The sequence below is a fragment of the Rhodoferax sp. genome, assembly GCF_012927445.1.
Taxonomy (GTDB): domain Bacteria; phylum Pseudomonadota; class Gammaproteobacteria; order Burkholderiales; family Burkholderiaceae_C; genus Rhodoferax.
In genome coordinates this window covers 112798-227528 of record NZ_JABBPD010000001.1, presented here as the reverse complement: position 1 = coordinate 227528, position 114731 = coordinate 112798, and the positions used below count along the sequence as shown (strand labels likewise).

Sequence of the window (114731 nt, the reverse complement as noted above, 5' to 3'; positions counted from 1 at the left end):
CTGGGGCTCGGGGTGGCGTTCAACATCGATGTGATCGTGCCGGCGCTGGAGCAGTTGTTCCATGCCAGCTTCTTGCCCAAAGACATTTACCTGATCAGCCGCATGCCGAGTGACCCGCAGCAAGCCGACATCGTGCCGATCGCCATCATTTCGCTGGTGCTGGCTTTTGTCGCCACCCTTTACCCCAGCTGGCGCGCCAGCCGGGTCAACCCGGCGGAGGCCTTGCGCTATGAATGAGAATACCCCCACGCTTGCCGCTTCGCGTGCTGCGCTGCCCCCCGAGGGGGCCGTGCCTAGCTTGGCGCGGCCCGGCGCGGCGGCAATCACCCCTCCGCTGGCGGCTTCAGGGGCTGATATCGTTTTAAACGCCCGTGGCTTGACCAAACGCTTTTCCGAGGGCCGTCTCGACGTGACGGTGCTGCAAGGGGTTGACTTGACCGTGCGCGCCGGCGAAACGCTGGCGATTGTGGGTGCGTCGGGTTCCGGCAAGAGCACCCTGCTGCATTTGATGGGCGGACTGGAAGCACCCACCAGTGGCAGTGTCTGGCTGAAGGGCCAGGATCTGGCGCACCAGAGCGCCGCCCAGCAGGGCCGTTTGCGCAACCAGTACCTCGGCTTTGTCTATCAGTTTCACCACCTGCTGCCGGAATTCAGCGCGCTGGACAACGTCGCCATGCCTTTGTGGATTCGACGTCAAGCCCCCGTGGAGTCTGCGCAGGTGGCTACTAAAATGCTAGCAAGTGTCGGCCTGCAAGATCGCCTGCACCATCGTCCCGCCGAGCTCTCCGGCGGCGAGCGCCAGCGGGTGGCGATTGCCCGCGCCCTGGTCACGCAACCGGCTTGTGTGCTGGCCGACGAGCCGACCGGCAACCTGGACCGCAGCACCGCCAATGGGGTGTTTGAGTTGATGCTGGAACTGGCGCGCACGCAGGGCACCGCTTTTATTGTGGTCACGCATGACGAAACGCTGGCGGCGCGTTGTGGGCGGCAATTGCGGTTGGTGCAGGGGCGCTTGTCGGAAGGGTGATTTTCCCCACTCACTCCCCCAGCCCCTCTCTCGCCCCGCCGGGCGAAAGAGGGGAGTCTCATTTGGCCGCGTGTTTGAAGGTGGCACGTTCAGCTTGAAGGATTTGATTGCTGGGGCTTGTGACGCTATTTGTCGCACGCCAATCCTCTGGTCTGACGGATGCTCGTTGACTGTTGACGTTAGCGTCAGTGAAGCAAAGTCAAACCAGACCAGTAGCCACCCCTTTGCACTCAACGCACCAAGGCGCGTGTACTGACCCCCTTAAAAAAACAAGGCCAAATATGGGAGTTAGCTCCCCTTTCCGCCCCGGCGGGGGTGGAAAGGGGTTGGGGGATAGGGGGGGGATTCAGCAGAAAAAAACAACACCGCCACAAAAAAACTCACCCCCGAGCGTCCGTCTTCTTGGCCCCCCGCAACAAAGACAAAGCCAACAAAGCCGACGCCACCATCAAAAACAAACTCACCGCGTTGAGCACCGGCGTCGCCCCCTCCCGCATCCGTCCATACATCATGACGGTGAGCGGCGCATCCGACCCCACCAGCATCAACGTCGTGTTGAAGTTCTCAAACGACATCAAAAACGAGATCGCCGCCGCCCCCATCAACGCCGGCTGCAGGTAGGGCAGCGTGATGGTGCCGAACACCGCCAAGCGAGAAGCCCCCAGGTTGTAGGCCGCGTCTTCCAGCGTGGTGTCAAAGCGCTTCAGCCGCGCCGTGATGGTCAGCGTGGCAATCGACACGATGTAGGAGAACTGCCCCAGCACCACCAGCGGCAGGCCGGGGCGCAAAAACTCCAGTTCCAGCCCATACAGGTCATCGGCCAGATTGGCAATGCGGCTGGCAAAGGCCAGGATCGAGATGCCCAGAATCACGCCGGGAATGACCAGCGGCGCCAGCATCAGCAGCGAGAGCGCCTGCTTGCCGCGAAACTGCGTGCGCTCAATCAAAAAAGCATTGGCCGTGCCCACCACCACCGACAACACGGTGACCCAAGCCGCCACCACGACGCTGGTCCACAGGCTGCCGAGCAGCTCGCTGTCGGCCAACAGGCCTTGCCGGCTGGTGTGGCCGGCCAGCGAGCCGCCCAGAAACCAGTCGAGCGTGAAGCCGCGCCAGGGCGGCGCCGGGTAGGGTGCATCGTTGAAGGCAAACACCGCCACAATCAACAGCGGCAAAAACAGAAAGGCGAAAAAGAGCAGCGCGTAGGCCAGCGTGCTGGCGCGCAACCAGGCGGGGCGGGGCAGGGATGGGATCATGCTTTGCGCATCACTTCGCCAAACTTCTGGCCGGAGAGTTTCAAGCCGAGCCAGACAATGGCGGTGCTCAGGCCCAACAGCAAGAAGCCAAAGGCAGCGCCTTGTTCCCAGTTGAAGCGGGTGATGAACTGGGTGTAAATCTGCTCGGTGAACCACTGCGAGTTTTTGCCGCCCAGGAGGGTGGGCGTCAGGTAGTTGCCCAGGGTCAGCATGAACACCACGATGCAGCCAGCCACAATGCCGGGCGCGGCGTGCGGAATGATGATCTGGCGCAGGATTGACCAGCCGTTGCCGCCGAGGTCGTAAGCGGCCTCGATCAGCGAGTCGTCCAGACTCTCCAGCGCGCCGATCAGCGGCACCACCATGAACAGCATCGAGGTGTAGACCAGGCCGACCAGAATGGTGGCGTCGTGGTACAGCAGGTCGACCGGTGCGGGCGTCAGGCCCAGCCACATCAGCAACCCCGGCAGCACGCCCGACTCGCGCAGCAGAATCATCCAGCCCAGCGTGCGCACGGTTTCGCTGACCCAGAACGGGATCAGGCACAGGATAAACAGCATGGATTTGTTGCGACCGCGCGCCACTTTGGCGATCATCCAAGCGATCGGGAACGCCATCACCAAGGTGATGGCGGTGGCCAGCATCGACATCAGCGCCGTGCGCACAAAGGTGTGCCAGTACAGCGGCTCGTCCAGGAAGGTGCGGTACTGGTCCAGGCTGACCTCGTAAACGCGGGGCGCCACGCGGGCGCGCAGCGACAGAATACCGAGTTCGACATGCGGCAACACAATCAGCCCGACCAGCCACAACAGGGCCGGCGCCAGCAGCAGCATGAGCAGCAGCCGCGCCGGCAGCGGGTTGCTGCTCGTTGGTTTAGCGGGCATGGTCCGCTGCCGCCTGAGGCGCCGAAAAACACACTGCCCGTTGCGGATCAAAGCCAAAACTGACCGTCTCGCCCACCGTCAGGTCCGACAGATGGCCGGTCTGCGGCAGCGCAATGCGGAACTCGGTTTGTGACTTTTCTTCACGCAGCAACACCGCCGAGTTGGCGCCGTCAAACAGCAGGCTCTCAATTCGGGCCCGGTAATGCGGCACGCCGGCATCGGAAAACACCAGCGCCGTGCGCGACAGACTGGCGACCTCGGGCCGGACAAAGGCCTCGATCACATCGCCCCGATGAACGGTGCCGATGGCGCGGGCCAACATGACAAAACCACTGTCGCTGGTCAGGGTCACCCCTGCGCTGCTGACCTGTGTGGCCCGACCCTTCACGCAATTATTGGCGCCGACAAAGCCGGCGACAAACGGGGTCTGCGGCTGGTAATACAGTTGCTGCGGCGTGCCCACTTGCTCAAAGCGGCCGTGGTTCATCACCGCTACCTGGTCGGACAGCACCAGCGCTTCCGACTGGTCGTGCGTGATGTAGACAAAGGTGGTGCCAAAGGCGGCTTGCAGCTGTTTGAGCTCGATTTTCATGTGCTCGCGCAGCTTCAGGTCGAGGGCGCCGAGCGGCTCGTCCAGCAGCAGCAGCGTCGGCTCCAGCACCAGACTGCGGGCGATGGCGACGCGCTGCTTTTGCCCGCCGGACAGCTGGTCGACGCGTTTCTCCTGCGCCCCGTGCAGGTTGACGCGCTCCAGCATCTCGCCGACCCGTCGTTTGATCTCGGCGCGGGCGATGCCGCGGCGCGCCAGGCCGTAGCCGATGTTCTCGCCGACCGACATCATCGGGAACAGCGCCAGATGCTGAAACACCATGTTGACCGGCCGCTTGTTGGGCGGCACGCCATTCATGGTTTGGCCGCCAATGCGGATGTCGCCCGCATCCGGGCTCAAAAAGCCCGCAATCATGCGCAACAGCGTGGTCTTGCCGCAGCCCGACGGGCCGAGGATGGAGAAGAAGCTGCCCCGCGCCACGCTGAACGACAGATCGTCCACCGCCGCGAAATCGCCGTAGCGCTTGCCGACGCGGATGGCTTCTAAATCAAAGGTTGAACTCAATGCAGTGTGTTTCAAGGGCGTTTCAGTTGGCGGCTTTGATGCGGTCGAGCACGCGGCCTTCGATGTCTTCAATGCCTGCCGGCACTGCCGGGTACCACTTGATGTTTTTCAGCGCCGCTTCCGGGAAGCTGGTGGCAAACTGGGCTTTGAGCCGGGCGTCCATCAACTGGTCGGCGCCTTTGGAGGCCGTGAAGTTGCCTGCAGAAGATGCCACTTTGGCGGCAATTTCGGGTCGCATGTTGAAGTTGATCCAGGCGTAGGCGGCGGCGTCGTTCTTGCCTTTGGCGGGAATGGCAAAGGTGTCAATCCAACCGAGCGCGCCGGATTTGGGCGCCATGAACTGAATGTCGGATTTTTCGCTGTTGAGTTTCCAGCCACCGGTGTCCCACATCATGGCGCCGGCGATTTCGCCGCTGCGCATGCCGTTGAGCAACTGGTCCTTGTTGTCCCAATAGAACTTGATGTTGCTCTTGCAGGCGATCAGGGTCTTGCCCACGTCGTTCATCAGCGCGCCATAGGCTTTGGGGTTGTTGTACAGCGCAAACGGGTCTTTGCCGGAGGCGAAGGCAAACGCCAGCAGGGTCGGGCGTTTCAGGCGCATGGCGGTTTTGCCCTTGACGTCGGCACGGCACAGGTCCGGGTAGTCCACCATCTTGGTCAGCTTGGTGTTGACCACCAGTCCATCGGTGCCCCAGAGGTGCGGCATGCCGTAGACCTTGCCCGCCAGCGTGGTGTTTTTCTTGGTCGCTTCCAGCATGCCGGGGGTGAATAATTCGGCTTTGACTTTGCTCAAATCCATCGGTTTGTAAATGCCGAATTCTTGCTGCGGGCCGATGATGCGATCTTGCGACGGTTGGGCCAGATCAAAGCCGGCTCCGCCGGTGGCGCGCAGTTTGGAGATCATTTCTTCGTTGTTGGACAAGGTGAGCGCCACCTTGTAGCCGCTTTCTTTTTCGAACTGGGCCACGACTTCGGCGGGCGCATAGTCAGCCCAGGTCAGCAGGCGCAAGGTTTTTTCCTGCGCCAGGGCCGAGCCGGCCACGCCGAGCGCGAGAACGGCGCTGGCCATCAGGGTGAGGGGAGCTTTCATGCGGGATTCCTTCGAGGTATGAAACAGCGTTAAATCGGGACGCCCAGGACCTATTAAGGACCAAAAGACGGGAAAGCCTACCGCAGGTCCATGACATGGTGATGTCGGCGTCCTGCCGGAGATATGGTATTTTCCCGGTATGACATTCTGGATCGACACCCATTGCCACCTGGATGCAGCAGAGTTTAGGCCTGACGCCCAGGCAGTACGTGCGCGGGCAGCTATTAATAATGTAGCGCATTGCGTGCTGGCGGCGGTCGAGGTCGCCAATTTTGAGGCCGTGCGGCAGCTGGCGCACGAGGGTGGTGACAGCTACGCGCTGGGTATCCACCCGCTTTATGTGGGAAAAGCGCAGGACACGGATCTGGCCCAGCTCGACGCCTGCTTGCTGCGCTATCGGGATGACCCGCGGCTGGTGGCGGTGGGCGAAATCGGGCTGGACTACTTTGTGCCGGAACTGCAGGTGAGCCCGCTGCGCGAGCGCCAGACCTATTTTTACCAGCAGCAGCTCAAGCTAGCGCGCCAGCATGGTTTGCCGGTGATCCTGCATGGGCGGCGCTCGGCCGATCAGCTGCTCAAGGGGCTGCGCACGGTCGCCGCTGAAAACGTGGGGGGGCCGGCGTGGCGCGGCATTGCCCATGCCTTCAATGGCAGCGAGCAGCAGGCGCAGGCTTTCATCGCGCTGGGCTTCAAGCTCGGCTTTGGTGGCGCGCTGACCTATGAACGCGCCCTGCAGCTGCGCCGTCTGGCGGCCAGCCTGCCGCTGGAGGCGCTGGTGCTGGAGACCGATGCGCCCGACATGCCGCCGCACTGGCTGTACAAAACCGCCGAACAACGCGCCAGCGGCGAGCCGCAAGGCCGCAACGAACCGGGCGAGCTGCCGCGCATTGGCGCTGAACTGGCGGCGCTGCGGGGCATCAGCCCCGCCGATTTGGCCGCTGCCACCACGCGCAACGCGCTCGTGGCCCTGCCGCGCCTGCGCGCCTTGTTGCCAAGCTGAAATAATGCGGTTGATGGACCCCAACTTGCCACCCCTCATTCAGGCCCTGCTCGAGCCGCAGCGTTATCCGCAGGCGCCGTCGCAGGTGGAACTGGTGCAAACCCATATCTCCTGGGTGCTGCTGGCGGGGGACTTTGCCTACAAGATCAAGAAGCCGGTGCGTCTGCCTTTTCTGGACTTCAGCACGCTGGCGCAGCGCCAGTTGTGTTGCGCCGACGAGCTGCGCCTGAACCGCCGCTTTGCGCCGGACCTCTACCTGGGCGTGGTCGGGATTTTCAATACGCCGCAAGATCCGCAATTTGACGGCCCGGGCACGCCCATCGAATACGCCGTCAAGATGCGGCGTTTCGATGAAGCCGGTCGACTGGACCGGGTCTGTGCCCGGGGTGAACTGCAAGCGGCCCATCTGTCGGACCTGGCCGACACGCTGGTCGCCTTTCACGCGGCGGCGGCCATTGCGCCACCGACCTCGCGCTTCGGGTCGGCCGACGAAGTCATCGCGCCCGCCCGGGATAACTTTCAGGACCTGCTGCAACGCTTGCCGCAAGCCGAGGTGCAGGCCCGACTGGCGGCCTTGCAAGCCTGGACCGAGGCGCAGTTCAAGCAGCTGGCCCCGCTGATGACGGCGCGCAAGCTGAATGGGCAAGTGCGTGAATGCCATGGCGATCTGCATCTGGCCAATCTGGTGCTGATCGGACAGCAGGTGCGGATGTTTGACTGCATCGAGTTCAACGAAGACCTGCGCTGGATCGACGTGGCGAGCGAAATCGCCTTTACCTATATTGACCTGCTGGCCCACAGCCAGCCGGGACTGGCCGACTGGTGGGTGGACGAGGTGCTGAGCCGCAGCGGCGACTACGCGGCGGCCCAGCTGCTGCGGTTTTATGCGGTGTACCGGGCCTTGGTCCGTGCCAAGGTGGCCGCGATCCGCATGACGCAGACGCAGACTCCGGACCACGACAGCGAGGTGCTGGCGTATATCGCCTTGGCCGAACGCCTCGTCGCGCCGCCCCCGGCGCGGCTCGTCATCACGCACGGACTGTCCGGCTGCGGCAAGACTGTCGTCTCCAATCAGCTGCTGCAAAGCGACCCGCAGGCCGCCACCTTGCGCCTGCGTTCGGATGTGGAGCGCAAGCGCCTGTTCGGACTGGCCAGCACGGCGCGCAGCGGCACGACCCCGCAGGCCAGCATTTACGCCGGCGATGCGCATGCGCGCACCTACCACCAGCTGCGCGAACTGGCGCACATGCTGCTGCGCGCGGGCTGGTCGGTCATTGTGGATGCCACCTTCCTGAAGCGTGCCGACCGCGAGGCCTTTCGGACGCTGGCCCGCGACACCGGTGTCGCGTTCAGCATCCTGGCGCCACAGGCCAGCCCCGCGCAGTTGCGCGAACGGATCCTGGCGCGCAGTGCCCTGGGGCGCGATGCGTCGGATGCCACGCTGGCGGTGCTGGCACAGCAGATGCAAGTGATCGAGCCGCTGGCGGCGGACGAAATCCAGGACCGCCAGTGAGCCCGTTGCCGCACGACCCAAGCCCCGCCGAGGCGCCACGTCCGCCCGCGCGGCTGGTCGGCTTGCCGCCGATCGTCTCCAGCAACACCCGGCTGCTGGTGCTGGGCAGCTTTCCCAGTGTGGCGTCGCTGGCGCGCCAGCAGTATTACGCCCACCCGCAAAACCAGTTCTGGAAGATTCTTCAAGCCATTTGGCCTGCTAGCCCGCGTCTGACAAGCGCTGATAGCTATGAAAAACGTAGCGAGTGGGTGCTGGAGCGGGGGCTGGGCGTGTGGGACGTCTACGCTGCCTGCGAGCGCGAGGGCAGTCTGGATGCCGCCATTCGTAACCGAGAAGTCAATGATTTCGCCAGCCTCGTGCGCCGTTGCCCGCAACTTCGGGGCATCGCCCACAACGGCGGCGAGAGCTTCCGGCATGCCAAATTCACCGCCCTGCTGGGCTTGCCGGTGTATAAATTGCCCTCCACCAGCCCGGCCAACGCCAGCTGGAGTTTTGAGCGCAAGTTGGCGGCCTGGCGCGAGGTGATGGCGGCCGCCGGGCTGCTGTAAACGGTTCGCTTGGGCGTTTGAGGATAATGGCCGCATCTTGAAAAAACGCACTCACACTCTCCCCGAAGTTAATTTCTCCGACGAAGGCAAGCTTCGCCACCTGCATCTGGGCACCGAATGGATTCAGGGCTCCATGCTGATGGACGACCCCATCGTGCTGTTCCACGAATACATCCAGCGCATGATGGCCTGGCTGCTGTTTGTGGAGCCGGACACGGTGCCCAAGCGCCAGGCCATGCAGCTCGGGCTGGGCGCCGGCTCGCTCACCAAGTTCTGCCACAAAGAGCTGCGCATGAAAACCGTCGCCATCGAGCTCAACCCGCAGGTGTTGATCGCTTGTCGTGGCTGGTTCAAGCTGCCGGCTGACAACACCCGCATGCAGGTGGTGCTGGCCGATGCCGCCCTTGAAATCCAAAACCCCAAGTGGTGGGGCACGGTGGATGCGCTGCAGGTTGATTTGTACGACCACGAGGCCGCCGCGCCGGTGCTCGACAGCCTGCCGTTCTACAACCACTGCAAGCGCCTGCTCACCCCCGAGGGCTGCATGACGGTCAACCTGTTTGGCCGGGCCTCCAGTTTTGCGCGCAGCGTCGAGAAAATCTCGGCCGCTTTTGGCGCTGACGCGGTGTGGGCCTTCAAACCCACGCGCGAAGGCAACACCGTGGTGCTGGCCCAGTGCACGCCCAGTCGGCCCAAGCGCGAGGTGCTGGAGGCGCGCGCTGAAATCATCCAGGCCCAATGGGGTCTGCCCGCCGCCAAATGGGTGCGCGTTTTTAAACCGATGCTGAAATGAGCAGCGCCGCTGCCCCTGGCCACGCCAAGCCGCCGGCCCGAGCCGCCCATGAGGGGCCGCTGGATTGGCGTCGGCTGGTGGAGTGGTTGGGCAGCGATGGCGTCATCAGCGCGGAAGAAGTGCAGCGCGTCACGGCACGCTGCGCCCAGGCCGAGAGCGTGCAGCACCCGCTGGTGCGGCTGGCCAGCGTGTCGGTGCGGCGCGCCAGCGATGGCAAGCCGCTGGACATCGAGCTGCTGACGCAGTGGCTGGCGGGCCGGGTCGGCTTGGGCTATTTGCGCATTGATCCGCTCAAGGTGGACGTCGGCAAGGTCGCCGACACCATGAGCGCGGCCTATGCCGAGCGCCACAAGATTCTGCCAGTGCAGGTGACGCCCAGCGAAATCGTCGTCGCCACCTCCGAGCCGTTCATCACCGACTGGGTCGCCGAGGTCGAGCGGCAGGCGCGCCGCAGCGTGCGCCGGATGGTGGCCAGCCCGCAGGAGATTCACCGCTACACGGTGGAGTTTTTCGCCCTCGCCAAGTCGGTGAAAGCCGCCAACAAGGCCGGTGGCAACAGTGGCGGCGCCAGTTTTGAGCAGCTGGTCGAGCTGGGCAAGACCAACAAGCAGCTCGATGCCAATGACCAGGGCGTCGTGCAGGTGGTGGACTGGCTCTGGCAGTACGCGTTTGACCAGCGCGCCAGCGACATCCACCTGGAGCCCCGGCGCGAGCAGGGCGTGATCCGGTTCCGCATCGACGGCGTGCTGCACCCGGTGTACCAGATGCCGATGGGCGTGCTCAACGCCATGACCGCGCGCATCAAGCTCCTCGGCCGCATGGACGTGGTGGAAAAACGCCGGCCGCAGGACGGCCGCATCAAGACGCGCAACCCGGGCGGCGACGAGATCGAAATGCGGATTTCCACTCTGCCCACCGCCTTTGGCGAGAAGATGGTGATGCGGATTTTTGACCCCGACACCACGGTGAAAGACCTGGATGCGCTGGGTTTTTCCGCGCACGATGCGCAGCGCTGGGAGGCGCTGGTCAAGCGTCCGAACGGCATTATTCTGGTCACCGGTCCGACCGGTTCCGGCAAAACCACCACGCTCTATTCCACCCTGAAACGGGTGGCGACCGAAGAGGTCAACGTCAGCACGGTGGAAGACCCGATTGAAATGATCGAGCCCTCGTTCAACCAGACCCAGGTGCAGCCGCAGCTCGATTTTGGTTTCACGGAAGGCTTGCGTGCCTTGATGCGGCAAGACCCCGACATCATCATGGTGGGCGAAATTCGCGACCAGCAAACCGCCGAAATGGCGGTGCAGGCCGCGCTCACCGGGCACCTGGTGTTCACCACCCTGCACACCAACGACGCGCCCTCGGCCGTGACCCGGTTGATGGAACTGGGCGTGCCGTCCTACCTGATCAACGCCACCTTGCTCGGCGTGCTGGCGCAGCGGCTGGTGCGCACCCTGTGCAAGCATTGCAAAGTGCCCGACCCCGGCGCCACACGCGAAACGCTGGCCGAAGTGGTGAAACCGTGGCAGATCAGCGGCAGTTACCAACCCTTCAAACCGGTGGGCTGCGTCGATTGCCGCATGACCGGTTTCATGGGGCGCATGGGCCTGTACGAGTTGCTGGTGGTGTCTGAGGCCTTCAAGGACAAGATCAACCGCGAGCCCAATACCGATGCGCTCAAGCGGCAGGCCGTGAGCGACGGTATGCGACCCCTCAGGCTGGCCGGCGCCAAGCGCGTGGCCGAGGGGCTGACAGTGCTGGAAGAAGTGCTGTCGGCCACGCCGCCCATGACCTGACCCCCAAGGCGCGAGCGCGGCCTAGGTGAAAGCGACATGACGGTGGCGGGTGTTTCCCGTTCAAAATGAACGGTTCGAATTCTTCAAGGATCTTTTTCATGAGTATGAAGAGTCAAAAAGACTTTTTCTCCGGCCTGTTGTTCATGGCGGTCGGGGTCGCCTTCGCCTGGGGCGCCACCAATTACAGCGTGGGCACGGCGGCGCGCATGGGACCGGGTTACTTTCCGCTGGTGCTGGGCATCTTGCTGGCGGTATTGGGGGCCGTGATTACCTTCAAAGCCCTGGTGGTGGAGACGGAAGATGGCGAAAAAATGGGCCCCTGGGCCTGGAAGCCCCTGTTCTTCATCATCGCGGCCAATCTGGTGTTTGGCCTATTGCTCGGCGGGCTGCCCAGCCTCCACATTCCCGCCATGGGGCTGATCGCCGCCATTTATGCCTTGACCTTCATCGCCAGCCTGGCGGGCGAGGAGTTCAAGTTGAAGGAGGTCGTGATTTTGGCCACGGTGCTGGCGTGTCTGAGTTATGTGGCTTTCATCCTGCTGCTCAAACTGCAGTTTGCGGTGTGGCCGACGTTGATCACCGGCTAAGGAGCTGAACCATGGATTTGATTACCAACCTGTCGCTTGGTTTTGGCGTGGCCTTCACGCCGATCAACCTGATGTACGCCTTTGTCGGCTGCTTGCTGGGCACCTTGATTGGCGTGCTGCCCGGCATCGGCCCCCTGGCCACGATTGCCATGCTGCTGCCCGCCACTTATTCGCTGCCACCGGTTTCGGCCCTGATCATGCTGGCCGGCATTTATTACGGCGCGCAGTATGGTGGTTCGACCACCGCCATTTTGGTCAACCTGCCCGGTGAATCATCCTCGGTGGTGACGGTGATCGATGGCTACCAGATGGCGCGGCAGGGTCGCGCCGGCCCGGCCCTGGCTGCTGCCGGTCTGGGGTCGTTTTTCGCCGGCTGTGTTGGCACCCTGGTGTTGGCCGCCTTTGCCGTGCCGCTGACCGAGGTCGCGTTCAAGTTCGGCCCTGCCGAGTATTTTTCCTTGATGATTCTGGGCTTGATTGGCGCGGTGGTGCTGGCGTCCGGCTCGCTGCTGAAGGCGATCGGCATGATCTTGCTGGGCTTGCTGCTCGGCTTGGTGGGCACTGATGTCAACACGGGCGTGGCCCGCTTCAGCTTTGATATTCCGGAACTGACCGATGGCATTGGCTTTATCGTCATCGCCATGGGCGTGTTCGGTTATGGCGAGATCATCAGCAACCTGGGCAAGCACGAAGACGAGCGCGAGGTGTTCACGGCCGATGTCAAAGGGCTGCTGCCCACCATGGAGGACTTCAAAAACATGGTGCCGGCGGTGTTGCGCGGCACGGCGCTGGGTTCCGTGCTGGGCATCCTGCCGGGCGGCGGTGCCGTGATGGCGTCTTTTGCGGCTTACACGCTGGAGAAAAAAACCAGATTGCGACCGGGTGAAGTGCCATTTGGCAAGGGCAATATCCGCGGCGTAGCCTCGCCGGAGGCGGCCAACAACGCGGCGGCGCAAACCTCGTTCATTCCGCTGCTGACGCTGGGCATTCCACCCAATGCCGTGATGGCCTTGATGGTGGGCGCCATGACCATCCACAACATCCAGCCCGGCCCGCAGGTGATGACCAGCAACCCCGAGCTGTTCTGGGGCTTGATCGCCTCGATGTGGATTGGCAATGCGATGCTGGTCATTCTGAATCTGCCGCTGATCGGCATGTGGATCAAGCTGCTGAGCGTGCCGTACCGCTGGCTGTTTCCGGCCATCGTGCTGTTTTGCGCCATCGGCGTCTATTCCACCAACAACAACACCTTTGACATCTGGATGGTGGGCCTGTTTGGCTTCATTGGTTATCTGTTTATCAAGCTCGGCGCCGAGCCGGCGCCGCTGTTGCTGGGTTTTATCCTGGGTCCGATGATGGAAGAAAACCTGCGCCGCGCCTTGCTGCTGTCGCGCGGTGACTGGAGTGTGTTTGTGACGCGCGGGCTGTCGGCCAGCCTGTTGGCCGTCGCCGCCTTGCTGCTGGTGATCGTGTTGCTGCCCGTCATCAAGCGCAAGCGCGAAGAAGCGTTCGTCGAGGATTGATGGTCATGTCATTGTGAATAATATAAGAAATAAGCCTCTAGCCCCCGTATCTATTGCGAAAGTAGCTCCTAAAAGCATAGCGAATGGTTTGTTGTTGGCGACGCTGGGCGCCATCGCCTTCAGTGGCAAGGCGATCATCGTCAAGCTGGCGTACCGGCACGGCGTCGATGCGGTCACGCTCATCATGTACCGCATGCTGTTTGCACTGCCCATTTTTGCGCTGATGGCCTGGTGGGCCAGCCGGGGCAAAGCAGCGCTGACGCGGCATGACTGGTTTGGCGTGCTGGGCCTGGGGGTCACCGGCTATTACCTGGCCAGTTTTCTGGACTTTGCCGGCTTGGCCTACATCAGCGCTTCGCTGGAGCGGCTCATCTTGTACCTCAACCCGACGCTGGTGTTGCTGCTGGGTCTGGTGCTGTACCAGCGGCACATCCAACGGCGGCAAGCCTTGGGCATGCTGATCAGCTATGCCGGGGTGGTGCTGGTGTTCGGCCACGAGATCAATCTCCAGGGGGCTGACGCCGCCTTGGGGGCGCTGCTGGTGTTTCTCAGTGCTATCAGCTACGCGGTGTACCTGACCTTCAGTGGTGAGCTGGTGCAGCGGCTGGGTTCCTTGCGGCTGGTTGGCCTGGCCACCACGGTGGCCTGCCTGCTGTGTATCGCCCAGTTTGTGCTGCTGCGCCCCTGGAGTGCCGCCGTCGTCGCGCCCGAGGTGATCTGGCTGTCGGTGCTGAACGCGACGCTGTGCACGGCGGTGCCGGTGCTGATGGTGATGATGGCGATTGAGCGCATTGGCGCCAGCATGGCGTCTCAGGTCGGCATGGTCGGGCCGATGTCGACCATCCTGATGGGCGTGCTGATTCTGGGCGAACCCTTTACCGCCTGGGTTGCGGCGGGTACGGTGCTGGTGATTGCGGGTATCTTTGTCTTTACCCGCACGGCACGGTCGGGTTGAATTGCCCTGACTCATCAATGGTGAATTTTTAACGCAGGGAGTGATGAATATGGATTTGGGCATTGCCGGTAAATGGGCGTTGGTGTGCGGCGCCAGCAAGGGTTTGGGTTTTGGCTGTGCGCAGGCGCTGCTGCGCGAAGGGGTGAACGTGCTGATCGTCGCCCGTGGGCCTGAGGTGTTGCAGGCCTCTGCTTCTAAATTAATAGCGGATAGCGCCGGTCCGACGGGGGCTGCAGTCGAATTTGTGGCAGCAGATATCACCACGCCAGCGGGCCGGCAGGCGGTGTTTGCCGTTAGGTCCGACTTTGACATTGTGGTGACCAATGCCGGTGGCCCGCCGACCGGCGATTTTCGCGACTGGGACCGCGACGCCTGGATCAAGGCGCTGGACGCCAACATGCTCACGCCGATTGATCTGATCAAAGCCACGGTCGATGGCATGGCGGCGCGCGGCTTCGGGCGCATCATCAACATCACCTCCAGCGCGGTCAAGGCGCCGATCGACATTCTGGGTTTGTCCAACGGCGCGCGCAGCGGCCTCACCGGCTTTGTGGCGGGCGTGGCGCGCAGCCCACTCGCCGCGCAAGGCGTCACCATCAACAACCTGCTGCCCGGCGCTTTTGACACCGACCGCCTCAAGAGCACCCTGCAGGGCGCGGCGCAAAAGACCGGCCAGCCGCTGGAGGCCATCACGGCGGCGCGGCGCAAGGGCATTCCTGCGCAGCGTTTTGGACAGGTGGAAGAGTTTGGCGCCCTCTGTGCTTTTTTGTGCAGCCAGCAGGCCGGCTATATCAACGGCCAGAATGTACTGGCCGATGGCGGCGCCTACCCGGGCGCGTTTTGAGCGTCGCCTGCCGCAGCATTCAGCGAAACACGGTGATCGGGCTTTGGCGGGCCGATTGAGGTGGTAAATTCCAGCGTCATTATTTTGCTAATCTAACTGGAGTCCCCTCATGGTCCGTTCCCCCTTGCAGCGCGTTTCTCGTGCGCTTCGCACCACCGTCGCACTCAGCGCGTTTCTGTTGGGTGGGCTGGCCCAGGCGCAAAGTGGCACGATCAAATTGATGGTGGGTTTTCCGGCCGGCGGCGGCACCGATGCGATTGCCCGCACCCTGGCGGAAAAACTGAAAGAGCAGTTGGGCACCACCGTGATCGTCGAAAACCGCGCCGGTGCCGGTGGCCAGATTGCCGCACAGGCCCTCAAGGCCGCGCCCGCCGATGGCACCACCTTTTTTCTGTCGCACGACCACACCATCTCGATCTTGCCGCTGGTTGTGAAAAACCCGGGTTTCGATCCGGCCCGCGATTTTGTGGCAGTGGCCGGTTTTGCCACCTTCGTCAATGCGCTGGCGGTGTCCGGCGGCACACCCGCCAAGTCGATGAATGAGTACGTGGCCTGGGTGCGCAAACAAGGCGCGGGCCAAGGCACGGTGGGGGTGCCAGCGCCCGCCTCGGTGCCGGAGTTTCTGGTCAAGCTGATTGGCCAGAAATACAACCTCGACCTGCAATCGGCGCCGTACCGTGGCAGCGCGCCCATGATCGGCGACATGCTGGGCAACCAGATCAACGCCGGGGTGGCCTCGGTGCCCGATTTCATCGAGAACCACAAGGCCGGCAAAGTCCGCATCGTGGCGGTGCTGGGCAGCAAGCGCCAAGCGGCACTGCCCGATGTACCGACCTTTGCCGAACTCGGGCTGGCTGGGTTTGAGGATGTGCCGTACTACGGCATTTTTGCCCCGGCTGGCACGTCCAAGGCCGTGATTGACCGCTTCTCCAGCGCCGTTGCCAAGGTGATCGCACTGCCGGAAGTGCATGACCGCCTGACCGCCATGGGCTTGACCGTGGGCTACATGACGCCGCAACAACTGACCAGCCGCGAACAGGCCTATGCCAAAACCTGGGCCCGCATCATCAAGGCCAGTGGTTTTCAGGCCCAGTAAGGTCTAGCTCGTATTCCGCAATTGAAGTCATCAACACGGCCCTGGCATCCATGCGGGTTTGCGGGGCTGAGAATTGATGGCCCGGGATTTGTAAAGTCGTAAGCACACGGTAAAACATGGTCGGCGATCGGCTGTAATGCAGCGTGAGGAGTCATTCGGGTTCGGTTCCTGGGTGGCTGGTCCGTGCCAGGAGCAGTCCCTTGCGAATGACTGCAATGGGGAGGTGAAGTTCTTTCCATCCGCCGTTGCGGTTAACTGACGTTGATGCCCAGCCGTTTGGTGTCCACACCAGTTAGTCAGCGTGGATATTTGCGATTTTTAAAAATCCAGACTCTCTCATAAGTCGAGCTTCCTTTTCCAAACTGGACACACAACGATACAAAGCCTCGTGTGTCACACCCAACTCAGACGCCAGCGATTTCAATCCCGAACCTAACGGATACTTCCCGCTTTTACCTTCCGTTTCGAGTAGGTGAATCAAGCGGTCTTGAACCTTGTTGAGTGACATCCGTTCGCATTGCAATCTGAGCCTCTTGACCTCACGGCTCAACATCGCAATCCAGCGGCTCGCAAACGCGGAGTCTGTATCCATGGCAGTACGGACATGCTCGATGGGAATTTTAGTGATCTCGGAAACCGCGATTACCTTGCCGTCGCAGTGGTAGCGTGCTGACTGAAGGCTGGCCTCACCGACAAAGCCATGGCGGGTACGTTGAACAACGGCAGCACCACCCTGCGCACCAAGACGCTCCAAGATGACTTCGCCACTTCCTATGAAGAACATGCTGACGGGCTTGCTCCCCGTGGCAAACAGCCGCTCACCCTTCTGATGCACGGCGGTCACGCAGAACGCATGCAGGTCTTTGGGGAGTAGCTCGGTCAACTCAGGATGAAGTTGCGTAAAGTTCGGTTGCATATGATACTGATCATACGGCTTCTTGGCCTGTATCAACAATACTTCAGCCAAGACGAATACAACGAAGCATCATGACTAATTCCATTTTCCAGTTTGGCCAGAAACTCCCCGAATATGAGGTTCCAGTTCTTAACGAACGAGCGGTCCGTGCCAGCGCAGGCATTTTGTTTTTCCTGGCCCTGATCTGCTTCATGAACGCGTGGTTAACGGGTAACTTCCAGCCAACACGCGTATTCGTTGTGAGCTTCTTGATTGAGTTCACTATCCGCATTTTTATTAATCCACGTTTCGCCCCGATCATGATCCTTGGCGAATGGGCGGTTCGCAAGCAGCAGCCCGAATGGGCTGGTGCTCCTCAGAAACGATTTGCCTGGGCCATTGGCTTTGTCCTTGCAGCCACCATGCTCTATCTGGTGGTGCTCAATAACGTGATTGGCCCGATCAACCTGATCATTTGCTCGATGTGCCTGACCTTGCTCTTTTTTGAAACTGCCTTTGGTATCTGCATCGGCTGCAAGATTTACAACATGTTCAACAAGGAAAAGGCCCAACACTGTCCAGGTGGTGTTTGCAAAATGCTCTCAAACCAGATGCCGTCGGCAAAGCTTTCCCAAGTGATCTTAGTTACCGCTTTTGCATTCGCCGTCGCGGGCATCGCTCAGTGGGTATACAGCACAGCTCCTAAGCGGGCAGCCGAGTTTGAGCAACCGGTTGCAGCCCAGCCAGCGGTGCCCGTTGATCCAGCAGAAGCCGAACGTTGCAAGGTTCCTGATTTCGCCAAGGCCATTGGTCATGAGGAAAAGTGGAAGCTGCACAACAACTGCAAATAAGCCTTGCCTGTATTTATCTCAATCACTAACGCGGAAACCAAAATCATGAATCTGAACCGCCGACGCCTTCTCACTGCATCAGCCATTGCGGTGACATCCCTGAGCACAGGAATGGTATGGGCCGCACAACCGGTCGTGGAAATCATTGCGTTTGCACATCCACCGGTGCAATCTGCCCTCAAGCCCTTGCGTGACTGGTTGGCAACGCAGGGAAAGAAGATCCGCGTGACAGAGATCGACATGGAGTCGCCAGAAGCGGAGAAGCGGTTGGTCGCCGTCGGTCTCAAGGGCCACATCCCTATCGTCGTTTTGGTGGATGGCAAATACAAACACACCCGTCAAGACGGAAGCGCCGTTGAATTCGTGAGCTTTCCCAACGGTCCAGGTACACCTGCCGGTGTCAAAGGGGGATGGTCTACCGATGACGTTCAGGCGCTGCTGAAGGCGCATAAATCCTGACCAACCAAATCCAAAGCTTAAAAAATAATAGGAGACAAAACATGAACAAACTTTACGCGTTGCTGGGCATTACGACTCTGGCCGCCTGCGCGATAACGGCATTTCCATCCATTCAGGACGGGTTGTATGTCCAACTTCCATAATTTCGGATGGCGCTCATTCCTATTGGCTTCTCTTGTGGTGGTATCAGTGTCAACCCATGCAGCAGACAAAGCTCCTACGACAGCGGCGGTTGACACTCGCTATAACCTGAAGCTCACCCCCAGCGAACAGGCTGAATTCCTGGCCGAAATGCGCAGCATGCTGGCCAGCATCCAGCACATCATGATTGGCATAGGGTCTTCGGATCGAGAATTGATAGCCGAATACGCCCGCCATTCAGGTAACAGGATGGCACGCGCTACGCCAGCATCGGTGCGAGCCAAGACACCTCCAGCTTTTCAGGAGATTGGTGGGCCAACCCATCTGATGTTTGAGGAATTGGCGATCCGGGCAGAGAGCGACGACATGGACATGATTGCCGCCTATACCGGCAAGTTGATGAACCAGTGCATGGCTTGCCATGCCGCATTCAAGGTGATGTGATATGGATTATTCAGAATTCCGCTTCAACGGTCTGTGTGCCCGTATCCGTCCGTGGTTCATCGCTGTGCTGGGATTGATTGCTGCGACTGCCAATGCCGTCGAGGTGAGGTTTGAGCCTGTCGCCGAAGGCGTGTATGCCTATGTCGGTGAATTAGGTCAGCGCACCATCACAAACGAAGGGTTCAATGCCAACATCGGTCTTGTTGTCACCCCTGTTGGTGCGGTGCTGATCGACAGTGGCGCTACTTACAACGGTGCACGCCAAATTCAAGAAGCCGTGCGACGGGTGACCACGCAGTCGGTGCGCTGGGTCGTCAACACTGGCGGACAAGATCACCGGTGGCTGGGTAACGGTTATTTCAAGTCAAAGGGCGCGGAAATCATTGCCCACAAACAAGCTGAGGCGGACATGCGCAGCCGTGGTGGCGACCAGTTGGAGGGCTTGCGCAATGCGCTCGGGGCGCTTGCCAATGACACGGTCCCCACGTTTGCCAGCCGCTGGATCAGCCAATCGGATGAGCGGCTGGAACTGGGCGGCGTGGTGATCGAGTTCAAACATCGTGGCGGTGCCCACACCCCGGGTGACATGCTGGTCTGGTTGCCAAAGCAGCGGGTGGTTTTTACGGGCGATGTGGTGTACGTGGACCGCATACTGGGCGTGCTGCCATTCAGCCAAACCAAACCCTGGCTAGCTACCTTTGCTGAGATCGAGCGTCTTGCACCCCTGCGTATCGTTCCCGGGCATGGCCACGTAACGGACCTGGCCACCGCGCAGGCTGATACGCGTGACTATTTAATGGCTTTGCGAAACCACATGAAGAAGGCCGTTGATGGCGGTGTGGACATGAGTACATCCGTCAAGACCTTTGATGCCAAACCTTTCATGCGTTTGCTCAATGCAACAGACCTGATGCCGGGCAACGCAAGCCGCACCTACCTCGAGCTTGAGCGTGAGTAGTCGTCGGCCTCAAAGCTAAAAGAAATCCATGACCACAGCACCGCAACAGGCGAACGCCACCTCAACCGTTCCGGCGCTCATGGCGGATGGGCTCACGCGCAGCTTCGGCGAACGGGTGGCCGTGGACCATGTCAGTTTTGAAGTGGGTCACGGCGAAGTTTTTGGCTTTTTAGGCCCCAACGGCGCGGGCAAAAGCACCACCGCCCGCATGCTGACCGGGTTCATGCGTCCCACCAGTGGTCGTGCACTGATTTCGGGTCTTGATGTGTCTACGCAGGCTTCGGCTGCTCGCCGCCTCATAGGCGTGGTTCCCGAAGAAGCGAACGTGTACGCTGACTTGACCGTCCTGCAAAACGTCTTGTTGATGGCCGAGTTGCACGGTATCTCCAAGCCGCAGCGACTGGAGCGTGCATCCGAGTTGCTGCAGGTGTTTGACATGCAAGAGCGCAAACAACAAAAAGGTCGGGACTTGTCCAAAGGACTCCGACAGCGGCTGATGCTCTGCATGGCATTGGTCAGCGACCCGCAGGTGCTGTTTCTGGATGAACCCACCTCTGGTCTGGACGTGGCCAGCACACACATGATCCGCGAGGTCATCCAGCGTATGAATCGTGAACGGGGGATGACGGTTTTCATCACCACGCACAACATGGAAGAGGCAGACCAGCTTTGCCACCGGGTCGCCATCATCGACAAGGGCAAGTTGGCGGCCATTGATACCCCGGTTGCATTGCGGGGCCGTGTTTCATCTCTTCGTTCGGTAGAGGTCCGGTTCACGCAAAGTGGTGTCAAACCAGAGGATGTACTGACCGGCCCCTTGGGCAATGTCGTCATGGCCGCGAACGGCTTCCAAGTGTTTGCCCCAGAACCTGGCCGCGTTGCGCAAGAGATCGCTACCCGTGCCAGTGCGTTACATCTGTCTATCGAGGCACTGAACACCAAGGCTCCGTCGCTGGAAGAGGTGTTTCTATCCATCACGTCGGGAGACAGCCATGGCGCATAACCGCAACTGGTTTTCCGATCTGTCATGGCAACTCCGCGAGGTGCTGGTTATTGCCAAGAAAAACGCGATGGTTTATTACCTCAAGCCACCTGTGGTGACCTTCGGCATTGTCTTTCCGCTGTTCTTTTATCTCGCGTTTGCAGCAGGGCACAAAGCCCCAGTTGCCGTCATGGTGCCGGGTATCGTCGCTATGGCACTGTTTTTCACGGCATCGGCTGTCGGGCCATTGGTGACACCGTGGGAAAGACAGGCCCGCACGTATGAACGGCTTGTCACGTCTCCTGCCAGTCTGCCTGCCATTGTCGGGGGCGATGTTTTGGCTGGCGGCGTGTTTGGTATGTTGTTGTCACTCGTACCCATGCTGGGTTCATGCCTGTTCACCTCGGCTCAGATCGACCGGCCAGTCGCGCTTGTAGCAGGTGTGGTGCTCGGTGCACTGGCATTTTCTTCGCTGGGGGTACTGATGGCGGCACCTGCCACGGAGGGGCCTTCGCAGGTCATGATGCTGTCGAATCTGGTGCGTCTGCCGCTCATGTTCGTCAGCGGTGTTTTCGTTCCTCATACAGAAATGCCGCATTGGGGCCAAATTCTGTCGCCGTTTTCGCCACTGTCTTATTGCGCCGATTTGATTCGCGTTGGATTTGGTGAGTCCGCGTACTGGTCTGTTCAAACCGATGTGATGGCCTTAGCCGGGTTCACTATCGTGTTCGTTCTGTTGGCCACTTTTTTTCACTACAAGACCCGTGACAAGGCCCATTGAAGCCATGGCGCATCTACGAACAGGACACCTACAACATGAAACTCTTCCCTCAATTGAAACGGCGGTTTGCCTTGGGCGGTTTGACCGTTGTATTGGTGGGCGCATTGGTCTTCATTGCCTTGCGCGCTGGGCCATTGGCCCCCACGCGTATTACGGTCACCCAAGTTAAGGAGGGTAGCCTCGCCCCGCAACTGTTTGGCATTGGAACGGTAGAGGCACGGCGCAACTGGATGATCGGCCCTACGGTGGCTGGACGAGTTCTGAGCGTGAAGGTGGACGTGGGCGATACGGTCAAAACTGGTCAACTCCTGGCTGAAATGGACCCCGTGGATTTGGACCAACGGCTAGCTTCTCTGGATGCCTCCTTCGAGCGGGCAGTCAGTGCACAAATGGCCGCCTCGGCGCAGCAGGCCGATGCCATTGCAAAGCGCGAACTGGCAGTTGCCAATGTCCGTCGCAACCAGGACCTGGCCGACAAGAACTTCATCAGTCCGGGGGCGCTGGAGGGTCGCCTTCAAGAAAAGGCCTCTGCCGATGCGGCGGTTCAAGCTGCTCAAGCCAATCTGAAAGGGGCCGGTCAGGACTTAACGCGTCTGAAGGCCGACCGCGCCGCCTTGCAGCAGCAGCGTGGCAACGTGCGGTTACTTGCACCGGCAGACGGCGTGGTGACCTCCCGCGACGCAGAGGCTGGCTCCACCGTCGTGGCGGGCCAAGCTGTGCTGCGTCTCATCGACCCCGCAAGTCTTTGGATCAAGCTGCGCGTCGATCAGGGGCGCTCTGCTGGCTTGGCGACAGGATTAATGGCCCGAATCGCATTGCGCTCTCAGCCGCAGATTCCGATGACAGGCCGTGTTGCTCGTGTAGAGCTTCTGAGTGACAACGTAACGGAAGAGCGGATTGCCCAAATCGCTTTCGATCAGGCCCCAACCGGGGTATCAGTCGGTGAAATGGCCGAGGTCACGCTTGAACTTCCTGCTACGTCCAGTGCACCACTGGTGCCCACGGCAAGCATTCAGCGTCAAGGCACTGCTACCGGAGTATGGCGAATTGAATCGAGCAAGCCGGTGTTCGTCCCGGTGCGGCTTGGTGCCAGCAGTCTTGAAGGGCAAGTCCAAGTAGTGGAAGGGCTCAAGGCTGGCGATGACGTCGTGGTCTACAGTCAAAAGGCATTGACCGCCGGTAGTCGTGTGCAGGTTGTCGAGTCGTTGGTCAAATCTTCGGCACCAACTGGAATCGCTCCATGATTAGCCTGGCGGGGCGCGATATTCTGCATTCATGGCAGAAGTTCGTATTCACCGGAATGGGACTTGGTTTGCTGATCGGGGTGACACTGACCATGGCCGGTGTGTACCGGGGTATGGTGGATGATGCTCACGCCTTGCTCAACAATAGCGGCGCTGATCTCTGGGTCGTGCAAAAGGATACGCAAGGCCCTTATGCCGAGTCATCCAGTATCAAGGACGATGTGGTACATGGCATCTTGGGAATGCCTGGTGTAGCCCGCGCAGCCAACGTGACCTACTTCACCATGCAGGTACAGCAAGGCAATGACGAAGTTCGCACGATGGTGGTTGGCATCGAACCAGAGCAGCCCGGTGGACCCAGCTATTTGCTTGCGGGCCGCCACCTGTCGCGTAGCCATTTTGAAGCAGTGGCGGATATCAAGACAGGGTTCGATGTAGGTGACCGCATCCGCATTCGCCGCCATGACTACACCGTTGTAGGTCTTACCCAGCGCATGGTGTCCTCGGGTGGTGACCCTATGGTATTCATCTCTTTGAAAGACGCACAGGAAGCACAGTTCCTCAAGGACAACGATGCCATCTTGAATGATCGCATCCGCACCGCTGCCAACCCCGCGTTCAACCGGCCAGGTGTGCCGGGTCTACTTGAAGCCGTGCAAGGTACGCAAACCAGCAGCCACAACGTGAATGCTGTGCTGGTTCAGATACGCGATGGGCTATCGCCAGAGCAAGTCGCAGAGCCGATTCGTCGCTGGAAGCACCTGGAGGTGTTTACACGCGCTGGGATGGAAGAAATTCTGGTTGCCAAGCTCATTGCCACGTCCGCAAAGCAGATTGGTATGTTTCTGGTGATTCTTGCCATCGTCAGCGCGGCCATCGTCGCTTTCATCATCTACACCATGACGCTAGGCAAGATTCGCGAGATCGCGGTGCTCAAACTCATTGGCACTCGCAACCTGACGATTGCCGGGATGATCTTGCAGCAGGCATTGGGCTTGGGATTGATCGGCTTCTTTGTCGGCAAAGTGGCGGCAACTTTTTGGGCACCGGTCTTTCCAAAGTTTGTACTTCTGCAACAAGGTGATTCCATCACGGGCTTTGTGGTCACGATGGTGATCTGTGCATTGGCAAGCACCTTGGCTATTCGGGTGGCGCTCAAAGTTGACCCGGCACAAGCCATTGGCGGGTAATGCGGCTATGAATAAACAGAACGCCGATACATCAGCGCCTTCTCATGCAGGTGGCATCGTCATTGAAGGGCTGCGCAAGGTCTACGGCCATGGAGACACCGCTGTAGAAGCCCTCAAAAATGTCAATATGACGGTCGGACCTGGCGAAGTGGTCGGCTTGGTCGGCCCTTCTGGTTCCGGCAAGAGCACGCTGCTCAAATGCCTTGGGGCCATCATCGAGCCGACAGCGGGACGCATGATTTTGGGTGGCAACGTGATTTATGACGGTGGCTGGAAAATTCCGGATTTGCGCACACTGCGACGTGACAGCATTGGTTTCGTATTTCAGGCACCTTACCTGATTCCATTTCTGGATGTGACGGACAACGTTGCCCTGTTGCCGATGCTTGCCGGGATGCCCAATGGCAAGGCCCGCGAGCGTGCACTGGAACTGTTGACCGCGCTCGATGTGGCCCATCGAGCCAAGGCAGAACCGTCCCAACTGTCGGGCGGCGAGCAACAACGCGTGTCCATAGCGCGGGCACTGGCAAATAAGCCGCCGGTTATATTGGCCGACGAACCAACTGCCCCACTGGATAGTGAGCGAGCATTGGGTGTCATGCGCATCCTGAACCAGATGGCGCGGCAAGCTCAGACTGCCATCATTGTGGTCACGCATGACGAGAAGATCATGCCGACGTTCAAACGCATTTATCACATCCGTGATGGGCAGACGGTTGAGGAAAGGGGTGAAGGGAGGGCGCTGGGATAGCTCCCGTACCATGTCAAATTATTAACTGATCCGGCAGTAATTGGTCATTACGTGACGACCGGTTTGAAGATAGGTTATCCAGTTAGCGGATATTGTTTGCTATTTTGGGCTGGTTCGCGAGTGTCGGCTTTAGGGAACTGACCTTGGCGACCGCTATGACTGCAGTGGGTCAGAACTTGCTGGTGGCCACCAGCAAGTCGAATGGCCGGTCTGGGTCTGATGCCGCCATTCGGCCTATGAAAATATCCGAGTCGCGGATGACATAAAGACCGGGAGAATGACGCCATCAGCAAATGATGAGATCCGTATGCCCGAAGCCCTTGGCGTAATCAAGGACGGAAATGACCGAGGGCGTTACGCGGAACAGGCGGACTTCGTCCGGGCTCGGCATCTTCATCGGCAGCGGCCGTGCCTCAGGGTATTTCAGTGGGAGCATGCGCAAGACTTTCTCCGCTTCGGCCCGATCTTCCACCGCCTGCGCGCGCGCTGCCATCGACAGGCCGGTGATCGCCATCAAATCCGCCGTGTCGTGATCGATCGTCAGCGAGAGCCGATCATCTCGCGCCAGGTTTTTTGCCTTCTGACTGTCCAGCCCGCAGAGAAAATACAGGGTCAGGCCGTCGTTCACGTAGCCGACGGTCGTTGCCTGTGGCCAGCCATCCGGCCGCAGCGTCGCAACCGTCATGATTCGATGTTGGTCCAACAGTGCCAGGATTTTCTGTTTGATTTCGTCGCCCATGAGTCGCCTCCACAATCGTCAAGGGGAGAAGTTCGATGACATTTTGGGCTTGTTTAGCCGCACGGCATTGAGCGCTATCAAGCGTTGACGGCCTCGGGTCGCGTGCGGGGCAGCCCTAGCGGCGTGACGACACTAGGATGCCGCCCAAAATCAGGACAAAAGCCATGACGTGGTACAGCTGCGGTATCTCGCCCAAGAAGGCGCTGGAGAGCAGGGCAGTGAACAGCGGCGTCAGGTTCGAGAAAAAGCCGGCCGCTGCCGGACCAGCCCGGCGCACGCCGGCACCCCAGGCGCGGTAGGCGATCAGCGCGGGGCCGACCGCAATAAATGCCAAGGCTGCAGCCAGTGGCCAACCCCACTGGATGTGCGCTTTAGTTAGCGCCCACTCGCCGCCCGCAAACAGCCCGGACCAAGCCAAACCAAACGCCACTTGCGCCAGCAAAAAAGCCGACCAGTCGGCGCGGATGTCTGCGGGTTCGGTGGTCGGGCGCGCCAGCATCCAGCTGTAATAGGCCCAGCCCGCCGAGGCCACCAGGATGTACAAGTCGCCCGGCACCAACCGCACCTGCAGCAGCACTTCAAACTGACCGCGGCACAGCACCAGCAAGACGCCGCTGATCGACAGCGCGGCGCCCAGCAGCTGGCGCCGCGAAATGGCAACGCCAAAAAAAAGGCGTCCGATCAGCAGCATCCAGACTGGGATGCTGGAGCCCACCAAGGTGACATTGATCGGGGTGGAGGTGGTCAGGGCCAGGTACAGCAAAGCGTTGTAGCCGCCCACGCTGAACAGGCCGAGCAGCGCAAAACGCCGCCAGTTGGGCCAGAGCGGGCTGCTGGGCCGCAACACGTTGCCCGCCAGCGGCAGCAGCACGGCAAACGCCAGCAGCCAGCGCAGAAAATTCAGGGTCATGGGCGACACCAGATCACTGACCAGACGGCCGACCACGGCGTTGCCAGCCCAGAGCAGGGGCGGCAGGGTGAGCAACAGGGCGGCAGTGGGTGTCAGTTTCGGGTGCATGGTAGGACTGTAGCAAGTGGCGCGTGAATGACCTCGACAAGACGTCTTGCCGTATTTCATGGCACGATATCGGTCGATACAACTTTAATAATTTCAGACATGACTTCAATTCCTTCCCGCGCCATTCGCATTGATCAAAATGGCGGCCCCGAGCAGCTCAAACTGGTGCAGGTCACCGTGGGGGACCCCGGTCCCGGTGAAATCCGCATCCGTCACCATGCGGTCGGTCTGAACTTTATTGACGTCTACCAGCGCAGCGGTCTTTACGCTTTGCCAATGCCTTTGCAATTGGGCATGGAAGCCGCTGGTGTGGTGGAGGCGGTGGGCGAGGGTGTGACGCACTTGCAAGTCGGTGACCGCGCCGCCTACGCCAGCCAGCCGCCGGGCAGCTACTGCGAATTGCGCGTTATGCCGGCCAAGTGCGTGTGCAAACTGCCGGACGCTATTTCTTTCGAGACTGGCGCCGCCATGATGCTCAAGGGCCTGACGGCGCAATACCTGCTGAAGCGCACCCAGCCGCAGGGCGGTTTGCAGGCTGGCGACTTTGTACTGTTCCATGCCGCCGCCGGTGGCGTCGGTCTGATTGCCTGCCAGTGGGCCCGCGCCATGGGCTTGCAACTGATCGGCACGGCCGGCTCGGACGCCAAATGTGCATTGGCCAAAGAGCACGGCGCTGCGTTTGTCATCAACTATTCCACCGAAGACTTTTTGGTCCGCGTCAAAGAAATCACCGGCGGCAAGGGCGTGAAGGTGGTGTACGACTCGGTCGGCAAAGACACCTGGGACAAGTCGCTCGACTGCCTGGCACCGTTCGGTCTGATGGCCAGCTTTGGCAACGCTTCCGGTCCGGTGGCGCCGTTTGCTCCCGGCCTGCTGGGCGCCAAGGGCTCGCTTTATGTGACACGCCAGACCTTGTTCAACCACATTGCCACGCGCGAGAGCACGCAGGCGATGGCCGATGATTTGTTTGAAGCCGTGACCAGCGGCAAGGTCACGATTCGCATCGACCAGCGCTACAAGCTGGAAGACGTGCAACAGGCGCACCGCGACCTGGAAGCGCGCAAGACCACCGGCTGCACTATTCTGACGCTTTGAGACTGGGCTTGGCGGGCGGCACCGATCGCCGCTGCCGGGTCGGTGCGGGCGCGCTGGCCGAGCCCAGAATCGGATAGGCCATGGCGCAGATCAGCGAGTTGATGCGTTTCAGGTCGCTGATCAGGTCCAGGTGCAGCGAACTGGTTTCCATGCTGGGCACGGTATTGACGGCCAGGCGCTCCAGGTGGGAGGCAGCATAGGCGTGCTCCAGATCGTGAAAGCGGATTTTTTCTTCCAGCAGTTTTTGTGCGTCGCGCTGATTGCCATTGAGGAAGACGCTCATGCCCAGGCGCAGGTTGTTGACCAGGTGGCCGTGCAAGTCGGTGATCTCGGTCATGCCCGCCGGCGAGAACTCCCGCCCTGACTTGATCTTTTTGTCTTCAACATCCAGCAGCACCCGTCCGATGATGTCGGCAATCTGCTCCATGTTGAGGGTGAAGCTGATGATGTCGCTCCAGCGGTGTCCTTCTTTTTCGCTCAGGGCGTCGCGCGAGATTTGGGTCAGGTAATGCTTGATGTCCGTGTACAGCAGGTTCACCGTATCGGCCATCTTTTGTAGACGCTGCGCCAGCTTGTGGTCGTTGTTTTTGATCACCTCCAGCAGGCCCAGCAGCATGGTTTCCACCACATCGGCCTGGTGCATGGCCTCGCGCACGGCGCACGAAAAGGCCAGTGAGGTGGTGGTCAGCGCGGACGGGTCCAGATGGCTGGCGCGCCCGGTGCTGCTGCTTTTTCTGGGTTTGGGTAGCCAGGATTCGGCCCAGCGGGCAATCATTTGGGTCAGGCCGATGAAGAGCAGCCACGCCATCAGGTTAAAGCCCAGATGAAACAGCACGACGACGGTGGCCACATCGCCCAGCAGTGGGCGGGCATGCTGAAACCAGAGACTGACGAAAGGCGCCGCAATGGCCACGCCCAACACCTTGAACACCAGATTGCCGAGCGGCACCTGACGCGTTTCCACGTTGGCGTTGAGGGTGGTCAGCACCGAGAGCAGGCCGCTGCCGAGGTTGGCGCCCAGCACCAGGCCCAGCGCCACGTCCACCGGCACCACCCCGGTGCTGGCGAGGGTCGCGGTGAGCAGCACAATGGCCAGGCTGGAGTAGCTCAGCACGGCCAGCAGGGCGCCCAAGGTGATCTCCAGCAGCAAGTCACTGCTGAGCGAGGCCAGCAAGGCTTTGATGGCTGGTGCCTGCGTCAAGACATTGGCCGACTCCCGGACCAGGTTCAGGGCCAGCAGCATCAGTCCCAGACCAATCAGAATCCGCCCGACCCGCCCGGCCGTGGTTGATGGGCGGGCAATGAACAGCACCACCCCGATCAAGATGAAGAGCGGCGACAGCCAGGACAGATCACGCGAGAACAGCACGGCCATCAGGCTGGTGCCAATGTCGGCGCCCAGCATCACCGCCAGCGCCGCAGGCAGCGACATCAGTCCCTGGCCGACAAAGGCCGACACGATGAGTGCGGTGGCCGTGCTGGACTGCACCAGTGCCGTAACGCCAATGCCCGAGACCGTGGCTTTGAACCGGTTGCTGACGCTCTGCGCCAGCACGTTGCGCAAATTGGCGCCCAGCACGCGCAGGATGCCGGTGCGCACCAGTTGCGTACCCCAGACCAGCAGGGCAATCGCGGCCAGGAGGTTCAGCAGGTGCGTCAAGGCAGTCCCCGTTGTTTGTCTGGCCTAGCGCCCGCGCCGCACGCGCAGCAGTTCATCCAGGATCAGACAAGCGGCGCCGATGGTGATGGCGCTGTCGGCCAGATTGAAGGCCGGAAAGTGCCAGCCGCGCCAGTGAAAGTCCAGAAAGTCGACCACGTAGCCATACAGCACCCGGTCAATCACATTGCCAATGGCGCCGCCCAGAATGCAGGCCAGGGCAAAAGCAAACAGTTTTTGTCCGGCGTGCGACTTGAGCATCCACACAATCAAGGCCGCCGCCAGGAGGCCGATGGCCGTGAAGAACCAGCGTTGCCAGCCCCCCGCCCCGGCCAGAAACGAGAATGCCGCGCCACTGTTGTGCACCCGCACCACGTTAAAGAAGCTGGTGACGTGGGTGGCGTCACCCAGTTTGTAAAAGCCGACGATCAAGATCTTGGTGAACTGGTCGGCCATCAGCAGGATGGCGGCCAGACCCAGCCACTGCAACAGGCCACCCGACGAAGAACCACCGGACCTGAAGTTGGATTTGGCAGGCCCCCCGCCTGGTTTGCGGGCCATCAGGCAAACGCTCGGGTTTCACCGGCGCCGAACAGGTTGCTGGTGCAGCGGCCACACAAGGTGGGGTGCGCGGCGTCAACACCGATGTCGTCGCAATAATGCCAGCAGCGCTCGCACTTGATGCCATTTGAGGCGCTAGCCCTTATGGCGATTGCGTCACCAGCTACTAAAGTAATAGCGGAAATGATAAAAACGAATTTCAGGTCATCGCCCAGGCTGGTCAGCAGCGCGAAATCCTCGGCATTCACCGTGAGTTCCACATTGGCTTGCAGGGAGGAGCCGACCTTGCCTTCGGCGCGCAGGGTTTCGATGTCCTTGTTCACCGCATCGCGCAGCTCGCGGATGCGGGCCCACTTGGCCAGCAAGGCGGTATCGGGCGCCGCCAGCTGAACGTAGGTGTCCAGGAAAATCGACTCTTTGGTTTTGGCTGGCGTTTTGCCTGCCGTACCCAGCACCGCCCACGCCTCTTCCGCGGTAAAGCTCAGGAACGGCGCCATCCAGCGCAGCATGGCTTGCGTGATTTGCCACAGCGCGGTCTGCGCACTGCGCCGGGCCAGCGACTTCGGTGCCGTGGTGTAGAGCCGGTCTTTCAGCACGTCAAGGTAGAACGAACCAAGGTCTTCCGAGCAGTAAATTTGCAGCTTGGCCACCACCGGGTGAAATTCATAGACCTCAAAATGCGCCAGGATGTCGGCCTGCAACTGTGCCGCACGGCTCAGGGCGTAACGGTCAATCTCCAGCATCTGGGCCAGCGGCACGGTGTCCGCCGCCGGGTCAAAGTCGCTGACGTTGGCCAGCAGGAATTTGAGCGTGTTGCGCACACGGCGGTAGGTGTCCACCACGCGGGCCAGGATTTTTTCGTCGCCGGCAATGTCGCCGGAGTAGTCGCTGGCCGCCACCCACAAACGGATGATTTCGGCGCCGAGCTTCTTCGAGGTCTCTTGCGGATCGACGCCGTTGCCCTGGCTCTTGCTCATCTTGTGGCCCTTGCTGTCCACGGTGAAGCCGTGGGTCAGGATGCCTTTGTAGGGCGCGCGGCCGTACATGGCACAGGCCGTCAGCAGGGACGAGTGGAACCAGCCGCGGTGCTGGTCGTGCCCTTCCAGGTACAGGTCGGCTTCCGGGCCGGTCGCGTGGCCGGCGCCGGCGTGCGAGCCCTTGAGCACGGTGGTGTGGGTGGTGCCGGAGTCAAACCAGACTTCCAGAATGTCGCTGCTCTTGCTGTAGGCTTGTGCATCCACCGCACCGAGAATCGATTCGGTCGTGACCTTGCTCCAGGCTTCCACTCCGCCTTGCTCGATCATGTCGGCGGCGATGTCCAGAATCTCCATGGTGCGCGGGTGCAGTTCGCCACTGTCTTTGTGCAAAAAGAAGGGCAACGGCACGCCCCAACTGCGCTGTCTGGAGATGCACCAGTCGGGCCGGCCGGCAATCATGTCGCGCAGGCGGGTTTTGCCGTTCTCAGGGTAAAACGCGGTTTCTTCAATCGCGTCCAACGCCAGTTGACGCAACGATTTGGGCGCTTTGTCCTTGGTGAAGACGCCTTCGCCTTCGTCCATGCGGATGAACCACTGGGCAGCGGCGCGGTAGATGACCGGCGTTTTGTGGCGCCAGCAATGCGGGTAGCTGTGCACGATGTCAGAGGTGGCCATCAGGCGGCCGGCTTCGCGCAAGGTGTCGATGATGACCGGGCAGGCTTTCCAGATGTGTTGGCCGCCGAACAGCGCCAGTTCGGGCTCGTAAGCGCCGTTGCCTTGTACCGGGTTCAGGATGTCGTCGTAGGCCATGCCGTGCGCGACGCAGGAGTTGAAATCCTCTACCCCATAAGCAGGTGCCGAGTGAACGATGCCGGTGCCGTCATCCGCAGTGGCGTAGTCGGCCAGGTAGATCGGGCTCAGGCGGTCATAACCGGCATCCACATGGGCCAGCGGGTGTTTGAAGTTGAGGCCCGCCAGGGTTTTGCCCTGGGTGGTGGCGACCACGGTACCGGTGAGCTGGAAGCGTTCCAGGCATTTGTCGACCAGACTCTCGGCCAGCAGCAGCAGGCCGCGCTCGGTGTCGACCAGCGCGTAGGTCAGTTCCGGGTTCAGATTGAGCGCCTGATTGGCCGGAATGGTCCAGGCGGTGGTGGTCCAGATCACGGCAAACGCTTCTTTGTCGAGCGCCGTCAAGCCAAAGGCGGCCGCCAGTTTGGCCGGTTCGGCGCTTAAGAACGCAACATCCAGCGTTTGTGATTTTTTGTCGGCGTATTCGATTTCAAACTCGGCCAAGCTGGAGCCGCAGTCAAAACACCAGTACACGGGTTTGAGGCCGCGGTAGACAAAGCCGCGTTCCACCACGCGTTTGAAGGCGCGCAGTTCTTCGGCCTCGTTCTTGAAATCCATGGTGCGATACGGGTTGTCCCACTCGGCCAGCACGCCCAGGCGTTTGAAGTCGGTGCGCTGCAGGTCGATCTGCTCGGTGGCGTAGGCGCGGCTCTTGGCCTGCATCTCGTCGCGCGGCAGCTTGCGGCCAAACTTCTTTTCAATCGCGTTCTCAATCGGCAGGCCGTGGCAGTCCCAGCCCGGGATGTAAGCGGCGTCCATGCCTTGCAGCTGGCGCGCCTTGACGATCATGTCTTTCAGGATTTTGTTGACAGCATGACCCATGTGAATCTGGCCGTTGGCGTAGGGCGGGCCGTCGTGCAGCACGAACTTGGGTGCCCCCGCTCTGGCTGCGCGCAGTTTCTTGTAAAGGCCCTGGTCTTCCCAGTTTTTGACCCAGCCCGGCTCACGCTTGGGCAGATCACCGCGCATCGGAAACGGGGTGTCCGGCAGGTTGAGGGTAGCGCGGTAGTCGGTCTTGGTGACGGTTTCAGTAGCAGGCGTGGGTGTATTAGTCATGGTGGCGCTGGGTTGCAAAGTACGCACGCGCTTGCTGGCAATCACGGTTGATGCCAGCCGTCAGCGCGTCAAGGGAGTCGTACTTCAGCTCGTCGTGCAGTTTGTGAAGGAGTTCAACTCGGATAATTTTACCGTAGGCCCCCTCGGGGCCGAGGCTGGCGGGCCAATCCAGGCAATGGGTTTCCAGCAGCACCCGCCCGCCATTGATATCGGACGGGTCGAGTGACGGCCGAATGCCGATGTTGGCAACGCCCGCCAGCGGCAGTTCGGTCAAGCCATGCACCAGCACCACAAAAATGCCGCTGGCGGCGGGTTTCCAGTGGGCAAAGCGCAGGTTCAGGGTCCGGAAACCCAGTTCGCGCCCCAGTTTGCGGCCGTGCACCACATGGCCCGAGATGCGGTAGGGTCGCCCCAGCAGCCGCGTCACGTCGTCCATGCGGCCTTCCGCCAGCGCGTCACGCACGGCCGAGCTGGAAACGCGCAAGCCGTGCACCTCATAGCTGTTCATGCGCGCCACGTCAAAGCCTTGCGCGACCCCAGCCGCATCCAGCAGGGTGTAGTCGCCGGCGCGGCGGAAACCAAAGCGGAAATCATCGCCCACCAGCACATATTGGGTGCCCAGCCCCTTGACCAGCACCTCGTCGATGAACGCCTGGGGCGACAAGGCCGCCAGCCGTGCGTCAAACGGCAACACCACCGTCTGGTCCACGCCGCACTGGGCCAGATCAGTCAGTTTGTCGCGCAGGGTGCCAATGCGGGCGGGGGCCCGCTCACGCTGATGGGAGACGGCGGCGAAATAATCGCGTGGATGCGGCTCAAATGTCAGGACGCAACTCGATACGCCGCGCTGCTGGGCCTCGCCGCGCAGGAGCGCCAGCATGGCTTTGTGGCCCCGGTGCACGCCGTCAAAGTTGCCAATGGTCAGCGCGCAGGATTGCGCGACGCCGGGGTGATGTAAGCCGCGAAAAACCTTCATTGGATCGGTATCTTTTTGATAGCAGACTGCGCCATTGACTGAAGCGCTGGACGCCAAATTGTCATAAAAACAGCGTATATTGTGTCCTAGGCGGCGGAGCGAAGAAATTTGCCCTGCTGCAAGCGGCAATCGGATTTCGTGTCAGTGGTTCATTTACTGTTCCAGGAGGCGTGTTTTGAAGGTCTTGAAGCTGTCAGCCCAAGGGCTGCCCCAATCGTGGATTTCGCTGGAGCAAGCGGTGATTCATTACGCCGCGGAAGAAGTGCGCTGGGAGATGGGGCGAGAAGTCGCCGTCTTTCATGGGGGCCATAACGCGCTCACCGGCGTGCAATCCATCATCACCGTCAACAGCATCATTGGCACCCGGGGCGTATCAAGCATCAATCCCTTCAACCTGAAGCCAGGGTTGACCAACAGCAAGCTGTTCGCGCGGGACCGCAATATTTGTGCCTATTGCGGCGAACATTTTCATGAAGAAGTCCTGACGCGGGAGCACATCATTCCATTCGCCCAGAACGGCATCGACACCTGGATGAATGTGGTCACCTCATGCCGGCCCTGCAACCACCGCAAAAGCCACCGCACGCCCGAACAGGCCCATATGCCGCTGCTGTACACCCCGTATGTGCCCAGCCTATGGGAAGACTTCATTTTGCGCAATCGCCGCATCCTGGCTGACCAGATGGAGTTTTTGATGGCACATGTGCCAAAGTCGTCGCGTCTGGTTTCCTGAAAGTGGGTATCCATCGCCATCCGCATCGTTACACTTTCCCTAACTGAGTCCCAGGGAGAATAACGATGGCTTCTCGAACAGTCGGCAGACAGGCGACCCACTGGGCATTGCTTTTGGGCAGTGCCTTTTTTACGGCGGCCGCACCGGCGGCCCGGGTGGACCAGTCCGCCGTTCAAACCCCTTCTGTTGTGCCGCCGGCGCTCATGCTGGCCAAACATTGGCGCGCCGGGCTTGATCCGCTTGGTTTTCTGGTCAGTGAGAAACTCGATGGCGTGCGTGCGTTTTGGGATGGCCACACGCTGCGTTTTCGCAGTGGTCGGCGCATTGCAGCACCCGACTGGTTCACGGCGGCGCTGCCGGACACCCCACTGGATGGCGAATTGTGGCTTGGCCGCCGCAGTTTTGATCGCCTCTCTGGCATCGTTCGCCGCAGCGTTCCGGTGGATGCCGAATGGCATGAACTGAGTTACATGATTTTTGACCTGCCGGGCGGACGGGGTTCGTTTGGCGAGCGGGCGGCGCGTGTCGTGTCTCTGGTCGATTCGGTGGACGTGCCGTGGCTCAAAGCGGTTCCGCAGTCCCGCGTGCCTGATCGCGAATCGCTGCAACTGGAACTGCTGCAAATCGTGGGCGAGGGCGCCGAAGGGCTGGTGCTGCATCGCGCCGATGCCGACTGGAAACCCGGGCGCAGCGATGCACTGCGCAAGCTCAAAGTGATCCCGGATGAAGACGCGCGGGTGGTGGCCTACCAGCCCGGCAAGGGCCGCCATGCAGGACGTTTGGGGGCGCTGGTGCTGGAAATGCCGAACGGCCAGCGCTTTGCCCTGGGCACCGGTTTGACCGACGCCCAGCGCGCCACGCCACCGCGGCTGGGGGCGTTCGTCACCTACCGGTACCGGGAGCGGACTCCGACGGGGTTGCCGCGTTTTGCCAGCTTTTTGCGGGTGCGTGAAGCCGAGTAAACGCAGGCCAAGGCCTCAGCTCAGGCAAACACGCCGGCGGTGTCCTGCATCCGGCGGGCTACTTCACCGAGGTGATGCAGGCTGTCGCCAAACGTCATCTCCAGCTGGGTCAGCTTTTTGAAGTAATGGCTCACGATGTATTCGTCGGTGACGCCGATGCCGCCATGCAGTTGCACCGCCTGCTGTCCCACAAAACGCATGGAATTGCCCAGTTGGTATTTGGCCCGGGCCATCGCCGCTCGCCGCTCCTGCGCGGGCGCGTTGAGTTTGAGCGCGGCGTAGTAGCTCATGGAGCGCGCCAGTTCGAGTTGCATTTTCATGTCCGCAGCGCGGTGCCGCAAGGCCTGGAAGCTGCTGATGACGACGCCAAACTGCTTGCGCGTGTTGAGGTAGTCGGCGGTAATAGTCAGGGTTTTGTCCATCACGCCGACCGCTTCAGCGCAGGTGGCGGCAATGCCGATATCCACCGCATGTTCCAGCGCGGTCAAGCCGTGAAGCGTGATCAGGGTGGCGGGCGCATTTTGCAGTGTGAGTTCGGCGGCGCGGCTGCCGTCTTGTGTGCCGTAGCCCCGGGTGTGGACACCGCTGGCGGTGCGTTCCACCAGAAACAAGGCCAGTTGGCCGTCGACCATGGCTGGCACGATGAAGGCATTCGCCAGATCGCCGGTCGGTACTATGCTTTTTGTAGCTGTTAGCGTATAGCCGACGGGGGCCGGAGTCGCTTTAGCCTCGCAAACATCGAGCCGGTAGCGGGCGGCGCGCTCTTGGTGCGCCAGCACCACCAGCGCTGCGCCGCTGGCCACTTGGGGCAGCCAGGCCAATTTGACGGCGTCAGGGGCGTAGCCGCTCAGCACGCCACCGGCGATCAGGCTTTGGGCCAGGGGCTCCAGCACGATGCCGCGCCCCAGCTCCTCCATCACCACCATGCCCTCGACCGGGCCCATGCCCATCCCGTCATGGGCCTCCGGAATGTACAGGCCGCACAGGCCGAGATCGGCCATCTCCTGGAACGCGTCACGGGAAAAGCCACCGGCTTTGACCGCCGCGCGCCGGCGCTCGAAGCTGTAGCCCTTGTCCACCCATTTGCGCACCGCGTCGCGCAGTTGTTCCTGGTCGTCAGAAAAATCAAAATCCATGATGAGAGTCCTTTTATCCGAGTACGACTTGGGAAACGATGTTGCGTTGCACTTCATTGCTGCCACCGTAAATGGTGGTCTTGCGCATGTTGAAGTAGGTGGAGGCCAGCGGCGCGCAGTAAGCCGCGCCCACCGCCTCGCCCTGCCAGCCGGCTTCCATCGCCTCGTGAATGAGCGGCAGCGCGTAAGGTCCGGCCGCCAGCATCATCAGTTCGCTGTAGCGTTGTTGAATCTCGCTGCCACGAATCTTCAAGAGGCCGGCAATGTCGAGCGACTGCTTGCCGGATTTCTCGGCGGCCAGCACGCGCAACACCATCATCTCCAGCGCCACCACGTCCACTTCCAGCTTGGCGATTTCGTCGCGAAAGCGCGTGTCGGTGTAAACACCTTCTGCCTTGGCAATGCGTTTGAGGCGCTCCAGTTCGCGTTTGGCGCGGTTCACGTCGGCAATGTTGGTGCGCTCATGGCTCAGCAGGTGCTTGGCGTAGGTCCAACCCTTGTTTTCTTCGCCAATCAGGTTCTCCACCGGCACTTCGACATTGTCAAAAAAGACCTCATTGACCTCAGCCTCGCCGTCCAGCAGCACGATCGGGCGCACGGTGACGCCGGGCGAGGCCATGTCGATCAGCAGAAAGCTGATGCCGGTCTGCGGTTTGCCCTCGGTGCTGGTGCGCACCAGGCAAAAAATCCATTCGCCGTACTGGCCCAAGGTGGTCCAGGTTTTCTGCCCATTGACGATGTAGTGCTTGCCCTGCCGTTCGGCGCGGGTTTTGACCGAGGCCAGATCCGAGCCGGCGCCCGGCTCGCTGTAACCCTGGCTCCACCAGACGTCGCCGCTGGCGATGCCGGGCAAAAAGCGCTGTTGCTGCTCGGCATTGCCAAACGCCATGATCACCGGCGCCACCATCACCGGGCCAAACGGCACCACGCGCGGGGCGCCCGCCAGCGCGCATTCTTCTTCAAACAGATGTTTCTGGACCGAGTTCCAGCCCGGGCCGCCAAATTCCTTGGGCCAGCCATGGCCGAGCCAGCCTTTCTTGCCCAGAATTTTGGCCCAGCGTTGCATGTCGTCCCGGCTCAGCCGCAGGGCGTTGTGCACTTTGTGCGAGATGTCGGGCGGCAGGTTCTCACTCACCCAGGCGCGAATGTCTTCGCGAAACTGCTGCTCTTCAGGGGTAAAGGCCAAATCCATAAACGGGTCTCCAAATATCCCGCATTTTTAGCACGGTCGTTCGGCTAACTCTGTCCGGGGGGTGACACGCCCAGTTCGCTGCACAGTTTTTGTACCGTTTCACGCAATTGCGCCATTTGCGTTTCGAGTTGGTCGATGCGCGCCGCCAGGTTGCCGGTGACCGATCCGTCGCCGGAACGTGATGCGTGCTCCGCGCCAGTCTGCGTCGCGTCCACCGGGCCGCACAGCAGATGGGCCCAGCGCTGCTCCCGGGTGCCGGGGCCGCGCGCCAGCTTGACGACCAAGGGGCCGCCTTTTTCCGGCGAGCGGTCCTGCAGTTCTTCCAAAAAACCCTCGACGGAGGAGATGTCGGCAAACTTGTACCAGCGCTCGGTATTCAGGCGCAATTCGCCCGCCGTTTGCGACCCGCGCAGCATCAACATCCCCAATAGCACGGCCGCTTGTTCATAAACGCCGATGCCACGCTGAAAGTTATGTTCATAGCGCGTGGTACGGCCACCGCTGGTTTCACGCACCAGCCCGGCCGATTTAAGCTCGTCAATCGCCGTCGCCACTTGTGCTTCCGTCAGCTCCATCAGCGGATCGCGCGTCGTTTTTTGGTTGCAACCCGTCAGCAGCGCGTTGAGGCTGAGCGGGTAGCTGTCTGGCACGGTGCGGGCCTTTTCCATCAGGGTGCCGAGCACGCGGGCCTCGATGGGCGTCAGGATCGGGGTGAGCGGGGGGGAGGAGGGAGTCAACGTCATAAAATTAAGCCAGGTATGAAAAACATTGTTATTTTGATCTCAGGCGGCGGCTCCAACATGGCTGCCATCGTTAAAACCGCAAAACGCGATGGCTGGCACGACAAATTGGGGGCTCGGGTAGCCGCAGTCATCAGCAACAAGGCGACCGCGCAGGGTCTGATTTTTGCGCAAGAACATGGCCTTGCGACCAAGGTGCTGGACCATAAATCCTTTGCCTCGCGCGAGGCGTTTGACGAGGCGCTGTCTCAGGCAATTGATCGTTTTGATGAACCGGGGCAACCGGCGCTGGTGGTGCTGGCCGGTTTCATGCGGATTCTGACCCCTGGGTTCGTGGCTCGTTACGCGGGCCGGCTGCTGAACATCCACCCCTCGCTGCTGCCGGCATTTCCCGGGCTGCACACGCATCAGCGCGCTATTGACGCCGGTTGCCGGTCAGCCGGGGCGACCGTGCACCAGGTCACCGCCGAGCTGGACCATGGCCCGATCCTGGCGCAAGCGGTGGTGCCGGTGCTGCCCGGCGATACGCACGACACGCTGGCGGCGCGGGTGCTGACGCAAGAGCATCTCATCTATGCGCAGGCGATTGCGCAATTACTACAAAAATAATAGCTTCGTGCGCTTATTGCACGGGGGCTACAGCCTGTTTTCTTATAAATTTGGTATCTACAGAGAGACGCCGCCAGATTCGCCTTTGTTAGCAAACTGATACCTGTTGTTTGTGCGATTGTTGACAAGCTTGTGATCGTCTGCTGAAGACCCTTAGCGGGTGCTCACCACCTGCAGCTTTCGGGTTCTCCAGTGCAACTCCAGTCAGAAGCCGTTCGTGGCATTCGGCAACGTGCCCAAAACAGTCATAGAGGCTGTCCAAACTAGCACCCGGAGGCGCCATTCGATCACGGCTCGGCTTATTTCTATCTGGAAAAATGCGTTATTCTCCACGCCAATATTCACATAAAGCGCTTTAAAAGATAGTGCGTAAGGGAGAATTGATGATGATAGTTCTCGACCGGTATTTATCGCGATGTTCTATCGGGTTTTGGAGACTTAGCCAGACCAATTCGTCGATTCATTGATGGAATTGAAAATGAACTTCAGCGAAGAACGAATGCGTCTCTACCGATGGATGCGTACACAACTATTTGGTTTTGGATCAGATAACGACAACGACGACACCGCAACGAATCTGACGGGGATGAAGCCTTCAGAGCGATTTCAGTGTGGCGTGCTTTTCCCTGTCATGGCGAAAGCGACTGAATCCGTTGTTGAGGTCGACTTGAGCGAAGATGTAAGTGGCATGAGCGCTGATGGTGCCGAACCAAGTCAAGTCAGCTATGTTCGCTATGTACCCCCTTCTTCTGTTGGATTTTCGTTTTACATCGTGGGGGAAAACGCTCAACTGGAAGTTCGCGCGTGGGGCGTGCGATATAAAATCAACGACACAAACGTTAAAGATGAACATCGTGTGTGGACTAGATATCCGTTGTCAAGAGCGGAGGAAACACTCATTCCATTCTCGCCCTCAAATATCGCTTTGCAGCCAGATTTTCGTTCGGTTGAGATTTTCGAAACTTCACATGATCATCCCGATGGTAAATCAAAGGGCGTCATACAGACCCTTTGGCGCCGATATGGGCTTGGTTGGATTGTTACCGTTTCCCTGTGCAACAACCAAGTATGCGCGTCAATAAATGAATTCCCCGATGCAAAAGCCTGGCAGAGAAAGAAGGAGGAATCTACTCTATTCGAAGTGGAACTTGAATGCCGAATTCTTTCTGGCGTGGTGGGCGACTACCCACGAACTGATCCATCATTGCTAAACGACGAAGACCAAGACCTTGAGCTGCAATACCAACACAGGCGCATTTACGCCATTGGCCATGGGGCAGCGGTAGATTGGGGCGATCCTGCGAAGGGACCAATAGCAAAAATACGTGCCGATTTTTTACCCACGGTTGAGGTACCGCAGGTGACTGCAGATACAGGGAACGAAAGTGAAAATGCGCTTGATCTGGCTTTTTTGGCTGAAATCACCAACAACCCAACGGCGGTAATTCAATCATTGTCTGATTTCGTTGATGGTTATGCCGACTGGCTTACAGAGCGTGAACAAACCGCCACTCAACTTACTGCACACCAACCGGCGGCTAATAGAATTTTGGCGCGTGTCAGCCAAACGCTGTCGCGAATGAGAAACGGGATCAAACGGTTGCAAGATGATAAGGTGGCTCAATTGGCGTTCTCAATTGCCAACCGCGCCATGCTGCTTCAAATGAAGCAAAGCCAGCAAGTGAACGGTCAAACACCGCGCGCACCTCGTTGGCGACCATTTCAACTTGGCTTTGTTCTTACATCGCTTGTCTCGTCTATCGACGAGGATTCAGGTGACCGAGATTTGGTGGATCTGATCTGGTTCCCGACTGGTGGTGGCAAGACTGAAGCGTATCTTGCTCTGTGTGCTTTTGTCATCGCTTGGCGTAGGAGAAAATTTCTGGCAACTGGCGGCGGCACCACCGTGTTAATGCGATACACCCTCCGTCTTCTTACCGCACAGCAATTTGAACGCGCAAACAGGCTTATCTTTGCGCTTGAGCACCTCAGAAAAGCAGAACCAGCTTTGGGATTGGGTTCAACGCAGATCGATATCGGAATTTGGGTAGGCGGCAACACCAGCCCCAATACTTTTCACAACGCTGTAGATACCGTAGTTGAAAGTACTGCAAGAAAAACGGTACCAAAAAAACTATTGGTCACACAATGCCCTTGGTGTGGAACCGCGTTTCAAGCACCCACCAACTATCGTGCAACGGCGACCAGTTTCCATTTTCAATGCCACAACGCCGACTGTTCGTTTTCAACTCACAATGGTTGCGAGGCACTGCCTTGCAATGTGGTTGATGAAGCCTTGTTTGAAAATCCGCCGACACTGCTTATTGGCACCATCGACAAATTCGCCCGTCTGGCATGGGATCCACGAACCTCGGTATTTTTTGGTCGATCAGGTAACAGGCCACCTGATTTAATTATTCAGGATGAACTCCACTTAATTGCCGGACCACTAGGTTCTGTGGCAGGGGTGTACGAAGCCGCTATTGATACCGTTATTCAAAGCAAAGGTGTGCGACCAAAATACGTTGCCTCGTCTGCAACAATTCGCAACGCAGCCGAACAGGTGCGCCAGTTGTATGCGAGAGAAACCGCCATTTTTCCTCCGCCAGGTCTATCCGCTGACGATGCATATTTTGCAAAGACCGTTCCGATTGAACAAAGACCTGGGCGGATGTATGTAGGCTATCTGGCCCCTGCTCGCGCGCCCGCGGAATCGATTACGCCGTTGGCTGCGGCTTTACTGGCAGCCCCCACCATCCTGTTCGATGATCAGTCAGAACGTGAACTGTTGCTGGATGCTTGGTGGACATTGGTCTCATACCACGGCAGTCTGAAAGGCATTGGGAACGCGTACAACGCCATCGACAAGGATGCACGGCGATATATCGAGGCTTACATCCAGGCAGCGAAAGCGCAGTCGCCTCAGTCTGGTAATGACGAGCGCTGTCCTGACCGACTGGATTCGACTCGCAGACGAGTGCAGCAGTTGTCCAGTGTTGTGGATGGCGATACCAACCACACCACCTTTGCCAGACTCGCCAAAACATGGCAGGACGATGACCGACTCGACGTTTTGGTTTCTACCAACATGATCTCAGTAGGTGTTGATATTCCCCGGCTGGCAGCCATGATCGTGAACGGCCAACCTCTGACCACGGCGGAATACATCCAGGCCAGCAGCCGTGTGGGCCGTGGCGATGTGCCGGGCATTGTTTTCACCAACTATTACCGTAATCAGGTCCGAAGTTGGTCGCACTTTGAGAGCTTTCGTGCGTACCACGAGTCCTTTTACCGCCATGTAGAGCCGACAAGCGTCACGCCATTTTCCTACCCATGTCGTAAGCGTGCACTGCACGCGGCCTTGGTTATCGTGATGCGCCATGGGGCAGGTTTGTTGTCAGAAGCAGCAGTGCAAGACTTCGATCCTGCAGTTCCCCATATTTCTAACCTGATTACCATGCTTGAAAACCGGTGTCGTAATGCCGATTCCGATCGGGGCGATGCCACTGCTGCACACCTCGAAACTCTGCAACACGAATGGCGTGCCTTTATCGAGGTGAATGCCAATATCATGCCGATCAAATACTCTGAAAGTGACAAACAAAAGAACTCAGAACGTTTGCTGTATGACTTTGATGCCCGCATCAAAGGCGTATGGCCGACACTTCAGTCGATGCGAAACGTGGAGCACGTTGCCTTGGTGAAATTGACATGAGCGAACTTATCCCGGTAAGATTTTCCCATCTGCTAGGCTTTGCGGGCATCGGTTCGATTATTCGCTCAGAGCGATACCTCTACACAATCAAAGACACCCGCACGTGGCCCGTCACTTATCCTATCCCCTACCTTGAGAGGGTTCGGTGTGCTCTTGAGTTGAGTCAGCAATTGCATGAACCCCCCAAGGGAATTGATGGTGATCCACAAACACTTCTGCCTGGTATGCGGTTTCCATCATGGATGCGGTGCAGCAATAAGAATTGCGAACTAATGCATTGGCGACCATGGAATCAGCCCCATGACCCCAAAACCGGACCGTGTTGCACAGCTTGCGGACACCCGCTCGACCAATACCCTTGGGTTGTTATTGACAATTTCGGGCGCATGGATGACGTGCCGTGGCACTGGTTGCTTCACCGAGGCAGCAACTGCCGACATGACTGGCAAAAGCAAACGATCAAACTCCATGAAAACAATACCGGTAAACGTTGGACACTTGAATGTACAGTGAAGGGCTGTAGCAAGGGCGGTAGCGGAAAAGTTGATCAAGACGACAACATCAATCAAAATGCTGGTCTAAACGTAGTTCGGCATCAACCTTGGCTTAATGAAAAGGATGCGGTTCTGCAAGTTCCAGAAGACGTAGTGCCGGAGGTAAGGATAGCCGACGTAAGCAGTCCTGGACTCTATGCGGTTCCAATGTGCTCTGCATTGGTCATCCCGCCTGAATCTCGTATTGAACGAGGCAGTGTTACTGACTTGCTTTATCGAAGTGGCCCAGACAAAGTTGCACTAAAAAATGCAAGAAATGCAAAATCGCGTGAACTCTTTTTTAGAAATATAAAGGATAAATTTGGATGCCTTCTTAGTGAGGTCAAGAAGGCATGGGAAGAAATTGATCAACCAGATGGTTTTCCTTTGTATGGTGAAACGTTTTCGCCTGGACAGATGCAGGAGGATGAGTTCAGGGCAATCTTGACAACATTCCCCGACCAACGTGAAGACGAAGATTTGGTGACATTTTCGCGTACCAGCCAATGGAAGCATTTGGCTGATCGAATTGGCGGCGAGCGTGAGCTCGCATGCATTGGCGTGATACAGGAGCTGATTGATGTCAAACGATTGCGGGAAATCCGAGTATTCAAGGGCTTTACACGGCTTGGTGGTCCGACTCCACCTGTGCCGCCCAATATCGTAGGTCAAGAAGCTTGGCTGCCTGCTATTGAGTTGTTCGGGGAGGGTGTATTTCTTGTGTTGTCTGAAAAAGCACTTGGACAATGGGAGCAACAACCCAGTGTCATCAAAATCGCAGCGGAATTGCAAGAACGATTTGAAGCAGCAGGATTGGACGATCAAGTACGAACAAATGGCGGTATGCAACAACCTCCAAACGGGCGCATCACGCCACGGTTTATTTTGCTGCACACACTGTCGCACATGTTGATCCGCCAGTTTGAGACATCTGCCGGCTACCCGGCATCGTCCCTAAAAGAGCGTATTTACTGCGGCTCAAACATGGCCGGTTTATTGATCTATGTGGCAGTGCCAGACGTTGCAGGCTCCCTTGGCGGCCTATCCGAACTTGCCAAGCCTGAGCGATTTCTAGCTGTGTTGTCTGAGACCTTCAGAAAAGCCGAATGGTGTTCGCTGGACCCTGTCTGTTCCGAACATGAAGGACAGGGCCCACACCAATTGAACCGATCCGCCTGCCATGGCTGTGCATTGATACCTGAACCAGCATGTGTGCTGGGTAATGAAATTCTGGACCGAACTTTCGTCAAGGGTGATCACAGCAAGGGGATTGCCTCACCGCTTGAGTTCGCGTTATGAGTACCTCGCATCAGTGCCAACAATGTGGTCGAATCGACAGTCGGCAAGACGCCAATTTCTGTTCAGAATGTGGCTCGCCCTTGGATTCAAACTACATAAGAACGCGTGATTTTGGAGCCAAGAGCAGCATCTCAATGCCATCAATGACCCCTTCGACTCCACAAACGGGCACCACACTAGCAGTAAAGACCATTCAGCTTCAACCAGCTATGCGGACATCACAACGATTCAAAGGTTCCGACAGTTGGAACGACGGATCCATTTTTAAGAACATCGTCTACAAGACGCGAAAAGGGTTGGAAAATAGAACTTCGCTTGAGCTTATTCGCTCAGGTGAAAGAACAGCGTTCTCAAGCGACTCGCTTGAATATAGCGATGTGCATGTCGGTGACCTATTTCGCTTAACGAATAGAACTGACAACGTTACTGTTCGGATTACTGAACAACCTTACCCAACTGAGTTGATTTCCGCCGATGAATGGAGTGCGTTTGAAGGGCTAGACCCAAGCCTTCATGGTGCCCTTTTCGGTCAAAAAGGATACTTTCAATTTAGATTTGAACTTGTGAATCCATCGCCAATTGACCCAAAATGGAAACCTATCAACGGACCAACCTTGGTAACCCAAATTGGGGGTAGTCAGCCTAGACGTTTTCGTTTGCCAGACAAGACAACGATGGAGCAGGACTTTGCGCTAGACCTTCCAGAAACTGCCTCCTATTTATTGCTCGGTGGTCCTGGGACCGGCAAATCGGTAATAGCGCTTCTTCGTGCCCGACGATTAGCCCGAAAAAGGCATCCGCATAAATTTCTAGCCTTCAATCAGTTGTTGGTTCACGCAAGCAAGAATTTGGATGCAAAGACTGCAAACAACCTAAACATGACCATTCGGGCAGACACATGGATTGCCTGGTTCCGATCTACATGGAGAAATCTTGTCGGTACTGCTTGCCCTCATCGTGAACATGTTTTTCAAATCGATTGGTCCGCTGTACGTTTTCAGCTTGATGCCAAATTTCCGCGCGGTGTAGCCATACCCAAGCCCAACGAGTCATACCTTGTTATCGATGAGGGGCAGGATATGCCTAAGGATTTTTACGAAATCCTTGTTGAAATGGGTTACGAGAACATTTTTGTAGTTGCGGACTTCAATCAAATATTGCATCAAGATTCAAACTCCAACTATCCCGATTTGTGCAACGCCTTAGAGAAGACAGCCAGCTTGAGATTCAGCGCGAGTGCATCGTCAAAGGAAAGATTTACGGTCGAACATGTGGTGCAGTTGACCTACAACCACCGAAATTCGTATCCAGTCGCCCAACTCGCTAGAAGTTTCCACATCACTTCACCCCAGAATGTCCCGCCCAATTTGCCATTGACGACTAGGACGGCTGAAGTACCTGTGCTCGAAAAATACGATGGTTCTGAACCAGAGTTCTTAAAAATCATTCGCCGAATCTTGCTCACTGCGGATAGTGCTCCCACAAAGCTTATTGGCGTTTTATGTCCGGATAACGAGGTTCGGCAACGCTACAAGCAAGCATTTGAGAAAGCAGTCTTAAGCCTGAGCAATGAAAAGCCTCGAATTGATAGCTACGCCAAAGATGACAGGGTTCTCCCCGATTTCGCATTCGGTGGAATTATTTTGCTCAACGCACAAGCTTGCAAAGGGCTTGAATTCGATTACGTCGTTATCGCAGACATAGATCAATTCAAATGTTGGCCAGCTATCGAAGATGAAAGAAGAATGCTTTTTTATGTCATGGTGAGTCGCGCCATCGAGCGCGTGATCATGATCCAAAATACAGCAAACCCATGCCCTGTTTCAGTCATTCTGCCCACCGATAAAAATCTCCTTAGAGGGTAACAAAACCATGGCAACCAAGAAAAAACAACCGGAGCCCGTCGTATCAAAAGACCGTTGGCTTCTCCCAAGTAACCATTACAACTTGATGAACTGGCAGTCGGCTGGTATGGTTTTGCCAAATCACAGCATGGATCCCTATTATCCAGACTGTACTGAAATGGCACCGGGCTGGATTCCCGTCTTTCTGAATCGCGTTCCGCATCAGGTACGCGACGCAGCAGCAATCCGTTCAGGGCACTTCGCCCTGCTTGAGATAGACATCAGCAAGTTTTCTGGTCGAGCTTTCAGCGTTGCCAGTGATGGTGATCTGAAAGAAATGCATCTGCCATTGGCAGGTGAACAAGACGTGACGGCGCTTTTCATTCCTGCTCCATTACCCGTCACCTGCGTCACCGGTGTTACCTTTGAGACAATTGATGCGCGGGATGCCTATCTTGTACGATCAGGCGAAATATCCACTATTCCAGCGAGCGCTTTTCCGATCAGTATCTGCAAATGCCCAGTGACCGCAGATGACTTTGCCGCTCAGTCCACGTGGCCACCGAAGGCAATGCCAGAAGCCTTGCCAACACTTGCAGTCGCGTCAATTTCAGCCCAGGGTGCCGCTGCGGCCCTGCTCTTTTCCTTCGGCAATCTGAATGGAGCCGCTGTCGATGCATGCCGACTGGCATTCGACGCTTGTATTGACGGCCTTTTCACTGCTGAAAGTCCGTTCCGCAAAGCAGTGGATCAGTTGATGACATCCGGCAACAATCCGTCCATCGCAGAATTGCGGTCGAGGCTATTTTGGGGCGTAGTTGAACGAATCATCGAGCCGCCTGACATTGACGGAAACCCTTCAGATGCAGGCTATGCTGCGCTACATTTTTTGGAGCAAGCGTCAACCTCGGAGCCATCAATTGCTAGCAAGTTTCAGAAATTGATTGATGATTTGCGTGGCACATCTGGGCTGGCCAGATACACACACAAAGAGTTGTTTGAAAGACACCCAGGACCTTTCTCTCATGCGCTTTTGCTATTTTTCTTGCGTCAACATTCTGACGAGTTACTCGATTTTGTTGCATTAGACTTTGACGTCACTGTGATCGACAAAATTGCAGCTGCTATTCTTTTTGCTTCGCGCGAGGGTTGGCAGGGTGTTCCCCAGACCATTCGCGAGACAAGCGGCATGTATGCTGCGGTGTCACACCGCATGGCTGCTGCGTCCCATAAGCTGGCTGACACACGTCTTGACCTTGGTATGCCGCCGGCAAGGTGCCAACCATTGCGCGAGCTATTGACGGGCAAAGATCGCAAGCTTAGCAAGCAGCAAACAGAGGCTTCTATAAGTTTGGCTCGGAAACTTAAATGGCCCGATGTCATTGAAACTCGAATTCGCGTGGGCACAGGAAAATTTCGACTTGAGGTCGGCAATGGTGGTTTTGACCTGATCCTTCCGGGTGAGGTAAAGGCAGTTGAGAGCACTGTAGTTTCCGAAAATCTGCTCAGTCATCTCAGCCAGCAAGTTAACGTTCCCGTCAAAGTCGACTTAGAAATCCGAAAAATGCTCGAAGTGCTGGCGGGCTAAGTCTATGCGGATGATTCCAGCGACACCCTACAGAACGCATAGTCAAGCCGAACAAAAGGTATTCGATTGCCTTCGGACTGCAGAAGTCAATGAGAGCGGTGACACGCTTTTAACGGCATTTCATTCGCTCAACTTGTCCCGTCATAAACACAAACGCTTTGGGGAAATTGATTTCCTATTGTGTGGGCCACAAGGTTTGTTCGTACTTGAGGTCAAGGGTGGCGGCGTTTCATGCACGAATGGTCGATGGACTTTTACGGACAGAAATGGTCAAGCACACGAAGGAAAAGAAAGTCCATTTCGACAAGCTGAATCTGCCTTGCATGGCTTGCTGGCACGGCTGAAATCTGAGTTTTCAAGTGACATCTTGAATCAATTTGTCATTGGCTATGGTGTGATTTTTCCGGATTGCGACTGGAGGCAAACGGGTTCCGAATGGGATCCGGCTGTGTTGGCGGATGCGAGAGGTTTTCGCGGTTTTGACAGTTGGCTCGTCAATCTTTTTGAGCATTGGCAGTCGAAAGCATTTGGTGTCGCTCGCGATTCTGTGGCTTCAGACGCCGCTGTTGATCTCATTCAAAAATTTCTTCGCCCTGATTTTGAGGCTATCGTTCCGTTGCGCATCCAAACTGAGCAAGTAATCGACAGCTCAATTCGGATGACTGAAGACCAACTCACTTGGGTTGATGTCGTCGAAGCCAATCCCCGTACGCTTTGCATTGGTGGTGCAGGAACTGGCAAAACGTTTCTCGCGGCAGAATTGGCACGACGATGGACAGCGACTGGATCAAAGGTTCTTTTCGCCTGTTCATCACCATGGCTAAAGGCCTGGTTGGACGTGCGCCTGAATATTCGCGGCTTGGTCATTTCAACTTTTGATGGCTTGGAGATTGCCGCCCAGCGTGCACGCATTTCACAATTTGACGCGATCATTGTTGATGAAGCGCAAGACTTGATGCGGGTTGTGCTAATCGACAAACTGGAAGCCTATTTGCTGAACGGATTCCAAAATGGCCGCTGGGCACTCTTCGCTGATTTCCAGAATCAAAGTGGCTTGCTTGTACCCACGGAGGCTGGGGCACTTCATCGCATTGAGCAATATCAACCTACACGGGTACCTTTGCGGACCAATTGCCGAAACACTCTGAAAATTCTGGAAAACATTAAATTTCGTCTTGGCGCTGACATGGGTGTCCGCGGTTCTGGTTATGGGCCGGCAGTCAGGGAGTTTTGCGTTTCAACGAAAGAAGATGCAGTCAAGATATTGGCAAATCAACTAGATGAACTGGTGAAGGGTGGTATGACCCACTCACAAATTACTATCCTTTCCCCAGTTCCTTACAACGAATCGATTGTGCGATTGTTGCCGCCAAATTGGCATCAAGTCATTCAACCACTCGATTCATACTTGATCAGGAGCTTTCCACCGGATTTGGTCAGTTTTTCTCAAATTCATGATTTCAAAGGGCTAGAGAACGACGCCATTGTTGTGGTGGATATACCGAACGCAAAACGGTCTGAAAACCTAACGTATCACTATGTTGCAATGAGCAGAGCCCGAGCTTATCTTGCGGTGATTGAGCTAAATTGTGATTAGCGCTCGAACTTTAGCTTTGAAATACATCGACTCGTTTCAACAAAGCAGTCATAGGCGATGGGCTGCTACTGGTCGATGACGGACGTCCACTTTTACGAAATGGTCGCTTCAAAGCCGCCGGTCGATCCATAGTTGCCAGCGGCTGCTATGGAGCAGGCAGATCGCAAATCTCTAAGACCGGAATCGCTGAAAAGAAGCCTTTACCAGAGCATCAAAAAATCTGAGCATCAGGACGAGAATTTTCTGATCACCATCACTTGCAGGCCAGATGCGCTCGAACTCTCGGATGTTGCTGGTGGCAAGAATCCATCCCAAGGGTTGTCATGGCGCATTCGTGAACCCGGCGCTTGTCTGCGCCAAATCGACCTGCAGCACCGTGTCCTGCCAACTGTTCCTCGCTCCACAGATTTTGTGGATAAGTCTGGGGGCCATCCTTGGAGTAAGTCAATAAACCTAGTATCCATGCGGGTTTGCAAGGAGTGCCTGTTAAATAGGCAGGTCTAAATTCACGGCGGTAAGGAAAATCAATTTGCTATTATATTAATAGCTACTTGCGAAGGTACAGTAAGGGCTGCAGGCTTATTTTGTTTAAATTTATAGCGAGTGGGTCAATGCAGTGCTTGCCTGTGCTAGGGCCTTTGTTCGCAAATTGCCTGGCCGCCATGCCGTGTGGATCGGCATGAAGCAACCGGCGGCGTCCACAATTTCTGTGGATAAGTTTGTGGATTTCTACTGGCACAAGCCGCCAAGGCAAGTGTTTATGCGGGTTTCCAAACGATGCCTGTCTAACAGGCACGTCAGACCGCGAATGAGCGATTACTCGTGCCGCAAGGCTTCAATCGGGTCCATCCGGGCCGCGCGGCGGGCTGGAAAGTAGCCGAACAACACGCCAATGCCCGCCGAGAACAGGAACGACAGCAGGTTGACGCCCGGGTTGAACAGATAGGGCACGTCCATCAGGCTGGACAGCCCCAGTGACGCCAGCGTGGCCAGCACGATGCCGATGATGCCGCCCAACGACGCCAGCACCACCGCCTCGATCAGGAACTGCAGCAACACCTCGCGCTCCAGTGCGCCAATGGCCAGGCGCAGCCCGATCTCGCGGGTGCGCTCGGTCACGCTCACCAGCATGATGTTCATGATGCCGATGCCGCCCACCAGCAGGCTCACCGCCGCCACCGCGCCCAGCAGCATGGTCATCACCTTCGTGGTGCCGGCCAGGGTGTCGGCCAGTTGTTTGGTGTCGAGCACATTGAAGTTGTCTTCATCTGCTTCGGCCAGCTTGCGGCGTTCCCGCAGCAGCTGGCTCAGGCTGGCCTTGACGCGGGTGGCGTCGCTGCCGTCCAGCATGGACACCAGCAAAGTGTTGACGCGGGTGTTGCCGGTGATGCGGCGCTGCAGCGTTTTGATTGGCACCAGCACCACGTCGTCCTGGTCGTTGCCGAAGCTGCCCTGGCCCTTGGAGCCCAGTACGCCAACGATGGTGCATGAAATCTGTTTCACGCGCAGTTGTTCACCCACGGCGGGTCGTGTGCCGTAAAGCTCGCGCCGCACGGTTTCGCCGATCAGGCACACGGCCGCGCCAGCGCGCAGTTCGGCGTCGGAGAAGATGCGGCCATCGCCCAGTTTCCAGTTGCCGGTGAGCAGCCAGGCGTTGGTGCTGCCAATGATGCTGCTGGTCCAGTTGCGGCCATTGGCCACCACGGTGGCGCCGGTGCGCGCCTCGGGCGCCACGGCCGCAATGCCGCCAATCTGGGTGGCAATGGCGTCGGCATCGATCTCTTTAAAGGAGGGCGCGCTGGCACCGCCGGAGCCGGGGCCCATGCGCTGGCCAGGGCGCACTTGCAGCAGGTTGGTGCCCAGGCCCGAAATCTGGTTTTGGACGGCGAGGGTGGCGCCGTTGCCCAGTGTGACCATGGTGATGACGGCGCTCACGCCAATCACGATGCCCAGAATGGTCAGGAACGAGCGCATCAGGTTGCGCCGGATGGAGCGCAGGGCGAGCAACAGGGTGTTGAGCAACATCAGGGGGCCTCCGCCGCGGAAATCGCCGTGGGCTGTGCCGTGGCGGGCGTCTCATGCAGCCCGGCGGGGTGCGGGTTGAGGGTGTCGCTTTCCACCACGCCATCGACAAAACGCACGATGCGTTTGGCGTAGGCCGCCATGTCGGCTTCGTGCGTGACCATCAGCACGGTAATGCCGTGGTTGACGTTCAGGCCCCACAACAGTTCCATGATCTCTTTGCTGCGCTGGGTGTCGAGGTTGCCGGTGGGCTCGTCGGCCAGCAGCACGGCCGGTTCGGTGACGATGGCGCGCGCAATCGCCACGCGTTGTTGTTGTCCGCCCGATAACTCGGCGGGCGTGTGGTGCTCCCAGCCGCCCAGGCCAACCGAGGCCAGCGCTTTGGTGGCGAGCGCGTGGCGCGTGGCGGCCGACTCGCCCCGGTACAGCAGCGGCAGTTCCACGTTTTCCTGCGCCGAGGTGCGTGCCAGCAAGTTGAAGCCCTGAAACACAAAACCCAGAAAACGGCGACGCAGGCGCGCTCGCTGATCGCGCGTCAGCGTCTCGACGTGCACGCCGTTGAATAAATATTCGCCCGTGGTGGGCGTGTCCAGGCAACCCAGCGTGTTCATGGCGGTGGACTTGCCCGAGCCGCTGGGGCCCATGATGGCGACAAAGTCGCCGGCCTGGATGGTCAGGTCAACCCCTTTGAGCGCCTGCAAGGCCGTGGCGCCCGCGCCATACATTTTGGTCACCCGCTTGAGCTGGATGAGCGGGGTGTCACTCATGGTGCTGATCCGGCTGTGCGTTGATCGGTGATGACCAGCATGCCGGGCTGCAAGTCGCCGGCGCTGATCGCGGTCATGCGGCCGTCGCTGATGCCGGGCGTGACGCTCACGGCCACTGCCGCTCCGCCTTGCAGCACCCACACCTGTTTGGCATTGCCATTGCCTGACGCGGTTTTGCGTGCGCCGCTACCGGGCATGCGCGGCAGCAGGCTCGACACAATGCCGCTTTTGGCTTTGGCAGCGCCGCCCGTCACGGTGGGCGTAAAGCGCAGTGCCGTGTTGGGCACCAGCAGCACGTCCCGCAACTCGGTGGAGGTGATGGTGCTGGAGGCGGTCATGCCAGGGCGCAGCGACAGATCGGAGTTGTCGACGTCGAGGTAGGTCACATAGGTCACCACGTTGTCGGTGGTGGTGGAGCCATAGGCGACGCGGGTGATGGTGGCCGGGTATTGGCGGGTGGGGTAGGCGCTGACGGTAAAGCTGGCTTTTTGATCCACCTTGACAGCGCCCACATCGGCTTCATCCACGTTGACCTGCAGCCGCAGTTTGCTCAAATCCTCGGCCACGGTAAACAAGGTGACGGCTTGCAGCGAGGCGGCCACGGCATTGCCGGGGTCGACCGTGCGGGTCAAGACCACGCCATCAATCGGGGAGCGGATGGAGGCTTTGGACAGATTGGTCTCATCGGTTGAGGCCGTTGCCTGTGCCTGGACCACGTTGGCACGGGCGCTTAATTCCTCGGCCTGGGCGCGTGCCAGCGTGGCGCGGCCGGTGTCCAGTTCGGCCTTGGACGGCACTTTGCCGCCCGACAGGCGCGCCACTTCTTCCAGGCGCGCCAGGTTGCCCTGGGTTTCGGTGACCGTGGCCACGGCTTGTCCCACCTGGGCCCGCGCGGCGCTGAGGGCGGCGCGTGAGCGGGCGACCTGGTCGTTGAGTTTGGCGGTGTCCAGCTCCACCAGCACCTGACCTTTTTTGACCTTGTCGTTCACATCCACCAGCACGCGCAACACGGTGCCGGACAACTCGCTGCCGATGCTGACGGAGCGGGTGGGCTGCAGCGTGCCGTTGGCGGAGACCGACAGGGTGAGGTTGCCGCGGTTCACGGTTTCGGTGACATACAGCGGTGCCGCATTGCTTTTGGCGCTCGCCTGCCAGTAGTAATAACCTGCGCCCGCCAGCAGCACCAGCCCAGCGATCAGCCAGACCATGGGGCGGCGCCACCAGGCATGTTGCGGCGCTTCGTCCAGCAGGGCTTGCAGGTCCGTGGTTGAGAGGGGTTTAGGGGTGGCAGCTGGGGTGGTCATGGTGCGATTTATATAAAGTGGATTCAAAACCAGCCGCCGCCCAGTGCCTTGTACAGGCGCACATGGTCGGCGCTGATGTCGGCGCTGGTACTGGCCACATTGTCTTGGGTCGTCAGCAGCGTGCGCTGCGTCTGCAGAACGATCTGGAAGTCAATCAGGCCGCTGGCATAGCGTTGCTGCGCCAGCAGGGCCGCATTGTCGGCCGCAGTGGCCGCACCTTGCAGGCGCACCAATCGTTCACGGTCGCCCCGCAAAGCCACCAGCGCATCTTCGACGTCTTTCAGGGCCGTCAACACCACGGACTGGTAACTGGCGCGGGCCTGCTCCATAGCCGCTTCCTGTGCCTGCACCTGGGCTATGGCGGCACCGCCATCAAACAGCGGCACCGAGATGCCGGCCAATAAAGAGTTCGCCACGGAGGCACCGTTGGTGAGCGCGCCGAGTGTCAGGGCATTCAGCCCCAGCGAGCCTTTGATGGAAAAGCCAGGGTAACGGGCGGCATCTGCGGCGGACACGCGGGCTAGGGCGGCACTGATGCGGTGTTCTGCCACACGCACATCAGGCCGCTGGCGCAGGGTTTGCGCCGGAATACTCAGCGCCAAATCGGGCGCCGCTTGCGGCACGGGCAGCGGGGTCATTACCAGCGCCTGCAGTGCATCCGGGGTCTGGCCCGTCAAAACCGCCAGCGCGTGCTGGGTCTTGGCAATGCTGGCCTCCAGGGTGGGAATCTGGGCGCCGGTCTGTTCGCTGGCGGTCCGGGCTTGTTCGACTTCCAGCGAGGTGGTCAGGCCGGCTTGGGCGCGCCAGTCGGTGATTTGCAGGGTTTCGTTCTGGCTGGCGAGGTTGTTGCGGGCAATCATTAACTGTGTCTGCTGGCCGCGCAACTGGATGTAGGCCAGCGCCACCTCGGCGGCAACCGAGACCTGCACATCGGCGAGCGTGGCTTGTGCCGCCTGGGCGTCGGCTTCGCTGGCGTTCAGTGCGCTGCGTTTGCCGCCAAAGATATCGGGTTCCCAACTGGCATCCAGTTTGGCGCCAAAACTGTTGCTGGCCTCAAAGTCGCCAGACTTGCTGCGTCCCGCCGACCCGGAGGCCGACACGCCGGGCAGCAGGCCTGCATTTTGGACATCGCGCAGTGCGCGTGATTGCTGCAGCGCTGCCTGTGCGGAGCGGATGCTGGTGTTGGCCTGCAAGGCCTGCGCGACCAGGGTGCCCAGCAGCGGATCGTTGAATCGCTGCCACCACTGGGCCAGTGAATTCGGGGATGCAGGGGTTGCGTCACGGGTGGGTGATAGCGATGTGGACCAGGCCGTGGGGACCACCACGTCAGGCATCGCCTGCGTCTTGGGTGACCAGGACGCGCAGCCGCTCAGGGCGACGGCCACTGATATGGCCAGTGACGCCGCGCAGGGCAGGCGCCGCCGTGACCAGGGAGATATTAGTTTTTTTGAGACCATCATTTTGCGGCACAAGGCTGGGTGGAATGCTGATTGTGCAGGAGTCAAATGACGCCCTAGTTTCGCCTGTGTGAAGTCGTGTAAAGCTGCCGGTTGTCAAGCGACCTGTTGCCGTGCGGTTCGTGTACGGACGGGCGTCAGACCGCTGGTGTTCAGTTCATTGGTCGGTTTGAGCCGATTCGCCAGGGCCTTGCGGCTAATGGGGATTTAGTCGGAAATCCAGGTGAAGCGGAGTTGGCGCACGCCGTCAATCGTCACCTCTTCGCTGAACATGGCCGCCGGGCGCACCCACAGCCCTTTTTCGCCGTACAGCGCACGGTAAAGCGTCATCGGTTCCAGGGTTTCGCTGTGTCGCACGGTGTCGATGACTTCGTAGCGCAGGCCCTTGTAATGGCGGTACTGGCCCTTGCGGGTCGAGCTGAGCGGAGGCAGTATTTCGTTAGTCATGGGACAATCGTAGGCTATGCATCCAAAAGCCCTGCTTGACGTCTGTTCTGAACTCGTCCGCCTCTCTCTCAAATTTGACCACCCCACCGACGCCGTTGTCTCGAAGTTTTTTCGCGACAACCGGGGTCTTGGGCCGCGCGAACGCGCTACGCTGTCCGGCACGGTCTATACCGTGCTGCGCAAAAAACTGCTGTTTGACCATTTCGCGCCGTCCGGCAGTGGCCCCAAGGAGCGCCGTATGGCGATTCTGGGCTTTTACGGCCCCGGCGATTTCTTGCGCAGCGCCCTGACCGAACAGGAAACCAACTGGATCGATCAGTGCGAAAAAATCAATGTGGCCGATTTGATGGAGCGCCATCGCCACAACCTGCCCGAGTGGTTGGTGCAGCCACTGAAAGACCAGCTGGGCGATGATTTCTGGCAACTGGCCGACAGTCTCAACCTGGGCGCCGGCCTCGATTTGCGCGTCAATGCCCTTAACGCCAAGCGCGCCGACGTGCAAAAAGAGCTGGCCCAGCTCGGCATCAAGGCCGTGCCAACGCCTTATTCGCCTTGGGGCCTGCGCATTGCCGGCAAGCCGACCCTGAACAAGCTGGACGCCTTTACCCGCGGCGCCTTTGAGGTGCAGGACGAAGGCTCGCAACTGCTGGCCATGCTGCTCGACGCCAAACGCGGCGAGATGGTGGTGGACTTTTGTGCCGGCGCCGGTGGCAAAACGCTGGCGATTGGCGCTGGCATGCGCAGCACCGGTCGCTTGTACGCCTTTGATACCTCGCCGCATCGGCTTGACGCGCTCAAGCCACGTCTGGCGCGCAGCGGTTTGTCCAATGTGCACCCGGCGGCCATCGCTCATGAGCGCGATGAGCGCGTCAAGCGCCTGTCCGGCAAAATTGACCGGGTGCTGGTAGATGCCCCTTGCTCCGGCTTGGGCACGTTGCGGCGCAACCCCGACCTCAAATGGCGTCAAAGTTTGGGGTTGGTGGAGCAGATGGCCGTCACACAGACCGCCATTCTGCAAAGCGCGGCGCGCCTGCTCAAACCCGGTGGCCGCCTGGTCTACGCCACCTGCAGCGTGATGATTCAGGAAAACGAGGCCATTGCGCAAGCGTTTACCGCCGCCAACCCGGAATTCACGCCGCTCGATGTGGGTGAAGTCCTGACCGGCTTGAAGGTGGAAGGCGCTGCCAAGCTGTGCAGCGGCGGGGACAACGCGCAGCGTTACCTGCGTTTATGGCCGCACCGTCACCAGACGGATGGATTTTTTGCAGCTGTTTGGCAAAAAAATTAAGTTTTAGCTGGAATTAACTGCCTTTGGCCGCATCTACTGCTAAAGGCAGGTTTCAGACTTGAGCCTCGCTTGATCATTATTAAAACGTCGTTGATGGACTTCACAGATATGTTGTTACCTGATTGGGCTGCATTGAATGCAGTGGTTGACTGGCTGGCGAATGGATTTTGGCAATTGGCGGGATGGCAAATCGTGCTGTTCACGCTGGCTATCACCCATGTCACCATGGTGAGCGTGACGGTTTTTTTGCACCGACACCAGGCGCACCGCGCTTTGGATTTGCACCCGATTGCCGCTCATTTTTTCCGCTTCTGGCTCTGGATGACGACCGGTCAGGTCACCAAAGAATGGGCGTCCATTCACCGTAAACACCATGCCAAGTGCGAACAGGCGGATGACCCCCACAGTCCGCATGTGTATGGCATTAAAACGGTGCTGCTACAGGGCTATGAGTTGTACCGGGCCGAGGCCCAAAACAAGGAAACCATGGCGCGCTTTGGCCATGGCACCCCCAGCGACTGGCTGGAGCGCAACCTGTACACCCGGTTTTCCTGGCTCGGCATCTGCTTGATGCTGGCCATTGATCTGGCTCTGTTTGGCGCTGCGGGCCTGGCGGTGTGGGCCGTGCAAATGGCCTGGACCCCGATCATGGCGGCGGGCATCATCAATGGCGCGGCGCACTATTGGGGTTATCGCAACTTTGAGGCGCCCGATGCCAGCACCAATATTTCGCCGTGGGGCATCCTGATTGCCGGTGAAGAGTTGCACAACAACCACCACACCTATCCCACGTCAGCCAAGTTGTCGGTCAAGTCGTATGAGTTTGACATTGGCTGGATGTACATCAGCCTGATGCAACGGGTTGGTTTGGCCAAAGTCAAAAAGACGCCGCCTAAGCTGGCGATGGGTGATATTCGTCCCGTGGCGGATGAGAAGACCCTGGAGGCGTTGATTTCCAATCGTTATGAAATCATGGCCGGTTATGCCAAAGACATGCGTCACGCCTTCAAGGGTGAACTTGAAGCCATGAAAGCACTGACGGCGGACGCGGCCGTCATCAAGGCCGCTCAGCGTTGGATGCACCGAGACACAGAGCGAGTGCCTGCCGCGGCGGTGGCGCAACTCGCCTTGGCCCGTGCTGCTTCGCCGGTGCTGGACAAGATGGTGGTCATGCGTGAAGAACTGCGCCAGCTCTGGCTGAACCGGTCGCACACCCGGGAACAGCTGGCGTCCGATTTGCAAGTCTGGTGCCATCGCGCCGAGGCCAGCGGTATTGCCGCTTTGCAGGAGTTCTCGATGAAGCTACGGGCGACGCGGGCTTGATTGATTTTAGAGGCCTTTTTGGTCTCTAGCCCCCGTAGCTATTGCGTGATTAGCTATTGAATTCATAGTAATTTGCCTGATAGACAGCCACAAAAAAGCCCGCATCAAGCGGGCTTTTTTGATCGTCAATAAACCTGAATTACTTCAGTTTCATTTCCTTGTAATCCACGTGCTTGCGAGCTTTTGGATCAAATTTCTTGATCAGCATTTTCTCGGGCATGGTTTTCTTGTTTTTGCTGGTGGTGTAGAAGTGACCAGTACCAGCTGTAGATTCCAGCTTGATTTTTTCGCGTCCGCCTTTGGTTGCCATGGTGCTGCTCCTTATGCCTGTCCACGTGCGCGCAAGTCTGCGAGCACAACATCAATGCCTTTTTTGTCGATCAAACGCAAACCTGCGTTGGAGATTCGCAAGCGAATCCAACGGTTTTCGGTCTCGACCCAAAAACGGCGGTATTGCAGGTTCGGCAGGAACCGGCGCTTGGTTTTGTTGTTGGCGTGGGAAACTTTGTTCCCGACCATTGGGCCTTTGCCCGTTACTTCACATACGCGTGCCATGTGGACACTCCAGAAGACGTGAACGCTTGCGCGTCCGTTAACAGCTTTCGCCGCACCTCGCCACACCTTGATGTGGCGGTAAAGAGATTCCCCGGCCCATCTCGCCCCGTATGAAGAGGATCGACAAATTCCGGAAAAGCCTCAGATTATAACTATTTCAATCCTGCTCAAGAAAACGCTGTGCGTCCAGCGCTGCCATGCAGCCAGTGCCGGCACTGGTAATGGCTTGGCGGTACACATGATCCTGCACGTCGCCAGCGGCAAAAACGCCCGGTACGCTGGTCATGGTGGCGAAACCCTTGAGCCCGCCCTGCGTGACGATATAGCCGCCCGCCATCTCCAGCTGGCCCTGGAAAATATCGGTGTTGGGTGAATGGCCAATGGCAATGAAACAGCCTTTGAGTGTCAGGTCTTCCGTTGCACCGGTGGTGACATTTTTCAGACGAACGCCCGTGACGCCGCTCTGGTCGCCCAGTACTTCGTCGAGCGTGCTGAAAGTCTTGAGTTCAATCTTGCCCGCCGCAACTTTCTCCATCAGCTTGTCGATCAAGATCGGTTCGGCCTTGAACTTGTCACGGCGGTGCACCAGGAACACCTTGGTGGCAATGTTGGACAGATACAGCGCTTCTTCCACGGCCGTATTGCCGCCGCCGATCACGCAGCAGATCTCGTCGCGGTAGAAAAAACCGTCGCACGTAGCACAGCCCGACACGCCGCGGCCCATGAAGGCGGTTTCTGACGGCAGCCCCAAGTATTTGGCCGATGCGCCGGTCGCGATGATGAGCGAATCACAGGTGTACTCGCCGCTATCGCCTTTCAGCGTAAAGGGCCGTTTGCTGAAATCAACGGCGTTGATGTGGTCGAAAATGATCTCGGTCTTGAAGCGTTCGGCGTGCTCCTGAAAGCGCTGCATCAGGTCTGGCCCCTGCACGCCGTTCACGTCGGCGGGCCAGTTGTCCACCTCGGTCGTGGTCATCAATTGGCCACCCTGGGCGATGCCGGTGATCAGCAAGGGGTTGAGGTTGGCGCGCGCTGCATAAATGGCCGCGGTGTAACCAGCGGGGCCAGAGCCCAAAATCAAAACCTGCGCATGTCTAGTGTTTGACATTGTGTAAACCTTTTCTGAAAAATCTGTTGTGCCGTGTACAGTGCGGGATAGTATGACTTACTCCCTCAATACCCTGAATTCTTCCCGGTCTTCGGTCCCGCCTGCCCGTTCGGGCTGGGGACGCTTTGCTGACGAACTGGGCCTGCTGGCCGGGTTGGTCCTGTTGGCTTTCTGGCTCATCGCCCTTTTGAGTTACTCGACGCAGGATGTGGCCTGGTCGACTTCCGGCAGTGGTGGGCCGTTGCTCAACCGGGCCGGCCACCTGGGTGCCTGGCTGGCCGATGGCAGTTATTTTCTGCTGGGCTTTTCAGTCTGGTGGTGCCTGGCCGCGGGCCTTCGTGTCTGGCTTTCCGGCTTGGCCCGGTGGCTGCGCGGGCATGAATTACTGATGCCAGAAGAAGAACCCGCGGCATCCTTGACTTCCCGATTCACGTCGGGCCGCGTGGCCTTCTGGGGCGGTCTGGTTTTGTTGCTGTGCGCCAGCGCCACCTTGGAATGGTCTCGTTTTTACAGTCTGGAAGCTTATCTGCCGGGGTCCGGTGGTGGCATTTTGGGCTACTTTTTAGGGCCGTTGGCGGTCAATGGGTTGGGTTTTTCCGGTGCGGGCCTGGTGGCCATTGCCGTCGGGGTGGTGGGCGCCGCCCTGGTGTTCCGCTTCTCCTGGGGGCATGTGGCGGAGCGCATGGGAGCCTGGCTTTATTTTCAGGTTGAATCACGGCGTGAAAAACGCGAAGTGGCGCAGGACATCGCCATGGGGCAGCAGGCCGCACGCGCACGCGAAGAAGTGGTGATTGAAGAACGCCAGGAAGTTGCCGTCCATCACCCGCGTCCCGTCACCATTGAGCCAGTGATGGTCGATATACCCAAGAGTGAGCGGGTGGTCAAAGAGCGCCAAAAACCCTTGTTTAAAGAAATGCTCGACAGCAACTTGCCGCAAGTGGACTTGTTGGACGACGCGCTGTTGCGTCAAGAGACGGTCGCCCCCGAGACGCTGGAGATGACCAGCCGCATGATCGAGAAAAAGCTCAAGGATTTCGGCGTCGATGTGCGCGTGGTGCTGGCGCAACCGGGCCCGGTGATCACGCGGTACGAGATCGAGCCCGCCACCGGCGTCAAGGGTTCGCAAATTGTGGGGCTGGCCAAAGACCTGGCGCGTTCCCTGAGTTTGGTGTCGATTCGTGTGGTGGAGACCATTCCGGGCAAAAACTACATGGCACTGGAGTTGCCCAACGCCAAGCGCCAGTCGATCAGGCTGTCCGAAATTCTGGGCTCCTCCGTCTACCACGAGGCCAAATCCATGCTCACCATGGGGCTGGGCAAGGACATTGTGGGCAACCCGGTGGTGGTCGATCTGGCCAAGATGCCGCACGTGCTGGTGGCCGGGACCACCGGTTCCGGTAAATCGGTGGGCATCAATGCCATGATTCTGAGCCTGCTGTACAAGGCCGAGGCGCGCGATGTGCGGCTGCTGATGATTGATCCCAAAATGCTGGAAATGTCGGTCTACGAAGGCATTCCGCATTTGCTGGCGCCGGTGGTCACCGACATGAAGCAGGCCGCCTACGGCCTGACCTGGTGCGTTAATGAAATGGAACGCCGCTACAAGCTGCTGAGCAAGCTGGGCGTGCGTAATCTGGCCGGGTACAACACCAAGATTGACGAGGCCAAGGCGCGCGGCGAATTTATCTCCAATCCCTTCAGTCTGACGCCCGAGCAACCCGAGCCGTTGGAGCGCTTGCCGCATATCGTGGTGGTGATCGACGAGCTGGCCGACTTGATGATGGTGATCGGCAAGAAGATTGAAGAGCTGATTGCCCGGCTGGCGCAGAAAGCGCGCGCCGCTGGTATTCACCTGATTCTGGCAACCCAGCGTCCCAGTGTGGACGTGATCACCGGCCTGATCAAGGCCAATATCCCGACCCGCATTTCCTTCAAGGTCAGCAGCAAAATCGACAGTCGCACCATCCTCGACCAGATGGGCGCCGAGGCTCTGTTGGGCTTGGGCGACATGCTCTACATGCCCGGCAGCGGCTTGCCCACCCGGGTCCATGGCGCCTTTGTCAGTGACGAAGAGGTGCACCGGGTCGTCAGTTATCTCCGGTCCCAGGGCGAGCCCAACTACATCGAAGGCGTGCTCGAAGGCGGCACCGATGACAGCGTGGGTGATTTGATGGGCGAGGGCGGCAGCGGCGGTGAAAAAGACCCGATGTACGACCAGGCGGTGGAAGTGGTGTTGAAGAACCGCAAGGCCAGCATCTCGCTGGTGCAGCGCCACCTGAAGATCGGCTACAACCGCGCGGCGCGGCTGGTGGAAGACATGGAGAAAGCCGGTCTGGTGAGCTCCATGAGCAGCAATGGTCAGCGTGAAATTTTGGTGCCCACCCGGGCGGAGTGATGAAGATGATTAAACGGATTGCTATTATTTGTATAGCTGCTTGCGCAGGTGTGGCGGGGGCTGGAGGCCTGGAAAGCCTTGAGACTTTTGTGAAGACCGTCAAAACCGGTCGCGCCGACTTCACTCAAGTGGTGACTTCGCCCGCTAAAGAGGGGCAGGCGCCGCGCGTTAAAACATCCAACGGCACCTTCGAATTTTCCCGGCCCAATCGCTTCAAGTTCATCTACCAAAAGCCGTTTGAGCAAAGCATCGTGGCCGACGGCAAGACGTTGTGGCTGTTTGATGCGGATCTGAACCAGGTAACGGCCCGCAAACAGTCCCTGACGCTGGGCTCAACGCCCGCCGCCTTGATTGCCGCGGCGCCTGATTTACGCGCCTTGCAGGCGGATTTCGCGCTGGCCGATGCGCCCGACCAGGACGGGCTGCAGTGGGTGGCTGCCACGCCGAAATCGAAAGACGGTCAGTTGCAAACGGTGCGCGTGGGTTTTCGGGGCAGTGATTCGGGGGCTGACAAAGCGGGTAGCCTGGCCGCGCTTGAAATTCTCGACAGTTTCGGCCAACGTTCGCTGTTGACCTTTCATCGCTTCGATATCAATCCGGCTTTGTCAGGCAACAGCTTTCAGTTCAAACCGCCGGCAGGGGCGGACGTGATCCGGCAATAAGGCCGTTGGCAGCCGGTGGCAAGCCTCTTTGGATATGCAGGGTTTGGGTCGGGAAGGCGAAGCTGATGCCGTGTTCCGCGAACTGGCGCACCAACTGCAGATTGATGGCCTGCTGGATGTTCATGGATATATTGAAGTCGGGCTGTAAAACGTAATACACCGTTTCAAAGTCGAGCGATGAGGGGCCGAAGCTTTTAAAGTGGGCTCGGTCGAAGCGCACACCGTCCTGCGCCTCAACCGCTTGTTGGATCAGGGTGGGAATGAGTTCGAGCAGCTCCGCCGATGTGTCGTAGGTGACGCCGAGAGCGAAGACCGAGCGCCGCTCCTGCATGCGCTTGTAGTTGCTGATGCGGCTCTTGAGCAGGTCATTGTTGGAAAAAATGATCTGTTCGCCACCCAGGCTGCGAATGCGGGTGGTCTTCAGGCCGACGTGCTCGACGCTGCCCATGAGCTGGTCGACGATGATGAAGTCCCCAATGACGAAGGGTTTGTCGATGGCGATCGACAGCGAGGCGAACAGGTCGCCCAGGATATTCTGCACGGCGAGCGCGACGGCGATACCGCCAATGCCAAGGCTGGCGACCAGGGCCGTGACGTTGAGGCCCATGTTGTCGAGGATCAGCAGCATCACCAGGGTCCACAGGGCCACGCGGCCAATGAAGGTGAGCAGCGACCGGGTCATCGCCCGCGAGCCTTCGTCGCTGGCTTCACCTTTGGCGAAGCGCTGGCGCAACCAGAAATCGAGTCCGCGGTTGGCCCAAAAGCCGGCTTGCAGAAGCAGCAAGCCAATAAAAACCCGGTCCACCAGTTTGTCCATGGCGGTGGGCAAGGTCAGAAAACTCGTGGCAATGTAGAGACTGATGGCCGCCGCGAGCAGAATCCGCGTGGCCGATAAAACTTCAACCAGGAAGTTGCCCACCACGTTGTCCATGTTCTGGGCGATATTGGTGAGCCGCTGCAAGAGAAAGTGCCGCAAAAAATGGAGAACGACGATGAAAACGGCAGCCGCGAGCAGGGCGTAGCTCCAGTCCTGAAGGGTGTTGCTGGCAATAAGTTGGCGAAACATGGTGGTCGGTTATGGGTGGCGGGTAAATTCATCTGTCTGGATGGGGGTGGCCAGTTCGCCACGGGACGTTCCCATACGTTTGTCTCTCTTTATTGAAAGAGAGTTGCCATCTTATTGCATTTGAACAAATATTATTTGGGCTCAGCCGAAGTTTTGACGCACGCAAGCCCTCCGTGGCAAATCCAGTAGGGCTGGACCACGGAAAAGAAGAGATGATTAACCGTATCCCTTGGGGGGAATCAGTTTGGTGGGAGTGGCGTCAGGCCGACAGCGCCTTTTTCAAGCCGATCTTCGAGTTCGCCGATGTAGGCGCTGAGCGTATTGCCTGATTGTTCGATGCTGAGGCGCATATCCCGCTCAAGCTGGTCCAGCCGTCCCAGCACGATGGTCCTTGATTCCGTGTCCAGACTGGCTCGTTGCTTCAGTCCCTGTTCCAGGAAGTTGCGAAGTTCAGTGAAACGTGACGCCTCCGCTTGGTCTGCAAGCTCCCGATTGGTCTTCAGCTCTTTTGCATGATTGCGTGCCTCCAGGAGCACTGAAGTCTGCAAATAGACCACGTAAGCAAGAAACAAGACCGTGAGAAAGACCAGCACGGCCAACATGATCAAGCCGAGTGGCGCCTGAATGACGGCAATGCCCAGCGACAGCGTGGTCGCGGCCGTGAACGTGCTCCAGTTGAGCGCAGCGAACGCCGCAATTGCGCCCAAAAGTATCAGCAACAAGAGTGTGCGAGCTTTCATGGTGAGTAGCCTCCTATTACGATGGTTCAGTGCACAGAGAATTCGACACCGGAACTTTCTTATAGCACCAGTCAACGGTTCCGCAAACTGGGTGCATGGGAAAACACGCTTCAGCCCGTCAGGGCTTTAGGCCAGGCGGCGAGGGCTGTTTTACACTGAGCCTTTGCCTGATTCAAAGTTACCCGTGACCGCCCGACCTTCTCCTTCTTCTCACCAGCCCTTGGCCGAGCGCCTGCGCCCGCAGCGCTTGAGCGAGGTCATCGGCCAGCAACACCTGCTGGGCGAGGGCATGGCGTTGCGCATTGCGTTCGAATCCGGTCAGCCGCACAGCTGCATTCTGTGGGGCCCGCCGGGCACCGGTAAAACCACCATTGCGCGCCTGATGGCCAACGCGTTTGACGCGCAGTTCATCACCATCAGTGCCGTGCTGGGCGGCGTCAAAGACATTCGCGAGGCGGTCGAACAGGCCCAGATTGCGCTGGGGCAGGGCCGGCGCACCATTGTGTTTGTGGACGAGGTGCACCGCTTCAACAAAAGCCAGCAGGACGCTTTTTTGCCGCATGTGGAGAGTGGTCTGTTCACCTTCATCGGCGCCACCACCGAAAACCCTTCGTTTGAAGTCAACTCCGCCTTGCTGTCACGCGCAGCGGTGTATGTGCTGCAACCGCTGGCGCCGGAAGATCTTGAACGAATTGTGGCGCGGGCCCATGATATTGGTGCGGTACCAGCTATTGAAAAGATAGCAATTGACCGGTTGATCGCTTACGCCGATGGCGATGCCCGGCGCCTGCTGAACACGCTGGAAACACTGGCCGTGGCCGCCACCCAGGAAAAGTTGACCGAGATCACCGACGTCTGGCTGCTCAAGGTGCTGGGCGAGCGCATGCGCCGTTATGACAAGGGCGGCGAGCAGTTCTACGACACCATCAGCGCCCTGCACAAATCGGTGCGGGGCTCCGACCCCGACGCCGCACTGTACTGGTTTGTGCGCATGCTCGATGGCGGGGCCGATCCACGCTACCTGGCGCGTCGCCTGATCCGCATGGCCAGTGAAGACATCGGCCTGGCCGACCCGCGCGCCTTGCGCTTGGCGCTTGATGCCTCCGAGGTGTACGAGCGGCTGGGCACGCCCGAGGGCGAGTTGGCGCTGGCCGAGTGCGTGGTGTATCTGGCGGTGGCCGCCAAATCCAATGCCGTCTACAAGGCCTTTAACGAAGCCAAAGCCTTCGTTAAAAAAGACGGCACGCGCCCGGTGCCGATGCACCTGCGCAATGCGCCCACCAAGCTGATGAAAGAGCTGGACTATGGCAAAGGCTATCGCTACGCGCACGACGAAGAAGGCGGCTTTGCGGCCGGTGAGCGCTACCTGCCTGATGGCATGGCATCACCCGGCTTTTACCGTCCGGTGGAGCGGGGCCTCGAGCTCAAAATTGCCGACAAGTTGCGCCAGCTCAAGAAGCTGAATAATCAAAGCGGCTGATGGCGGTTAAGACTTGCTGATACTGGGTCTGCCGCAAGGGTAAACCCCGTCGGGCGCAGGGCATTGATCGGGTGCCCCCTCGCTACAATCGCGTCCAACTCTCTGTCAGAGAACGCCATCCAGGGCGCTACGTTGGCAGGTTTATTGCTAAAGAACTGGTAGAGCTCACAAGGCCGCACCGCTCGTCAACAAATCGCTGACACAAGCGCCGGCCAAAAATCGGAGAAGTTTATGGATACCTTCATACAGCAGATCATCAACGGTCTGGTGTTGGGCAGCATGTATGCCCTTGTCGCCTTGGGCTACACCATGGTGTACGGCATCATCGGCCTCATCAACTTTGCCCATGGCGAAGTGCTGATGGTCGGGGCCTTGACCAGCTGGACCATCATCGGTCTGATGCAGGAGTCGATGCCGGGCACGCCAGGCTGGCTCATTCTCCTGATCTCCTTGATCATCGCCTGCGTGGTGGCGGCCGCCCTCAATTTTGTGATCGAAAAAGTAGCCTACCGGCCACTGCGCAACAGCCCCAAACTGGCGCCGTTGATCACCGCCATCGGCATGTCCATCCTGCTGCAGACGCTGGCCATGATCATCTGGAAGCCCAATTACAAACCCTATCCCACCCTGTTGTCCCGCACACCGATCGAGATCGGCGGCGCCGTGATCACGCCGACGCAGGTGCTGATTCTGGCCATGACGGCCGTGTCGCTGGCGATCCTGATGTACGTGGTGAATTACACCAAGTTAGGCCGGGCCATGCGGGCCACCGCCGAGAATCCGCGGGTGGCGGCACTGATGGGCGTCAAGCCCGATATGGTGATTTCGGCCACCTTTTTGATTGGTGCCATCCTGGCGGCCATTGCCGGGGTGATGTGGGCCGCCAACTACGGCACCGTGCAGCACACCATGGGCTTTTTGCCGGGTCTGAAAGCCTTTACGGCGGCGGTGTTTGGCGGTATCGGCAACCTGGGCGGCGCGGTGCTCGGCGGCATTTTGCTGGGCTTGATTGAATCGCTGGGTGCTGGCTATATCGGCCAGCTCACGGGCGGCGTGCTGGGCAGTCATTACTCGGATATTTTTGCCTTCATCGTGTTGATCATCGTGCTGACGCTGCGGCCCTCGGGCTTGCTGGGTGAGCGTGTCGCAGATCGTGCCTAAGGACCGTTATGAAGCAACAACAAAAAATCTTCCTCTTTCTGCTGGCTGCTGCGGGCTTGCTGATTTTGCCGCTGCTGCTGCAGGGCTTTGGCAATGCTTGGGTTCGCATTGCCGACATGGCGCTGCTCTATGTGTTGCTGGCCCTGGGGCTCAACATTGTGGTGGGTTATGCCGGTCTGCTTGATTTGGGTTACGTGGCCTTTTTTGCCATTGGTGCCTACATGTACGGCCTGCTGGCCTCGCCGCATCTGACCGAGACTTTTCCGATGATTGCGGCCATGTTCCCGGATGGGATGCACGCACCCATCTGGGTGGTGATCCCGGCGGCTGCACTGATTGCGGGCGTGTTTGGCGTGCTGTTGGGCGCGCCCACGCTGCGTTTGCGCGGTGACTACTTGGCCATCGTGACCTTGGGTTTTGGCGAAATCATCCGGGTCTTTTTGAACAACCTGGACCATCCGGTCAATATCACCAACGGCCCCAAGGGACTGAATCAGATTGATTCCATCAGTTTCTTCGGGTTTGAACTGGGCAAGTCAATCACCATCGGCGGCTTTGAGTTGGCGTCGGTGTCGCTCTACTACTACATGTTTTTGGCCTTGGTCCTGTTCAGTATTTTGATTTCGCACCGGCTGCAACTGTCCCGCGTCGGGCGAGCCTGGATGGCGATTCGCGAAGATGAAATCGCTGCCAAAGCGATGGGCATCAACACCCGCAACCTGAAACTGCTGGCCTTCGGCATGGGCGCGACCTTTGGCGGCGTGTCGGGTGCCATGTTTGCGTCGTTTCAGGGCTTCATTTCGCCCGAGTCCTTCAGCTTGATGGAGTCGGTGATGATTGTGGCCATGGTCGTGCTGGGCGGCATCGGGCATTTGCCGGGCGTCATTCTGGGGGCCGTGTTGCTGTCGGCCTTGCCGGAGGTGTTGCGCTATGTGGCCGGGCCCCTGCAATCGATGACCGATGGCCGACTCGATGCGTCCATTCTGCGTCAGCTGCTGATTGCGGTGGCCATGATCAGCATCATGCTGCTGCGGCCGCGGGGCTTGTGGCCTTCGCCCGATCATGGCAAGTCGCTGCAGAACACGAAATGAAATCGGAACGAACATGACAGACACTGTACTTAACGTCTCCGGCGTTTCCAAGCGATTCGGTGGCCTGCAGGCCCTGAGCGATGTCGGTATCAGCATCAAGCGGGGTCAGGTCTATGGCCTGATCGGGCCGAACGGCGCGGGCAAAACCACATTTTTCAATGTGCTGACCGGTCTCTACACGCCAGACAGTGGCCGCTTTGAGCTGGCGGGCAAGACCTACCAGCCCACGGCGGTGCATCAAGTGGCCAAAGCCGGGATTGCGCGCACGTTTCAGAACATTCGCTTGTTCTCTGAAATGACGGCGCTGGAAAACGTCATGGTGGGGCGCCACATCCGCACCCATTCGGGCTTGCTCGGCGCCATCTTTCGCACCCCTGGTTTCAAGGCCGAAGAGGCCGCCATTACCCAGCGTGCCCACGAGCTGCTGGACTATGTCGGCATTGGTAAGTTGGCCGACTACAAAGCCCGCACCCTGAGCTACGGCGATCAGCGTCGGCTGGAAATTGCCCGCGCGCTGGCGACCGATCCGCAACTGATTGCACTGGACGAACCCGCCGCCGGCATGAACGCCACCGAAAAGATCATGTTGCGCGAACTGATTTCCAAAATCCGCAATGACAACCGCACCATTTTGCTCATCGAGCACGATGTGAAGCTGGTGATGGGTTTATGCGATCGTCTGACGGTGCTGGACTATGGCAAAAAGATTGCCGAAGGCACACCGGCCGAAGTGCAGAAAAACGAAAAAGTAATTGAAGCCTATCTGGGCACCAGCGCTCACTGAGAACAAATATGACAAACATTCTTCTCAAAGTAACGGGCCTCAAAGTGGCGTACGGCGGCATTCAGGCCGTCAAGGGCGTGGACTTTGAAGTGCGCGAAGGCGAGCTGGTATCGCTGATCGGCTCCAACGGCGCGGGCAAAACCACCACCATGAAAGCTATCACCGGCACCCTGCCGATGAACGATGGCGACATCGAGTACCTGGGCAAAAGCATCCGCGGCCAAGGGCCGTGGGATCTGGTGAAGCAGGGCCTGGCCATGGTGCCGGAAGGGCGCGGCGTATTCACCCGCATGACCATCATTGAAAATCTGCAAATGGGTGCCTACATCCGCGACGACAAGGCCGATATTCTGGTGGACATCGAAAAGATTTTTACCATCTTCCCACGGCTGAAAGAACGTTGCCAACAACTGGCCGGCACCATGTCCGGTGGCGAGCAGCAAATGCTGGCCATGGGCCGGGCCTTGATGAGCCGCCCCAAAGTGCTGCTGCTGGACGAGCCGTCGATGGGGCTGTCGCCGATCATGGTTGACAAGATTTTTGAAGTGGTGCGGGATGTGTATGCGCAGGGCGTCACCGTGCTGCTGGTCGAGCAAAACGCCAGCCGCGCATTGGCCATTGCCAATCGCGGCTACGTCATGGAGTCCGGCCTGGTCACCATGACGGGCGATGCCAAAGAAATGCTCAACGACCCCAAGGTACGGGCCGCCTATTTGGGCGAGTAACTCTGTGCAGCCGTAGCGCCACGTTGACCATGGCGCCGTGTACGGGTTTTACTACGCTGTTGGCCCAAAGGATGGGACTTCAAGCTGAATGGTCCAGATGATGTTTGGAGTTTCCAGGGGATAGTGAGCGACTGTTTCGCAGCGGGAGCAGACGGTCACCATCTGCTGCTTTGTGGAAGTTCAATCGCAAGTGTTTGGCCTGCAGTTGGGCCACCTACGCCTTGTTTTTGAAACCCAGCAAATTTTCGACAGGTCTCACTCGCTAAATTAAATGATAGGCGGCCAAATTTCGATCGAATCACAATGCAGACGGTCACATCCAGATGGCTTGCTCTACCGCATTTCGAATTCGGCGAGCTTTTGAGTCTCCAATTTGCGGTAGCTGCTTGAGACCTTCAACGGAGACTTTAACGACGTCTTCAACCGTGTTAAGTTTGGCGTTTTGAAGGGATGCAATCATCAACGGGGTCAGCCCATAGGGTATGGCGTCGCTGACCGCTAGATCAGATATTGGTAACGATAGGATATCCAGCTCACTGTCATCGAGTTGTTCTGGACAACTAAACTTTTGCAATTGAGAGTTTGGCGGATACTCAACAAGCTCTTCGTTCGATACCGTGACACGAAGTAGGCTCGCAATTAGTTCATACGATAACGTCTTTCCAGGTATCTGCTCAAAAAGTGGACCTAGACTAAGGGCATATCTTGGCCCTCGGCCCGATGCGCTTTTGGTTAGAGAACGCGACGCCTCTCGTTTTGCTATAAAGCCTGAGTACTCCAATATTTCAAACACTTTCCCAATTCGTTGGATATGCTCGCGGTGAACAATCATTGCGTTCACCCCACGTTTGCCACAGTCATCAAAAATAATTGGAGCAATTTGTTCTGCGACGCTAAGCAAAGGCTTGTACCCACCCAGTTTTGTTTGAAGCTCTTCCAATGCAGGATAGAGGTAGTCGCTAGCCAACCATTTCAGGCCTTCGCCAACCGACTGCACCGTAATCCGCGGATAGGCGCCAAGATGCGTGCAGAGTGCATTGAACGCGCGCACGTTACCGAGTACTGCTCTGCCGAGCAGCAAAGCCAATATGGGTAGCAGCTTTGTTTCGGATCTCGAAACTAGTTGCGGATGCTGGGCGTCTAAGAGCCGACTAAAGAATTCCCCAAAGTCAGGTGCCCTCTCATCTCGCTGCGCCTCCACAACAGTCGCATCGCTGTAGTAGTCAAAGCGCGCACCAAATTTCGTAACGCCAGGATATATTGCTGCTTTACAGGAAACAATATTTGAAGAAATAGTGCGGAAAAAATCGAAAAATCCCGCGAGTGACGTCTCTCGCCCAATGTGTGCTACGTCGTCAAACATGATGACAATACGACGCTGCAATTTTGCGCCCAACGTGCTTAAAGCCACATTCAATTCAGCGATTGTTTTTACGGATTCGAGTTGCTCAGGGCATTGCATGCCTCTATCCACGACTTCCTTTTTAATCAGTTCTGCAACAAAAGGTACCAAGACAGGTAAATACTCATCTGCCTTAGCTGACAGTAAAGGGAAGTGGCGAAGACTGATATAAGCTGAAAACGTGGTTGACTCAGTGCTTCTGATTCGCAGGTGCGCTTCCAGCATGTAGGCACTCTTCCCGCTTCCGCGCGGTCCTCTAAGCAAAACGGGCCCTGGCACAATAAGACGGCGTATGACTTGTTCATCTGTTTGCGAAAATAGATGAAACTGGCCGAACTCGGCGGCAGTGAAATCCTCAGATGCAATCCTCATTCCAATTTCATCGATAGATATCATCATTTTTTCTCAGCGGTGATTTGATTTTCAAATTTCTGAAGCGCCAGCAACGCGGTTTTCGCAGGCAGAGATCTCGAAAAGAGCGGGCTAACGTGGGAGGCCGTGGCAAGCAATAGCACAAGCATGTAGCAGTCCTGCATGTATTGTTGGACTGATGCTTGATCAAAAGCAGTGCTGTCATCGAGCAAATACTCAGCATGAACGCCCTTCGATAAGCTGCTGTACACCCGAGCGAGTTGCCCTTTTATCCAGTGAAATGGATTCTCCTGAGCGCTAAGTTTACGAAGCCACTCAGACTGGGTGATTTCTGCGTCCGCGAGCCAACTTAGGCCTGGCTCAATCGCGACCTCTCCAAAGTGCCACCCGAGAAAGCTTCTTTCCACCCCTTTATCAAGATTGTTAGCACACCATATGGTCCCAGTGGGCGTTTTTCTGTTTGGAAGAATGTCACCTGTCCAAGATACCGACGACGAGTTCTGCCGCCCTAGTTCAAAGGAGATATCTTTTTGGTTCTTTCTTGCGGCAATCACACGAAGAGGATCGAGTCTCGCGAGCAATGCTGTCAACGCCAATTCGAGGAACTTTCGCGCAAGAAATGGAAATACAGCCGATGCCGGTAAGCCTGATTTTTTCCCCGCTACTATTTGAATTTGTGGATGCAATTCGGCAAGATCAGCTCTTAGTCTGTCAACTAGACCTGAATAGTCGTTGTCAACATAGGGGGTCCCTTTTATCGGCAATCCACAAATTAAGTCTTCGATACTGGGAATCGCTTTTTTTGTTTGGCGTAGGGCCAGTTTTTGTGCAATCCGAACATGAAATGTTTTGTGATTTACATCGTTAAAGCTTGATCTTCCGTTTCGTTTCACGCGAGTCCCTTTGTTTTCTCTACACGAATTTGAATCATCGAACAGTACATCTGAGGGGGCTTGGGAAAAGAGATTTCTATTCCTTGTTGGAACAGATAGAAAATTCAACTGTATGAGACCAAGTATCGCACCGTCGATCAGCGATGCCATATTTGGCAAATTCACCACAAATACACTGGCTCTGCGATCAATTACGGGTACGTCCGGTACGCCATGTGCAACCCCGGCCGCAGCAATTCTGAATCGCCGGCTTGGACAGCCTGTCACTAGTTGATGCGCTGATCGACCTCGTAACTAGGACCATTTGATCCGTTAGATCCCAATCAGGCTGTGCATTCACACCCACCGGCACATCACAGTTGTCCCGCAGCGGTGGCCCACGCGCCAGAGTGATATGCGGGGCTTGGGCATCCACCTCGATGTGCTTGCTCCGGAATCTTGTGCACTTCGGCACCGTTTGTGATGAACGCGATCAACCCTATCTGACCACCGCATACCGGGTATACCAGCAAGAACACCTCATAGATTCGGACAAGCAGTGCGATCCAGAGGCAATGCAGTGATGCATCGGCGGTGGAAATAATGGCCGCCATACTTGGGTTGAGCTACCAATGCCAGTGTCGGCTATGAAGCGAGCAGTTTTGATAACTTTATGTCGTTTCCCAGTCTGAAACAGCCATTAACCAATCCGTTAGAAGCCACCCCAGGATTAGATTTTTAGGTTTTCTTGAATCAACAGCCTAGTAATCCCCCATGCACATGAAAAAGCCCGCTTGCGCGGGCTTTTTTGACTGACCAATCAGCTGTTTTCTATTTGGCGTCAGGCGTTGGTTGGGCCTGATCCTCTTCGCTCTTCTTGTATGCCTTGGTGCGGGGAATCTTGGCGTCGATTTTCTTGCCAGTTCGGGTGACGGCATCCGCCGCAGTTTTGACGCCTTTCTTGGTGGCGTCTACGGCTTTGCCGCCTGCTTTTACCGTGGCTTTGGCTGCTTTCTTGGTGGCGTTTTCAGCCCGTTCGACAGGACCTGGCGCGCTTACTTCGGCTTTGTCTGGGGCGGCCGCGCCCTCGGCAGCTTGTGCAAAGGCAGACGTGCTCCAACTGGCAGCAGCCAGGACCGTCATCGCGGACAGCATGCGGAGGGTGAATGCAGATAACTTCATGAGCAGTTCCTTGGTAAGTTAAGAAACTCAAGTATGACCGTGTTTCCGATTATTTAACGTTTTTTGCGGTGTTCATGCCCGGGTTTTACATCGGCACACGCTTGCAACAGAAAACTCACAAATGCACGACAAGTCGCTGCATTCCATAATCGGTGCAGCGTCCGTTTTGCCCCCCAAACCTACTCTTCATCCTGTCCACGCCATGAACCCTGTCACCCACCCGCGCGAGTTTCTTGAACATCTTTATGACGTGGCCGTGCGGCGAGCGCTGCCGCTGCACAACACGGCCGCGTTCCTGCCGCCACCGCCCAAAGGCAGAACCCTGGTGCTGGGGGCCGGCAAGGCCGGTGGCGCCATGGCGCAGGCGGTCGAGGCGTTCTGGCCGCCAGATGCGGCGCTCGATGGTTTGGTGGTGACGCGCTACCAGCACATTCCACCGCGCCCGCCGGGCCTGAAACAGCGCATTGAAGTGGTGGAGGCCGCCCACCCGGTGCCCGATGCCGCCGGACTGGCTGCCACTGAGCGCATCTTGGCGCTGACGCAAGGCTTGACGAAAGACGACCTAGTGCTGTGCCTGATTTCGGGCGGCGGCTCCGCTTTGCTCACGCTGCCCGCCGCAGGGCTGACGCTGGAAGACAAGCAGCGCATTAACAAAGCCCTGCTCCACAGTGGCGCCAACATTGCCGAGATGAACTGTGTGCGCAAACACCTCTCCCGCATCAAGGGCGGGCGTCTGGCCCAGGCCTGCTTTCCGGCGCGGGTGGTGACGCTGACCATCAGCGATGTACCCGGGGATGACCCGTCCATCATCGCCAGCGGGCCGACCGTTCCGGATGCCACCAGTTGCGCCGATGCGCTATTAATTTTGAAGCGCTATGGCATTGATGTGCCTGGGCCTGTGGCCGATTTACTCCAAAGTGGGGCGCTGGAAACCCCCAAACCCGGTGACCCGGCCTTTGCCGGGCATGAAATTCACCTGATCGCCACGCCCCAGCAGTCGCTGGACGCTGCCGCGGAGGCGGCCCGCGCCGCCGGTGTGGCGGCTTACATCCTGAGCGATGAAATGGAAGGCGAATCGCGCGAGGTGGGCAAGGTGCATGCGGCGCTGGCGCGTGCCGTGGCGAACAAAGGGCAGCCGTTTCAACGCCCCTGTGTGATTTTGAGTGGTGGTGAAACCACCGTGACGGTGCGGCCCCAGCCACCCGGTGTGGCGCGTGGGCGCGGTGGACGGGCCGGGGAATTCTGTCTCGGGCTGGCCCAGGCGCTGCAGGGGCAGCCGTCAGTGTACGCGCTGGCGGCCGACACCGACGGCATTGATGGGGTCGAAGACAACGCCGGCGCGTGGGTCGAGCCCAACACGCTCAGCCGGGCGCTCGAGAAGGGACTGAAAATTGACGCCTATCTTGACCGCAACGATGCCTACGCCTACTTCGCCGGTCTGGGCGATCTGGTCACCACCGGGCCGACGTTCACCAATGTGAATGATTTCCGCGCTGTGCTGGTTTTGTAAGTGTTACCGCAGGGTTATTTGATTTCGCTCAAGGTTTAAAGGGGGCAAGCACGTCACAGTCAAGCCCATGTTCTCTGACCAAACCCCTCCTTCCTCCGTTGATAAACAAGTTGTTGCGCGGGGGGGGTCTTTGCTCAGGCGTGCGGTTTCCATGCCGTGGGTTTATTACCTGGAGTCGGGTCGCGTCGCCTTGGGTGTGATGGACGGTGACGTCATGGAGCACCAATTGGGCGTGGTGGTTGGCCCCTGCTGGCTGGAGGCGACATCGGCGGTGCTCAATCTGCCCAATGCCGTCGATGCGGTGGCGGAAACCGAAGTCTGTTTGCGGCGTGTGCCGGTGGCGGAGTTTCGTCGTTCGCTGGCCGACATGCCAGAGGCTGCCCAGGCCGTGTTGCACGATGTGGCCCGGGCGCACCGCCAGCAGACCGAATTGGCGGTGAGCCGTCTGGCAAAAGATGCCGAGGCCCGCTGCGCCGAGTGGCTGCTGCGCCATGCGCAGACTGGCGACCAAGGGGTGATGGCCGTGTTGCTGCAGCAGCGCAAGCGGTCCATTGCCGCGCAGTTGGGCATTGCGCCTGAGACGCTGTCCCGCGTGTTGCGCCACTTGCGCGAGCGCAGCCTGATCAGCGGCTCGGGCCGGATTCTGAATCTGGTGGACCCGTCAGGGCTGCGGTCGCTGGCGGGCGTGTGAGTTAAGCAGTTAAGCGGCAACCAGTTTGCCGCTAACTAGGTCGCGGTCACGCGCGGGCGCGACTTCAAGTTCAACTGTCCAGCAAGGCCCGCAACACATTCTCTGCCGTCGCCGGCGCAATTAATTTCACCACCTGACCATCGTCGCGTGCCTGCGCCACCGCGTCGCGCAGCGCCTCGTACACGCTGATCGCCAGCATGAAGGGCGGCTCGCCCACCGCTTTGGAGCCAAACACGTTGTCTTCCCGGTTCGGTTCGGGCCAGAGATCGATCTTGAAGTGTTCCGGCACATCGCCAGCGGTCGGTATTTTGTAGGTGCTGGGGGCGTGCGTGCTCAGCGCACCTTCTTGGTTCCACACCAGCTGCTCGGTCGTTAGCCAGCCCATGCCCTGCACAAAGCCGCCTTCAATCTGGCCGATGTCGATGGCCGGGTTGATGGAGCGACCGACGTCGTGCAGGATGTCGACTTTCAACACGCGGCTCTCGCCCGTCAGGGTGTCGATCGCAACTTCGGTACAGGCGGCGCCATAGGCGAAGTAATAAAACGGCCGGCCGGTCAAGGTGGCCTTGTCGTAGTGGATTTTGGGCGTGCGGTAAAACCCGTCACTCCAGAGCTGGATGCGGTTGGCGTAGGCCAGTTTCACCACCGCGTCAAAGCGGCGCGTGGTGCTGGGTGAGAAGACCTGGCCGCCTGCAAACTGGATGGCGCTGGCGTCGCAGCCATCCAGCCCACTCACAAAGGCGCTCAGGTTGTCGCGCACCTGGCGCGCCGCAAACTGGGCTGCGCGGCCGTTCAGGTCGGTGCCGGCCGAGGCGGCGGTGGCCGAGGCATTGGGCACCTTGCTGGTGTCGCTGGCGGTGGTCAGCACGCGATCCAGGGACACGCCCAACTCGTCGGCCACAATTTGCGCCACTTTGGTGTTCAGGCCTTGCCCCATCTCGGTGCCGCCGTGGTTCACCTGGATGCTGCCGTCGGTGTAAACGTGCACCAGCGCCCCGGCCTGGTTGAACAGCGTGGCCGTGAAGGAGATGCCGAACTTGACCGGCGTGATGGCGAGGCCGCGTTGGATCACCGATTTGGAGGCGTTCCATGAAGAAATAGCCTCGCGCCGCCGTCGATACTGCGCGGACAGCTCTAATTTTGATAGCAGAGGCAGCAGGATGTTGTCTTCCACCGGCATGCCGTAGTGGGTGGTGTTGCGGGCCTGGCGCGGGGTGGTCGCGCTGCCGCTGGTCAACTCTTCGCTGTACAGGTTGCGCAGGCGCACCGCCAGCGGGTCCAGCGCCAGATGGCGTGCGATGTCGCCCATGATTTTTTCAATCACGATCATGCCTTGCGGCCCACCAAAGCCGCGAAACGCGGTGTGGCTCTGGGTGTTGAGTTTGCAGCGGTAAGACGCAATCGCCACGTCTTCCAGAAAGTAGGCGTTGTCGCTGTGGAAAATGGCGCGGTCGGCCACCGGGCCGGACAGATCGGCGCTGAAGCCACAGTTGGCGGCCATCATCAGTTGCAGCCCGCTCAAGCGTCCCGTGTCGTCAAAACCCACGGTGTAGTCATAGGCAAACGGGTGGCGTTTGCCGGTGATCAGGAAGTCATCGTCACGGTCCAGCCGCAGCTTGATCGGGCATTTGAGTTTGTGGGCGGCGATGGCCGCCCACACCGCCAGATGCCCAGCTTGCGTTTCCTTGCCGCCAAAGCCACCGCCCATGCGCCGGCATTCCACGCGCACGGCGTGGTTGTCCAGCCCCAAGGCGTGCGCCACCCAGTGTTGCACTTCGCCCGGGTGCTGGGTGCTGGAATAAATGAGCCACTGGTTTTGCTCCTGCTGCAACACGTAGGCGACCTGGCCTTCGAGGTAAAAATGTTCCTGGCCCCCGACTTCCAGCGTGCCGCTCAAGGTGTGCGCTGCGCGGGACAAGGCCAGTGCCGCGTCGCCGCGCTTCACAAAAACGGGCGGCAGCACATAACTCTGTGCAGCCAGCGCATCCTGGATCGTCAGAACCGCGGGCAGGGTTTCGATATCGAGTTTGACCTGGCGCGCGGCGTGGCGGGCCTGCATCACGCTGTCCGCCACCACCACGCCAATGACCTGGCCGATGTGCTGCACCGTGTCCGTGGCGAAGATCGGTTCGTCTCCGGCAAAGGCCGCCAGCATCGGATCACCGGGAATGTCCCGCGCCAGAATCACGCCGCGCACACCCGGCAGGGTCAGCGCAACGCCGGCATCAACCCCGCGTAACTTGCCGTGCGCGACGGTGGAAAGAATCGGTGCCGCGTACAGCGTGCCCCGCACCTCGGGAATATCGTCGACATAGGTGGCAGCGCCGGCCACCTGGGCTACCGCGCTCTCGTGCGCGGGGGAGGTGCCGCAGACCGGCGCCAGCAGTGGTTGGGATATGTTCATGTGTTTTCTCCGGCCAGCGTGAAGGCGTCGAGGTTGATCTGTTCCATTCCCTGGCTCTCCAGCCAGAAGCGCTGCAGCAGATTGCCCAGCACCTGCACCCGGTAGCTGGCGGAGGCCCGCATGTCCGAGATCGGCGCAAACTCACCGCGCAGGGTGCTGATGGCCTGTTGCACCGTGTCCAGCGTCCAGGCTTGGCCGAGCAAGGCCGCTTCCGTTTGGAGCGCCCGCACGGGGGTCGCGGCCACACCGCCGACGCCGATGGAGGCTTGCGCCACTTTGCCATCTGCCAAATGCAGCTTGATCGCCAGGCAGACAGCCGAGATGTCGTCGTCAAAACGCTTGCTGATTTTGTAAACCCGCAACAGCTCGCCCGGCGTCGCTTTGGGCACCTTGATCCAGGCCAGCACCTCGTCCGCCGCCAGCATGTTTTGGCGGTAGCCGGTGTAGAACTGTTCCAGCGGCATGGCCCGATGGCCCCGCTCGCTCATCAGCACCACCTGGGCGCCGAGCGCAATCAGCAACGGCATCGAGTCGCCAATTGGGGAGCCATTGGCCACGTTGCCGCCCAGCGTGCCCGAGTTGCGCACCGGCAGCCCGGCAAAGCGGGTGGCAAAGGTGTGCAGCTGGGGCCGGTCGGCCACCAGGGCGGCAAAAGCGTCCGTCAAGGTGACGGCGGCGCCAATCGCAATGTGGTGCGGGTCGTCTTCAATGTTGCGCAACGCCGGCACGCGCGTCACATCCAGCACCTTGGCAAACTGCTTGTGCAGTTTGTTGATCCACAGCCCCACATCGGTGCAGCCCGCTACCAACTGGGCATCGGGGTGTGCCGCCCGGGCCGCCAGCAGGGCGGGCAGGGTGTTGGGTGAAATATACAAAGAATTGGCCTCTAGCCCCCGTCCTGTCTGCGCAAGTAGCTCTAATTTTTGTAGCAAATCGGATTCGTCCAGCGGCACCGCGGGCAGCTGGGCCATGTGTTGTGCGGCGTCCAGAATGGGCCGGTAACCGGTGCAGCGGCACAGATTGCCTGACAGCGCTTGCTGTGCCAGTTCGCGGGTCACGGTGTCCCCCAGGGCGACGTGGTTTTGGTACAGGCCAAACAGGCTCATGACAAAACCGGGGGTGCAAAAGCCGCATTGACTGGCGTGGCAGTTCACCATCGCCTGTTGCGCCGGGTGCAGCGTGCCGCCCGTTGCGGCCAGGTCCTCGGCCGTCCACAGCGCCAGGCCATGGACCGAATGCGCCAGGCGGATGCAGCTGTTGACGGCGCTGTAGTGGATGCGCTGGTTTTCGCCCTTGCCCTGCGCTTTCCCCAGCACCACGGTGCAGGCGCCGCAGTCGCCTTCGTTGCAGCCCTCTTTGGTGCCGGTGCAATGCAGGTCTTCACGCAACACCTGCAGCAGGGTGCGGGTGGGCGGTACATCGCGCAGCGAGACAATTTCGCCACGCCGCACAAATTGGATGACTGGGTGGTTCATGGGCAGGTCCTTGGGCGCGAGGGTCATAAAAAAGCAGGATGAAGTACTCGAAGTGAGCGTTGCTGTTTAGGCTAGCATAGGACCTCGGTCCCGGCGAAAGCAAGCAAGGTTTGCGCCCGGCCGATGCAGGGCGACGGTCCTCCTTTTAATTATTCTGGCATCAACTTTGCATGTGATGGCCATCGGCCGATACTGTGACCCAAAATGAAATCACCCGCTCCATGACAAGCCCCCGACTGCATCTGGCGGGCATCACCAAAAGTTACCCCGGCGTGGTGGCGAACCGCGACGTGTCGCTGACGGTCATGCCGGGCGAGACCCATGCGGTGCTGGGCGAAAACGGCGCCGGTAAATCGACGCTGATGAAAATCATCTACGGCGCGGTCAAGCCGGACGCCGGCACGGTGGTGTTCAATGGCCGCCCGGTGCTGATTCGCAACCCGCAAGAAGCCAGGGCCTTGGGCATCAGCATGGTGTTTCAGCATTTCAGCCTGTTTGACACCATCACGGTGGCCGAAAACGTCTGGCTGGGCTTAAGCAAGCGCTTGAGTCTGGCCGAAGTCACGCACAGCATCGCCGCCAAAGCGTCGGAATACGGGCTGGACATCGACCCCAGCCGACCGGTGCACACGCTGAGCGTGGGCGAGATGCAGCGGGTGGAAATCATCCGCGCCCTGCTGACCAACCCGCAGCTGCTGATCCTGGATGAGCCGACCTCGGTGCTGACACCGCAAGCGGTGGAGAAGCTGTTTGTGGTGCTCAAAAAACTGGCCTCTGAGGGCTGCAGCATTTTGTACATCAGCCACAAGCTGCATGAAATTCGCGAGTTGTGCAACGCCTGTACCGTGCTGCGCGCCGGCCAGGTGACCGGGGTCTGCAATCCGGCCCAGGAGACCAACGCCTCCTTGTCCAAAATGATGATTGGTGCCGAGCCGCCCTTGCTGACGCGGCGCGCGCCCAAGGTCGGCGTGCCGGTGCTGCAGGTGCAAGACTTGACGCTGGCCCGCGAAGACCAGTTTGGCGTGGACCTGGACGGCATCACGCTGGAGGTGCGGGCGGGCGAAGTTGTCGGCATTGCCGGGGTGTCCGGCAACGGCCAGAAAGAATTGCTGTACGCCCTGTCGGGCGAAGATGTGCGCTCAAGTCCGGGGTCAATCCGGATCGGGGCGGTCGATGCGTCGCGCCTGCATCCGGGGGGACGGCGCAAGCTGGGCCTGCATTTTGTGCCGGAAGAACGGCTCGGTCGCGGTGCGGTGCCGACGCTGGGGCTGGCGCACAACCTGTTGTTGACGCGCCATGAAGCCATTTCCAGCCCGCGCTTTGCCGGTGGCTGGATCAAAGTGCGGCAACTCGAAACCCATGCGGCGCACATCATCAAACGCTTCAACGTGAAAGCGGGCGGCCCCCGCGCAGCGGCACGTTCGCTGTCGGGCGGCAATTTGCAAAAATTCATTGTCGGCCGTGAAATTGATGCCCAGCCCACCCTGTTCATCGTGTCGCAGCCGACCTGGGGCGTGGATGTGGGAGCGGCAGCACAGATTCGCGGCGAAATTCTGGCCTTGCGCGATGCCGGCTGTGCCGTGCTGGTGGTCAGCGAAGAACTGGACGAGTTGTTTGAACTGAGCGACCGGCTGCATGTGATTGCCCGCGGCCGGCTGTCGCCCGCGGTACCGATCGGGGACGCCAGCGTGGCAAAAATCGGCGCCTGGATGAGTGGTTTGTGGCACGAGGAGGTGCAAGAACACTTGGCTTCTCTCGCCCCAACTGATTTGGTCGGAGGTCAGCATGCTTAAGCTGGAAGCCCGGCCGCAACCCTCCAAACTGTGGAGCTTGGCCTCGCCCGTGCTGGCCTTGCTGGTCACGGTCCTGATTGGTGTCGTGCTGTTTGTCGCTTTGGACAAAGACCCGGTGAGCGGACTACAGATGTTTTTCTGGGAGCCGATCCGCAGCGCTTATGCCCTCGGTGAATTGACCGTCAAGGCCACGCCTTTGCTGTTGATCGCCCTGGGGCTGGCGGTGTGTTTTCGCTCCAACGTCTGGAATATTGGCGCCGAAGGCCAGTATGTGCTGGGCGCCATTGCCGCCAGCGGCGTGGCGCTGCTGGCGGACAAAACCACCGGCAGCTGGATTGTGGTTCCCATTATTCTGGCCGGTGTTTTGGGCGGCATGTTCTGGGCCGCCATCACCGCCTGGCTGCGGGATCGTTTCAACGCCAACGAAATTCTGGTCAGTCTGATGCTGGTGTATGTGGCGGTGCAGGTGCTCAGCTACATGGTGTCCGGCCCCTGGAAAGACCCGCAGGGTTACAACTTTCCGCAGACCAAAACCTTCGATCTTGTGACCCGCATTCCACGCTTGTTTGACGGTTCGCGCGTCAGCATTGGCGTGTTTCTGGCGTTGATTGGCGTTGTCGGAATCTGGATATTTTTGTTTCGCACCCGCGCCGGCTTTGCCCAGCAAGTGGGGGGCCTGGCCCCGGCGGCGGCCCGTTATGCCGGGTTTTCTTCACGCCGCGCCTTGTGGGTGGCCTTGTTGGTGTCGGGCGGCATGGCCGGGCTGGCGGGTGCCCTTGAGGTAGCCGGGCCGATTGGACAGCTGACCTCTTATGTGCCGGCCGGCTACGGTTTTGCCGCCATCATCGTCGCCTTTGTCGGGCGCTTGCACCCGGTGGGGATGGTGTTTTCTGCCCTGCTGATGAGCATGTTTTATATCGGCGGTGAACTCGCACAGTCACGTTTGGGATTGCCCAAGTCGCTGACTGGCGTGTTCCAGGGCTTGCTGTTGTTCACCTTGCTGGCGTGCGATACGCTGGTGAATTACCGGTTGAAGTGGAAGAAATGATGGAATCCTACGCCTTGCTGATCGCCGCCACCCTCAACGCTGGCACCGTGCTCGCCCTGGCCTCGTTGGGGCTGTTGATCAACGAGAAGGCCGGCATCGTCAACCTCGGCGCCGAGGGCATGATGTTGTGCGCCGCCATCGCCGGTTTTGCCGCCGTCGTCCACACCGGCAGTGATGTACTGGGGTTTGCCGCCGGCATGGGCGCGGGCGCTTTGCTGGCCCTGATTTTTGGGGGGCTGGTGATTTGGCTCAACACCAATCAATACGCCACCGGCCTGGCGGTGAGCCTGTTTGGGGCCGGGTTTTCTGCCTTTGTCGGCATCGGCTATGTGCAGGAGAAGATTCCGGCGCGGCCCAGCTTTGCCATTCCTTATCTGGCCGACATTCCGTTGCTGGGCCCGGCATTTTTTCGACATCATCCGCTGGTGTATTTGACGGTCGTGTTGGCGTTGGGCATGATCTGGTTCTTGTACCGCACCCGTGCCGGACTGGTGTTGCGCAGTGTTGGCGAAAGCCCGGAGTCGGCGCATGCGCTGGGCTACCCGGTGCGCCGCATCCGCCTGCTGGCCGTGGTGGCCGGCGGGGCGCTGTGCGGCCTGGCCGGCGCCTATCTCTCGATTGTTTACACGCCCTTGTGGGTTGAAGGCATGGTGGCCGGCAAAGGCTGGATCGCCCTGGCCCTGACCACGTTTGCCACCTGGCGCCCGGCCCGGGTGCTGCTGGGGGCCTATTTGTTTGGTGGCGTGACCATGCTGCAGTTTCACTTGCAGGGGATTGGCGTGGAGGTGCCCAGCCAATTTTTGACCATGTTGCCCTATGTTTCGACCATCGTGGTGCTGGCGCTTATTTCGCGCAATCCGCACTGGATTCGCATCAACATGCCGACCTCGATTGGCAAACCTTTCTACCCTGGTTCCTGATTTCCCCTGGTTCATCACTGAACTTTTTTCAACCCTGTCGCCACCCCCTCTCAAGAAGGATTTGACATGACTGACCTGCAAAAACGCTCGCTACTCAAAATCGCAGCCCTCACCGCCGTGGCCTCCGCTGCGCTGGTGGGGTGTGGCAAAAAGGAGGAGCCGGTTGCGGCGCCGACGCCTGCGCCCGCCGCCTCGGCCCCGGCGCCCAAGCCGGAGCCGCTGAAGATTGCTTTTGCCTACGTGGGCCCGGTGGGCGACGGCGGCTGGTCTTTTGCGCACGACAACGGCCGCAAAGCGCTGGAAAAAGAATTCGGTGACAAGATCCAGACCTCGTTTGTCGAGAACGTACCTGAATCGGCCGACGCCGAACGCGTGATTCGCGACATGGCCAGCCAAGGCAACAAGCTGATTTTTGGCACCACGTTTGGCTACATGGAGCCGATGCTGAAAGTGGCCGCCGACATCAAGGATGTCAAGTTTGAGCACGCCACCGGCTACAAGCAGGCCGAGAACATGCGCACCTATGACAGCCGCACCTATGAAGGGGCCTATATGGCGGGGGTGATCGCCGGCAAGATGACCAAGACCAACACGCTGGGCGTGGTGGCCTCGGTGCCAATTCCGGAAGTGATCCGCAACATCAACAGCTTCACTTTGGGCGCCCAGTCGAGCAATCCCAAGATCAAGACCAAAGTGGTGTGGGTGAATGGCTGGTTTGACCCGCCGAAAGAAACCGAAGCCGCCACCTCGCTGATGAACGGTGGCGCTGACATCTTGTTTCAAAATACCGATTCGCCGGCCGTGCTCAAGGCCGCCGAGGCCAAAGGCAAGCGCGCTTTTGGCTGGGATTCCGACATGACCGCCTACGGCCCGAAAGCGCATTTGGCGTCTGCCGTGATCAACTGGGGTCCGTACTACATCAAGGCCACGCAAGAAGTCCTGGACGGCAAATGGACCGGCGGCTCCCACACCTGGTGGGGGGTGAAGGAAGGGGCGATCGATCTGGTCTCCATTGCAGAAGACGTGCCGGCTGAGACCAAAGCCCGGGTGGATGAAGTCAAAAAAGGCCTCGCCGATGGCAGTTTTGTCATCTGGAAAGGCCCGATTGCCGACAATACCGGCAAGATGCAGATTGCCAAGGACATGGTTGCTGATGACAAGTTTTTGGGTGGTTTGAACTTCTTTGTCAAGGGCGTCGAGGGCAAGGTGCCTGGCAATAAGTAATTGATTGCAACGGGTCTGACAAGCCGCCTTCGGGCGGTTTTTTTGTTTGGGGCGGCAGCACCTGACTGGATTAGCCGGGTATTGGGGTCGGTTTTTTAATAAGCCCAAACGAATGGATCACAATACCGGGTGTCACCAACTGCGCCGATTCGTGCAGCGTGCGCCTGTTATTAACAACTCTGGAAACATACCATGACCAACCGTCGCGAATTTATTGCTCAAATCAGTTTTGCCAGCACTGCCTTGCTGGCCGGTAACGCTATGGCCCAAGGTGCCATGGTCGCTGAAACTGATGCCCAGGCTACAGCACTCGGCTACAAGGCGGATGCTACCAAGGCAGACAAGGTTAAATTCCCCAAGTTTGCTGCTGGCCAGAACTGCGCCAACTGCGCCTTGTACCAAGGTAAAGCCGGCGCTGCTGCTGGTCCTTGCCCCTTGTTTGCTGGCAAGCAAGTGGCCGCCAAAGGCTGGTGCAGCGCTTACGCCAAGAAGGCCTAAGTTTGGCTCGTTCAGGGCGCTGGAGATAAGGGCTCCCCTGAACCATCAAAGGCACCGTAAGGTGCCTTTTTTTCGTCGCGTCAGGCTGGCTGGCGCATCGTGGTGCATGGTTACGCTTTGAACGGCTCAATGGCGCCCGGTCTGCGTAGCATCTTGTTCACTTCATCCAGATGCAATTCTTCCTGAACGATCATTTCCCGGGCGTATTCCTCAAGCAAGACGGAGTTTCCTTCGGCAATTTTCAATAGATCGTAATAAGCGGCGAGGGCGGTTTTTTCATGGACAAGGCTTTCATGAAGAATGTCGCCGATGTCGTGTTTTTCCGTTTCAAGCAGGGCCCCAATCTTCAAAGAGGGGTGGCCGCCCAGCAAAGTCACCAGTTCGCCCGCCTTGTGGGCATGGTCAAGACCTTCTTGCGCATTGCTTTTGAGCCAGGAAACGATCGGAATGCGGTTGTAGCCGTAAACCATGAGCGAGTAATGCGTGTATTTCACAACGCCTGCCAGTTCCAGCTCCATGATGCGGTTGAGGGCGTCAATTGCGATTTGATTCTTTGCGTCGTCCATGTTGTGCTCCAGTAAAGTTAAATCGGATCCATATTCTTAAGCATTCAGACCATTAAACAAACCCTGTTTTTGCGCTTCCAACTCTTCCGTCATAAACCGCCGTGATGCTGCGACTTGCTTGCGGTATGGCATTTGAAGCAAACCATGAATCCATTTTTTGCAAGGGAGAGCAAGAGTTCATCAGTGGATTCTAAATGAGAATAATTCTTGTCTGTTAATTATTTTTTGATCCAACAGGGCGTGCGTTGGCTTAAGGCCACCCTGCGGGGGTCGACCAGGCTTTGCGATACTCGGGGCATGCAGTTACAAGATATTCTTTTTTCCCAGGGTTTTGGTACCCGCCGCGTGTGTGCTGGCCTGGTTCAGCAGGGTCTGGTGCAGGTTTATGAGTCAAATGAGGCGCTAGCCCCCGTCCTCTGTGCGCAATCAGCTACTGAATTTATAGCGGAAGGCTTGCGCTTTCGGGTCCAGGGCGTGGACTGGCCGTACCATGAAAAAGCCTATGTGATGCTGAACAAGCCCACCAACACGGAGTGTTCACAAAAGCCCTCGACCCATCCCAGCATTTACACCTTGCTGCCGTCGCCGCTGCGTTTGCGGCCGCAAAAAGGTGCGGTGCAGGGCGTGCAGGCGGTCGGGCGGCTTGACCAGGACACCACCGGGCTGTTGCTGTTGACCGATGACGGCAAGTTCATCCACCGCATGAGTTCGCCGCGGCATCATGTGCCCAAGGTGTACGAAGTGACCGTGAAACATCCGCTGGACGAGGTGCAGGTGAACAAGCTGCTGGCGGGCGTGGTGCTGGACGATGACCCGAAACCGGTGCGGGCGGCGGCGTGCGAGGCGGTGTCCAGCCATCATCTGCGTCTGACGCTGACCGAAGGCAAATACCACCAGGTCAAACGCATGGTAGCGGCGGTCAGCAACCGGGTGGAGGCTTTGAGCCGCTCGCAAATTGGCGGCTTGCGGCTGCCCGACGACTTGGCCCCGGGCCAGTGGCGCTGGTTGAGCGAGTCTGATCTGACCAGCATCTCCGCCTGAGGCACCCCGCCCTCTACAATCGGGGCTTCTCCCAAAGAGTGACTTGTTGTGCTGTTTTTCTTCCGTTTTCCTGTCCGTTTTTTTGCCCATTTGTCGACAGCTTTGGTGCTTGGCGGGGCTGCTCTCGGGTCTTTTTCGGCCCACGCCCAGCCCCATCCCATTTTTGTGATGAATTCGCTGGAGGCCAGCGTCAGTGTGATTGACCCCACCAGCTGGCAAGAGACCAAGCGCATTCCGACCGGCAAAGAGCCGCATCACATGTACCTCACGCCCGATGAAAAGTCCCTCATCATCGCCAACGCGCTGAGTGATTCCCTGCTGTTTGTCGATCCGAAAACAGCCGAGGTGCAGCGCACCGTGCACGGTATTCTTGATCCCTACCAGTTGCGCTTTTCACCCGACATGAAGTGGTTCGTCACCGTGGCCAACCGGCTCAACCACGTCGATATTTACCGCTGGGACGGCGTTAATCTGGCCCTGGCCAAGCGGATTGGCACCGGCAAGACCCCCAGCCACCTCTGGATCGATAGCAAAAGCAGCACCGTCTTTGCCACCATGCAGGACAGCGATGAACTGGTGGTCATCGACCTCCCCACCCAAACCCTGAAATGGCGCGGCAAGACCGGCGCCATGCCGGCCGACGTGTTTGGCACGCCGGATGACAAGTTTTTGCTGATCGGCTTGACGGGCGGCGAAGGCGTTGAGGTGTATGACGTTGCCGGGCATGAACCGCGGCTGGTTAAAACTATCAAAACCGGGCAGGGTGCGCACGCTTTTCGCGGCGCCGGCGACAAACGCCACGTCTTTGTTAGTAACCGGGTGGCCAACACCATCAGCAAAATCGATTACCAGACCATGATGGTCGTGGAAAGCTATCCCGCACCCAGCGGGCCGGATTGCATGGACCTGACGGCCGATGGGCATTTCATCTATGTGGCGTCGCGCTGGGCCAAGAAGATGACCGTGATTGACACCCGGACGCGCCAGGTGGTGCGGCAGGTGAATGTTGGCAAGTCCCCGCATGGCGTTTGGACGCTGGATCATGCTGCCCGTCAATAAGATGTCGGTCTTTCTTCGATCAGCTATTGTTTCAATAGCTGTATTCGCTTATGCGACGGGGGCTGGCGCCGTAAATGCCTGTAAGAACTCGTTGTATCTGACCTTTGATACCGGCCACATGGACATTGCTCCGCTGGTCGCCGAGGTCCTCAATCGGCAAAATGTCAAAGTTACATTTTTTGCGGCGGATGAGCGCACCAAAGCGGGCGATGGCAGTCTGGGCAATCATTGGGCGCCGTGGTGGAAGGCCCGGGCGGCGGAGGGGCATGAGTTTGCGTCCCACACCTATGACCATGTCTACTTTCGTGGCGACGTTGCCGGCGCTGAACCCAAGTTCCGCATGCAACCTTCTGCCGGTACCACAGAGGGGCGGGAGTTCATCTGGGACGCTAAAAAATATTGTGAACAAATTACCAAGGCCAATGAGCGGCTGTTTGAGATCACCGGCAAAAAGCCTTTGCCCCTGTTTCGCGCGCCGGGCGGTAAAACATCGCCCCGGCTGCTGGCCGCGGCCAAAGCGTGCGGGTTTGAGCACGTCGGCTGGACGGCGGCGGGGTTTATGGGCGACGAGTTGTCGAGCGAACGCTTCAGCAATGCCGCCCTGCTCCAGAAGGCGCTGCGCGACATCAAGCGCGGTGATATTTTGATGGCGCATCTGGGCATCTGGTCGCGCAAAGACCCGTGGGCGCCCACCGTGCTGGAGCCGCTCATCATGGGCCTCAAAGACAAGGGCTTTTGCTTTGCCACCTTGCGCGACCACCCGGCCTACAGCGCCTGGGTGGCGGCGGGTCGGTAGTTGGCGTCGTAGCCGGAGGGTAACTGCCGATGGATTTTCTTGCCAATGTATTTTCAGACGCCCAGTCGTGGCTGTTTGAGTCCCTGGTCCAGCCCCTGATGTTTGCCTTGGGCATGGGGAATTTGCTGGTCGACGGCTACAACGCCACCGGCTGGCTCTTGGTCGGCTTGATTCAGCTTGCGGTTCTGGTTGCCATTATTGGACCGCTGCAGCGCTGGCGCCCGGTCGAGGCGGTGACGGACCGTGCCGCGGTGCGCGTTGACATGCTCTACACCGTCATTCACCGGCTCGGGCTGTTTCGCCTGGTGCTGTTCTTTTCGCTCGACACCGTGTTTGACAACTTGTTTGGTGCGCTGCGGGTGGCCGGGTTTGATACCTTTCAGTTGGATACCTTGTGGCCTGGCGTGACCGATCAGGCCTTGGTCAGTCTGGTGCTTTACCTGCTGGTGATGGATGCGCTGAATTACTGGATTCATCGGGGCCAGCACCAGTTTGAGTGGTGGTGGCAACTGCATTCCTTGCACCATGCCCAGCGTCAGGTGACGATGTGGAGCGACAACCGCAACCATCTGTTGGATGATGTGATTCGGGACGTCATTGTGGTGGTGGTGGCGCAGCTCATCGGCATTGCCCCTAGCCAGTTTGTCGCTATCGTGGCATTGACCCAGTTGAGCGAAAGTTTTCAACACGCCAATGTGCGGATCTGGTTTGGACAAATCGGTGAGCGCTTGTGGATCAGTCCGCGTTTTCACCGCCTGCACCACAGCGTTGGCATCGGGCATGAATCGGCGGGCAAGCACACGCTCGGTGGGCACAATTTTGGCGTGCTGCTGCCGTGGTGGGACATGCTGTTTGGCACCGCCAATTTTGAACTTCGTTTTGATCCCACCGGCGTGCGTGACCAGGTAGAGCAGGGGCGTGACTATGGACGCGGTTTCTGGGCCCAGCAGTGGCTCGGCCTCAAGCGGCTGGCCGGGCGAGTCTGAACTGGCAGTGAACCTGCCGGATCGGGGTATGCTCGTTCCATGAACCTGTTTCTTGATTCCTTCTGGCGTGCGGTGACGTACTGCCTGCGTCCCCGCGTGATCGCCCTGTCTTTCCTGCCGCTGTTGCTGATGGTGGCGCTGATGCTGGGCTTGGGCTATTTTTTCTGGGAAAGTGCGCTGGACTGGGTGCGCGTCACACTGGAATCTTCCTTGCTCGTCAACAACGTGTGGGCCTGGTTGCAGAGTGTGGGGGCGGGCAGTCTCAAGATGGTGCTGGCCCCCCTGATTGTGATTTTTGCAGTCACTCCTGTCATTGTGGTGCTGTCGATGCTGGTGGTGGCGGTCTTGATGACGCCGTCCTTGACGCTGCTGGTGGCCGAGCGGCGTTTCCCCCAGCTGGAGCGCAAACGGGGTGGCTCGGTCATGTTCAGTCTGCTGTGGTCATTGGGTTCAACCCTGCTGGCCCTGATTGCGCTGATTATTTCAATCCCCTTGTGGCTGGTGCCACCCTTGATTCTGGTGTTGCCGCCACTGATTTGGGGCTGGCTGACCTATCGTGTGATGGCGTTTGATGCCTTGGCCGAACATGCCAGCCCGGAGGAGCGGCGCGAGATCTTTCGCCGGCATCGTGGATGGTTGCTGGGCATCGGCGTCCTTTGTGGTTTTCTGGGGGCTGCGCCCAGCCTGATTTGGGCCTCGGGTGCGCTGCTGGCGGCCGCCTTTGTGATTTTGGTGCCGTTGGCGATCTGGATCTATACGCTGGTCTTTGCGTTTTCTTCCCTGTGGTTTTCGCATTACTGTCTGGCGGCCCTGCGCTCTTTGCGGGCCGAGGCGGCCTTGGTGCCTGCTGCGGCCGTCCCTGAGGTGCCGACAGCGATCGATGGACAGGCGGTAATATTGCAGGATGACACACCTTCCGGCTCCACCACTTCCCGCTAGCGCTGCGCCCGGTTTCGGCCTGATCATCATCGGGGATGAGATCCTGTCGGGCAAACGTGCCGACAAGCACCTGCCCAAGGTGATTGAATTGCTCAAGGCCCGGGGCCTGCAACTCGATTACGCCGACTATGTGGGCGACTCGCCGGATCGGCTTACCGCCATCCTGAAGCGCGCCTTCGCTTCCGGCGACGTGGTGTTTTCCTGTGGCGGCATTGGCGCCACGCCGGACGACCATACCCGGCAATGCGCTGCCCGAGCCACAGGCGTTGATCTAGCGCTGCACCCCCAAGCCAACCGCCTGATCAGGGAGCGCATGCAGGACATGGCCAAAGAACAGGGCACCGTGTTTGACCCGGATCACCCAGACAACATCCACCGCCTGAATATGGGCATGTTTCCGCTGGGCGCGCACATCATTCCCAACCCCTTCAATAAGATTCCGGGCTTCAGTTATGGCTCGGTTCACTTTGTGCCCGGGTTTCCGGTAATGGCCTGGCCCATGATCGAATGGGTGCTCGACACGCATTACCCGCATCTGTTTCGGACCGCTGCCTGGATCGAGAAATCGGTCATTGTGATGGGGGCCATGGAAGCCATGTTGACACCGCTGATGCAAGAACTTGAGCGCATTTATGCCGGTGTCAAGGTGTTCAGCCTGCCCAGCGTGGATCACCCGCAATATGGGCGCCATATTGAACTGGGTGTCAAAGGCGAGCCGGGTCTGGTGGCTCAGGCCTATCCGGCTCTTCTGGCCGGCTTGCAGGGCTTTAACGCCAAGCTTGGCCCTGAATTGGTGCGAAATTAGCGCAGGCACTTTGATGTGAAATAAATTCGCACTATATTGGTGCGTCTATTTTTGAATGCCGAGTCATGTTCCTTACTTGATGTCTCAATCTGGCTCAAACTCAAGGCAGAATACAGGGTTAGGCAGATTTGTCCGGTCGCCGCTATTGGCACAAAAACTGCATTCGCTGATACGTAACTTTTTAACAACGATCCAACCAGGAGTATTTGATGGCCAAGACCGTCGCAGACGTCATGAAAATGGTGAAAGACAACGAAGTCAAGTTTGTTGACTTCCGTTTCACCGATACCCGTGGCAAAGAACAGCACGTTACCGTGCCTGTTTCCCATTTTGATGAAGATAAATTCAGCTCGGGCCATGCGTTTGACGGCTCGTCCATCGCTGGCTGGAAGGGCATTGAAGCCTCAGACATGCAGCTGATGCCTGATCCCAATACCGCCAACATCGATCCGTTTTTTGAAGAAACCACGATGTTCCTGAGCTGCGATGTGGTCGAGCCCAGTGACGGCAAGGCCTATGATCGCGATCCACGTTCCATTGCCAAGCGCGCTGAGGCCTACCTCAAAGCCTCCGGCATGGGCGACACCGCCTTCTTTGGTCCAGAGCCAGAATTCTTCATTTTTGATGACGTGCGCTGGAACACCGACATGTCGGGCACCTTCTTCAAGATCGACGAATACGAAGCACCCTGGAATTCGGGCACCAAGATCGAAGGCGGCAACCGCGGTCACCGCAACACGGTCAAGGGCGGTTACTTCCCAGTGCCTCCCGTGGACAGCACGCAAGACATGCGCGCTGAAATGTCCCTGATTCTCGAATCGCTGGGCATTCCGGTTGAAGTGTTCCACCACGAAGTGGCTGGCGCTGGCCAGAACGAAATCGGCACCCGCTTCAGCACGCTGGTGCAGCGCGCCGACTGGACGCAGATCCTCAAGTACGTGGTGCAAAACGTGGCCAATGCCTATGGCAAAACCGCCACCTTCATGCCCAAGCCCATCGTTGGCGACAACGGTTCCGGCATGCACGTGCACCAGTCGATCTGGAAAGACGGCAAAAATCTGTTCGCTGGCGATGGCTATGCAGGTTTGTCAGACTTCGCGCTGTACTACATCGGTGGCATCATCAAGCACGCTCGTGCCCTGAACGCCATCACCAACCCCGGTACCAACAGCTACAAGCGTCTGGTGCCTGGCTACGAAGCACCGGTGAAGCTGGCTTACTCGGCCAAGAACCGTTCTGCCTCGATCCGCATTCCGTATGTGGCCAACCCCAAGGGCCGTCGCATTGAAGCGCGTTTCCCCGATCCACTGATGAACCCGTACCTGGGTTTTGCCGCGCTGATGATGGCCGGTCTGGACGGCGTGGAAAACAAGATTCACCCCGGCGAAGCCGCTACCAAGGATCTCTACCATCTGCCTCCCGAGGAAGATGCCAAAGTGCCGACCGTATGCCACAGCCTGGACCAGGCGCTGGATTGCCTCAATGCCGATCGCAGCTTCCTGACAAAAGGTGGCGTGTTCACCGACAGCATGCTGGATGCCTACATTGAGCTCAAGATGGGCGAAGTGACACGTTTGCGCATGGCGACGCATCCGATCGAGTTCGATATGTACTATTCGCTGTAATCAAGCGAACTGCGCTGGCTGTAATTCATTGCAGCTTGTGGAAAAAAGGACGGCTTGCGCCGTCCTTTTTTTTGTTTTGAGACGCTTGAATTTTTTTAACGAGCGCGCAATTGGCGCATACTGACGCCCTTATCCGCGCACTTCCTTGAGGCGCGGAATACGTATGAAATATGCTTTATTGATCCCCTTGCTGGCCACTTTATTTGTGGCCAACAGTTATGCCCAAGAACGCATTTACCGGTGCGGCAATGAATACACCAACACGGTGCCCAATGCGCAGACGCGCGGTTGCAAGTTGGTGGCCGGCGGCAATGTGACGGTGGTGCAGGGCACCCGCCCTGCGGCGTCAGCACCGGCACGGGCTGCGGCAACGTCGACGGCGGCGCCTTCTGGGGGGCAGCGCGTCGACGCCGGTGAGCAAAAGTCGCGCGATTCGGATGCCCGCCGGATTCTGGAATCCGAGCTGAAGAAGGCGGAGGCCCGCCAAGCCGAGTTGCTCAATGAATACAACAACGGCGAGCCGGAAAAAATTGGCGGTGAGGCACGCAATTACCAGAAGTACCTGGACCGGGTGGCCGAGCTCAAGGCCAGTCTGGCGCGCAATGAAAGCGATATTGCCGGTATTCGCCGCGAACTCGGGCGAGTTCCGCCCGCCGCTGCGGCAAAATAAGCAGCTTGAAGAAGCCTACGCCCCCTACTACCGTCTCTGTCGCTTCGCCTGCCGAGTCGGCCGCCGTGCGATTCCATTCGTTTGATCTGCTGGCCACGCTGGTGGCCGTGGTGCACAGCAACGGTGCGGTTTTGTTTGCCAATGCGGCGCTCGAAGATGCCCTTGGTATTTCGCGCCGCGCGATTGTCGGCTCCCATCTTGCCGATAACTTCACCGAGCCGACCCATCTGCAAAATGCCTTACAGGGCGCGGGTGGCAATGAATTTGCGGGCATGCGTTACGACGCCTGGCTTAAACGTATCAATCACGAGCCCCTGCCAGTGCACGTGATCGTGACGCAAACCGAAAATACGGATGAAATCATTGTTGAGTTGTTGCCGCTGGAGCAGCAGGCCCGCCAGGACCGCGAAGAGCGTCTGGCCGAGCAGGCGCAGGCCAACAAAGAGCTGATCCGCAATCTGGCCCACGAGATCAAAAACCCGCTGGGCGGTATCCGGGGCGCGGCCCAACTGCTGGAGATGGAGATCGAGTCGCGTGAACTCATCGAGTACACGCAAGTCATCATTCATGAGGCGGACCGTCTGCAAACGCTGGTGGACCGGCTGCTGGCACCGCACCGGCGCCCTCATTTGGTGGGTGACGTCAATATTCATGAGGTGTGCGAGCGGGTGCGGTCGCTGATCCTGGCCGAATTCCCCAAGGGCCTCAAAGTGGTGCGCGACTATGACATCTCGATCCCGGAGTTTCGCGGTGACCGCGAACAGCTCATCCAGACCGTGCTGAATATTGCACATAACGCCTGCCAAGCTTTGGTCGAACAGATCGCGGAAGGCGATGCACGCTTGACATTTCGCACGCGAATCGCCCGGCAGACCACATTTGGCAAACAACGTTACCGGTTGGCACTGGAATTGCATGTCATTGACAACGGGCCTGGTGTTCCAGACTCGATCAAAGACCGTATTTTCTATCCGCTGGTGTCTGGGCGTGAAGGAGGTTCGGGCTTGGGGCTGACGCTGGCGCAAACTTTTGTGCAGCAGCACCATGGCTTGATCGAGTGCGACAGTGTGCCGGGCCACACGGATTTCAAGATATTGATTCCTCTCCCGTAAGCTGGGGGCGGACCGCGCTGGCTCACTTGGTGGCACTGCGGGCTATGCCGCAAGGTCGCAAGATCTTGCCTTTTAACGATTGACCAGAGGTGATAAAAAATATGAAGTCGATTTGGATCGTAGATGATGACCAGTCCATCCGCTTCGTACTGGAAAAGGCGCTGTTGCGTGAAAACCTGCCGACCCGCAGCTTTACCAATCCGCGCGATGTGCTGACCGCGCTGAATACCGCCAATGACGAAAACGGCCCGCAAGTACTGGTCAGCGACATTCGCATGCCCGGTGGCTCGGGTCTGGACCTGCTGGAAAAAGTCAAAGAAAAATACCCGGGCCTGCCGGTGATCATCATGACCGCCTATTCCGACCTGGACAGCGCGGTGTCGGCCTTTCAGGGCGGCGCGTTTGAGTACCTGCCAAAGCCGTTTGACTTGCCCAAGGCGGTCGAACTGATTCGCCGTGCCGTGGAAGAAAGCCAGCGCGAAGAAGTCGCTGAAGAACGCATGGCCGACACGCCGGAGATGCTGGGCCAGGCGCCCGCCATGCAGGATGTGTTTCGCGCCATTGGTCGCTTGAGCCAGAGCAATGTCACGGTCATGATCACGGGTGAATCCGGCTCGGGCAAAGAGCTAGTGGCGCGTGCGCTGCATAAGCACTCGCCGCGCGCCAAGGGCCCGTTTGTGGCGATCAACACGGCGGCGATTCCGAAAGACCTGCTCGAATCAGAATTGTTTGGGCACGAACGCGGTGCGTTCACCGGGGCGCAGACCATGCGCCGGGGCCGCTTTGAGCAGGCCGATGGCGGCACCCTGTTTCTGGACGAAATTGGCGATATGCCGTTTGACCTGCAAACCCGGCTGTTGCGGGTGCTGAGCGACGGCCATTTTTACCGCGTTGGCGGTCACAGCGCCGTGAAGACCAACGTGCGCGTGATTGCCGCCACGCACCAAAATCTGGAACAACGGGTCAAAGATGGTGCGTTCCGGGAGGATCTGTTTCACCGGCTGAATGTCATTCGCCTGCGTCTGCCGGCGCTGCGCGAGCGCAAGGAAGACATCCCCATGTTGACGCGGCACTTTTTGCAGCAAAGTGCGTCGCAACTCGGGGTGGAACCAAAACGGATTTCCGATGCCGCGCTGGTGTGGTTAGGCAACTTTGCTTTTCCCGGCAACGTGCGGCAGCTGGAAAACATCTGCCACTGGCTGACCGTGATGGCGCCGGCACAGGTGATCGAGCCGAAAGATTTGCCACCCGAAGTGGGCGTCACGGAAGGGGGTCTGGGCGAGGCGCTGACGCCCCTGGCCATGCCAGTTCCGTCAGAGCCGGCCTCGGCCGCTGGGCCAGCCATGCTGGGTGAATTTCAGGTGCCGGCAGCGGTACCCATGCAGAAAACCAGTGGTGACAGCTGGGAACTCGGCCTGGAGGCCGATGCCATCGCCTTGTTGGCCGCTGGTCGGCATGATGTCTGGGACGAGTTGACGCGCCGGTTTGAATCCCGGCTGATTCTGGCCGCGCTGGCCGCCACCCGCGGTCGCCGGATTGAGGCGGCGCAAAAACTCGGTATTGGCCGCAACACCATCACGCGCAAGATTCAGGAACTGGGGCTGGAGTAAGCTTTCCGTGGTGAGGTTCCGGCATGAAAATTCTTCTCGTTGAAGACGATGTGCTGCTCGGCGACGGCATTCGTGCCGGTCTGGCACAGGTCGGGTTTGTCGTTGATTGGGCAAAGGACGGTCGCGAGGCTGAATTGGCCGTGTCCGCTCAGGTGTACGACGCGGTGGTACTCGATCTCGGCCTGCCCCTCCTGCCGGGGCTGGACCTGCTGCGCCGCACCCGCGCGTCGAAAAATCCGGTGCCGATCCTGATCCTGACGGCCCGCGACACGGTGGGCGACCGCATTGTTGGACTGGATGCTGGTGCCGATGACTATCTGGTCAAGCCGTTCAATCTGGGTGAATTGCAGGCGCGCTTGCGCGCTTTGGTGCGACGCGCCAATAGTCAGGTCGAGTCGGTGATCACGCATGGCGCGCTGCGGCTTGATTCGGTCGGGCACCGCGTGACTTATGAGGGGCGGACGGTCGAATTGTCGGCGCGCGAGTTCACCATCCTGCACGAGCTGCTGCTCAATACCGGGCGTGTCCTCTCAAAGGCAAGGCTTGAGGAAAAGCTCTATGGCTGGGGCGAAGAGATTGAAAGCAACACCATCGAGGTCTTTGTGCATCATCTGCGCCGCAAGCTTTCGTCGCAACTGATTCGCACCGTGCGCGGCGTTGGTTACATGATTCCGAAAGCAGCGCCATGAGGCCGTCTTTGCGGCGTCGCCTGCTCTGGATGATCTCGTTGGCCGTGTTGCTTGCCTGGGGCGCCACGGCGCTGTTCACCTATTTTGATGCCAGGCAGCAGATCGGCGAGATGCTGGATGCGCACTTGGCCCAGTCAGCCGGTTTGATTGCGACGCAAATGACGCATGAGCTCGACAACGAAGCCGGCCAGACCGTGCCTCGCCAGAACAAGCAGGAGTCCAAGATCGCCTTCCAGGTGTGGGACCGCAGGGCAGCCTTGCGACTGCGTTCGGCCAACGCACCCCAGGCGCGCATGAGCGAGCAGGATGCGGGTTTCTCCGATGCCACGATCGATGGCACGCGCTGGCGCATCTTCAGTCGCTGGGATGAAAGTGGTCGCTATGCCGTGCAGGTGGGCGAACGCTTGGAGTTGCGCCGGGAGCTGGCGCAAAGCGTGGCCAGTCATCTCTTGCACCCCTTGGCGGTGGCGTTGCCCGTTTTGGCGATTCTGATCTGGATTGCGGTGAACGCCGGACTACTGCCCCTGGGTGCGGTTGCGCACCAGGTGCAGCGACGCGCGCCGGACAATTTGATGCCACTGGGTGAGCGGGAGGTGCCGCAAGAAGTGGCGCCGCTGGTGCAGGCGCTGAACACCTTGTTCGCTCGTTTACGCGCCACTTTCGAGCAGGAGCGCCGATTTACGGCCGACGCTGCGCACGAACTGCGCACGCCGCTGGCGGCAGTGAAGACCCAGGCGCAGGTGGCGCTGGCGGCGTCTTCGGGGGACGAGCGTCAACGGGCCTTGTCCAATGTCGTGCTGGGTGTCGATCGCGCCACCCACCTGGTTGAGCAGTTGCTGATCCTGGCGCGCCTGGACCCGCAGGCCAACTTGCCTGGCGCAGTGCCGGTGGCGCTGCCGGACCTGGCCGCCTCGTGCATCGCGGAGCAGGCCCAGTCGGCTTATGACCAGGGTGTCGAATTGGCACTGGAATCGGCTGAGAAGGCGATCGTCCTCGGTGACCCCACGCTGCTGTCGGTGCTGCTGCGTAACCTGATTGACAACGCCATTCGTTACTCGCCCGCCGCAAGCGAGGTGGAGGTAAGCATTACGCGTGCGTCTGGTGTGATCAGGCTGCGCGTCGCCGACAACGGTCCAGGTATTCCAGAGCGTGAACGCGATCGCGTTTTCGATCGCTTCTATCGCGTCAGCGGCCCGGCGGAAGAAGGCAGCGGGTTGGGGCTGTCCATTGTTAAACGCATTGCCGATTTGCATCACGCCAGCATCTGTTTGTCGCAGGGAACCGGTGGGCGAGGGCTGGCGGTTGCGGTCTCGTTTCCAGCCATGGCGGATTGAAGCCCTCTTAAGGTTCAATTAAGATGCATGCAAGATACTCCTATTGCCAATTCGGCACTTCACAACTTAGGAGAACGTATGTCTGCTACCCATGGAATCTGGAAACTGATCGCCGCGACCGGTCTGGCGCTGGGGCTCGTCGCCACAGGCGTTGCCGCCGCAGAGCATGACGCGCATCAGCATGGTGTCGATGCGGTCAAGATGACGCTGGACAACGGCAAGAAATGGGCGACCGATGAGCCGCTGCGCAAGGGCATGGCAAGTATCCGCACGGAAATGCAAGCGTCCTTGCATGAGATCCACGCTGGCAAGCTCTCTGCCGCCCGGTACAACGATCTGGCCAGCAAGGTGGGTACGGAGGTGGGTGGCATCGTTGCCCAGTGCAAGCTCGAACCAAAGGCGGATGCACAACTGCACCTCGTCATTGCTGACATGCTGGACGGCGTCGAGACCATGCAAGGCAAGGGCAAGAATGTGAAACGCCAGACGGGCGCAGTCAAGGTGCTGGCTGCGCTGGAGAAGTACGGCAACTACTTCGATCAACCGAACTGGCAACCGATCAAGGAATGAGGGAGCCGCCCCTGATTCACTGGCTGGCGGCGGTTGGACAAAATCAGGGCAAGCTCAGTTCAAGAACAACCGGCGCATGGTCGCTGGGGCGTTCATTCTTGCGCGGGGCTTTGTCAATCACGCAGTCGGTCACAAGGGGCTTGAGCGCTTCACTGACCAGAATGTGGTCAATGCGCATGCCGCGGTTGCGGGGAAAGGCAAAGTTGCGGTAGTCCCACCACGAATAGCTTTTCTCCGGCTGCGGGAGCAAGCGGTAGGCGTCGTGCAGGCCCAGCGCAATCAAGGCGCGCAGGTGGTAGCGTTCCTCTTCGGTGCAATGAATCGTGTCTTTCAGGCCCACCGGGTCCCACACGTCGATATCGTCAAAGGTGATGTTGTAGTCGCCCATCAGCACCAGTTTGGGGTGTTTGACCAGTTCCTCGCGCACCCAGTCGCGCAGGCCTTTGAGCCAAGCCATCTTGTACTCAAACTTGTCGCTGCCCGGTTCCTGGCCGTTGGGGAAATAGCCGCCAATGACGCGCACGCCATTCACGTTGGCACTGATGACCCGTGCCATATCGTCCGAAAAACCGGGGATATTCTTCACCACCTCGGTCGCGGGCGTGCGTGACAGCAGCGCCACCCCATTGTAGGTCTTCTGGCCAAAGCACTCGGCTGCATAGCCGGCCTGCGTGAAGGCGTCAAGCGGAAACTTGTCGTCCGTCAGCTTGAGTTCCTGCAGCACCAGCACATCGACCGGGTTGGCGGCTAGCCAGTCCAGCACTTGCGGCAGCCGCACGGTCAGGGAATTGACGTTCCAGGTCGCTAATTTCATGATTAAATAGGGCTCTAGCCCCCGTCCTATATGCGTGAGTAGCTATTAAATATGTAGCGATGCCAGGATGCCAACCAGCAGGCCGATGCCGCCGGCGCCAAACATGGCGTACTCCAGCCACTTTTTCTTGGTCAGCAGGGCGATCGCCGCCAGTGCGATGCAGACCTGCAGCACCGTGGTGGACTGCGCCCAGCGGTGGTGTTGGTGCATCTGCTCGTCGCTTTGTTTGTCCCACTGCGTGGCATCGGCTTCGAGCTTGTCGGCGCCGATCTTGATGTCGTTCTTTTCTTTCTCGTAGCGCTCAATCTTGGCCTGGTAGGTGGCCTTCTTGTCATCGGGCGCCAGGTCACGCGCCAGCTCGGCCAGTGACTGTTTGGTGCTCTTGGACTGAAAGTAATTCCACTGGTTGGAGGCTTCGGTTTTCTTGATGGCGGCGTTGTTCTTGTACAGGCCGGCATTGGCCTGGGTGGCGCCGCCCATGTAGCCAAAAATGGCGCCAATGGTGGCCACAATGGCGGTGAACATTGCAATCTGGTTGATCATGCCGCCGTGCTCAGCGCCGTGGCCGCCTTGTTGGGCATGCTCCAGTTCGTGGTCGTGCGGGCCGTGTACGTGAAAACCATGGTCGGACATTTCAAACTCCTGTGTTCTTGCAATAGGTGATAAAACTGAAACTCAAACCGGTCACCGACAGCTGCTTTTCGCGCGCGGTCTCGGTCCATTCCGGCCCGAATGCTGGTGCAAAGGCGTCGCCTTCATAAGTCGCGTCGATTTCGGTCACCACCGCCGAGCTGGCCAGCGGCAGGGCCTGGGCGTAAATCTCGGCGCCGCCGATGACCCAGGCATCGCTGTCGGCCGGGCACAGGTCGCAAGCTTCCTGCAGCGAATGCGCCCGCAAGGCGCCTGCGGCCTGCCAGTCCGCTTGACGGGTTACCACCACGTTGAGGCGACCCGGCAGCGGTCGAAATTTCGGCGGCAGCGAATCCCAGGTCTTGCGTCCCATGATGACCGGGCAACCCAGCGTGGTGCGCTTGAAGTGCGCCATGTCTTCGGGTAAATGCCAGGGCAAAGTATTGTGGTTGCCGATCACACCATTGGCGGCGCGGGCAAAGATCAGGTGCAGCTTCATTTAAACCGCCACCGGCGCTTTGATGGCCGGGTGACACTCGTAGCCGAGCACCTCGAAGTCTTCATATTCGTAGTCGAAGATCGATGCTGGCCGGCGCTTGATGTTGAGCGTGGGGTAAGCCAACGGCGCGCGGCTGAGTTGCAGCGCCACCTGCTCCTGGTGATTGGCGTAAATGTGGCAGTCGCCGCCGGTCCAGATGAAGTCACCCACGTCCAGGTCGCATTGCTGCGCCACCATGTGGGTGAGCAGGGCGTAACTGGCAATGTTGAAAGGCACACCGAGGAAAATATCGGCGCTGCGCTGGTACAACTGGCAGCTAAGTTTGGCTTTTTCGCCCGGATTGACGGCCGGCGCCACGTAGAACTGGAAGAAGGCGTGGCACGGCATCAGCGCCATCTTGTCGAGATCGGCCACGTTCCAGGCGCTGACGATGATGCGGCGCGAATCGGGGTTGCTCTTGAGCGTTTTGATGACCTCGGCGATCTGGTCAATGTGGCCGCCATCTGGCGTTGGCCAGCTACGCCATTGCACGCCATAGACCGGGCCCAGGTCGCCATCCGGGCGTGCCCATTCATCCCAGATCGATACGTTGCGTTCTTTGAGCCAGTTGTTGCTGGGGGAGCCGGTGAGAAACCACAGCAGTTCCTGAATGATGGAGCGCAGGTGGACCTTTTTGCTGGTCACCAGCGGAAAGCCTTCGTTCAAGTCAAAGCGCATCTGATAACCAAACACGCTCTTGGTGCCGGTGCCGGTACGGTCGGCCTTGAATACGCCGTGGCGGTCCACATGGCGCATGAAGTCTTCAAATTGGGAGCGGATGGGGTGTGCGGTCATGGCTGCAGCATTTGGGGTGGTTGTCAGGAATGGGCCTCTGGGCAGCCCAATAACGGTCTTTGGAGCAACGTTGTGGAAACGACGGCAAGCTTTGATTCTAGGTGTCAATCACACCCGAACTACCCGCCCCGGATTCATCAAGTTGTGCGGGTCCAGCGCCCGCTTGATGGCCCGCATCATGTCCAGTGCCACGGGCGACTTGTAGTGTTCCAGTTTGTCCACTTTCAGACTGCCGACGCCATGTTCGGCCGAAATGGAGCCATTGAACTGGGCGACCGAGTCAAACACCAGGGTGTTGACCTGCTCTTCGTGCGCCCGTAAAAACGCCGCCGCATCCATGCCCTCGGGCGCCTGCACGTTGTAGTGCAGATTGCCGTCGCCCAGGTGGCCAAAGTTGACCAGACGCACGCCGGGAATGGCTTTCTGGAGCAGCGCGTCAGTAGCGTGCACAAAAGCGGGAATGCTGGAGACCGGAATCGAGATGTCGTGTTTGATGTTCAGGCCCTCCAGCGCCTGCGCCAGCGGAATGCTTTCGCGGATATGCCACAGTTGGTTGGCCTGCGACAGTGATTCACTCACCACGGCATCCGTCACGCAACCTTGATCGAGTGCAGTTTCGAGCAGGCCTTCAAACTGTCCGCGGGTGTGCGTTTCGGACTCATGGGCCGAGTTTTCCAGTAACACGCAAAAAGGGGCATCCAGGTGCAAGGGCACCAGCAGCAGAGGAAAGTGTTTGGCCACCAGACTCAGGGCGAATTGGCTCATCACCTCAAAGCCGGTCAGCCCGGCGCCCAAGTGACGGTGCGCCAGCCCCAGCAAGGTGATCGCATGCTCCAGCGAGGGCACGGCGGCCCAAGCTGTCAACTGGGACGCGGGCAGGGGGTACAGCTTCATCGTCGCGGCGGTGATGATGCCCAGCGTGCCTTCCGAGCCAATCAACAGGTTGCGCAGGTCGTAGCCGGTGTTGTCCTTGCGTAAACCACTCAAGCCGTGCCACACCTCGCCTTGTGCGGTGACCACCTCCAGCCCCAGGCACAGGTCGCGCGTATTGCCATAACGCAGCACTTGGGTGCCGCCCGCGTTGGTGCCCAGGTTGCCGCCGAGGGTGCACGTGCCTTCCGACGCCATGCTCAGTGGAAATAGTAAATTCGATTCTTCGGCGCGTTCCTGCAGGTTTTGCAGAATGCAGCCCGCCTCCACCGTCATGGTCAGGTTGTCTGCGTCCAGGCTGCGCACGGTGTTCATGCGCTGCAGGCTCAGCACAATTTGATGGCCTGAATCATCGGGCGTGGAGCCCACCACCAGCCCGGTGTTGCCGCCCTGCGGCACGATGCTGACGCCGCTGGTCGGGTGCAAGGCTTGGTAAGTCGCGCAGGCTTTGACCAGCTGTGCCACTTCTTCGGTGGACGCGGGCCGGACCACGGCCAGCGCTTTGCCGTGGGACCGTTTGCGCCAGTCTTGTTCCCAGGCGGTCAGGTCGCCGTCGGTGTAGACGTGGGCGGCGCCGACGATATGGCGAAACTCGTTAAGCAGGGTTTGCATGGCATCAACCTTTATTGTGTACGGCGTTCAGGCGCAGGCGAACGTGCAGGGCGCAGGCCACAAACAGGGTCAGGCACAGCACCACTTCCATCATGGCCAGGTAGTTGCCCGGCACTTTGTCACTGTAGGCCCGCACCGCGCCTTCGGTGAAATAAACCCAAACCAGCAGGCTGACCCAACGGTAGGTGTACATGCGGTTTTTTAACAATCCCGCCAGCGGGATGCACAGCGGTAACACTTTGAGCGCCAGCCAGGAACCACCTGGGCGAATCGGGGCTAAAAATAACTCCCAGGCGAGACCGAGCACGATGAGCCCCAGCAAACTGCCGACAGCCAGGAATCGCGTGGTGGTGACCAGCGGGGGAGGGATGTTTTGTTCTGTATTCATTGCAATGGCATCATAGCGGCCATGAGTTTGCCTCCGATCCCGCCTTATCCCCCCATTCTGACTTGGCCGCAACGCCTTGAAGCCTTGCTCAATAGCCTGTCGACCTTCCCATGGAAGAGCACCGCCGTCACCTTGCGCGAGCGTTTTCGGGAAGATCACCTGGGCCTGACCGCCAGCAGCCTGACTTTCACCACCACCATTGCGCTGGTGCCCTTTTTTACCGTGGCGCTGGCCATTTTCACGGCCTTTCCCATGTTCGCCAAGTTTCAGGGCGTGCTGCAGAAGTGGCTCATTGAAAGCCTGATTCCGGACAATATTGCCCGCCAAGTGCTGGGCTACCTCACCCAGTTTGCCGGTCAGGCCAGCAAGCTGGGGGTGGCGGGGGTGGCCCTGTTGTTCGTCACGGCGCTGGCCTTGATTTTCACGATTGACCGCACGCTCAACGGCATCTGGCGGGTGCGCCAGACGCGACCGTTCGGGCAACGGGTGCTGGTGTACTGGGTCGCTATTACCTTGGGGCCGCTGTTGCTGGGCATTAGCCTGACCATCACGTCCTACGCCATTTCGGCGTCCAAAGGCATGGTGGGTGTCATGCCGGGCGGGGTGCAACTGCTGCTGGATGCGTTGCAGTTTTCCCTGATGGCCGGCGGCATGGCCGCGATGTACCACTTTGTACCGAATATCCAGGTGAAATGGGGGCACGCCATCACCGGAGGCCTGTTCGTGGCGGCTGGTTTTGAGTTGGCCAAGAAGGTGTTGACGCTGTACTTGAGCAAGGTCCCCACCTATTCCGTGGTGTACGGAGCTTTTGCCACCGTGCCGATTTTGCTGATCTGGATTTATGTCGCTTGGGTTATTGTGCTGCTGGGGGCTGTCATCACCGCCTATTTGCCCAGTCTGTTGATGGGCCTGGAGCGCCGGGGCCGTTCGCACGGCCTGCAGTTTCAGCTGGCGCTGGAGGCCTTGCAGCAGTTGGACCGCGGGCGGGCTGCTGGCATGAGGGGGTTGACGATTGCGCAACTGTCCCAGATGCTGCGGGTGGACACGCTGCAACTGGAGCCGGTGCTGGAAGCCTTGAGTGCGCTGGACTGGATCGGTCTGCTCCATGAAGAGTTGGCGGGTGAAGCCGCGCGCTACGTGTTGCTGGTGGACCCCGACACCACCCCGCTGGCGCCGCTGCTCAACGAACTGCTGCTGCGCCGGGAAGACACCACCACCAATTTATGGGAAATCAGCCGCTGGTCCTCGATCACACTGCGGCAGGCGCTATGAATTAAGGAGCGGTCGAATGGTCTTGGATGGCGGGACAAGCCCGCCATGACTGACTTAAGGCTTCAAAAAACCGGTCAGCGCCGCCAGCATCGGCTCCGGTGTCTCGTTCATCTGCTGGTGTCCGCCGGGCAGGTACATCACCTGGCCGTGGCGGGCCTTTTGAATCAGACCTTGCGCCGCTTTGGGGGGCGTCATCTGGTCGACGCTGCCCAGCACAAACAACACCGGACAGGTCACTTGCGCCATCGCGTCTTCACCATGGGTGTAGCTGTCGCAAGCTTTGAACCCGGTGTGAAAAAGGTTGACGTTGGCATTACTGGCCAGCACCCGGCGGCCCAGGGCCAGGGATGCCCCGTAGACCCAGGTGCCCGGCCCCATGGCGGAAGGCGGCGGTGCCAGGGTGGAGCGGGAAAAGATATTGACCATCTCCAATGCCTTCATCGGCTCGTTCAGGGACGCGTCCAGCAGGGCTGGTGACACTTTCATCGGGAAGGCGATGCCCACCAGCACCAGTTGGCTGATCCGTTCGGGCGCGCGGGCGGCGGCTTCCAGCGCAATCAGGGAGCCAAAGCTGTGACCGATCAGGGCGGCTTTGGCCAAGCCCGCCGCGTCCATCAAGTCCAGCACAAAATCGGCGGCATCTTCCACCGTGGCCGGTGGCGCACCCGCGCTGCGGCAGTGGCCAGGCAGGTCCACCGCCAGCACATTCCAGCCGTGATGCGCCAGATAACGGGTTTGCAAAATCCACACGCTGTGGTCATTCAACACGCCGTGTAGAAAGATGATGGTCGGCTTGGCGGCATCAAAAGGTTTGCCGCCGGTATAGCAATAGGTGCTGTGGCCGTTGACGATGAAGTTCATGCTGCTGTCCCCGTCGATTTTTCCGCGGTCTTGAGGGCGCGTTTGAGGTCGTCAATCAGGTCATCCGCGTCTTCCAGGCCAATCGACAATCGGATCGTGCCTTGCGTGATGCCGCCGGCCGCCAGGGCCTCGTCGCTCATGCGGAAATGGGTCGTGCTGGCCGGGTGAATCACCAGGCTGCGGCAGTCGCCGACGTTGGCCAGGTGGCTGAAGACTTTCAGGCTTTCAACAAACTTCTTGCCTTGCTCACGGCTGCCTTTCAGGTCAAAACTGAACACCGAGCCGGCGCCACGCGGCAACAGCTTTTGCGCCAACGCATGGCTGGGGTGCGATTCCAGCAGGGGATGGCCGACGCGCGATACAAAGGCCTGCTGGCTCAAAAATTCGACCACTTTGCGCGTGTTGCTCATGTGGCGTTCCATGCGCAGCGACAAGGTTTCAATCCCTTGCAGAATCAGCCAAGCGGAATGCGGGCTCAAGCAGGCGCCAAAGTCGCGCAGGCCCTCGCGCCGGGCTCGCAGCAAGAAGGCGCCTACCGTCGACTCCTCGGTGAACACCATGTTGTGAAAGCCCGCGTAAGGCGTGGTCAGTTCCGGGAATTTGCCCGACTTGTCCCAGTCAAAGCTGCCGCCATCCACCACAATGCCGCCGATCACCGTGCCGTGGCCGCTCAAAAACTTGGTGGCCGAGTGGTAAATCAGGTCCGCCCCATGGGTGAACGGCTTGATCAGCCAGGGCGAGGTGAGGGTGGAGTCCACCAGCAACGGCACGCCGGCTTCGTGGGCGATGGCCGAGATGGTGGGAATGTCCAGCACTTCCAGCCCGGGGTTGCCGACGGTTTCGCCAAAAAAAAGTTTGGTATTGGGCCGCACGGCGGCACGCCAGCCGTCGATGTCGCCGGGTTTGACGAAGGTCGTCTCGATACCAAAGCGGCGCATCGTGTAGTGCAGCAGGTTTTGCGAGCCGCCATACAGGGCGGTGCTGGCCACGATGTGCGAGCCCGCCCCCATCAGCGTGGCCACGCTCAGGTGCAGCGCCGCCTGGCCGCTGGCCGTGGTGACGGCGCCAATGCCGCCCTCAAGCGCCGACACCCGTTGCTCCAGCACCGCGTTGGTCGGGTTGCTGATGCGCGAGTAGACGTGGCCGGCACGTTCCAGGTTAAAGAGCGCCGCGGCATGGTCGCTCGATTCGAAAACGAAGGACGTCGTGAGGTGAATCGGCACGGCGCGCGCGCCGGTCGCCGGGTCGGGTGCGGCCCCGGCGTGCAAGGCCAAAGTGTCAAAACCGGGGTCTGAGTAACCGGGCATGGGTTTCCTTGCGTTTTTTGGAATAGGCTTATTCGCCTGGTCTTATCAGTTGGGGGTGAGAATCGGCTTATTGTGGGCTATATTTCGCTCAGAACAGCTTATTTGCGGGTCATTAACAAGTCACGAGGATCAATATGAAAGTCAGCGATATATTGCGCGTCAAGGGCAGTACCCTTTATACAGCCACCCCGGACGAACCCCTGGCGCGGGCGCTGGACCTGATGGCAGAACGGGACATCGGTTCGCTGGTGGTCATGGAGCATGGCGATCTGGTCGGCATGTTGACGTTTCGCGAAGTCATTCAGACCGTCGTGAAAAACGGCGGCTTCATTGGCACCACCGTGGTTCGCACGGCCATGGACGATGCCCCGCTGACCTGCACCACCGAAACCGATATGGACGAGGTGCGCCGCATGATGCTGGAGCGCCACGCCCGTTACATGCCGGTCATGGACAAGAAAATGTTGATGGGTGTCATCAGTTTCTACGACGTGGCCAAGGCGGTGGTGGACAGTCAAAATTTTGAAAATAAAATGCTCAAAGCCTATATCCGTGACTGGCCGGAAGGGGATGAGGCGGCTCCTGCTGCGTAAATTGATGCCGGCCTTCGGGTCTGGCCGCGCTGCTCGGGGATAATCCATTCCCATGAGCGGTAACACTTTCGGAAATCTCTTCGCAGTCACCAACTTTGGTGAATCCCACGGTCCGGCCATTGGCTGCGTGATTGACGGCTGCCCGCCGGGCATGACCTTGAGCGAGGCCGACATTCAGACTGATCTGGACCGTCGCAGGCCTGGCACCAGCCGCTTTGTGACGCAGCGCAATGAGCCGGATGCGGTGGAAATTCTCTCCGGCGTCTATGAAGGCAAGACCACCGGCACGCCGATCTGCCTGCTGATCAAGAACACCGACCAGCGCAGCAAGGATTACGGCAACATCCTGGAGTCGTTTCGCCCCGGCCATGCGGATTACACCTATTTTCAGAAATATGGCATTCGCGACCCACGCGGTGGCGGCCGCTCCTCCGCGCGCCTGACGGCACCCATGGTGGCGGCCGGTGCCGTGGCCAAGAAATGGCTGTTTGAGCACTATGGCACGGTGTTTCGGGGCTGCATGACGCAGGTGGGTGAATTGCCCATTGCGTTCGAGTCCTGGGACCTGGTACCCAACAACGCCTTTTTTGCACCCGTGGCGGATGTCTCGGCGCTGGAAGCCTACATGGATGCACTGCGCAAGGCCGGCGATTCCTGCGGTGCCCGCATTCGCGTCTCCGCCGCCAACGTGCCGGTGGGCCTCGGCGAGCCGCTGTTTGACAAGATGGACTCTGATATTGCCTACGCCATGATGGGCATCAATGCCGTCAAAGGGGTGGAAATTGGGGCCGGCTTTGCCAGTGTCTCGCAACGCGGCACCACGCATGGCGATTCCCTCTCGCCGCAGGGCTTCCGCTCCAACAATGCGGGCGGCGTGCTGGGCGGCATCAGCACCGGGCAAGACCTGGAGGTGTCGATTGCCATCAAGCCGACCAGCTCCATCATCACGCCGCGCGAGTCGATCGACATCAATGGCCAGTCCACCGAAGTCATCACCAAGGGCCGACACGACCCCTGCGTCGGTATCCGTGCCACACCCATCGCCGAGGCCATGCTGGCGTTGGTGGTGATGGAGCATGCGCTGCGGCAGCGCGCCCAGTGCGGCGATGTGACGGTGGGCTTGAAGCCCATCAACGCGTCGGCCTGATTTTTTTTGGCGCCAGAGGGCGGCATGCCTGATTCCGACACGTCCGCCCGGCGCCGCCACCTGATCCCGTTTGCGGCGCTGTCCGCCAGTTATTTCGCCCACATCGGGTTTTTCAATCCGTACTTGCCTCTCTGGTTGAAGGACATGGGGCTGGGCATTTTTGCCATCAGCCTGCTGACTTCGATCCAGGCGGCGACGCGTCTTTTTGCCCCCTATGCCTGGGGCGCCCTGAGTGACCATACCGGCGAACGCGTCAAATTGCTGCGCCTGGGTGCCAGCGTGGCCCTGCTGGCCTCCCTGGGTTTGTGGTTCAACCTCGGGCTTTGGTGGCTGGCGGCCGTGTTGCTGCTGATGTTCACCCACACCAGCGCCATGATGCCGATGAGCGAGTCGGCCATGGCGCATCTGGTCAGCAGCGGTGGTGCCTTCGATGCCCGGCGCTATGGCCGGGTGCGCTTGTGGGGCTCGATGGGCTTTCTGCTCACGGTGCTGCTGGCCGGCTTCTGGTTTGAGCAGTTCGGCATGGCGCATTTTCCGGCGTGGACCGTGCTGACTCTGCTGGCCGTGGTCATCAGTGCGTGGCGTTTGCCGGACCTGAAAGAAGAAGTGCATGGGCACGCGCGCAAGGTCGCCGTCTGGCCGGTCTTGAAACAACGAGCGGTGCAATGGCTGTTTGCCTCGATCTTTTTCCATGTGCTGTCGCACATGGGTATCTATGTTTTCTTTTCCCTGTATCTGGACTCGCTGGGCTACAGCAAAACCATGATTGGCCTGCTGTGGGCGGTGTCGGTGCTGGTGGAGATTGGCTGGTTTTTTACCCAGAGTCGCTGGTTGCCGCTGATGAGTCTGACCGGCTGGCTCGTGTTGTGTGGGGCAGTTACTGCGTTGCGCATGGGTTTGACGGCCACCAGCGCCACCGTATTGCCCGTGCTGTTGCTGGCGCAGATGCTGCATGCGCTGACGTTTGCGGCGCACCATTCGGTCTGCACCGCCTTGCTGTCGCACCACTTCCCGGGGCGTTTGCGCGGTCGCGGGCAGGCGCTCTACACCGTGGCGGGTTACGGATTTCCGGGTGTCTTAGGGGGCTTGGCCGGTGGCGCCTTAAGTGCAAAATACGGCTTAGCCGCCGTATTCATTGCGACATGCGCTACTGGTTTGATAGCAACGGTGTGTGCTTTCAGGGTTTGGCGGCTCCAGCACCCTGCCAGTTCAAGCCACGGGTAAAACTGCTGCTCCGCAAACGGAGTGACTAGGTATTAACCCTTGTTCCAGGTCAAGGTTTATTTTGTTGGAATGTGCTAATTACTGTAATTTCAGAAAATACTGAAAACTCAGAAGAAAGCCGTCATGAACCTTCCCCCACTCACTCAGCGTTTTGTCCTGCATTTTGGCGAGATGGGCAGCCGCTGGGGTATCAACCGCACGGTGGGGCAAATCTATGCGCTGCTTTATGTGTCGGCCAAACCGCTCAATGCCGACGAAGTCGGCGAGGCGTTGTCCTTTTCACGCTCCAACGTGAGCATGGGCCTGAAAGAATTGCAGTCCTGGACTGCCTGGTGCGTCTGATTCACCAGCCCAAAGACCGTCGCGAATATTTCCAGGCGCCTGAAGACGTGTGGGCGATCTTTCGCACGCTGGCGGCGGAGCGACGCAAGCGCGAGATTGATCCCACGCTCTCCATGCTGCGCGATGCGCTGATGGAGCAGCCCAGCGTGGCGGAAGATATTCACGCCCAGGCGCGTATGAAGCAGATGCACGCGTTCATTGAGCTGATGACCGACTGGCTCGACGACGTGCAGAAAATGGATTCGGCCACGCTGGCCAGCCTGATGAAGATGGGCGCCAAAGTGCAGAAGCTGCTGGAGCTCAAAGAGCGGGTGAAACAGGTGTTCACCTCGCCCACCGAGGCTTCGAAATCAGAACCCCTTTCCGTCGAGGCACCCCACGATGCAAACCTTTGACCCTGTCCATCTGGCCCGCATCCAGTTTGCGGCCAACATGACTTTCCACATCCTGTTTCCGACCATCAGCATCGCGATGGGCTGGGTGCTGCTGTTTTTCAAGACCCGCTTCGTCGCCACTGGCCAGCCGCACTGGATGGACGCCTACCAGTTCTGGGTGAAGATTTTTGCGCTCACCTTTGCGCTGGGCGTCGTCAGCGGCATCACCATGAGCTTTCAGTTTGGGACCAACTGGCCTGGCTTCATGACCACGGTCGGTAACGTGGCCGGACCGCTGCTGGCCTACGAGGTGCTGACCGCGTTCTTTCTGGAAGCCACCATGCTCGGCATCATGCTGTTTGGGCGTGGGCGGGTCAGCGAACGGGTGCATACCTGGGCCACCTTCCTGGTGGCGGCGGGCACCACGGCCTCGGCGTTCTGGATTCTGGCGCTCAACTCCTGGATGCACACGCCGGCCGGCTTTGAGATGATCAACGGCCAGGCCCATGTGACCAGCTGGTTCAAGGTGATTTTCAACCCGTCCTTCCCCTACCGCTTCAGCCACATGCTGCTGGCCTCGGGCCTGACGGTGGCATTTTTGCTGGCCGGTATCAGCGCTTTTCGCTGGCTCAAACAGGACCGCGGGGCGGATGTCAATGCCGGACTGCGCACTGGCATTTATATCGCCGCCTTGCTGATCCCGATCCAGATCGTGGTCGGCGATCTGCATGGCGTGAACACGCTGCATCACCAGCCGGCCAAGATTGCCGCCATGGAGGGCATTTGGGAGACGCAACGCGGCGCGCCTGCGGTGTTGTTTGCGTGGCCGGATGCGGCCACGCAGTCCAACCAGCTTGAGCTGGCTATTCCGAAGCTCGCTTCGCTGTACCTCACGCACGACTGGAACGGCGAAGTTAAAGGCATCAAGGAATTTGGCGATCAGCATCCGCCGGTGGCGCCGGTGTTTTGGGCGTTCCGGACCATGGTTGGTGTCGGCTTGCTGATGTTGGCCGTGAGTTGGTTCAGTGTCTGGCAGACCCGCCGGCAGCGGTCGATCCAGCCGTGGCTGGCCCGGGTGCTGGTGGCCATGACCTTTGCCGGCTGGGTGGCCTTGATCTCGGGCTGGTACACCACCGAAATCGGCCGCCAACCGTGGTTGGTGCAGGGCGTGTTGACCGCTGCGCAAGCCGCCTCCAACGTGCCCGCGTCCAACATCGCACTGACGCTGGTGATGTACCTCACCTTGTACGTGACGCTGTTTTTTTCCTACATCAAAGTGGTGTTTTATCTGGCCAAAAAAGCGACTCTGAAAGAGGGCGGCGTGTACACCGGCGGTGTAGCGGATGCAGAGCCTGCCGTTCAAGGAGTGCAACATGCTTGACCTCACTCCCGATCTCACCCAAGCCGCTGGGTGGCTGCCGCTGGTGTTCGCCTTGGTGATGGCGCTGGCCATGCTGGCCTATGTGATTCTGGACGGCTACGACCTCGGGGTCGGTGTGTTGCTGCGCCGGGCCGATGATGTGGCGCAAAAAGACGCCATGATTGCCAGCATCGGCCCGTTTTGGGATGCCAATGAGACCTGGCTGGTGCTGGGCGTAGGGGTGCTGCTGGTGGCCTTCCCGCTGGCGCATGGTGTGATTCTGGGCGCACTGTATTTGCCGGTGGCCCTGATGCTGGTGGCGCTCATGTTGCGCGGGGTGGCGTTTGATTTTCGGGTCAAAGCCCGTGCTGAACACAAGCCGCTTTGGGACCGGGCTTTTTACACCGGTTCGCTGCTGGCCGGCTGGTCGCAAGGTTTCATGCTGGGTGGCTTGATTACCGGCTTCAAGGACGATTTGTGGAGTCAACTGTTCAACGCGCTGATCGGTCTGTGCCTGGTCGCCGCCTATTGCCTGCTCGGCGCGGGCTGGCTGATCATGAAAAGCGAAGGTGTGTTGCAGCTCAAAGCCGTGGCTTGGGCGCGGGGTAGTCTGGGGTTTACGGCGGCGGGGGTGGCCGCAATCTCCCTCATGACCCCGCTGGTGAGTCAGCGTATTTTCGAGAAATGGTTCAGCTTTCCCAATCTGGTGATGCTGCTCCCGATCCCGGCGATGACATTGGCACTTTTTTGGGTGATGGCGCGCAGCTTGAAGCGCTTGCCGACGCGGCTGGAACAAGGCAACCAGTACGGTGCGGCCGTGCCATTCGCCTGCACCGTGGGCGTGTTCCTGCTGGCGTTTTACGGACTGGCCTACAGCCTGTTTCCGTGGCTGGTGGTGGACCGCATCACGCTCTGGCAAGCCGCCAGCGCGCCGGAAGCACTGATGGTGATTTTTTATGGCGTGGTGGTGGTGTTGCCAGTGATCATTGGCTACACCGTGTTTGCCTACCGCGTGTTCTGGGGCAAGTCCACGGCTTTGAAGTACTGACGGACAGCGCCGATAATCAGCGCCATAAGGGCAAGCACTGCCCCCAACTGATTCATGGAAGCTGCTTAATGAAAACTGCCTTGATCCTCAATGGCCCCAACCTCAACCTGCTGGGCACGCGCGAACCGGCCGTGTATGGCTCGCAAACGCTGGTCGATGTGGAAAAGCTGTGCGCCCAGGCCTGCACCACCCACGGTTTCGCGCTGGACTTTCGCCAAAGCAACCACGAAGGCCAATTGGTTGACTGGCTGCATGAGGCCGGGCGGCTGCACGCCACGGGCAAATTGGTCGGCGTCATTTTGAATGCCGGCGCCTACACGCACACGTCGATTGCGCTGTTTGACGCGATCAAGGGCACGGGCATCAGCCTGATTGAACTGCACATTTCCAACGTGTTTGCGCGCGAGGCGTTTCGCCATCACTCCTATATTTCACCTGCGGCCAAGGCCGTGATGTGCGGCCTGGGTGTCAGTGGTTACGCCCTGGCCATTGCCGGCTTGGCCACGATGCAAACAGGAGTCTCCGCATGACTTTGAAAACCCCTGAACTGCTGGCGCCCGCCGGCTCGCTGACGATGCTGGAAACCGCCATGGCCTTTGGCGCCACCGCGGTCTATGCCGGTCAGCCGCGCTACAGCTTGCGCGTGCGCAACAACGACTTCGGCAATATCGAGGTGCTGAAACAAGGCATTGACCGGGCTCACGAGTTGGGCAACAAGTTCTTCCTGGTGTCCAACATTTTCCCGCATGACAACAAGATCAAGAGCTATGTGCAAAACATGGCGCCAGTGATTGCCTTGAAGCCCGACGCCATGATCATGTCCGATCCCGGCTTGATCATGATGGTGCGCGAGACCTGGCCCGAGATGGAAATCCACCTCTCGGTGCAGGCCAACACGGTCAATTCGGCCGCCGTTAAATTCTGGAAAAGCGTCGGTGTCAGCCGCGTGATTCTGTCGCGTGAACTGTCGCTGGACCAGGTAGCGCAGATTCGCCAGGAGTGTCCGGACACCGAGCTGGAAGTGTTTGTGCATGGCGCCCTGTGCATCGCTTATTCGGGCCGTTGCCTGCTGTCCGGCTACTTCAACCACCGCGACGCCAACCAGGGCAGTTGCACCAACTCCTGCCGCTGGGACTACAAAACCCAGCCCGGTGTGGTTGATGCCTCGGGCGACATTCTGGCGCCGCAGGCGGCTGCCGAGCGGGAGCGCGAAGGCCAGCATTCTGAGGTCTATGTGATCGAAGAAAGCCAGCGCCCCGGCAGTTACATGCCGATTGAAGAGGACGAGCACGGCACCTACGTGATGAACTCGAAAGACTTGCGCGCCATT

At 59.0% G+C, this 114731-nt stretch carries 105 protein-coding genes and 1 pseudogene (2 of these 106 only partly in view); 68 read left to right on the top strand and 38 right to left on the bottom strand.

The window, feature by feature from the left end; translation table 11 throughout:
* Positions 1–237, top strand: the 3' portion of a protein-coding gene (locus HHJ17_RS01020) for a lipoprotein-releasing ABC transporter permease subunit (protein WP_296500226.1). 1020 nt of this gene lie to the left of the window's left edge; only the last 237 of its 1257 coding nucleotides appear in the window; its start codon lies off the left edge, out of view; the stop codon is at positions 235–237.
* A gap of 118 nt (positions 238–355) precedes the next feature.
* Positions 356–1027 (top strand): lipoprotein-releasing ABC transporter ATP-binding protein LolD, encoded by a 672-nt coding sequence (gene lolD, locus HHJ17_RS01015; RefSeq protein ID WP_296500626.1) that lies wholly within the window; start codon positions 356–358, stop codon positions 1025–1027.
* A gap of 380 nt (positions 1028–1407) precedes the next feature.
* Here the strand turns inward: lolD and HHJ17_RS01010 are convergent, their stop codons facing one another.
* Genes HHJ17_RS01010 through HHJ17_RS00995 form a run of 4 tightly spaced genes read right to left on the bottom strand, consistent with a single transcriptional unit; the run spans position 1408 to position 5371 of the window.
* Positions 1408–2283: an ABC transporter permease gene (locus HHJ17_RS01010; protein WP_296504715.1), complete on the bottom strand. Its 876-nt coding sequence runs from the start codon at positions 2281–2283 to the stop codon at positions 1408–1410.
* Entirely contained in the window at positions 2280–3167 is an 888-nt protein-coding gene (locus HHJ17_RS01005) for an ABC transporter permease (protein WP_296504713.1), read from the bottom strand. Before HHJ17_RS01005 ends, HHJ17_RS01010 begins: the two co-directional genes overlap by 4 nt.
* A complete protein-coding gene (locus HHJ17_RS01000; RefSeq protein WP_296504712.1) occupies positions 3157–4296 on the bottom strand; it encodes an ABC transporter ATP-binding protein in 1140 nt (379 codons plus the stop codon). The genes HHJ17_RS01005 and HHJ17_RS01000 overlap by 11 nt, the downstream gene beginning before the upstream one ends.
* A 7-nt stretch (positions 4297–4303) precedes the next feature.
* On the bottom strand, positions 4304–5371 hold the full coding sequence (locus tag HHJ17_RS00995; RefSeq protein WP_296500222.1) for an extracellular solute-binding protein: 1068 nt from the start codon (positions 5369–5371) through the stop codon (positions 4304–4306).
* A gap of 139 nt (positions 5372–5510) precedes the next feature.
* Here HHJ17_RS00995 and HHJ17_RS00990 point away from each other — a divergent pair, with 139 nt between their 5' ends.
* The 10 genes from HHJ17_RS00990 to HHJ17_RS00945 all read left to right on the top strand — a co-directional run bounded on the left by HHJ17_RS00990 (position 5511) and on the right by HHJ17_RS00945 (position 16026).
* Positions 5511–6371, top strand: a complete 861-nt coding sequence (locus tag HHJ17_RS00990) for a TatD family hydrolase (protein ID WP_296504710.1) — start codon at positions 5511–5513, stop codon at positions 6369–6371.
* A gap of 13 nt (positions 6372–6384) precedes the next feature.
* Positions 6385–7884 (top strand): bifunctional aminoglycoside phosphotransferase/ATP-binding protein, encoded by a 1500-nt coding sequence (locus tag HHJ17_RS00985; RefSeq protein ID WP_296504708.1) that lies wholly within the window; start codon positions 6385–6387, stop codon positions 7882–7884.
* A gap of 5 nt (positions 7885–7889) precedes the next feature.
* Positions 7890–8432: a DNA-deoxyinosine glycosylase gene (locus HHJ17_RS00980; RefSeq protein ID WP_296504893.1), complete on the top strand. Its 543-nt coding sequence runs from the start codon at positions 7890–7892 to the stop codon at positions 8430–8432.
* 34 nt (positions 8433–8466) lie between these two features.
* The gene (locus HHJ17_RS00975; protein WP_296504891.1) at positions 8467–9225 is read left to right on the top strand and encodes a spermidine synthase; all 759 of its coding nucleotides are present in this window, start codon (positions 8467–8469) and stop codon (positions 9223–9225) included.
* Positions 9222–11021 carry a GspE/PulE family protein gene (locus tag HHJ17_RS00970; RefSeq protein WP_296504706.1) on the top strand — a complete coding sequence of 600 codons (1800 nt, stop codon included), beginning with the start codon at positions 9222–9224 and terminating at the stop codon, positions 11019–11021. The genes HHJ17_RS00975 and HHJ17_RS00970 overlap by 4 nt, the downstream gene beginning before the upstream one ends.
* Positions 11022–11119: 98 nt before the next feature.
* A complete protein-coding gene (locus HHJ17_RS00965; protein WP_296504704.1) occupies positions 11120–11608 on the top strand; it encodes a tripartite tricarboxylate transporter TctB family protein in 489 nt (162 codons plus the stop codon).
* Positions 11609–11619: 11 nt separating this feature from the next.
* Positions 11620–13131: a tripartite tricarboxylate transporter permease gene (locus HHJ17_RS00960; protein ID WP_296504702.1), complete on the top strand. Its 1512-nt coding sequence runs from the start codon at positions 11620–11622 to the stop codon at positions 13129–13131.
* A gap of 52 nt (positions 13132–13183) precedes the next feature.
* Complete coding sequence (locus HHJ17_RS00955; protein WP_296500616.1) at positions 13184–14086, top strand: DMT family transporter; 903 nt, start codon at positions 13184–13186, stop codon at positions 14084–14086.
* A gap of 49 nt (positions 14087–14135) precedes the next feature.
* On the top strand, positions 14136–14930 hold the full coding sequence (locus tag HHJ17_RS00950; RefSeq protein WP_296504889.1) for an SDR family oxidoreductase: 795 nt from the start codon (positions 14136–14138) through the stop codon (positions 14928–14930).
* 109 nt (positions 14931–15039) lie between these two features.
* Positions 15040–16026: a Bug family tripartite tricarboxylate transporter substrate binding protein gene (locus HHJ17_RS00945; RefSeq protein WP_296504700.1), complete on the top strand. Its 987-nt coding sequence runs from the start codon at positions 15040–15042 to the stop codon at positions 16024–16026.
* A 292-nt stretch (positions 16027–16318) separates the two neighbouring features.
* Here the strand turns inward: HHJ17_RS00945 and HHJ17_RS00940 are convergent, their stop codons facing one another.
* On the bottom strand, positions 16319–16993 hold the full coding sequence (locus tag HHJ17_RS00940) for a Crp/Fnr family transcriptional regulator (protein WP_296504698.1): 675 nt from the start codon (positions 16991–16993) through the stop codon (positions 16319–16321).
* 20 nt (positions 16994–17013) lie between these two features.
* Here HHJ17_RS00940 and HHJ17_RS00935 point away from each other — a divergent pair, with 20 nt between their 5' ends.
* The 9 genes from HHJ17_RS00935 to HHJ17_RS00895 all read left to right on the top strand — a co-directional run bounded on the left by HHJ17_RS00935 (position 17014) and on the right by HHJ17_RS00895 (position 24722).
* Entirely contained in the window at positions 17014–17772 is a 759-nt protein-coding gene (locus HHJ17_RS00935) for a DUF4395 domain-containing protein (protein ID WP_296504696.1), read from the top strand.
* A 45-nt stretch (positions 17773–17817) separates the two neighbouring features.
* Positions 17818–18231, top strand: coding sequence for a hypothetical protein (locus HHJ17_RS00930; RefSeq protein WP_296504694.1), 414 nt, complete (start codon positions 17818–17820; stop codon positions 18229–18231).
* A 126-nt stretch (positions 18232–18357) separates the two neighbouring features.
* Entirely contained in the window at positions 18358–18816 is a 459-nt protein-coding gene (locus tag HHJ17_RS00925; RefSeq protein ID WP_296504692.1) for a hypothetical protein, read from the top strand.
* Position 18817: 1 nt separating this feature from the next.
* Positions 18818–19774: an MBL fold metallo-hydrolase gene (locus tag HHJ17_RS00920; protein ID WP_296504690.1), complete on the top strand. Its 957-nt coding sequence runs from the start codon at positions 18818–18820 to the stop codon at positions 19772–19774.
* 28 nt (positions 19775–19802) lie between these two features.
* Positions 19803–20777, top strand: a complete 975-nt coding sequence (locus HHJ17_RS00915) for an ABC transporter ATP-binding protein (RefSeq protein ID WP_296504688.1) — start codon at positions 19803–19805, stop codon at positions 20775–20777.
* A complete protein-coding gene (locus tag HHJ17_RS00910) occupies positions 20767–21537 on the top strand; it encodes an ABC transporter permease (RefSeq protein ID WP_296504686.1) in 771 nt (256 codons plus the stop codon). Before HHJ17_RS00915 ends, HHJ17_RS00910 begins: the two co-directional genes overlap by 11 nt.
* 35 nt (positions 21538–21572) lie before the next feature.
* On the top strand, positions 21573–22781 hold the full coding sequence (locus HHJ17_RS00905) for an efflux RND transporter periplasmic adaptor subunit (protein WP_296504684.1): 1209 nt from the start codon (positions 21573–21575) through the stop codon (positions 22779–22781).
* Positions 22778–23971, top strand: a complete 1194-nt coding sequence (locus HHJ17_RS00900) for an ABC transporter permease (RefSeq protein WP_296504682.1) — start codon at positions 22778–22780, stop codon at positions 23969–23971. Before HHJ17_RS00905 ends, HHJ17_RS00900 begins: the two co-directional genes overlap by 4 nt.
* 7 nt (positions 23972–23978) lie before the next feature.
* Positions 23979–24722 (top strand): ABC transporter ATP-binding protein, encoded by a 744-nt coding sequence (locus HHJ17_RS00895; RefSeq protein WP_296504681.1) that lies wholly within the window; start codon positions 23979–23981, stop codon positions 24720–24722.
* A 286-nt stretch (positions 24723–25008) separates the two neighbouring features.
* On the opposite strand, the gene HHJ17_RS00890 is transcribed toward HHJ17_RS00895, so the two are convergent.
* Positions 25009–25461 (bottom strand): pyridoxamine 5'-phosphate oxidase family protein, encoded by a 453-nt coding sequence (locus HHJ17_RS00890; protein WP_296500200.1) that lies wholly within the window; start codon positions 25459–25461, stop codon positions 25009–25011.
* 115 nt (positions 25462–25576) lie between these two features.
* Positions 25577–26479 (bottom strand): DMT family transporter, encoded by a 903-nt coding sequence (locus HHJ17_RS00885; protein WP_296500198.1) that lies wholly within the window; start codon positions 26477–26479, stop codon positions 25577–25579.
* A gap of 99 nt (positions 26480–26578) precedes the next feature.
* On the opposite strand from HHJ17_RS00885, the gene HHJ17_RS00880 reads away from it, so the two are divergent.
* On the top strand, positions 26579–27574 hold the full coding sequence (locus HHJ17_RS00880) for a quinone oxidoreductase (RefSeq protein ID WP_296500196.1): 996 nt from the start codon (positions 26579–26581) through the stop codon (positions 27572–27574).
* Here HHJ17_RS00880 and HHJ17_RS00875 read toward each other — a convergent pair.
* The 4 genes from HHJ17_RS00875 to HHJ17_RS00860 are packed head-to-tail and all read right to left on the bottom strand — an operon-like array spanning position 27558 to position 33650.
* Complete coding sequence (locus HHJ17_RS00875) at positions 27558–29234, bottom strand: Na/Pi cotransporter family protein (RefSeq protein WP_296500193.1); 1677 nt, start codon at positions 29232–29234, stop codon at positions 27558–27560. The two genes, HHJ17_RS00880 and HHJ17_RS00875, sit on opposite strands and share 17 nt — an antisense overlap.
* Before the next feature lie 24 nt (positions 29235–29258).
* Positions 29259–29792, bottom strand: coding sequence for a signal peptidase II (gene lspA, locus HHJ17_RS00870; RefSeq protein ID WP_296500192.1), 534 nt, complete (start codon positions 29790–29792; stop codon positions 29259–29261).
* Positions 29792–32674 (bottom strand): isoleucine--tRNA ligase, encoded by a 2883-nt coding sequence (gene ileS / locus HHJ17_RS00865; protein ID WP_296504678.1) that lies wholly within the window; start codon positions 32672–32674, stop codon positions 29792–29794. The genes lspA and ileS overlap by 1 nt, the downstream gene beginning before the upstream one ends.
* A complete protein-coding gene (locus HHJ17_RS00860; RefSeq protein WP_296504677.1) occupies positions 32667–33650 on the bottom strand; it encodes a bifunctional riboflavin kinase/FAD synthetase in 984 nt (327 codons plus the stop codon). The genes ileS and HHJ17_RS00860 overlap by 8 nt, the downstream gene beginning before the upstream one ends.
* Before the next feature lie 175 nt (positions 33651–33825).
* Here HHJ17_RS00860 and HHJ17_RS00855 point away from each other — a divergent pair, with 175 nt between their 5' ends.
* Positions 33826–34383: an HNH endonuclease gene (locus HHJ17_RS00855; protein ID WP_296504675.1), complete on the top strand. Its 558-nt coding sequence runs from the start codon at positions 33826–33828 to the stop codon at positions 34381–34383.
* A 65-nt stretch (positions 34384–34448) separates the two neighbouring features.
* On the top strand, positions 34449–35345 hold the full coding sequence (locus tag HHJ17_RS00850) for a DNA ligase (protein WP_296504673.1): 897 nt from the start codon (positions 34449–34451) through the stop codon (positions 35343–35345).
* 20 nt (positions 35346–35365) lie between these two features.
* On the opposite strand, the gene HHJ17_RS00845 is transcribed toward HHJ17_RS00850, so the two are convergent.
* Genes HHJ17_RS00845 through HHJ17_RS00835 form a run of 3 tightly spaced genes read right to left on the bottom strand, consistent with a single transcriptional unit; the run spans position 35366 to position 38416 of the window.
* On the bottom strand, positions 35366–36481 hold the full coding sequence (locus tag HHJ17_RS00845; RefSeq protein ID WP_296504672.1) for an acyl-CoA dehydrogenase family protein: 1116 nt from the start codon (positions 36479–36481) through the stop codon (positions 35366–35368).
* Positions 36482–36494: 13 nt separating this feature from the next.
* Entirely contained in the window at positions 36495–37673 is a 1179-nt protein-coding gene (locus HHJ17_RS00840; protein ID WP_296504671.1) for an acyl-CoA dehydrogenase family protein, read from the bottom strand.
* A 44-nt stretch (positions 37674–37717) separates the two neighbouring features.
* Positions 37718–38416 (bottom strand): YceH family protein, encoded by a 699-nt coding sequence (locus HHJ17_RS00835; protein WP_296504670.1) that lies wholly within the window; start codon positions 38414–38416, stop codon positions 37718–37720.
* A 15-nt stretch (positions 38417–38431) separates the two neighbouring features.
* On the opposite strand from HHJ17_RS00835, the gene purN reads away from it, so the two are divergent.
* The 6 genes from purN to HHJ17_RS00805 all read left to right on the top strand — a co-directional run bounded on the left by purN (position 38432) and on the right by HHJ17_RS00805 (position 49598).
* Complete coding sequence (gene purN / locus HHJ17_RS00830) at positions 38432–39022, top strand: phosphoribosylglycinamide formyltransferase (protein ID WP_296504669.1); 591 nt, start codon at positions 38432–38434, stop codon at positions 39020–39022.
* A gap of 466 nt (positions 39023–39488) precedes the next feature.
* Complete coding sequence (locus tag HHJ17_RS00825; protein ID WP_296500173.1) at positions 39489–42737, top strand: helicase-related protein; 3249 nt, start codon at positions 39489–39491, stop codon at positions 42735–42737.
* Positions 42734–44569 (top strand): DUF1998 domain-containing protein, encoded by a 1836-nt coding sequence (locus HHJ17_RS00820; RefSeq protein ID WP_296500171.1) that lies wholly within the window; start codon positions 42734–42736, stop codon positions 44567–44569. Before HHJ17_RS00825 ends, HHJ17_RS00820 begins: the two co-directional genes overlap by 4 nt.
* Positions 44570–44649: 80 nt before the next feature.
* Positions 44650–46434 (top strand): ATP-binding domain-containing protein, encoded by a 1785-nt coding sequence (locus HHJ17_RS00815; RefSeq protein WP_296504668.1) that lies wholly within the window; start codon positions 44650–44652, stop codon positions 46432–46434.
* A 7-nt stretch (positions 46435–46441) separates the two neighbouring features.
* On the top strand, positions 46442–48001 hold the full coding sequence (locus HHJ17_RS00810; protein WP_296500167.1) for a hypothetical protein: 1560 nt from the start codon (positions 46442–46444) through the stop codon (positions 47999–48001).
* A gap of 4 nt (positions 48002–48005) precedes the next feature.
* Positions 48006–49598: an NERD domain-containing protein gene (locus HHJ17_RS00805; protein WP_296500165.1), complete on the top strand. Its 1593-nt coding sequence runs from the start codon at positions 48006–48008 to the stop codon at positions 49596–49598.
* Between the two features lie 816 nt (positions 49599–50414).
* On the opposite strand, the gene HHJ17_RS00800 is transcribed toward HHJ17_RS00805, so the two are convergent.
* The 5 genes from HHJ17_RS00800 to HHJ17_RS00780 form a co-directional block, all read right to left on the bottom strand.
* Positions 50415–51623 (bottom strand): ABC transporter permease, encoded by a 1209-nt coding sequence (locus HHJ17_RS00800; protein ID WP_296504667.1) that lies wholly within the window; start codon positions 51621–51623, stop codon positions 50415–50417.
* Positions 51623–52387 carry an ABC transporter ATP-binding protein gene (locus HHJ17_RS00795; RefSeq protein WP_296504666.1) on the bottom strand — a complete coding sequence of 255 codons (765 nt, stop codon included), beginning with the start codon at positions 52385–52387 and terminating at the stop codon, positions 51623–51625. The genes HHJ17_RS00800 and HHJ17_RS00795 overlap by 1 nt, the downstream gene beginning before the upstream one ends.
* Positions 52384–53691, bottom strand: a complete 1308-nt coding sequence (locus HHJ17_RS00790; RefSeq protein WP_296504665.1) for an efflux RND transporter periplasmic adaptor subunit — start codon at positions 53689–53691, stop codon at positions 52384–52386. The genes HHJ17_RS00795 and HHJ17_RS00790 overlap by 4 nt, the downstream gene beginning before the upstream one ends.
* A gap of 23 nt (positions 53692–53714) precedes the next feature.
* Positions 53715–55076, bottom strand: a complete 1362-nt coding sequence (locus tag HHJ17_RS00785) for an efflux transporter outer membrane subunit (RefSeq protein WP_296504664.1) — start codon at positions 55074–55076, stop codon at positions 53715–53717.
* 279 nt (positions 55077–55355) lie between these two features.
* Complete coding sequence (locus HHJ17_RS00780) at positions 55356–55595, bottom strand: DUF1653 domain-containing protein (protein ID WP_296504663.1); 240 nt, start codon at positions 55593–55595, stop codon at positions 55356–55358.
* 16 nt (positions 55596–55611) lie between these two features.
* Between HHJ17_RS00780 and HHJ17_RS00775 the strand changes: the two genes are divergently transcribed.
* The gene (locus tag HHJ17_RS00775; RefSeq protein ID WP_296504662.1) at positions 55612–56883 is read left to right on the top strand and encodes an RsmB/NOP family class I SAM-dependent RNA methyltransferase; all 1272 of its coding nucleotides are present in this window, start codon (positions 55612–55614) and stop codon (positions 56881–56883) included.
* Between the two features lie 108 nt (positions 56884–56991).
* Positions 56992–58206, top strand: a complete 1215-nt coding sequence (locus HHJ17_RS00770) for a fatty acid desaturase (RefSeq protein WP_296500125.1) — start codon at positions 56992–56994, stop codon at positions 58204–58206.
* Between the two features lie 139 nt (positions 58207–58345).
* Here the strand turns inward: HHJ17_RS00770 and rpmG are convergent, their stop codons facing one another.
* The 3 genes from rpmG to trxB all read right to left on the bottom strand — a co-directional run bounded on the left by rpmG (position 58346) and on the right by trxB (position 59869).
* Positions 58346–58516, bottom strand: coding sequence for a 50S ribosomal protein L33 (rpmG, locus tag HHJ17_RS00765; protein WP_011465453.1), 171 nt, complete (start codon positions 58514–58516; stop codon positions 58346–58348).
* Between the two features lie 11 nt (positions 58517–58527).
* Positions 58528–58761, bottom strand: coding sequence for a 50S ribosomal protein L28 (gene rpmB, locus HHJ17_RS00760; protein WP_296500123.1), 234 nt, complete (start codon positions 58759–58761; stop codon positions 58528–58530).
* 157 nt (positions 58762–58918) lie between these two features.
* Positions 58919–59869 carry a thioredoxin-disulfide reductase gene (gene trxB / locus HHJ17_RS00755; protein ID WP_296500121.1) on the bottom strand — a complete coding sequence of 317 codons (951 nt, stop codon included), beginning with the start codon at positions 59867–59869 and terminating at the stop codon, positions 58919–58921.
* 52 nt (positions 59870–59921) lie between these two features.
* On the opposite strand from trxB, the gene HHJ17_RS00750 reads away from it, so the two are divergent.
* Positions 59922–62264, top strand: a complete 2343-nt coding sequence (locus tag HHJ17_RS00750) for a DNA translocase FtsK (protein WP_296500118.1) — start codon at positions 59922–59924, stop codon at positions 62262–62264.
* Positions 62265–62269: 5 nt separating this feature from the next.
* Positions 62270–62926 (top strand): outer membrane lipoprotein chaperone LolA, encoded by a 657-nt coding sequence (gene lolA / locus HHJ17_RS00745; protein WP_296500116.1) that lies wholly within the window; start codon positions 62270–62272, stop codon positions 62924–62926.
* Here the strand turns inward: lolA and HHJ17_RS00740 are convergent.
* Together HHJ17_RS00740 and HHJ17_RS00735 are read right to left on the bottom strand one after the other, a co-directional pair.
* The gene (locus HHJ17_RS00740) at positions 62889–63992 is read right to left on the bottom strand and encodes a mechanosensitive ion channel family protein (RefSeq protein ID WP_296500115.1); all 1104 of its coding nucleotides are present in this window, start codon (positions 63990–63992) and stop codon (positions 62889–62891) included. The two genes, lolA and HHJ17_RS00740, sit on opposite strands and share 38 nt — an antisense overlap.
* A 239-nt stretch (positions 63993–64231) precedes the next feature.
* Entirely contained in the window at positions 64232–64732 is a 501-nt protein-coding gene (locus HHJ17_RS00735) for a LapA family protein (protein ID WP_296500113.1), read from the bottom strand.
* A gap of 184 nt (positions 64733–64916) precedes the next feature.
* Here HHJ17_RS00735 and HHJ17_RS00730 point away from each other — a divergent pair, with 184 nt between their 5' ends.
* The 5 genes from HHJ17_RS00730 (at position 64917) to HHJ17_RS00710 (ending at position 69973) form a co-directional block, all read left to right on the top strand.
* Positions 64917–66212: a replication-associated recombination protein A gene (locus HHJ17_RS00730; RefSeq protein ID WP_296500112.1), complete on the top strand. Its 1296-nt coding sequence runs from the start codon at positions 64917–64919 to the stop codon at positions 66210–66212.
* Positions 66213–66443: 231 nt separating this feature from the next.
* Positions 66444–67373: a branched-chain amino acid ABC transporter permease gene (locus tag HHJ17_RS00725; protein ID WP_296500111.1), complete on the top strand. Its 930-nt coding sequence runs from the start codon at positions 66444–66446 to the stop codon at positions 67371–67373.
* Between the two features lie 8 nt (positions 67374–67381).
* Positions 67382–68464 carry an ABC transporter ATP-binding protein gene (locus tag HHJ17_RS00720; RefSeq protein ID WP_296500109.1) on the top strand — a complete coding sequence of 361 codons (1083 nt, stop codon included), beginning with the start codon at positions 67382–67384 and terminating at the stop codon, positions 68462–68464.
* Positions 68465–68477: 13 nt separating this feature from the next.
* Positions 68478–69248 (top strand): ABC transporter ATP-binding protein, encoded by a 771-nt coding sequence (locus tag HHJ17_RS00715; RefSeq protein ID WP_296500106.1) that lies wholly within the window; start codon positions 68478–68480, stop codon positions 69246–69248.
* An 8-nt stretch (positions 69249–69256) separates the two neighbouring features.
* A complete protein-coding gene (locus HHJ17_RS00710) occupies positions 69257–69973 on the top strand; it encodes an ABC transporter ATP-binding protein (protein WP_296500105.1) in 717 nt (238 codons plus the stop codon).
* Between the two features lie 313 nt (positions 69974–70286).
* On the opposite strand, the gene HHJ17_RS00705 is transcribed toward HHJ17_RS00710, so the two are convergent.
* The 3 genes from HHJ17_RS00705 to HHJ17_RS00695 form a co-directional block, all read right to left on the bottom strand.
* Positions 70287–71774, bottom strand: a complete 1488-nt coding sequence (locus tag HHJ17_RS00705; RefSeq protein WP_296504661.1) for a hypothetical protein — start codon at positions 71772–71774, stop codon at positions 70287–70289.
* Positions 71771–72790, bottom strand: coding sequence for a hypothetical protein (locus HHJ17_RS00700; RefSeq protein ID WP_296504660.1), 1020 nt, complete (start codon positions 72788–72790; stop codon positions 71771–71773). The genes HHJ17_RS00705 and HHJ17_RS00700 overlap by 4 nt, the downstream gene beginning before the upstream one ends.
* 660 nt (positions 72791–73450) lie before the next feature.
* The gene (locus HHJ17_RS00695) at positions 73451–73801 is read right to left on the bottom strand and encodes a hypothetical protein (protein ID WP_296504658.1); all 351 of its coding nucleotides are present in this window, start codon (positions 73799–73801) and stop codon (positions 73451–73453) included.
* A 202-nt stretch (positions 73802–74003) separates the two neighbouring features.
* On the opposite strand from HHJ17_RS00695, the gene HHJ17_RS00690 reads away from it, so the two are divergent.
* Positions 74004–75311: a glycerate kinase gene (locus HHJ17_RS00690; protein ID WP_296504656.1), complete on the top strand. Its 1308-nt coding sequence runs from the start codon at positions 74004–74006 to the stop codon at positions 75309–75311.
* Between the two features lie 151 nt (positions 75312–75462).
* On the top strand, positions 75463–76002 hold the full coding sequence (locus tag HHJ17_RS00685) for a Crp/Fnr family transcriptional regulator (RefSeq protein ID WP_296504654.1): 540 nt from the start codon (positions 75463–75465) through the stop codon (positions 76000–76002).
* 70 nt (positions 76003–76072) lie between these two features.
* Here the strand turns inward: HHJ17_RS00685 and xdhB are convergent, their stop codons facing one another.
* Complete coding sequence (gene xdhB, locus HHJ17_RS00680) at positions 76073–78406, bottom strand: xanthine dehydrogenase molybdopterin binding subunit (protein WP_296504652.1); 2334 nt, start codon at positions 78404–78406, stop codon at positions 76073–76075.
* Positions 78403–79881: a xanthine dehydrogenase small subunit gene (gene xdhA, locus HHJ17_RS00675; protein WP_296504650.1), complete on the bottom strand. Its 1479-nt coding sequence runs from the start codon at positions 79879–79881 to the stop codon at positions 78403–78405. Before xdhA ends, xdhB begins: the two co-directional genes overlap by 4 nt.
* Before the next feature lie 221 nt (positions 79882–80102).
* Between xdhA and HHJ17_RS00670 the strand changes: the two genes are divergently transcribed.
* From HHJ17_RS00670 to HHJ17_RS00650, 5 genes are all read left to right on the top strand, one after another.
* The gene (locus HHJ17_RS00670; RefSeq protein ID WP_296504648.1) at positions 80103–81674 is read left to right on the top strand and encodes an ABC transporter ATP-binding protein; all 1572 of its coding nucleotides are present in this window, start codon (positions 80103–80105) and stop codon (positions 81672–81674) included.
* A complete protein-coding gene (locus HHJ17_RS00665) occupies positions 81667–82722 on the top strand; it encodes an ABC transporter permease (RefSeq protein WP_296500090.1) in 1056 nt (351 codons plus the stop codon). The genes HHJ17_RS00670 and HHJ17_RS00665 overlap by 8 nt, the downstream gene beginning before the upstream one ends.
* Positions 82722–83642 (top strand): ABC transporter permease, encoded by a 921-nt coding sequence (locus HHJ17_RS00660; protein ID WP_296500612.1) that lies wholly within the window; start codon positions 82722–82724, stop codon positions 83640–83642. Before HHJ17_RS00665 ends, HHJ17_RS00660 begins: the two co-directional genes overlap by 1 nt.
* 66 nt (positions 83643–83708) lie before the next feature.
* Entirely contained in the window at positions 83709–84866 is a 1158-nt protein-coding gene (locus HHJ17_RS00655; protein WP_296504647.1) for a BMP family ABC transporter substrate-binding protein, read from the top strand.
* A gap of 192 nt (positions 84867–85058) precedes the next feature.
* Complete coding sequence (locus HHJ17_RS00650; protein WP_296500086.1) at positions 85059–85364, top strand: high-potential iron-sulfur protein; 306 nt, start codon at positions 85059–85061, stop codon at positions 85362–85364.
* Positions 85365–85474: 110 nt separating this feature from the next.
* Here the strand turns inward: HHJ17_RS00650 and HHJ17_RS00645 are convergent, their stop codons facing one another.
* Entirely contained in the window at positions 85475–85930 is a 456-nt protein-coding gene (locus HHJ17_RS00645) for a ferritin-like domain-containing protein (protein WP_296500084.1), read from the bottom strand.
* Positions 85931–86227: 297 nt separating this feature from the next.
* Here HHJ17_RS00645 and HHJ17_RS00640 point away from each other — a divergent pair, with 297 nt between their 5' ends.
* From HHJ17_RS00640 to HHJ17_RS00580, 13 genes are all read left to right on the top strand, one after another.
* Positions 86228–86971 carry a 16S rRNA pseudouridine(516) synthase gene (locus tag HHJ17_RS00640; protein ID WP_296500082.1) on the top strand — a complete coding sequence of 248 codons (744 nt, stop codon included), beginning with the start codon at positions 86228–86230 and terminating at the stop codon, positions 86969–86971.
* A gap of 168 nt (positions 86972–87139) precedes the next feature.
* Positions 87140–88030, top strand: coding sequence for a YncE family protein (locus HHJ17_RS00635; RefSeq protein ID WP_296500610.1), 891 nt, complete (start codon positions 87140–87142; stop codon positions 88028–88030).
* 1 nt (position 88031) lies between these two features.
* Positions 88032–88826 (top strand): polysaccharide deacetylase family protein, encoded by a 795-nt coding sequence (locus HHJ17_RS00630; protein ID WP_296500608.1) that lies wholly within the window; start codon positions 88032–88034, stop codon positions 88824–88826.
* A 29-nt stretch (positions 88827–88855) separates the two neighbouring features.
* Positions 88856–89812, top strand: coding sequence for a sterol desaturase family protein (locus tag HHJ17_RS00625; RefSeq protein ID WP_296504645.1), 957 nt, complete (start codon positions 88856–88858; stop codon positions 89810–89812).
* Positions 89813–89851: 39 nt separating this feature from the next.
* Positions 89852–90751: an EI24 domain-containing protein gene (locus tag HHJ17_RS00620; protein WP_296504643.1), complete on the top strand. Its 900-nt coding sequence runs from the start codon at positions 89852–89854 to the stop codon at positions 90749–90751.
* The gene (locus tag HHJ17_RS00615; RefSeq protein WP_296504642.1) at positions 90717–91556 is read left to right on the top strand and encodes a molybdopterin-binding protein; all 840 of its coding nucleotides are present in this window, start codon (positions 90717–90719) and stop codon (positions 91554–91556) included. The genes HHJ17_RS00620 and HHJ17_RS00615 overlap by 35 nt, the downstream gene beginning before the upstream one ends.
* Positions 91557–91765: 209 nt before the next feature.
* Positions 91766–93181 (top strand): type I glutamate--ammonia ligase, encoded by a 1416-nt coding sequence (gene glnA, locus HHJ17_RS00610; RefSeq protein WP_296500074.1) that lies wholly within the window; start codon positions 91766–91768, stop codon positions 93179–93181.
* Between the two features lie 163 nt (positions 93182–93344).
* Positions 93345–93851: a hypothetical protein gene (locus HHJ17_RS00605; protein ID WP_296504640.1), complete on the top strand. Its 507-nt coding sequence runs from the start codon at positions 93345–93347 to the stop codon at positions 93849–93851.
* Between the two features lie 65 nt (positions 93852–93916).
* The gene (glnL, locus tag HHJ17_RS00600) at positions 93917–94963 is read left to right on the top strand and encodes a nitrogen regulation protein NR(II) (protein WP_296504887.1); all 1047 of its coding nucleotides are present in this window, start codon (positions 93917–93919) and stop codon (positions 94961–94963) included.
* A gap of 101 nt (positions 94964–95064) precedes the next feature.
* Positions 95065–96573 (top strand): nitrogen regulation protein NR(I), encoded by a 1509-nt coding sequence (ntrC, locus tag HHJ17_RS00595; RefSeq protein WP_296500068.1) that lies wholly within the window; start codon positions 95065–95067, stop codon positions 96571–96573.
* 23 nt (positions 96574–96596) lie between these two features.
* Complete coding sequence (locus HHJ17_RS00590) at positions 96597–97262, top strand: response regulator (protein WP_296500066.1); 666 nt, start codon at positions 96597–96599, stop codon at positions 97260–97262.
* Positions 97259–98596 (top strand): ATP-binding protein, encoded by a 1338-nt coding sequence (locus HHJ17_RS00585; RefSeq protein WP_296500065.1) that lies wholly within the window; start codon positions 97259–97261, stop codon positions 98594–98596. The genes HHJ17_RS00590 and HHJ17_RS00585 overlap by 4 nt, the downstream gene beginning before the upstream one ends.
* Positions 98597–98674: 78 nt before the next feature.
* The gene (locus HHJ17_RS00580; RefSeq protein ID WP_296500064.1) at positions 98675–99166 is read left to right on the top strand and encodes a hypothetical protein; all 492 of its coding nucleotides are present in this window, start codon (positions 98675–98677) and stop codon (positions 99164–99166) included.
* A gap of 43 nt (positions 99167–99209) precedes the next feature.
* On the opposite strand, the gene xth is transcribed toward HHJ17_RS00580, so the two are convergent.
* The 6 genes from xth to HHJ17_RS00550 all read right to left on the bottom strand — a co-directional run bounded on the left by xth (position 99210) and on the right by HHJ17_RS00550 (position 103873).
* The gene (gene xth / locus HHJ17_RS00575; RefSeq protein WP_296504638.1) at positions 99210–99980 is read right to left on the bottom strand and encodes an exodeoxyribonuclease III; all 771 of its coding nucleotides are present in this window, start codon (positions 99978–99980) and stop codon (positions 99210–99212) included.
* Between the two features lie 45 nt (positions 99981–100025).
* A complete protein-coding gene (locus tag HHJ17_RS00570; RefSeq protein ID WP_296504636.1) occupies positions 100026–100613 on the bottom strand; it encodes a DUF4337 domain-containing protein in 588 nt (195 codons plus the stop codon).
* A gap of 1 nt (position 100614) precedes the next feature.
* A complete protein-coding gene (locus HHJ17_RS00565; RefSeq protein ID WP_296504634.1) occupies positions 100615–101109 on the bottom strand; it encodes a dihydrofolate reductase in 495 nt (164 codons plus the stop codon).
* Positions 101110–101943 carry a thymidylate synthase gene (locus HHJ17_RS00560; protein WP_296504632.1) on the bottom strand — a complete coding sequence of 278 codons (834 nt, stop codon included), beginning with the start codon at positions 101941–101943 and terminating at the stop codon, positions 101110–101112.
* Positions 101944–102051: 108 nt separating this feature from the next.
* Positions 102052–103485 (bottom strand): FAD-binding oxidoreductase, encoded by a 1434-nt coding sequence (locus HHJ17_RS00555; RefSeq protein ID WP_296504631.1) that lies wholly within the window; start codon positions 103483–103485, stop codon positions 102052–102054.
* A gap of 4 nt (positions 103486–103489) precedes the next feature.
* On the bottom strand, positions 103490–103873 hold the full coding sequence (locus tag HHJ17_RS00550; RefSeq protein WP_296504628.1) for a DUF2069 domain-containing protein: 384 nt from the start codon (positions 103871–103873) through the stop codon (positions 103490–103492).
* Positions 103874–103894: 21 nt separating this feature from the next.
* Here HHJ17_RS00550 and HHJ17_RS00545 point away from each other — a divergent pair, with 21 nt between their 5' ends.
* A complete protein-coding gene (locus tag HHJ17_RS00545) occupies positions 103895–105145 on the top strand; it encodes a YihY family inner membrane protein (RefSeq protein ID WP_296504626.1) in 1251 nt (416 codons plus the stop codon).
* 54 nt (positions 105146–105199) lie between these two features.
* Here HHJ17_RS00545 and HHJ17_RS00540 read toward each other — a convergent pair whose 3' ends face one another.
* Both HHJ17_RS00540 and HHJ17_RS00535 read right to left on the bottom strand, forming a co-directional pair.
* Positions 105200–106006 carry an alpha/beta hydrolase gene (locus HHJ17_RS00540; RefSeq protein WP_296504624.1) on the bottom strand — a complete coding sequence of 269 codons (807 nt, stop codon included), beginning with the start codon at positions 106004–106006 and terminating at the stop codon, positions 105200–105202.
* Positions 106003–107313 (bottom strand): O-acetylhomoserine aminocarboxypropyltransferase, encoded by a 1311-nt coding sequence (locus HHJ17_RS00535; RefSeq protein ID WP_296504622.1) that lies wholly within the window; start codon positions 107311–107313, stop codon positions 106003–106005. Before HHJ17_RS00535 ends, HHJ17_RS00540 begins: the two co-directional genes overlap by 4 nt.
* Positions 107314–107447: 134 nt before the next feature.
* Between HHJ17_RS00535 and HHJ17_RS00530 the strand changes: the two genes are divergently transcribed.
* The 8 genes and pseudogenes from HHJ17_RS00530 to yegQ form a co-directional block, all read left to right on the top strand.
* Positions 107448–107906: a CBS domain-containing protein gene (locus HHJ17_RS00530; RefSeq protein ID WP_296504620.1), complete on the top strand. Its 459-nt coding sequence runs from the start codon at positions 107448–107450 to the stop codon at positions 107904–107906.
* 52 nt (positions 107907–107958) lie between these two features.
* Entirely contained in the window at positions 107959–109053 is a 1095-nt protein-coding gene (gene aroC, locus HHJ17_RS00525; protein WP_296504619.1) for a chorismate synthase, read from the top strand.
* Positions 109054–109077: 24 nt separating this feature from the next.
* Positions 109078–110277 carry an MFS transporter gene (locus HHJ17_RS00520; RefSeq protein WP_296504618.1) on the top strand — a complete coding sequence of 400 codons (1200 nt, stop codon included), beginning with the start codon at positions 109078–109080 and terminating at the stop codon, positions 110275–110277.
* A gap of 123 nt (positions 110278–110400) precedes the next feature.
* A pseudogene (locus HHJ17_RS00515) lies at positions 110401–111014 on the top strand (GbsR/MarR family transcriptional regulator).
* A complete protein-coding gene (locus tag HHJ17_RS00510) occupies positions 111001–112374 on the top strand; it encodes a cytochrome ubiquinol oxidase subunit I (RefSeq protein ID WP_296500032.1) in 1374 nt (457 codons plus the stop codon). The pseudogene HHJ17_RS00515 and the gene HHJ17_RS00510 overlap by 14 nt, the downstream one beginning before the upstream one ends.
* Positions 112367–113401, top strand: coding sequence for a cytochrome d ubiquinol oxidase subunit II (locus HHJ17_RS00505; protein WP_296500031.1), 1035 nt, complete (start codon positions 112367–112369; stop codon positions 113399–113401). The genes HHJ17_RS00510 and HHJ17_RS00505 overlap by 8 nt, the downstream gene beginning before the upstream one ends.
* Before the next feature lie 68 nt (positions 113402–113469).
* Positions 113470–113931, top strand: coding sequence for a type II 3-dehydroquinate dehydratase (gene aroQ, locus HHJ17_RS00500; protein ID WP_296500030.1), 462 nt, complete (start codon positions 113470–113472; stop codon positions 113929–113931).
* A protein-coding gene (gene yegQ / locus HHJ17_RS00495; RefSeq protein ID WP_296500028.1) for a tRNA 5-hydroxyuridine modification protein YegQ crosses the window boundary here: on the top strand, positions 113928–114731 show its 5' portion. It continues 552 nt past the right edge of the window; the window shows 804 of its 1356 coding nt (coding positions 1–804); the start codon lies at positions 113928–113930; the stop codon falls past the right edge of the window. The genes aroQ and yegQ overlap by 4 nt, the downstream gene beginning before the upstream one ends.

Bases quoted from the DNA above. Each gene is read 5' to 3' on its own strand.
- HHJ17_RS00630 (WP_296500608.1), top strand. From the start codon at position 88,032: ATGTCGGTCTTTCTTCGATCAGCTATTGTTTCAATAGCTGTATTCGCT.
- HHJ17_RS00850 (WP_296504673.1), top strand. From the start codon at position 34,449: ATGGCTTCTCGAACAGTCGGCAGACAGGCGACCCACTGGGCATTGCTT.
- HHJ17_RS00585 (WP_296500065.1), top strand. From the start codon at position 97,259: ATGAGGCCGTCTTTGCGGCGTCGCCTGCTCTGGATGATCTCGTTGGCC.
- HHJ17_RS00620 (WP_296504643.1), top strand. From the start codon at position 89,852: ATGAACCTGTTTCTTGATTCCTTCTGGCGTGCGGTGACGTACTGCCTG.
- HHJ17_RS00930 (WP_296504694.1), top strand. From the start codon at position 17,818: ATGAATCTGAACCGCCGACGCCTTCTCACTGCATCAGCCATTGCGGTG.
- HHJ17_RS00910 (WP_296504686.1), top strand. From the start codon at position 20,767: ATGGCGCATAACCGCAACTGGTTTTCCGATCTGTCATGGCAACTCCGC.
- HHJ17_RS00635 (WP_296500610.1), top strand. From the start codon at position 87,140: ATGAATTCGCTGGAGGCCAGCGTCAGTGTGATTGACCCCACCAGCTGG.
- HHJ17_RS00945 (WP_296504700.1), top strand. From the start codon at position 15,040: ATGGTCCGTTCCCCCTTGCAGCGCGTTTCTCGTGCGCTTCGCACCACC.
- HHJ17_RS00775 (WP_296504662.1), top strand. From the start codon at position 55,612: ATGCATCCAAAAGCCCTGCTTGACGTCTGTTCTGAACTCGTCCGCCTC.
- HHJ17_RS00645 (WP_296500084.1), bottom strand. From the start codon at position 85,930: ATGGACGACGCAAAGAATCAAATCGCAATTGACGCCCTCAACCGCATC.
- HHJ17_RS00915 (WP_296504688.1), top strand. From the start codon at position 19,803: ATGACCACAGCACCGCAACAGGCGAACGCCACCTCAACCGTTCCGGCG.
- HHJ17_RS00985 (WP_296504708.1), top strand. From the start codon at position 6,385: ATGGACCCCAACTTGCCACCCCTCATTCAGGCCCTGCTCGAGCCGCAG.
- HHJ17_RS00625 (WP_296504645.1), top strand. From the start codon at position 88,856: ATGGATTTTCTTGCCAATGTATTTTCAGACGCCCAGTCGTGGCTGTTT.
- HHJ17_RS00805 (WP_296500165.1), top strand. From the start codon at position 48,006: ATGCGGATGATTCCAGCGACACCCTACAGAACGCATAGTCAAGCCGAA.
- HHJ17_RS00770 (WP_296500125.1), top strand. From the start codon at position 56,992: ATGTTGTTACCTGATTGGGCTGCATTGAATGCAGTGGTTGACTGGCTG.
- HHJ17_RS00550 (WP_296504628.1), bottom strand. From the start codon at position 103,873: ATGAATACAGAACAAAACATCCCTCCCCCGCTGGTCACCACCACGCGA.
- HHJ17_RS00530 (WP_296504620.1), top strand. From the start codon at position 107,448: ATGAAAGTCAGCGATATATTGCGCGTCAAGGGCAGTACCCTTTATACA.
- HHJ17_RS00590 (WP_296500066.1), top strand. From the start codon at position 96,597: ATGAAAATTCTTCTCGTTGAAGACGATGTGCTGCTCGGCGACGGCATT.
- HHJ17_RS00705 (WP_296504661.1), bottom strand. From the start codon at position 71,774: ATGATGATATCTATCGATGAAATTGGAATGAGGATTGCATCTGAGGAT.
- HHJ17_RS00860 (WP_296504677.1), bottom strand. From the start codon at position 33,650: ATGAAGGTTTTTCGCGGCTTACATCACCCCGGCGTCGCGCAATCCTGC.
- HHJ17_RS00845 (WP_296504672.1), bottom strand. From the start codon at position 36,481: ATGGATTTTGATTTTTCTGACGACCAGGAACAACTGCGCGACGCGGTG.
- HHJ17_RS00825 (WP_296500173.1), top strand. From the start codon at position 39,489: ATGGAATTGAAAATGAACTTCAGCGAAGAACGAATGCGTCTCTACCGA.
- HHJ17_RS00995 (WP_296500222.1), bottom strand. From the start codon at position 5,371: ATGAAAGCTCCCCTCACCCTGATGGCCAGCGCCGTTCTCGCGCTCGGC.
- HHJ17_RS00690 (WP_296504656.1), top strand. From the start codon at position 74,004: ATGAACCCTGTCACCCACCCGCGCGAGTTTCTTGAACATCTTTATGAC.
- HHJ17_RS00700 (WP_296504660.1), bottom strand. From the start codon at position 72,790: ATGGCATCGCTGATCGACGGTGCGATACTTGGTCTCATACAGTTGAAT.
- HHJ17_RS00685 (WP_296504654.1), top strand. From the start codon at position 75,463: ATGCCGTGGGTTTATTACCTGGAGTCGGGTCGCGTCGCCTTGGGTGTG.
- HHJ17_RS00900 (WP_296504682.1), top strand. From the start codon at position 22,778: ATGATTAGCCTGGCGGGGCGCGATATTCTGCATTCATGGCAGAAGTTC.
- xth (WP_296504638.1), bottom strand. From the start codon at position 99,980: ATGAAATTAGCGACCTGGAACGTCAATTCCCTGACCGTGCGGCTGCCG.
- HHJ17_RS00920 (WP_296504690.1), top strand. From the start codon at position 18,818: ATGGATTATTCAGAATTCCGCTTCAACGGTCTGTGTGCCCGTATCCGT.
- aroQ (WP_296500030.1), top strand. From the start codon at position 113,470: ATGAAAACTGCCTTGATCCTCAATGGCCCCAACCTCAACCTGCTGGGC.
- HHJ17_RS00795 (WP_296504666.1), bottom strand. From the start codon at position 52,387: ATGAGTGACACCCCGCTCATCCAGCTCAAGCGGGTGACCAAAATGTAT.
- HHJ17_RS00520 (WP_296504618.1), top strand. From the start codon at position 109,078: ATGCCTGATTCCGACACGTCCGCCCGGCGCCGCCACCTGATCCCGTTT.
- HHJ17_RS00670 (WP_296504648.1), top strand. From the start codon at position 80,103: ATGACAAGCCCCCGACTGCATCTGGCGGGCATCACCAAAAGTTACCCC.
- HHJ17_RS00885 (WP_296500198.1), bottom strand. From the start codon at position 26,479: ATGCACCCGAAACTGACACCCACTGCCGCCCTGTTGCTCACCCTGCCG.
- HHJ17_RS00555 (WP_296504631.1), bottom strand. From the start codon at position 103,485: ATGCAAACCCTGCTTAACGAGTTTCGCCATATCGTCGGCGCCGCCCAC.
- HHJ17_RS00905 (WP_296504684.1), top strand. From the start codon at position 21,573: ATGAAACTCTTCCCTCAATTGAAACGGCGGTTTGCCTTGGGCGGTTTG.
- HHJ17_RS00950 (WP_296504889.1), top strand. From the start codon at position 14,136: ATGGATTTGGGCATTGCCGGTAAATGGGCGTTGGTGTGCGGCGCCAGC.
- HHJ17_RS00935 (WP_296504696.1), top strand. From the start codon at position 17,014: ATGACTAATTCCATTTTCCAGTTTGGCCAGAAACTCCCCGAATATGAG.
- HHJ17_RS00715 (WP_296500106.1), top strand. From the start codon at position 68,478: ATGACAGACACTGTACTTAACGTCTCCGGCGTTTCCAAGCGATTCGGT.
- HHJ17_RS00615 (WP_296504642.1), top strand. From the start codon at position 90,717: ATGACACACCTTCCGGCTCCACCACTTCCCGCTAGCGCTGCGCCCGGT.
- aroC (WP_296504619.1), top strand. From the start codon at position 107,959: ATGAGCGGTAACACTTTCGGAAATCTCTTCGCAGTCACCAACTTTGGT.
- HHJ17_RS00970 (WP_296504706.1), top strand. From the start codon at position 9,222: ATGAGCAGCGCCGCTGCCCCTGGCCACGCCAAGCCGCCGGCCCGAGCC.
- HHJ17_RS00790 (WP_296504665.1), bottom strand. From the start codon at position 53,691: ATGACCACCCCAGCTGCCACCCCTAAACCCCTCTCAACCACGGACCTG.
- HHJ17_RS00800 (WP_296504667.1), bottom strand. From the start codon at position 51,623: ATGTTGCTCAACACCCTGTTGCTCGCCCTGCGCTCCATCCGGCGCAAC.
- HHJ17_RS00565 (WP_296504634.1), bottom strand. From the start codon at position 101,109: ATGAAGCTGCACCTGATCTTTGCCCGCGCCGCCAATGGTGTGATCGGC.
- HHJ17_RS00725 (WP_296500111.1), top strand. From the start codon at position 66,444: ATGGATACCTTCATACAGCAGATCATCAACGGTCTGGTGTTGGGCAGC.
- HHJ17_RS00580 (WP_296500064.1), top strand. From the start codon at position 98,675: ATGTCTGCTACCCATGGAATCTGGAAACTGATCGCCGCGACCGGTCTG.
- HHJ17_RS00990 (WP_296504710.1), top strand. From the start codon at position 5,511: ATGACATTCTGGATCGACACCCATTGCCACCTGGATGCAGCAGAGTTT.
- purN (WP_296504669.1), top strand. From the start codon at position 38,432: ATGAAAAACATTGTTATTTTGATCTCAGGCGGCGGCTCCAACATGGCT.
- HHJ17_RS00660 (WP_296500612.1), top strand. From the start codon at position 82,722: ATGGAATCCTACGCCTTGCTGATCGCCGCCACCCTCAACGCTGGCACC.
- trxB (WP_296500121.1), bottom strand. From the start codon at position 59,869: ATGTCAAACACTAGACATGCGCAGGTTTTGATTTTGGGCTCTGGCCCC.
- xdhA (WP_296504650.1), bottom strand. From the start codon at position 79,881: ATGAACCACCCAGTCATCCAATTTGTGCGGCGTGGCGAAATTGTCTCG.
- rpmB (WP_296500123.1), bottom strand. From the start codon at position 58,761: ATGGCACGCGTATGTGAAGTAACGGGCAAAGGCCCAATGGTCGGGAAC.
- HHJ17_RS00890 (WP_296500200.1), bottom strand. From the start codon at position 25,461: ATGGGCGACGAAATCAAACAGAAAATCCTGGCACTGTTGGACCAACAT.
- HHJ17_RS00740 (WP_296500115.1), bottom strand. From the start codon at position 63,992: ATGTTTCGCCAACTTATTGCCAGCAACACCCTTCAGGACTGGAGCTAC.
- HHJ17_RS00640 (WP_296500082.1), top strand. From the start codon at position 86,228: ATGCAGTTACAAGATATTCTTTTTTCCCAGGGTTTTGGTACCCGCCGC.
- HHJ17_RS00505 (WP_296500031.1), top strand. From the start codon at position 112,367: ATGCTTGACCTCACTCCCGATCTCACCCAAGCCGCTGGGTGGCTGCCG.
- HHJ17_RS00570 (WP_296504636.1), bottom strand. From the start codon at position 100,613: ATGTCCGACCATGGTTTTCACGTACACGGCCCGCACGACCACGAACTG.
- HHJ17_RS00960 (WP_296504702.1), top strand. From the start codon at position 11,620: ATGGATTTGATTACCAACCTGTCGCTTGGTTTTGGCGTGGCCTTCACG.
- HHJ17_RS00650 (WP_296500086.1), top strand. From the start codon at position 85,059: ATGACCAACCGTCGCGAATTTATTGCTCAAATCAGTTTTGCCAGCACT.
- HHJ17_RS00880 (WP_296500196.1), top strand. From the start codon at position 26,579: ATGACTTCAATTCCTTCCCGCGCCATTCGCATTGATCAAAATGGCGGC.
- ileS (WP_296504678.1), bottom strand. From the start codon at position 32,674: ATGACTAATACACCCACGCCTGCTACTGAAACCGTCACCAAGACCGAC.
- HHJ17_RS00810 (WP_296500167.1), top strand. From the start codon at position 46,442: ATGGCAACCAAGAAAAAACAACCGGAGCCCGTCGTATCAAAAGACCGT.
- glnA (WP_296500074.1), top strand. From the start codon at position 91,766: ATGGCCAAGACCGTCGCAGACGTCATGAAAATGGTGAAAGACAACGAA.
- xdhB (WP_296504652.1), bottom strand. From the start codon at position 78,406: ATGAACATATCCCAACCACTGCTGGCGCCGGTCTGCGGCACCTCCCCC.
- HHJ17_RS01005 (WP_296504713.1), bottom strand. From the start codon at position 3,167: ATGCCCGCTAAACCAACGAGCAGCAACCCGCTGCCGGCGCGGCTGCTG.
- HHJ17_RS00655 (WP_296504647.1), top strand. From the start codon at position 83,709: ATGACTGACCTGCAAAAACGCTCGCTACTCAAAATCGCAGCCCTCACC.
- HHJ17_RS00835 (WP_296504670.1), bottom strand. From the start codon at position 38,416: ATGACGTTGACTCCCTCCTCCCCCCCGCTCACCCCGATCCTGACGCCC.
- lolA (WP_296500116.1), top strand. From the start codon at position 62,270: ATGATTAAACGGATTGCTATTATTTGTATAGCTGCTTGCGCAGGTGTG.
- HHJ17_RS00720 (WP_296500109.1), top strand. From the start codon at position 67,382: ATGAAGCAACAACAAAAAATCTTCCTCTTTCTGCTGGCTGCTGCGGGC.
- HHJ17_RS00780 (WP_296504663.1), bottom strand. From the start codon at position 55,595: ATGACTAACGAAATACTGCCTCCGCTCAGCTCGACCCGCAAGGGCCAG.
- HHJ17_RS00560 (WP_296504632.1), bottom strand. From the start codon at position 101,943: ATGACCGCACACCCCATCCGCTCCCAATTTGAAGACTTCATGCGCCAT.
- HHJ17_RS01010 (WP_296504715.1), bottom strand. From the start codon at position 2,283: ATGATCCCATCCCTGCCCCGCCCCGCCTGGTTGCGCGCCAGCACGCTG.
- HHJ17_RS00840 (WP_296504671.1), bottom strand. From the start codon at position 37,673: ATGGATTTGGCCTTTACCCCTGAAGAGCAGCAGTTTCGCGAAGACATT.
- HHJ17_RS00545 (WP_296504626.1), top strand. From the start codon at position 103,895: ATGAGTTTGCCTCCGATCCCGCCTTATCCCCCCATTCTGACTTGGCCG.
- lspA (WP_296500192.1), bottom strand. From the start codon at position 29,792: ATGGCCCGCAAACCAGGCGGGGGGCCTGCCAAATCCAACTTCAGGTCC.
- HHJ17_RS00695 (WP_296504658.1), bottom strand. From the start codon at position 73,801: ATGAAGTTATCTGCATTCACCCTCCGCATGCTGTCCGCGATGACGGTC.
- HHJ17_RS00665 (WP_296500090.1), top strand. From the start codon at position 81,667: ATGCTTAAGCTGGAAGCCCGGCCGCAACCCTCCAAACTGTGGAGCTTG.
- HHJ17_RS00710 (WP_296500105.1), top strand. From the start codon at position 69,257: ATGACAAACATTCTTCTCAAAGTAACGGGCCTCAAAGTGGCGTACGGC.
- HHJ17_RS00895 (WP_296504681.1), top strand. From the start codon at position 23,979: ATGAATAAACAGAACGCCGATACATCAGCGCCTTCTCATGCAGGTGGC.
- HHJ17_RS00540 (WP_296504624.1), bottom strand. From the start codon at position 106,006: ATGAACTTCATCGTCAACGGCCACAGCACCTATTGCTATACCGGCGGC.
- HHJ17_RS00925 (WP_296504692.1), top strand. From the start codon at position 18,358: ATGTCCAACTTCCATAATTTCGGATGGCGCTCATTCCTATTGGCTTCT.
- HHJ17_RS00965 (WP_296504704.1), top strand. From the start codon at position 11,120: ATGAGTATGAAGAGTCAAAAAGACTTTTTCTCCGGCCTGTTGTTCATG.
- rpmG (WP_011465453.1), bottom strand. From the start codon at position 58,516: ATGGCAACCAAAGGCGGACGCGAAAAAATCAAGCTGGAATCTACAGCT.
- HHJ17_RS00735 (WP_296500113.1), bottom strand. From the start codon at position 64,732: ATGAAAGCTCGCACACTCTTGTTGCTGATACTTTTGGGCGCAATTGCG.
- ntrC (WP_296500068.1), top strand. From the start codon at position 95,065: ATGAAGTCGATTTGGATCGTAGATGATGACCAGTCCATCCGCTTCGTA.
- HHJ17_RS00535 (WP_296504622.1), bottom strand. From the start codon at position 107,313: ATGCCCGGTTACTCAGACCCCGGTTTTGACACTTTGGCCTTGCACGCC.
- HHJ17_RS00510 (WP_296500032.1), top strand. From the start codon at position 111,001: ATGCAAACCTTTGACCCTGTCCATCTGGCCCGCATCCAGTTTGCGGCC.
- HHJ17_RS00820 (WP_296500171.1), top strand. From the start codon at position 42,734: ATGAGCGAACTTATCCCGGTAAGATTTTCCCATCTGCTAGGCTTTGCG.
- HHJ17_RS00605 (WP_296504640.1), top strand. From the start codon at position 93,345: ATGAAATATGCTTTATTGATCCCCTTGCTGGCCACTTTATTTGTGGCC.
- HHJ17_RS00750 (WP_296500118.1), top strand. From the start codon at position 59,922: ATGACTTACTCCCTCAATACCCTGAATTCTTCCCGGTCTTCGGTCCCG.